Genomic DNA, 97,385 nt, shown 5'->3' with positions numbered 1-97,385 from the left:
CGGGCACCTTCGTCGGCACGGCCACCCAACCGATCCGGCCCGCCGCGTCCGGCCGCTATCAGCGCCTGCACTCGCAGTCGGACTCCGGCTTCCGGATCGATCTCTCGCGCGGTGTTCCCGATCCCGATCTGCTGCCGGACCTGACCGCGGCGCTGCGGGTGCTGGCCGAGGACGGCGCGATCGACGACCTCTCGGCGACCTATCTGGGCGATGCCATGCTCCCGGAGCTCGAGGCCGTGGCGCGGATCGACTGGCCGCTGCGCGCCGAACGCTTCACCGTGCTGGACGGGGCGCTGGACGCGGTGGATCGATTGTTCGCCGCCCACGTCCGGTTGGGTGACGCGGTGCTGGTCGAGAATCCGTGCTTCCCGCCGTTCCTGGATCTGCTCTCGCGGATCGGGGCGCGACCGGTTCCGGTCGGCATGGACGAGTCCGGGCTACTACCCGGCGAACTGGCCGCGGCGCTGGCGAAGCACTCTCCGACCGCGCTGCTGCTGCAGCCCCGAGCCCAGAACCCCACCGGCGCATCCCTGTCCGCGCAGCGGGTGCGGGAACTGGCCGAGGTACTGGCGGATTCGGAACTGCTCGTCATCGAGGACGACCACTCCGACGGAATCGCCTACTCTCCCTTGCGATCTCTCGGCGGACGTCGGCCCGCGCACACCGTGCACATTCGCTCGTACTCGAAATCCCATGGCGCGGACCTGCGACTGGCGGTGGTCGGCGGCCCGGCCCGCTACCTCGACCCGGTGATCGAACGCCGCATGCTGGGCCCCGGCTGGTCGAGCCGACTGCTCCAGCGTGTCATTCTGCACATGCTCGACGACGACACCGCCCGCAGCACCGTGGCAACCGCCCGCACCACCTACCGCGCTCGTGCCGAAGCCCTGCGAAAAGCGCTGGCCCGCCACGATATTCGCATCCCCCGCCGCGACGGCATCAACCTGTGGCTTCCCGTCGCCGACGAGAACGCCGCCATGATCTCCCTGGCCGCCGCCGGGATCAAGCCGGCCCCCGGCGGACCGTTCGAGGTCACCGACCACCCGCACACCGATCATCTCCGGCTCACCGTGGCCGCCCTGCACGACGCCGAGATCAGCGAGGTCGCAGGCCATCTCGCCACCGCCGCGAACGCCGCCCCGTCCTACCGCCGCATCCGCCGCGCCTGACCTCCACCCGCTCCCCACCGCGCAATTCACCGCTCCGGCAGACCACGCGCGTCGACTCTGCCGGAGCCTCACGAGTTTCGAATTCCGGCGTATCGGGTAACGAGCCCGAAGCGCTCGAGCGGGCTGCCGGGGCATTCGGGACCTTTCCGGATAATCCCCACGTTCGCCGGACCGCCACCACCGGACGTGGCAGTATGCGCGGCACATCGAACCGACCGACCCGAACACGGAGGCCTTCACCGGTGAACAGCGTCACGAACGTCCAGCAGCCGACCCAGCGAGCACACCGGTCCCGGATTCCCGCGGGGCGCACCGCGCTGCGGCGCGCGGCCTCGGTGGCGGCCGGGGTCGCGATGCTCGCGTCCGCGACCGGCGCGGCCGTCGCCGCGCCGAGCCCGCTGCGCGCGGAGGCCCCCGGCTGCATGTCGGTCACGCAGGGGCAGCCGAACGGCAAGCAGTGGCCCGCCGAGCCGGGTCTGACCATCGATCAGGGCGCCGCCTACACCGCGAACCTGGAGACCAACTGCGGAGCGGTCACCATCGCGCTCGACGCCGCTCGCGCGCCGCGCACGGTCAACTCGTTCACCTTCCTCGCGGGCGAGCAGTACTTCGACCAGACCCGCTGCCACCGCCTCACCACCTCGGGCATCTTCGTGCTGCAGTGCGGCGATCCCACCGCCAAGGGCACCGGTGGCCCGGGCTACAAGTTCCCCGACGAGAACCTCGCGGGCGCAACCTATCCCGCCGGCACGATCGCCATGGCCAACTCCGGCCCGAACACCAACGGCAGCCAATTCTTCCTGGTCTACGCCGACACCAAGCTCCCCCCGAACTACACCCCCTTCGGCCACGTCACCTCCGGCCTCGACGTGCTGACGAACATCGCCTCCGGCGGCACCCGCGACGGGTCCGGCGACGGCGCTCCGGCCACCGACATCGTGCTGAGCTCCGTCACCGCCGAGCAGGGCTGAGCCGACCGGGCGCGCGAGCCGATCAGGGAAACGACCCCGCTCGGGCAAACCTCGGCGAGACGAGCGATACCGTTGCTCGGCGTAACGACCTTCGGGGTGCGGACCGATGCTCTCATCGATGCCGTGCGAGGCTCGACGGCATCGTTCCGTTCGACCGTAGCGATCCCCGGTTGATCGCAGACCCATACCGAGCACCGTGTACGAGTGCAGAACGATGGAGTGCGTATGAACACGATCTCTCGACGCGTTTCCCGGCTCGCGGCCACCGCCGCGGCGGCAGGCTCCGCGCTGGCCCTGGGCGGCGGCGTCGCCGCAGCCGACGAATGGCCGGTGCAGGAGCCCAACAGCGCCATCCAGGTCTCCGAGGCGACCTTCCTGACCCCGACCGACCCGGCCTACTGGAATCCGCTCGACGCACGCGGGCGGCTCACCTCGCCGTACGGCAACAGCACCCGCGTGGTGTGCAGCAGCTTCCACGGGGTGGCGATGAGCTGCTTCCAGGCCGATCGGGACGGCAACCCGCACAAGCTGGTGGCGCTGCCGTTCAATTTCCCGTCGTTCACCGGATCGTCCGCGCCCGGTGGCGGCGCGAGCAACTGGGTCTACCCGGGATACCTGCCCGGCATCGGCTGATCCGGTTCGGGCGGTCCCGCAAGGCATCTCGGACAAGCGAAGAGCCGCCCTTCCGAAAGGAAGGGCGGCTCTTGCCGTCTCGGACCTACCGGCTCACAGGTACTGGCCGGTGTTCGATTCGGTGTCGATGGCGCGGCTGGCGGAGGCGTTCTTGCCCGTCACCAGCGTGCGGATGTACACGATCCGCTCGCCCTTCTTGCCCGAGATGCGTGCCCAGTCATCGGGATTCGTGGTGTTGGGCAGGTCCTCGTTCTCGGAGAACTCGTCCACGATCGAATCGAACAGATGCTGGATCCGCAGACCCGGGGTGCCGGTGTCGAGCACCGACTTGATCGCGTACTTCTTGGCCCGGTCCACGATGTTCTGGATCATGGCGCCGGAGTTGAAGTCCTTGAAGTACAGGACTTCCTTGTCACCGTTGGCGTAGGTGACCTCCAGGAAGCGGTTGTCGTCGCTCTCGGCGTACATGCGCTCGACCACGCGCTCGATGGTTGCTTGCACGCACTTGGCGCGGTCGCCGTCGAACTCGGCCACGTCGTCCGCGTGCAGGGGCAGCGAATCCATCAGGTACTTGGAGAAGATGTCCTGTGCCGCTTCGGCATCCGGTCGCTCGATCTTGATCTTCACGTCCAGGCGGCCGGGCCGCAGGATGGCCGGGTCGATCATGTCCTCGCGGTTGGAGGCGCCGATGACGATGACGTTCTCCAGGCCCTCGACACCGTCGATCTCCGAAAGCAACTGCGGCACAACGGTGGTCTCCACGTCGGAGGAGACACCCGAACCACGGGTGCGGAAGATCGAGTCCATCTCGTCGAAGAACACGATCACCGGAGTACCCTCGGACGCCTTCTCGCGGGCCCGCTGGAAGATGATCCGAATGTGACGCTCGGTCTCGCCCACGAACTTGTTCAGCAGCTCGGGACCCTTGATATTGAGGAAGAAGGACTTGGCTTCCTTCGCGTCCTCGCCACGCGACTCGGCGATCTTCTTCGCCAGAGAGTTGGCAACGGCCTTGGCGATCAGCGTTTTACCGCATCCGGGGGGACCGTAGAGCAGCACGCCCTTGGGGGGCCGCAGCGCGTATTCGCGGAACAGATCCTTGTGCAGGAACGGAAGTTCCACCGCATCGCGGATCTGCTCGATCTGACGAGTCAGACCGCCGATGTCCTCGTAGTCCACGTCCGGCACTTCCTCCAGCACGAGGTCTTCGACCTCGGCCTTGGGAACGCGCTCGAACGCGAAGCCCGCCTTGGTGTCCACGAGTAGCGAATCGCCCGGCCGCAGTTTGCGAATCGGCCGATCCGGATCCTCGAGGTCATCCACATCGACGAGGGCTGCCAGGGGGCCGGCCAGCCAGACCACGCGCTCCTCGTCGGCATGACCGACAACCAGAGCACGACGTCCATCGTCGAGAATCTCGCGCAGCGTGCCGATTTCACCGATCTGATCGAACCGGCCGGCTTCGACCACGGTCAGTGCTTCGTTGAGACGCACGGTTTGACCGTAGGTGAGTCCGGTGGTGTCGATATTCGGTGAGCACGTCAAGCGCATCTTGCGTCCTGAGGTGAAAACGTCGACCGTCTGATCCTCGTACACGCCGATCAGGACGCCGTAACCGCTCGGGGGTTGCCCGAGCCGATCGACTTCCTCACGGAGAGCGACGAGTTGCTGCCGCGCTTCCTTGAGGGTGTCCATGAGTTTGGTATTGCGAATTGTCAGCGAATCGACGCGCGCTTCCAATTCCCGTGAGTGATCGGGCGAGTCGGCGAGTTGCCTCCGGAGTGCAGCCGCCTCGGCACGTACCGCCTCGAGTTCCCTCCAGGCTGCCGAATCCGAATGTTCTATGGGGCTCATGATGCTGCTCCTCCCAGTCCCGGTCTATCAACGCTACCGGGCGATAACCGTTCTCGCTTTCCGACATGGTTTCGTCGTGATCACATCTAGGCTGCGGCCGACGAGCCGGTCGGACATGTTAGCCTGCCCTAACCTATTACCGGCGAGTCAACTCGCCGCCAGAGCCGAAAGGGTGCCGTCGAATGCTCCTTCCCACGGGTCGTACTCCTGGTATACACAACGTTTCGCGAACGCTGCGTGTTTCCGTGGCTACCGCCGCGGCGGCCCTCGCCGTTACCGCCACTCTGGCGGGCTGCGGCTCGGACGACAAGACCTCCACGGAATCCTCGACCACCTCCGCGGCGAGCACCTCCGCGGCCGCGGCCGCCCCCGCACCCACCGCGGACACCCTTCAGGGCCTGCTCACAGCGTTCGCGGACCCGGCGAAGCCCGCCGCGGACAAGGCGAAACTGGTCGTCGACGGTGACAAGCGAATCTCGAATATCGAGACGATGAACCAGGGCCTGGCCAACTACCAGGTCGGGTTCCAGGTCGGCGAGATCAAGACCGAGGGCACCAAGGCCGACGCCAAGGTCGGGGTCACCTCGCCGCACGGCACCATGCCCGATGTGCCGATGACCTTCGCCTACACCGACGGCAGCTGGAAGCTGTCCGACGCGGGCGCGTGCACCATCCTGGGCATGGCGCGCGCCGCTTGCCAGCCGTAATTCAAATCTCAGTGTCTCGAAAAACGTCTCGAAAGATATCTCGAACGACGTCTCGAAAGCTTTCCCGAAAGGCTCGCCCGTTCATGTTCGCTCGATCCGTCCGCATCACCCTGGCCGCCGTGGGCGTGGCCGTCGCACTCGGCTCGGCGTCCGCAGTGGCCGCCGCCGACACCCCCGCGCCCACGAACGCCGAACTGCAGTCGACCCTCGATCGCTTCACCGATCCCGGCGTCCCGACGGCGGACAAGCAGCAGCTCATGGTCGGCGGCGACCGCCGCACCGGCAATATCGACAAGATGAATCAGGGTCTGGCCAACTACGGCAAGATCGGCTTCGAGGTCTCGGGCGTGCAGGCCGGCGGTGACACCGCGAACGCGTCGGTGGCGATCGTCTCCCCGCACGGCACCATTCCCGGCATCCCGATGACGTGGGAGCACACGGCGGCGGGCTGGCAGCTGTCCGAGGGCACCGCGTGCACGATCCTGTCCATGGGCAAGGCGCCCTGCTAGCGGCGGATGAAGTTGGGGCCCAGCATGTTTCGGTGTCACGCCGGACAGCTGGGCCACATCGCCCGGCCGGAGCAGCGGTGACCGCCGACCGGAGTTCGCCCCGGCCCGATTCGTGCTCGCGCCGCCTCTGATCACACCGGGCGCGATCAGACCAGCCGTGTCACGACCTCGCCGAGCCCCTCGGCGATGGCCGTCTGCTGCGCGGGCGTCAAGACGTCGACCAGGACGCGGCGCACGGTCTCGACATGACCCGGCGCGATCTGCTCCAACCGGCGACGGCCCGCGTCGGTGAGCACCGCTATCACCCCGCGCACATCACCGGGCACCGTTTCCCGGCGCACCAGCCCGGCCTTCTCCAATTGCGTGATCTGGTAGCTGAGACCGCTTTTCGAGGTGTAGAGCGCGTCCGCGAGTTCGGTCATCCGCACCCGGCTGTCCGGTTCCGCGGCGAGCCGGACCAGGACCTCGTACTGGGTGTGCGAGAGCCCCTCCCGCTTGAGGTGCTGCTCGATTTCCCTGCCCACCAGCGCGCCTGCGGCCAGGAATCCCTCCCAGACCCGCATTTCCCGCTGGTTCAGCCATGTCGCATCGGTCACGGGGTTCAGCCTACCGAGGTTGTTCAAATTTGAACAATGAGCTATCGTCGTGTCGAGTTCAAATTTGAACAACCCTGGAGGGAGGACGACATGCCCGCAACCATGCCGGTGCTGTACCTGTCACACGGCGCACCGCCACTGGCCGACCATGCCCGCTGGCCCGCGGAGCTCGCCGCCTGGTCGAGCGAATTGCCGCGCCCCACAGCCATTCTGATCATCTCCGCGCACTGGGAGGCCGCGCCCATCGCCTTCGGCGCGACCACGACGGTGCCACTGACCTACGACTTCGGCGGATTCCCCGAGAAGTACTACCGCGTCCGCTATGCCGCGCCCGGTGCGCCCGCGCTCGCCGCGAAGGTCCGCGCGCTGCTCGGATCCGGCGTCGCCGAGGTGCCGGACCGTGGTCTGGATCACGGCGCCTACGTCCCCCTCAAGGAGATGTACCCCGACGCGGACGTGCCCGTGCTGCAACTCTCGATGCCGACCCTGGACCCCACCCGGCTGCTCGAGATCGGCCGCACGCTCGCCCCGCTGCGCGAGGAGGGCGTGCTGATCGTCGGCAGCGGCTTCTTCACCCACAACCTGCGCGCCCTCACTGCCGACGACGAGCACGCCCACGGCTTCATGGCCGAATTCGACGCCTGGGGCCGCGAAGCACTCGCCGAGAACGACCTCGACGCCCTCCTGGACTTCGAGAACAAGGCTCCCGCAGCACATCTCGCCCATCCGCGCACCGAGCACTTCGCACCCCTGTTCGTCAGCCTCGGCGCGGGCGAAGCGGACCTGGACCGCCAGCGCACCGTCATCGACGGCTACTGGCTCGGCCTGTCGCGCCGCTCGATCCAGTTCGGCTGATCGCTCGATCCCGACCATCCCCGCGTGACCCGCTCCCCGAAAGGCTTCGCCATGATCACCACCCAGACGACTCCCGCGGTGCGTAGCGACGCCCCCGCGTCCACGCTGACGTACGACCTCGGCCTGTTGCTACTGCGAGTGGCCGTCGGCCTCACCATGGCCGCACACGGCGCGCAGAAACTCTTCGGCTGGTTCAACGGCGGCGGTCTCGACGGCACCGCCGCCTTCTTCACCGCCAGCGGCTACCCGGCGGGCAAGACCATGGCCACCGTCGCCGGCCTGACCGAGACCTTCGGCGGTCTGGCGCTGGCGATCGGTCTGTTCACCCCGCTCGCGGCCGCGGCCCTGGTCGGCACCCTGCTCAACGCTCTCGCCGTGAAGTGGGGCGGAGGCTTCTTCGCCCCGAAGGGCGTCGAGTACGAATTGCTGCTCACCGCCGCCGCGGCGGCGCTGGCCCTCACGGGTCCCGGCCGGATCGCCGCCGACCGCTTCATCCCGGCCCTGCGCACCCACCGCCTGACCTACGGCGCGGCAGCCATCGCGCTGGCGCTGGTGCTGGCGGGTGCGGTACTGCTCATTCGCAACTGAGGGTCCGGAGCACAGCGCCGCTCCGCCCGCCGCGAGTAACCGCACACTCGGCTCGCCGCTTACGACTTCACCTGCACCCCAAGACTTTTGCGCGGATGACCCCGGCAGCGCATCAGGCCGGTACACACCCGCGAAATGCCCCTCCGGCACCGAGATGTCGTGAGCCCTCGCCACATCTGTGGCGAGGGCTCACGACTGTTCACGAGCGTGACCGCGCGGGCGCGCGGGCCGAATTACCCCTTGCCGGCGCGGCGCTGCGGCTTGGGGGCCACGACGCCTTCGGCGAGGCGGCGGGCGCTGACCAGGAAGGCGGTGTGGCCCTGCATGCGGTGTTCGGGGCGGACGGCCAGGCCCACGACGTGCCAGGGGCGGACGATCGATTCCCAGGCGTGGGGTTCGGTCCAGCATTCCTGGCGGCGCAGGTGTTCCACGACCTCCGAGAGCTGGGTGGTGGTGGCCACGTAGACCAGCAGCACGCCACCGGGGATCAGGAACTTGGAGACGGTCTCGAGGGCGTCCCACGGCTTGAGCATGTCCAGCACGACGCGGTCGACCTGCTCGCCGGAATAGTCGGCCACATCGCCCAGGGTCAGTTCCCAGTTGTCCGGCCGTTCGCCGAAGAACCGCTCGACATTGCGCACCGCGTGCTCGGCGTGATCCTCGCGGATCTCCCAGGAGATGACCTTGCCCTGCGGGCCGACCGCGCGCAGCAGCGAGCAGGTCAGCGCGCCCGAACCGGCGCCGGCCTCCAGCACGCGCGCACCGGGGAACATGTCGCCCTCGTGCACGATCTGGGCGGCGTCCTTGGGGTAGATGACCGCCGCACCGCGCGGCATGGACAGCACGTAGTCGGTCAGCAGCGGGCGCAGCGCCAGATAGGGGGTGTTCTTGGCGGAGTTCACCACGCTGCCCTCGTCGGCGCCGATCAGGTCGTTGTGCTCGATCTGCCCGGCGTGGGTGTGGAACTCCTTGCCCTCTTCCAGGATGACCGTGAACTTGCGGCCCTTGGCATCGGTCAGCTGTACCCGGTCGCCGATCTGGAAAGGCCCGGTCCGTCTGGCCGTCATGAATCTCCTGTCACTGGGCACAGCGTCGCTCGTACATTGCTGTGCGGATTTCGTGCGCACCGTGTCGGTGCCTGGGTTTAGCCTGCCAGGTATGTCGGTACCCGCGATCACTACCCCGGACTCCGCGGGTGACACACCGCGCAGGCTTGCGCTATCACCTTCCCGAGCAATGGATTTCAAACAGTGCCCGCTGAAGTACCGCTTACGCGCCATCGACAAGATCCCCGAGGCGCCCTCCCGCGCCGCGGTGCGCGGCACGCTCGTGCACGCGGTCCTCGAGGCACTGTTCGCGCTGCCGGCGCGTGAGCGGGATCTCGCCCATGCCGCCGCCCTGATCGCCCCGTCCTGGACCGCCGTGCTCGAGTCCCGGCCCGAGACCGTCGAGCTGATCACCAGCGAGGAGCTGGACGGCTTCCTCGGCGAGGCGAACGACCTGCTGCAGGTGTATTTCCGGCTCGAGGATCCCAGCGCCTTCGAACCCGACTCGTGTGAGACCTTCGTCGAAACCGAACTGGCCGACGGCACTCCGCTGCGCGGCATCGTGGACCGCATCGACCGCTCCCCCGACGGCGCGCTGCACGTCATCGACTACAAGACCGGCCGGGCCCCCAGCCCCGAGCGCGAGAATCGCGCCCTGTTCCAGCTCAAGTTCTACGCCCTGGTCCTGATGCGCACCCTCGGCGCGCCCCCGGCCGAACTGCGGCTGATGTACCTGACCGACGGCCAGGTGCTCTCCTACGAACCCGACGCCGAGGAGCTCGCCCGCTTCGAACGCATCGTCTCGGCGCTGTGGACCGCGATCGACACCGCCGCGCGCACCGGCGATTTCCCGCCCAGCCGCAGCTGGCTGTGCGGCTACTGCGAGTACAAACCCCTGTGCCCCGAATTCGGCGGCACCCCACCGCCTTTCCCGGCGCAGCTACCCGAACAGAGCCCGCGCGAACCCTGACGCCCGGGGTGGCGGAGGCCCTAGTGCGGATCGACGATGCGCGCCCGCCCGCCGATCGAATCGAGCTCCTCCACGTCGGTGAAGTCCATCACCCGCGCATCCCATTCCGTGGCGGCCACCCGTGATCCGCTCGGCCCGAGTTCCTCGACGTCCACGAAGATCATCGCGGCCACGTCGGCGGGGTCGGGTTGCCCGGGCGGGCCGGAAATCACCGGCGGGCCGGGTTTTCCGGCGCCCTCGGGTCGCAGCAGCGCGGCGCGGATCTCCGGCGGCAGGTCCAGGAAACTCATCGAGTCCTCCGATCGTGCTGTCGGTCGGTCGGTGCTCAGGCCGGTGCGCCGACCGCGGCCACGAGTTTCGTGATGCCGCTGTCGTACTCCTGCCAGTCGTGATCGAGCACGCTGCCGTAATGCGATTCGGCGTTGTAGACGCCACCGGGTGTGACGGTCACACCCATGCCCTGTCCGGTCCGGAAGTCGTGCACCGCCGCGATATCGCCACCGGCCCGCGCCAGCAGGCGATCGGCGAGTTCGGTGGGAGTCGGGTTGTCGGAGAAGGGATTCGAGCCGATCCGGGTGCGCTCGTGACCACCGGCGATCTCGGCGGCCTGTTTGAGCAGACCGCGATCGATGTCGGTGCCCTGTCCCAGCGCCGAGTTCCCGCGGCCGAGCAGATCGGTGAACGTGGTGAAGTCGTTCAGCCGCGGCACGGTGATGACCCCGCCGGACACACCCGCGCGCGGCGTGGAATTCCCGGTCCCGAAAGGCTTCTCGGTCAGCAGCGTCCGAACCTGTTCGGGCACTTGGTCCATGCCGCCCCGATCCGCGACGCGCGCTGAGTCCGCACCGCCGCCGGTCCCGATCAGGGGGTTCGACATGAGCTGCAGCGCATCGGCGATTCCGGCGCGCACCGTGCGCTGATCCTCGGTGGGAAGCGCGTCCCCCAGCTGCGCGATCGACTCGATGCTCGACCCGTCGAGATCGCGCATGAGTTCCCGGAGGTAGTCGAATCGCCCCTGGGTCAACTCGACCGGCCGTCCACCGCGCAGGTCCGCGAGTTGCTCATCGGTCAGCTGGGTGGCGGCCCGGAGCCGGGCGATCTGCTCGGGTGTGGCATCGCCGCCGCGGAAGTCCGCGAGGTCCCGGTCCGCCACGCGAGGGCCCAGGCCGGCGGAATCGGGTGCGAGCGTGCCGATATCGGCGACCGCCTTGCGCACGGCCTGGGCGCAGGCATCGTCGGCGCGGCCGAAGTCGATCGCCGTCTGTCGCAGCGCCACCGTCTGATTGGCGGCCTCGTTGGCGCGCGAGGACTGCAGATCCGCGAGCTGCCGACGAATACGCTGATCGTTCGTCTCGTCGTGCGCCGCGGTGTAATTGAACGTATCGCTGACCGTCCAATCCTCGGCGACGGCGAAACTGTTGTCGCGCAACCAGGCCAGGCCCGACTTCAACTTGCTCAGGGCCGGAGCCATGGCTTCCTGCCCGGTCCGGCACCCGGCGGCCAGTTCGCCGAACGCGGCGGCGAGGGTGCGCATCTGGCGGCGTTCCTCGGTGGTCCGGTGCTCGGCGCCGACGCGGCCTTCCCCGGACCAGTGCAGGTCATCGACGCACCGTCGCAGATCGTCGGCGGCGGTGGTGAGGGTGGTGGCGATGGTGTCCGCCCGGGTGGCGATCTCGGCCAGGTCCAGGGCGATCATGACCGTCTGAGCCGGAGTCGGGACCGTCACCGGGGCAGTACTCCCGCGTTCAGATCCCCGAGGGCGTCCAGACGCGCGGCGCTGTCCAGATCGGTGTCGTGATACTGCGTGGCCGAGGTCCGCAGCAGGTGCGAGATCTCTTGATAGCGGCCCGTCACCACGGCGATCGCCTGCTTCATCGCCGGGTCGGCGGTGTGCACGGCGGCGGCCGTCGCCGCACCCGCGCGCAGGACGCCGACGGTGGAGTAGAGGATCGATTCACTGTCGTACACGGGCGATTTGCTGACCGCGTCGGCAATACCGTCCACTGTCGCGGCGGCTGCCCGCAATTCGTCCGGCGACACCTGCAATTGTCCACCCCCAGTTGAATTTCGTTCGCACACAGAACGTTTCAAGCCATGGCACTCGACGAAAAGTTGTCGAACGATAACACGGGGAAAGAGATCGCGCCCGCCGCGGATTCCGTGGCGGGCGCGAGTAATTCTTCAGCGCGCGATCAGAATGCGCGGCAGCTACGAATGTCCGTGGCCAGAATGGCCTTGGCGCCGAGATCGGCGAGCGCGTCCATGAGTTCGTTGCCGCGGGTGCGCGGAACCAGAGCGCGCACCGCGACCCAGTCCGGATCGGTCAGCGGGGAGACCGTCGGCGACTCCAGGCCCGGAGTGATCGCGACGGCCGCGTCCAGCAGGGACTTGGGGCAGTCGTAATCCAGCATCAGGTACTGCTGAGCGAACACCACGCCCTGGATGCGGGCGACCAACTGGTTACGGGCCTTGTTGCTCTGATCCGCGTTCTTCGCCTCGATCAGCACGCCCTCCGAGTCGCACAGCGACTCACCGAAGGCGACCAGGTTGTGCTGGCGCAGGGTGCGGCCGGAACCGACCACATCGGCGATGGCGTCGGCCACGCCGAGCTGGATCGAGATCTCGACCGCGCCGTCGAGACGGATGACCTCGGCCTCGATGCCGCGGCTGGAGAGGTCGGCCAGCACCAGATTCGGGTACGAGGTGGCGATGCGCTTGTCGTAGAGATCCTCGACCTTCCACTCCTGCCCGGCGGGCGCGGCGTAGCGGAAGCTGGAGCGGCCGAAGCCGAGCGGCAGGCGTTCCTGCACGGGCGCACCGGAATCCAATGCGAGGTCGCGACCGGTGATGCCGAGATCCAGCTCACCGGAGCCGACGTAGATGGCGATGTCCTTGGGGCGCAGGAAGAAGAATTCGACCTGGTTGGCCGGGTCGAGCACGCTCAGGTCGCGGGCATCCTTGCGCCCGCGGTAGCCGGCCTCGGCCAGGATCGCGACGGCGGCTTCGGAGAGTGAGCCCTTATTGGGGACGGCGACGCGAAGCATAGGGGGTCCTTTCGGGACGGTTCTGGGGACGTGAGGACTGTGGTCGCGTGGAGGTCGGCCGTACGGCGTGTACGGCGAATCGGCGCTTCACAGATGTCGGTAGACGTCCTCGAGCCGCAGTCCGCGGCCCACCATCAAAACCTGCACCCAATACAACAGCTGGGAGATCTCCTCGGAAAGGGAGTCGTCGCTCTCGTGCTCGGCGGCCAGCCAGACCTCACCGGCCTCCTCGAGCACCTTCTTGCCCTGCGCATGCACACCGGCGTCCAGGGCGGCGACGGTGCCGGATCCCTCCGGACGGTTGACGGCACGATCCTGCAGCTCGGCGAACAGGGCTTCGAAAGATTTCACGGTGAGCCATTCTCGCAGATCGCGGCACACGTGGCGCAAAGCGCCCGGTCCGTGCGGTGCGTATCACCGGGACCGGGCGTGCGGACATCGCCGTGACGTGCGGGTCTTGCCCGGGATCAGCCCATGGCGAAGCGCAGCAGGGCCTGCATATCGCCCTGCTTCACCTTGCCCTTGCGATCGAGCACCTCGAGCTGCCAGACGTCCCCGGCGCGGATGGCGCGCGCGATGGCGTTGGCGTTCTCCGCACCCAGCAGCGACGGCCAGATATCGGCGACCTGCTGGCTGTTGCCACCGGTGGCGTCGTAGATCTTGAACGACACATTGTTGGCGCGTTCGAAGGAGCTGCCCTTCTTGAACGCGGCGGCCACGAAGATGATCGAGGTGATGGGGGTGGGCACCGAGGAGAACGTGACGTGCACGGTCTCGTCGTCGCCGGAGGCCGCACCGGTCTGCTCGTCACCCGAGTGCACGACCGAGCCGTTGCCCAGCGGGTCGAGAGAGTCCAGGCCCGCGAAGCGCACCGGCTCCGCGCCCTGCATGAGCACGGCGACCAGATCCAGGTCGACGCCCTTCTTACGACGTGCGATGCCGAGCAGGCCCCCGCTGGTACCGGCCGACGGGTCCCAGCTCACACCGACACTCATCTTGCTGATACCGGCGAGATCCGCTGCGCCGTCTTCCTTCCGAAGCGTAATCACGGTGTTCAGCGTACCGAGGAATACGGATCGTGGTGGGGCGCAGCGGCATCCCGGTCATAGTGCGCACTACATGTTCATGTTCCCGATCACACCGTGAGCAGTTCGGCCAGTTCCGCGACGACCTGGCGCAGATTGTCCGCGAAGCCGTGCATTTGCTGCGCAACCGATCTCGGGGTGGCCAGGTACAGATTCCAGCGGTCCGGCAGCAGCACGTACGCGATGCCGATGCAGGTGGGGCTGGTGGATCCGAAACCGAAGTACTGGATGTTCACCGACGGCGCGGAGCTGGTGCTCAGGAAATCGTCGCGGGTGATGCGCCAGCCCGGGCTGTCGAAGAACGCCATCGGCTCGGTCGCGCCCAGTTCCTCACCGCGCCTGCCCTGGATCATCTGCAGTTCCCACAGGTGCTGTTCCGGGGCCTCGCCGCGCTGACATTCCTGTGCGCGACGCACGTGCGCCTCGGCGGCGGTGCGCATGGCGGCCCGCTTGCCGTCCGCGTCGACGGACGGATCCTGCATGGCCGCCACGAATTCGAGCACCTCGGGGGTGACCACGCGCATGGCCTCGGTGCGGCCGTTGCGGTACTGCCGGGTCGCGATGGACTCGTAGGTCGCCCCGATCAGCCCCTTGCTGCGCTGATGCGCGAGCTGATAGCTCAACTGCGCGAACGCGTCCGGGGACATGCCGAAGCTCTTGGCCCGCTTGGTGCCGAAGTCGAACGACACCGTGCTGGTGGCGGTGTCGGCGGCGAACTGCGCGAAGGCCGCGGCGGCGGTGGCCACGACCGTCTTCTGCTCGGCGTCGAGCACGAATTCGATCGGCTCGGTGCCGGGCAGGCCCTGGGGCTGGGCGCCGGACTGCTCGGCATGCGCGGACACCGGCGACTCCAGCAGCGCGTCCACGAAGGACAGGATGGTGGTGCCGTCGAGTCCGCAGTGCTCGACATTGATCCCGGCCTGCCCGTCGGCGAACACGACGAACGACACCGCCTTGTCGAACCAGCGGTTGCCGCTGTCGCCGTGCAGCAGTTGATCGCACGCGTGCAGGGTGTCGCGAGGCGCGAAATCCTCCAGGCAGACGCAGAACAGCGCGGTCTCGATGGTCTCGAAGGCGGCGGCGTTGGCGGCGAGCAAGCCCTCGCGCACCGGCGCCCACTCCACCCGGGCCAGGGTGGTGAGGTGACCGGCCGAGGCGCTGGTCGCCGCCCGGCGCGCACCGGTCTTCATGACCCCGCGCAGTCCGGCCGCGAGATCCTCCGGGGTGTACGGCACGCCGTCGGGACCGATGGCGTCCATGCGGAACATGTTGCCGCGGTAGAACACCAGGATGTGCCGCGCCTGCGAGTGGCCCGGCCATTCCGGCGAATACGGCACCCGCACGGTGTCCTGAGGAATGCCCGGAATGCGCGTCTCGGAGAACAGGAACTTGTTCTGCGCCATGTTCAGCTGCTGCCCACGCGGGGCGACCGGCGGGATTTCCTCGGCGTCGAGGCGCAGCTTGTAGTTCACCGCGGCCGAGACCAGCGCCGCCGCGCGCTCCGACTGATCCGCGGTGGTCGAGCCGGCCAGCGCCGTGTCATCGCGGAACAGGAAGAAGAAGTTGGCGTTCAACGCGATTCGGTCGCGACGGCCCAGGTAGCGCGAGGGCCAGAATTCATCCAGCCAGCTGCCGACGCCCGGTTCGGCGTCGAAGCGTTCCAGATCGGCGTGCAGGGTGCGGGCCGGGCTGTCGGGGCGCAGCAGATCCTCGACGGTGGCCGCGGTCGCGGCGTACTCGTCGGTGCTCAGCAGCGGTGCGCTCCAGTGCAGGAACCGGGTGCAGCTCTCCTCCAGGGTGGGCAGCGGCACTCTCGGCAGCTGCTCGTCGTGGGCGAAGGTCCGTTCGCTCAATGCATGTCCTGTTCGATCGATAGGGTCGGGGACGGGCGGGACAGGTAGAGCTGGGCATACAGCCAGCCGTCGGATTCCAGGCCTTCGGTGTCTATTCCGTTGGCCTCCAACGTATTCAACACCCCCGACTGTTCATCGTCGGAGGCGAAGCGGCGCTGCTGGAAAACACCGGGTGCGAGTTCGGTGCGATAACCGAGCGTCGCGAGCTGAGCGGCTATGGGTTCGAACGAAAACATGCGCAGCACGAAATGCGCCATCCACGGCAGTTTTCCACCGTGCGCCCGGGCCACGCGCAGCAGGGTGGCATCGGTCACATAGCCGACGCAGCCGGTGGAGATGACCAGGTCCGCACTCGCGAGCAGGGCGCGCTGCTCCTCGGTGGGATCGGCGCTCTCCAGATCCGCGTGCACGATGCCGTGCAGGAAACCGGCGTCCTGGGCGTACTTCAGGGCCGGCCCGGAGGCGTCCATGCCCAGGAAGCGCACGTTCGGCAGCAGATCGCCCTCGGCCAGGACCTCCCGATCGCGGGCGACGAGTTCGGCGGTGCTCTGCGTGCCGTAGCTCGCGACCAGGTCCTTCATGCCGACGTCCAGGCGCAGCAGTGCCGCGTTCACCCCGTACGAGCAGCCGATGTCGAGCACGGTGGGGGCCGCGATGCCGGTGGCGGCGTGATGGTCTTCGATGAGCTGCTGGAAGTGCGGTTTCGCCAATTCCGGTATCCGATAGTCCAATTCGGACATACGGGCGTAGTACTCGCGTGGATCGGGCCGTTCGTAGATATCGTCGAACGAGGCCTTCCCGGTGGTGTCCAACACTGTGGTGCGCAACGAAGCCGGCACGCGATGTCCTCTCAGTCGAGCAAACGATCACCGCGGATGGCACCCGCGGCTAGATGGTCCGGCAGGACCCTGCCGAACAATTGCCTGGTGCGTTCGACACTGCCGATGACGCCCGGAGTTTCGGTGTAGGCGAAGATCGCCGTATGGCGTTGGGACGCACCGCCGACCGGCGAGACCCGATGCAGCGAGAAGCGGCCCTGGAACAGTTGCAGATCGCCGGGGCGTAGCTCGAGCCGCCGGATCAGATGGTCGCCGTCGCCGGTGAGCACCGCGTTCACATCCGGGAAGTTCTCGGTGGTGCGGGAGCGGATGTTCGGGCAGTACTCGAACACGCCACCGGACTCGGCCTGCTGGGTGACCATGCTGACGGTGAACTCGTTGGTGTCGAAATGCCACGGGTGCGACATTCCGGGCGCGACGACGTTCAGGCACAGGCCCGCCAGTGGATCGGTGAACTCGTGCAGTTCGGTCAGATCGAAGCAGTCCGCGATGAATCGCTGGAAGCGCGGTTCGGTGTAGAGCTGCTGCACGAGCGCGTCGACGGGGATGAGATCCCTTGCCACGAAGGCGTTCCCGCGCTCGAGCACGATACGCCCGGGATGATCCTCGGGCAGCTCGGTGTCGAGCGGGATGTTGTAGGCGTTGACCCGTTCCACGCGGTAGTACGCGTGGGGGGCCAATGCCTCGCCCTCGGCGCGCAGTGTCTCCAGGCGCTCGGGCCGGAGGAAGCCGCGCAGTACGCAGCAGCCGTCCGCGGCCAGTTCCGCGCGTGCCGCGCGCACCGTCGCCGCCCATTTCTCACTACCCGGTGTGTCGAGCGGATATCGCGTGACATCCACGGCGTCCAGCGTGTCGCCCATGCCCTCGTCGCCCGCTTCGCACGCGTTTATCCGACCCCCTGCCGTAACCATGACGACCATTCTTGCCGCGCCGGCCGCGACACGCCCGAGATGCAACGCGATTGTGGATACTCACTTTTCCTGTGCGGCAGGCTTTTTCATGTGATAATCGGCCGCCAGGTCCAGGGCAAATAAGATCGGACAACCGTCCCGGCGCGATGGATGCTCGCGGATAGCCGACGCCGCGTCCTCGACGAGAGCCGGATCCGGGCGATCGACGTCGACGGCGGGTGGTGTGTCCGCAGATCTCGCTGCTGGACAACGCGTTCACCCGGCTCGCAGCTTCGAAGCCGTTCACAGACCGACCGGTCGCGGGGGTTTGTCGAGAATTAGCGGGCCCGGCAGGCCTTCACGCGAAACGACACGGCCGGGATGCAGGACTCCGTTGTCGGTGAAATGCGAACGCACACATGCGAATAGTGTGAGGACGACGACCCTGCGCCGGAGAACGGCGCACCCGTGCGATCACACCGGGCACGCGGGGCGCCGCCGATCGAACCGTGCGCCCGGCCACCGGCCGATGATCACGACTCCGCGGCCCGCCTCCGATCTTCGGTCGCCGACAACCCCGATCGCTCGCCGGGATGCACCGCGTCGGAGCCGATTCCGACACGCGGGCGTCCCGCGTTCGCCGGAACCCGTTTCGCGAGAGACCGATACCGAAACGCGCAGGCCGGACCTGGTTTTCTCCCGCAACCACACATTCGCCCCGCCGGCGTGCACGAACAGTCGTCAGCACGTCCTACCGGTCACCGTTTCACCTGCGTAACAGTACTTTTCATGCTGTGTGACGGGCTTCGCGGGCCGGGTACACCGGTAGTGGGAGGACCGCATGAGAACCAACGACTCCTTCGACACCATCACCGGCGCCCTGAACCGCGTGTGCGGCCCGGGCAGGCACGGCAGGGAGTGGATCACCTACCTGTGCCCGGTCCACGAGGCGGACGGCCGCAGCCATCGACCCTCACTGGGCGTCGTCTACAACCACGGCAAGCGCCGCACCGTGGTCAAGTGTTTCGCCGGATGCTCGGACGAGGACGTGCTGCACCGCCTCGGCCTGCACGTGCGCGACCTGTTCGACCACCCGGGCACCGCCGGATACGGACGTCCGGCAGATTCACCAGGGTCGTCCGGCCGCGCGGCCGAGCCACGACCGTCGGCCGAACACGAGTCACCCTCGCACTCCCGGTACGCGATCGGGTCACCGGCCGCGCCGTCGACAAGGCCGCCGTCGCCTGTGCCCACGGCGAATCCGGGATGGCCTTCCGGCAGCGCACAGCACGAACCAGCGCCGACCGAACGCACACTCGTCGATCAGGCGCTCGCGGCGGCGGGTCTGGCGCCGCGCAGCCGGAAACGCGACCTCGGCCGCCGATTGGCGCGACCCGAGCACATCACCTCGTACATCTACCGCGACCCCTCCGGCCGCCCCGCGGGCCGGATCAACCGCATCCACACCCTGCACGAGCACGGCTACGCCAAATCCTTCTGGCAGGAGCGGTATACCGAAAGAGGCTGGGTCCCAGGAGGTTTCCCACGCCTGCCGTTCCGTCTCCCGGAACTTCTCACCGCCCTGCGCGCGGGTCAGGCCGTCTACATCTGCGAGGGCGAAGCCGACGTCCTGACCGCCACCCGTGCCGGTCTCACCGCCACCTGCAATTCCGGCGGCGCCACCAACTGGCACCGCGACCACGCCGCCTGGCTCCGGACCGCCCGCCGCATCCGGATAATCGCCGACCGCGACGGCCCCGGATATCGCCACGCCGCCCGAGTCGCCGCCACCCTGCACCCCCACGTGCCGGACATCCGCATCCTGCAAGCTCGCGACGGCAAGGACCTCACCGACCACTGCAACGCCGGCCACGATCTCACCGACCTGGACCCGGTTCCCGTTCTCGACGAGCACTATCGACCGCTCCGGTGAGCGCGATCACCGATTCGCCCGAGCGCGACAGTCCTCGCACCGAAGCACTGGGCGGCACTCGTGCGCGACTCGTCGCCCGTCCGGGGTGATCGTGTTCCCGCCTACCGCTCGCCGGTGTCCGTTCGCAGCGCGTCCAGCTCCGCGACGAGCCGTGCGGTCGCCACCATCCGGTACGCCTCCTCCACGATCTCCCCCACCTCGGCCCAGTCCACCTCCACGTCCAGATACACCCCCAACCACCCCCGATGCCCCACATACGGCGGCCGATAGAACCGCTCCGGCTCCGCCCCCACCAACTCCTCCTGCACCCCCGCGGGCGCGGCGCACCAGAACCCCACCCGCTCGTCGTGATGATGGTCCGCGAACATCACGAACACCTTCTTCCCACCCGCGAACCACGTCGGCTCCCCATGACTCAGCTTCTCCACCGCCCCCGGCATAGCCATGCACAACTCCCGCAACATCTCCCGCGCGTCACCCATATGCGCAGGTTAAACGACCGAGCCGCGATCGGCTTGGACGAATGGGAAACGACTCCGTCCCGTCGCATCCGGCCGAGGGCAGGCGAGCGTCGGCGCCCTCAGGTGGTGGCGGGCAGGACCAGGGTGGCGAGCAGCGGGCGGTGGTCGGTCGCGGGAGCATCCAGGACGGAGAGGGAGCGGATCCCTATGCGAGGGTCCGCCAGGATGTGATCGAGGGTGACGGGTGGGATGGGGTCGCCGTCGTAGGGACCCCAGGTGCCGGTGAGGCCCTTGCCCAGGACCGAGGCGGCGTCGCGGTAACCGGAATCGAGGAGGGTGCGCAGCACCGAGTGGTCGAGGGTGGCGTTGAAGTCGCCCAGCAGGATTCGGGGAGGGCCGTCGGGGGTGGCGGGCTGCTGGCGGTCATAGCTTTCGCGCCAGGGGGCGGTGGCTTCGCGGCTGTAGGGGGAGGCGGGGTGGACGGACTCTATGCGGACGCCGAAGTCGGTGAGTTCGGCATTGGATTGGGTGAAGCCCCAGGGGTTTCGGCGTACTCCGGTGTCGCGCAGGGGAAATCGGGAGAACAGGCCGGAGCCGCCCGCGCCGGGGGCGGCGTCGATCACGTGGTACGGGAAGTACGGTGCGAATCTCGCGGCGAACTCGGGCGTGAGCTCTTGGAGCGCAACGACATCCGCGTGCTCGGCGAGTTTCGCGACCTGCTCCACGTCACCACCGCCCAGGCGCACGTTCACCGACATGACGCGCAGCTCAGGACCTTTCGCGCCGTGCAGGGGGTCGCTGTCGGCGAACCAGCGGGGTAGCACACAGCTCGCCAGCGCGCCGGCGATCACCGCCGCCACGAGGGCCGCGTAGCGCTGCCGGAGTGCGACGGTCACCACCACCGGCAGCACGGAAAGCGCTGCGACGTACGGGGTGAACGCGATCAACTGGGCCATCGGATACCAGGTGTCGAACCCCGTGAGCCGCACCAGCGTCCACACCGCACCCGGCACGACGGCGCACCACGCCGAGATCGTTTTCCACCGCATCGCCTCACCGTAGGCGGGCACTCCGGCTCAATTGTGTACGTTCTGTGCAGATCGATCGCTGATCCGGTGGACGTACACGCGCAACCGGCTGCAACTGGTGGCTGATCCGGTGGACTCTCACGCGCGGCAGCCGCGGCGGACGCGACATGCCCGGATGAGCGCCGGCGAACCATCCGCTCGCGTCTGGGACGCAGGGGCGCTGCGACCCAGTGGCGCAGACGTTCTCGGCGCAGCGACGAGACGCTAGATCTTGACCGTCTCCGCCGCCGCCGGCCATGCCGCGGGGGCCGGACCGAAGGCCCGGTGTGCGTTCGCGATGACGGACTTGCCCAGTGCCCGGTTGCCGACCGCGCCGATCACCGCGCCGATGCCCGCGGGCAGGGACTTACCGAACATGAGCACGCCGCGTTTGACGATGAACTGCACGATGAAGCGCTTGGCCATCGCATTGTCGATCGACCGCACGACCGGAAGCTTGTCCGCGACCGCGGTGGCCCAGTCCTTCGCGGACTGACTCGCGCCCTTGCCCAGCAGTTCCGCGCCGCTCTCGCCGAGCACGACACCGGCCACCAGGGTCCGGCGCTGCTTGATCGGCAGCGAACCCATGCCGTGCACGGTGCCCACCGACATGGCGTACAGCGCGGACGCCTCGAGGAAGAACACCGAGTCCAGGGCGCTGGCCCCGAGCCCGACCAGCGTTCCCACGCCGGGGACCGCGGCGCTGAGCCCCGCGATGGTGCCGCTGGCGGTGACCAGGAGCAGGTATCGCGATTCCAGTCCCTGCGCGATGTCCTCGGGTGAGCGGGAGGGATGCTTGCGCACCAGCCGTTCGACATATTTCGTGGCCAGTGGTGTCTGGATTCCGGTCCCGGCACGGAGCACCAGTTCGGTCGACTTCTGCAGTGCGCGCTCGAACATCCTGGTCAGTCCCTTTCCGTCGGCCCGCCCGACACTACGGGCGACCGCACGCCGCGCGCCGGTTCGACACGGCGCATCGTGAGACTGTTACCGGGCACACGGTCCAGACCCCGGTGTCGAGCGGGTCCGCAGGTCGGCACACTTCTGAATGCGTCCGAATCGGCTCACCGCCGTTCACGGCGGGTCTCGGTCAGCACGCACGCCCTCGACCGTCCCGGCCGACGCTCCCGAACACCGCCGGGTCCGGCACACGGATGTCCGAACACGCGTCCCCGATCAGGAAGCCGCGCTGCGCTCCAGAATCAACCCCTGCAACTCGGTGGTGGTGAGTCCGACGAGACTGTCACGGAAGGTGCGACCGGGCCGCTCCGGCACCGCGATCTCACACGGAATCACCAGCACCGCACAACCCGCGGCCTCGGCCGACAGCGCGCCCGTCGGCGAATCCTCGATGGCCACAGTGTGTTCCGGCAGCACCCCGAGCAACTGCGCCGCGCGCAGATACAGATCCGGCGCGGGCTTGCCCTCGGGAACCTCGTCGGCGCACACGGAGGCGTGGAAGTTCTCCCGCCCCAGCGTGTTCAGCCCGTACTCGGTCAGCGACCGCTTCGTATTGGTGACCAGCGCCATCGGGATCCCGGCGGCGCGCACCGCGGCCAGCGCCTCCTGCGCGCCCGGACGCCACGGGACGGGACCGTGGAACAGATCGCTCACCCGCCGCTCGATCCACTCCCCCGCGTCGGTCAGCGCGTCCGGGGTCGGCTCGAGGCCCAATCCGTCGAACAGGATTCGCAGTGCGTTCGGCCCCGACGCCCCGATCAGCGCGTGCCGAATCTCCTCGGTCATCTCGCGTCCCAGCTCCCCGGCCAGTTCGCGAATCGCGAGATCCCACAACTTCTCCGAGTCGAGCAGCGTGCCGTCCATATCCCACAGCACCGCGTCCAACCGAGTCACCGGCCAACAACTCCTTCATCCGCACCACGGCCCATCGGCCACCGACCGCCTCACAGCGTATCCGCCCAGGCCGGATGCCCTACACGCCCGACGCCCTATACGCCCGACGCCGCGATCTGCAGACGTCCGCCGGTGGAGTCCACCTGGATCCAGCGGCTCTCGCTGGAGGTCTGGCCGTTCTTCATCGTGTACGTGAGGCTCACCACGGCACGGTTCTCGCCGGTCGAGGTGACCGCGCCCGCACGCACCGAGGAGATGCCGCCCCAGAAGCTGGCGAACGAGTTGAACCCGCCGGTGGAGGACTGATAGCCGGGCGAGAGCATCGACCACGCACCGTTCACGTTGCCCGGGAGCATGCCGTAGTACCCCTGGATGAACGAGGCCACCGATGCCGCCGAGGGCGGGCCCGCCGGGGTGGTCGTCGTCGGAGGCGGCGTGGTGGTCGCGGACGGCTTTCCCGAGGTGGTCGAAGGCGGAGCCGAGGACGACGGCGCGGTGCTGCTGGACGGGGGTTGCGTGGTCTGCCCCTCGGAGGTCCGGGGCGGCTGCTGCACGGCCTGGCCGGGATCGCTCGGGTCCTGCGAGGTCTCGGTCGCGGGCGGCCCGGCCGGGGCCGAGACGCTGCTCGTGCCGCCGGCCACCGGGCCCTGATCGCCGCTGTTGCGGCTGAGGGCGAAGGCCACGATGCTCGCGATCACCAGGACCGCGACGATCCCCGCGCCCACCAGGGCCATCTGACGCCGATTGCCGTCCACCCCACCGGATTCGGCGGCGAACGGGACCATCGGCCTCTTGGGCGGCGGCGCGGCGGCGGGAGTGTTCGCCTTCTCGGCCATATCGATGTGGACGGTGGCGTCGGTGGCGTTGCCGGTCCCGGTTCCGTTCTGCGAGTTCGGCAGCACGGTGGTCGCGTCCGAAGCCGCCACGGCCGCAGTCTCGTTCACCGTCGGCAGCACCCGGGTGGCTTGAATGGGCGCGGTGGCACGGCCTTCGGCGACGGCGTGTAGTCGCTCGGCGGCCTGCTCCATGGTGGGCCGGTCACCGGCGTCGGCGGCGAGCAGGTCCATCAGCACCGGGCCGAGGGCCGCGGCGTGGGTGGGTTCGGGCACCTGGGCGCGTGCCACCGAGTGCAGCACGGCCAGCGGGTTGTCGCCCTCGCCGAACGGCGGCATGCCCTCGACGGCCGCGTAAAGCGTTGAGCCCAGCGCGAATACGTCGGACGGCGATTCGGGGTTCTCACCGCGCGCCACCTCGGGTGCGAGGTAGGCGGGCGTCCCGGCCAGGAAGCCGGTGGAGGTGACCGTCACGTCGCCGATCGCGCGGGAGATGCCGAAGTCGGTGATCTTCACCGTGCCGTCGTCGGCCACGAGAATGTTGGCGGGCTTGACATCTCGGTGCACGATGCCGGCCTTGTGCGCCGCGGCCAGCGCCTCGGCCACCTTGGCCCCGATCCGGGCGACCTCGGTCGGTGAGAGGTTGCCCTTCTCCCGCATGATCGCCGCCAGACTGGGCGCGTTCACGTATTCCATGACCAGCCAGGGCTGGCCGTCCTCTTCGGCGACGTCGAACACGGTGACGGCGTTGGGATGATGCAGTCGCGCCGCGATGCGCCCCTCGCGCATGGCCCGCATCTTCGCCTCGATCGCCTGGGACCGGGTCAGACCCGGACCCAGCAGCAACTGCTTGACCGCCACGGTCCTGCGCAGGCGTACGTCGGTCGCCCGCCACACGACTCCCATCGCACCGGTGCCGATCGGATCCGTCAGCCGGTACCGCCCCGCAATCAACCGGTCTGAGCTCATGTGGTTGTACCCCTCCTGCTGACTTTCGCGCCGAGCCGACCCTGCAACTCTGCGCGAAAGCCCGGAAACCTCTTGAAAATATTAGGCGTTGAAGTACTTCGCCTCAGGATGCAGCAGAACGAACGCATCCGTCGACTGCTCGGGATGCAGCTGCAACTCCTCCGACAGCTCTACTCCGATTCGGTGTGCCTCCAGCAGGTCGACGAGTTTCGCGCGATCCTCGAGGTCGGGGCAGGCGCCGTAGCCGAACGAGTACCGTGCGCCACGGTAGCCGAGTTTGAAGTAATCCTGCACATCAGAAGGATCCTGATCGGCGACGGAATGGCCTTCCAGCACAAGTTCTTCGCGGATTCGGCGGTGCCAGAACTCGGCCAGCGCCTCGGTCAGCTGCACGCCGATGCCGTGCACCTCGAGGTAGTCGCGGTAGTTGTCCGCCGCGAACAGCTCGTTGGCGAAATCGGCGATGGGCTGCCCCATGGTGACCAGTTGGAAGGGCAGCACGTCCACCTGTCCGCGCTCGGTCGCCTCCGCCCGCGAGCGGATGAAGTCCGAGATGCACAGGAACCGATCGCGTTGCTGACGCGGGAAGGTGAACCGATAGCGTTCGGGCGCATCGGGTTTCGGCTCGGTGAGAACAATCACATCGTCGCCCTCGGAGACGGCCGGGAAGTAGCCGTACACCAGCGCGGCGTGCTGCAGCACACCCTCGGCGATCAGCCGATCGAGCCAATACCGCAGCCGCGGACGGCCTTCGGTCTCCACCAGCTCCTCGTACGAGGGCCCTTCGCCGCCACGCTGACCGCGCAGGCCCCACTGGCCCAGGAACAGGGCGCGCTCGTCCAGCAGCCCCGAGTACTCGTTCACCGACAGGCCCTTGACCACGCGGGTGCCCCAGAACGGCGGCGCGGGCACCGGCAGATCCGCTGCCACGTCCGAGCGCTCGGGCACCACGACCGGAACCTCTTTGGCCTTGCGCTCCTCCGCGATTCGCTTGGAGCGCTCGTGCCGGGCCCTGCGCTCGGCGGCCTTCTCGCGCTCGGCGATCGCCTCGGGGCTGTCCGGGTCCAGGCCGCCGCCACGCTTGCGGGTCATGATCTCGTCCATCAGACGCAGGCCCTCGAAAGCGTCACGCGCGTAATGCACATCGCCCTGGTAGACCTCGGTGAGATCGTTCTCCACGTAGCCGCGGGTCAGCGCCGCGCCGCCCAGGAGCACCGGGAACTGCTCGGCGACACCGCGGGTGTTCATCTCCTGCAGGTTTTCCTTCATGACCACGGTCGACTTGACCAGCAGTCCGGACATGCCGATCACGTCGGCCTTCTTGTCCGTGGCGGCGTCGAGGATGTTCGCGATCGGCTGCTTGATGCCGATGTTCACGACCTCGTATCCGTTGTTGGACAGGATGATGTCCACCAGGTTCTTGCCGATGTCGTGCACGTCGCCCTTGACCGTCGCCAGCACGATGCGGCCCTTGCCGGAGTCGTCGGTGGCCTCCATGTGCGGTTCCAGGTGCGCCACAGCGGTCTTCATGACCTCCGCGGACTGCAGCACGAACGGCAGCTGCATCTGCCCGGAGCCGAACAGCTCACCGACCGTCTTCATGCCCGAGAGCAGCGTCTCGTTGATGATCTTGAGCGGCGGAACCTCTTTCATGGCCTCGTCGAGGTCGGCCTCGAGTCCGTTGCGCTCGCCGTCCACGATGCGGCGGGCCAGCCGTTCGAACAGCGGCATGGCCGCCAGCTCCTCGGCACGCGAGGCCTTGGACGAGGACATCGAGACGCCCTCGAACAGCGCCATCAGCTTCTGCAACGGGTCGTAGCCCTCGCTGCGGCGGTCATAGACCAGATCCAGCGCGGCCTGACGCTGTTCTTCGGGAATGCGGGCCATGGGAAGGATCTTGGAGGCGTGCACGATGGCCGAATCCAGACCGGCCTCGACGCATTCGTGCATGAACACCGAGTTCAGCACCTGCCGCGTCGCCGGGCTCAAACCGAACGAAATGTTCGAAAGACCCAGCGTGGTCTGCACATTCGGATGCTTCTGCTTGAGCAACCGGATGGCCTCGATGGTTTCGATGCCGTCGCGCCGGGATTCCTCCTGGCCGGTGCCCAGGGTGAAGGTGAGGGTGTCGATGATGATGTCGCTCTCATCGAGTCCCCAGGTGCCGGTGATGTCGGCGATGAGCCGCTCGGCGATCTGCACCTTGTGCTCGGCGGTGCGGGCCTGACCCTGCTCGTCGATGGTCAGCGCCACCACGGCCGCACCGTGCTCGGCGACCAGCGCCATGGTCTGCTGATACCGCGACTCCGGACCGTCGCCGTCCTCGAAGTTCACCGAGTTGACCGCGCAGCGGCCGCCCAGATGCTCCAAACCGGCCTGCAGCACCGGGGTTTCGGTGGAGTCGAGCATGATCGGCAGCGTGGAGGCCGTCGCCAGGCGCGAGGCCAGCTCGTTCATGTCGACCGCGCCGTCGCGGCCCACGTAGTCCACGCACAGGTCCAGCATGTGCGCGCCGTCACGGATCTGGTCCTTGGCGATGTCCAGGCACTTCTGCCAGTCCTGCGCCAGCATGGCCTCGCGGAATGCCTTGGAGCCGTTGGCGTTCGTGCGCTCGCCGATCATCATGATCGAGGCGTCCTGCTCGAACGGGACCGAGGAGTAGATCGAGGACACGCTCGGCTCGTGCTTGGGGGCGCGCGCGTGCGGAGTGACCTCGCGCACCGCCTCGGCGACCTGGCGGATGTGCTCCGGGGTGGTGCCGCAGCAACCGCCGACCAGCGCCAGCCCGAACTCGGAGACGAACTGGCGCATGGCGATCGCCAATTCCTCGGGGGTGAGCGGATATTCGGCGCCGTTGGCCCCGAGCACCGGCAGACCGGCGTTCGGCATCACCGACACCGGCAGCTGCGCGTGCTTGGACAGATGGCGCAGGTGCTCGCTCATCTCGTCCGGGCCGGTGGCGCAGTTCAATCCGATCATGTCGATGCCGAGCTTCTCGAGCGCGGTCAGGGCCGCGCCGATCTCGGAACCGACCAACATGGTGCCGGTGGTCTCCATCGTCACGTGCGTGATGATCGGGATCCGGCGGCCCGCGCGGGCCATGGCCCGGTGGCTTCCGGTGATGGCGGACTTCACCTGCAGCAGGTCCTGGCAGGTCTCGATGAGGATGGCGTCCGCGCCGCCGTCGAGCATGCCGAGCGCGGCCTCGGTGTAGGCGTCACGCAGCGAGGCGTAGGGCGCGTGGCCGAGGGTGGGGAGTTTGGTGCCGGGGCCCATCGAGCCCAGGACGTAGCGGGGTGTGCCGTCGGCGGAGGGGCCCATCTCGTCGGCGACCTCACGGGCCAGCCGGGTGCCACGCTCGGAGAGATCCCTAATCCTGTCCGAAATGTCGTAATCGGCGAGGTTCGGCAGGTTGCAGCCGAAGGTGTTGGTCTCGACCGCGTCCGCACCGGCCTCGAAGTACGCGCGGTGAATGTATTTCAGCACGTCAGGACGGGTTTCATTGAGGATTTCGTTGCAGCCCTCGAGGCCGAGAAAGTCGTCCAGGGTTAAATCCGCGGCCTGCAACATGGTGCCCATCGCACCGTCGCCGATGACGACACGCCGCTTGAGCGTGTCGAGTAGGGTGGTGTCGAACTCGGCGCGGGGGGACACAGACATGTACTCAAGAGTAGTAGGAGGCCCGGACAATCCGGCCTTCGGTCCGTTGCGCGCGGCCGCGTCTCGCGCGTTGCGCGTCGCTGGCGCGTCATCGATCGGCACACCGTAGGCTGACCGGGTGAACGCCAGTGAACCCCCGGTGACACCCGAATCGGACATGCCCGCGCTGCGAGATCCGATCCTCGTGGCCGCCTTCGAAGGCTGGAACGATGCCGCCGATGCCGCCAGTGGAGCGGTCGAGCATCTGGAACTGATCTGGGACGCGCAACCGCTGGCAGAACTCGATTCCGAGGACTACTACGACTATCAGGTGAATCGGCCCACAGTCCGTCAGGTGGATGGGGTGACCCGCGAGATCGCCTGGCCCTCGACCATGCTGTCGGTGTGCTCACCGCCCGGCAGCGAGCGCGATGTGGTGCTGCTGCGCGGCGTCGAACCGAACATGCGGTGGCGCAGCTTCTGCAACGACCTGCTCGAATTCGTCGAACAGCTCGAGGTGACCACCGTGGTGATCCTGGGCGCACTGCTCGCCGACACCCCGCACACCCGGCCGGTTCCGGTCACGGGCACTGCCTACAGCAAGCAGGCGGCCGAGCGTTTCAACCTGGAACAGACGCGCTACGAGGGCCCGACCGGCATCACCGGCGTGCTGCAGGACGCCTGCGTGCGCGCGGGCGTGCCGGCCATTTCCTTCTGGGCCGCGGTGCCGCACTACGTCTCCCAGCCGCCGAACCCCAAGGCGGTCATCGCACTGCTGCACCGGGTCGAGGACGTGCTCGATGTCGAGGTGCCGCTCGGTGGACTGCCGGAGCAGGCCGAGGAATGGGAAGTCACGGTCAACGAGATGACCGAGGGTGACGAGGAGATCGCGGAGTACGTGCGCTCGCTCGAGGAGCGCGGCGACGCGGACGTGGACGTGGAGGCCATGGCCAAGATCGACGGCGATGCCATCGCCGCGGAATTCGAGAAGTACCTGCGGCGACGCGGGCGCGGCGGCTTCGGCCTGTAGGCGTTCACCGGCGATTCACCGGGGCGGGGTTGCGATGTTCAGAGTTAGCCTTGGCTACACTTTTTTGAATGACCTCGCCACGGATCGTCGCGCACCTCAGTGGATTCGGCGAACGTCCGGCGGTAGTCGGCGGCGAGGCTGAACATCTCACATATGCGCAGCTGGCGGCGCTCGTGGCCGACTACGCGAACCGTCTGACCACCGAACGGTTTTCGACCTGCGGCACCTCCGGCGACTTATCGGCTACCGATTCACGACCACCGCTGCGCAAGCTCGTCGCGCTGGCCGCGCGCAACGATATCGGTTCCCTCGTCGCCTATCTCGGCGCGCTCGAGGCTGGATGCGCCGTGCTGCTGAGCGCGTCGATCACCGAGGAGATGCTGCGCGTGCACGACCCCGATATCGTCATCGAATCGGGTGCCGGGCCGATCCCGGAACCGCGGCTGCGGCGGACCGGGGCGGCACACACCCTGCATCCGGACCTGGCGCTGCTGCTGAGCACCTCGGGTTCGACCGGATCACCGAAGCTGGTGCGGCTCTCGCACGCGAATCTGCGCTCGAACGCCGAAGCCATTGCGCGCTATCTCGATATCACCGGCGATGATCGCGCCGCCACCACGCTCCCGCTGTTCTATTGCTACGGACTCTCGGTCGTGCACAGTCATCTGCTGCGCGGCGCGAGTCTGCTGCTGACGAGCCGCTCGGTGGTGGAATCGGAGTTCTGGGACGAGTTCCGATGTCATCGCGCGACATCCTTCGCCGCTGTTCCCTATACCTTCGATCTGCTCGATCGAGTCGGCTTCGAGCGAATGTCGCTGCCGCACCTGCGCTATGTGACCCAGGCCGGCGGCAAACTCGCCCCCGAACGCGTTCGCCGGCACGCCGAACTGGCCGCGCGCAACGGCCGGGAATTCTTCGTCATGTACGGCCAGACCGAGGCCACCGCGCGGATGGCGTATCTGCCGCCGCAGTGGGCGGCCACGCATCCGGACTGCATCGGAATTCCGATTCCCGGAGGCTCTTTCACCCTCGAGCCGGTCGAGGAGGGCGGCACCGAACTCGTCTATCACGGCCCGAACGTGATGATGGGATACGCCGAATCCCCGGCCGAACTCGCGCTCGGTCCCGAACTCTCGGCGTTGCGCACCGGGGATCTGGCGTGTCTGACCGAGGACGGGTTGTATCGGGTGATCGGCCGCCGATCGCGGTTCGCCAAGATCTTCGGCCTGCGAATCGATCTGCAGCGCATCGAATCCGGGTTGGCCGCCGCCGGTTTTCCGGCCTGCGGCACCGATGACGCCGAGACGCTGGTGCTCGCGGTGCAGAGCCGGGACCGGGCGGCGGTGACCCGGCTCGCGGCGCAATTGTCGGGATTGCCCGCCTCCGCGATTCGCGTGTGCGTGGTCGACGAGATTCCGCGACTGCCCAGCGGCAAACCGGACTATCCGGCTATTCGGCGACTTCCGGGCGCGCACAGCGCACCTCGCGCCGATATCCGCACGCTCTTCGCCGACGCCCTCGCCCTGTCCCCCGCACAGGTGGGGCCGCACAGCACCTTCGCCGATCTGGGCGGCGACTCGCTGACCTATGTGGCGCTGTCGGTGAAACTCGATCGCACGCTCGGACAGCTGCCCGCCAACTGGCAGACCATGACCGTCGCGGAACTGCAGGCACTCCCGCGCGGGCGTCGACGCATCGGGCGTTCGCTCGACACCTCGACGCTGCTGCGAGCGCTCGGCATCATCGGCGTACTCGGCTCCCATATCGGACTTTTCGTCCTGTGGGGCGGGGCCCACGTGTTGCTGGCGGTGGCCGGGTTCAACTTCGCCCGCTTCTCGGTGACCGCCGCTCCCGCCTCGCAGCGGCTGCACAAGACGCTGCGCACGGCGGCGTTCATCGCCGCGCCGACCGCGCTGTGGGTGGCGATCACGCTCGCCTTCAGCGACTACTACGGGTGGCAGAACGTGTTGCTGCTCAACAAGATTCTCGGGCCGCGGGACAGCCCGACCGCCGGACACCTCTGGTTCGTGGAGGTCGTGGTGTATTTCATGCTCGCGGGGGCACTGCTGTTGCGCCTACCGGTAGCGGATCGCGCCGAACGCCGCGCACCCTTCGGTTTCGCGCTCGGCGTACTCGCGGTGCTGCTCGTGTTCCGCTACTGGTCCTTCGATCTCTATGTCCCGCGCGACATTCCGTTCTCTCCCCTGGCGTGCTGGTTCTTCGCCCTGGGCTGGGTCGCCGCGAAAGCCTCGACACCCGTGCAGCGCACCGTGCTCAGCGGCGTCGTATTGCTGACCGTGCCAGGCTATTTCGGTGAGACGGATCGCGAGCGACTCATCATCGGCGGCCTGCTGCTGCTGATCTGGCTGCCCTCGGTGCGGGTGCTCGCACCGGTGGCCGGCCTGGCGGCGGCACTGGCCGACAGTTCACTTTTCGCGTATTTGCTGCACTGGCAGGTGTATCCGCTGTTCGGCGAGCACCGGCTGATCGCCCTCGTGGCCTCGCTGACGGCCGGGGTCGCGGCCGCGCGACTCATGACGCTCGCGCGAGGTTCAGTCCACGGCCAAGACCTCGGCTTCCGCCTCGTGAGCCAGTTTCGCGATCAATATGTCTCGCGGAATCGTCTGGCCGGCAAGGTGATCGAGTGACGGCACCACTACATAGTGTGCGTCGGCACGCTTGAGTTCGGCGGTCAGCTCCGCAAACGCGGTGCCGTCGCCCGGAGTCGATTCATGGAACGTTGCGGCGAAACACATACCGGCCGACTGAGCCAAGCCGCACATGGCGGTTTCCAGCTCTTCGCTACGACCGTCCGCGAGATCGTCACGCACGTAACCATAGATCAACGCTTCCACCCGAACCTCCGTTGGATTGGGATCGCTGTGTTGAAAGTGTGCCCGTAAACAGCATGACGTTCTTGAAGATGCAATTGCAGATGTCAACCCACTGACATCTGCGTGCCCTATCCGGGTCCATCCGGCGTTAACTGGTGAGATACTACAGAGCGTGTCCGCATGTGACGATCGACCCGTCTGGGCTGTCCGAATGCGCGCCGAACGCGATGCACGGGGGTGGTCACAGGCGGACGCTGTTCGTGCGATGCGGACCAAATCCACGCACAATCTGCCGACGGACAGCACCTTGTTGCGCAACTGGCGTCGCTGGGAATCCGGGGAGTCCAGACCTGACGACTTCTACGCCCCGATTATCGCGGCGGCATTCGACACCGTCACGGCCGCCTTCTTTCCGAAGGTCCGCCCCAATCGCGATGACGAGATGCTCTCCGCCACAGGGATGGACACTCTCGAATTCATCGGCCGCCTTCGGATGTCGGATGTCTCCTCGGCAACGCTGGACGCGATTCGCATCACCGCGGATCGGTTGTGTTCGGAGTATCCGTGCGCCGATCCCCATGAACTGCACACCGAGGGCACGGCCTGGCTGCGGCGGATCACCTCGCTGCTGGACGGAAGACTCACGCTCGCACAGCATCGCGAGGTGCTGGTGCTGGCCGGCTGGGTGGCGCTGCTGGTCGGCTGCGTGGACTACGACCTGGGCTGGCGCACCGCGGCCGAGGCCACCCGCCGGGCGGCGCTGTCGCTGGGACAGGAGGCCGAGCATGCCGAAATCATCGGCTGGGGTGCGGAAATGGCGTCGTGGTTCGCCTTGACCCAGGCGAACTACCGGGGCGCGATCGAGACCTCGGAGGCGGCCAGGCGCAGCACCGAACGCCTCGGCGTCGGTGTGCAACTGGCGGCGCAGCGGGCCAAGGCGTGGGCCCGCATCGGTGATCGCAAGCAGGTGGAAATCGCGCTCGCCCAGGGCCGTTCGATTCTGGACAATCTGGATCATCCGTCTAATCTGGATAATCACTTCGTGGTCGATCCCGGCAAATTCGACTTCTATGCCATGGACTGCTGCCGTGTCGCGGGTGACGATCGACTGGCGGAAGACTATGCGCGCCAGGTCATCCTGGCCGCGACCCGACCGGACGGTTCGATCCGCAAACCCATGCGCGTCTCCGAGGCCCACCTCACCCTCGCGGTGGTGGCGGTCCGCGATCGTAATCTGGAGCTCGCGGTCGACGAGGGCATCCGCGCCTTCGCGGGCAAACGCCGGTCGCTGCCCTCGCTCATGTGGATCGCGGGCGAAACGGCGCGGGAAATGATCGAGCGATTCCCCGGCGATCCCCGCACCCGCAGCTATCTGGACCAGCTGCGCGCCCTGGCGGCAGGCTGAACGATCTACGATTACGCTCCAGCCCATGGACTTCAGTCTGTGGACCTGTGCGATTCGAGGTCACGAGACCTACGCCCCCGACGAGCCGGAGCTCGCGGCTCGCCTGCACGTCAGCACTCCCGCCGGGGAGGCATGGCGCTGCCTGCGCTGCGGTAACTTCGCGCCCGGCGAGCCCCGGCGCAGCGGGCCCGCCGACGACGCCCCCGAGGTCCCGCGCGGGCATCTGCTGCGCGACCGGATCATCATGCGGCTGCTGGCGGCCGAGCGGGTGCTGCGCGCTCTGGTGCTGATCCTGCTCGGCGTCGGCGTGCTCAAACTCCGTGGCCGCCAGCACGAATGGAAGCAGGCGTGGGACAAGGAGTTGCCGCTGCTGCGCCAGCTCGCGGATCAGGTCGGCTGGGATCCGGACCATTCCAAGATCGTGCACTGGATCGACCAGGCATTCACCTTCTCCCCCACCACACTTCGCTGGGTGGCCATCGCGATCTTCGCCTACGCGGCCGTCCAGATCATCGAGGGCATCGGCCTCTGGCTGGTCGAACGCTGGGGCGAATACTTCGCGGTCATCGCGACCAGCCTGTTCCTGCCCATCGAGATCTACGAGCTCACCGAGAAGGTGACCGTGATCCGGATCGGCGCGCTGGCGATCAACCTGGCCGCGGTGATCTGGCTGCTCTGGAGCAAGAAGCTCTTCGGCATCAACGGGGGCGCGAAGGCGTACTACGCCGAGCACCACACCGAAAGCCTGATGACAGTGGAGCGTTCGGCGGTGGCGGCCGAAACGGCCGGCTGAGCACGAGACCGGCCGGGCTCACTCGGGGAGGCCGAGGCCGCGGGCCAGTACCGGCCAGCTGAGCGAGAGTTCGTCGTGCCAGTAACCCCAGGAGTGGGTGCCGGTCGGCGGAAAGTGGTAGGTGGCCGGGATGTTCAGGCTGTCGAGCCGGTCGGCGAGATTGTGGCTGCAGTAGTTGGTGGCGGCCTCGATCACGCCGCCGACGATGAGCTGATTCGCCAGTCCGCCGACGCCGGGCAGCGCGTAGGGACCGTCGAGCACGTCGTGCGGGCCGGGAAGTCCGGTGCCACTGGAGATGTAGAGGTCCAGGCCGCGCAATCCCTCGGCGTTCACGTACGGATCGTTCCGGGTCCACAGCGGATCGCCGGGCGGGCCGTACATATTGTCGAGATCGCCGCCGCCGGACTGTTCGACCACCATCTGCACGAACTGACGGCCGATCGGATCGCTGATCTGTGCGCAGCCGCTGTAGGCCGCGACCGCGCGGAAGAGTCCGGGTGCGGCGATCGGCAGATTCAATACCGTTGTGCCCGAGACGGACAGCCCCGCCAGCGCGTTGACTCCATCGGTGCCCAGCGCCGTGTCGATCAGCGGAGGCAGCTCCTGGGTGAAGAAGGTCGTCCACTTGTTCACGCCGCGCACGGGATCCGGTGCGCGCCAATCGGTGTAGTACGTCCACGCCCCGCCGATCGGCTGCACCACGTTGACGTCGCGGTCGGCGAGGAAGTCGAGCACCTCGGGCGCCTTGTGCTCCCAGTTCGCCGTCCCCTCACCCCCGTCGACACCGTTGATCAGGTACAGCGTCGGGTGCGGCCGCGACCGGTCGGCGGGACGCTGCACGTCGACCCGGATGGGTCTGTCCATCGCGGCCGAGTAGACCCGCAGGGTCAGCTTCCGCTCGTCGATCCGCTCCGCGCTCACGATTCTGGATCCGTCCGGCGAGACCGGATCACCCAGCAGTTCCGCGGACGGGGCGCGGTCGGACAGGGCGTCGGCGTGCGCGAGCACCGGCGTCAGCGTCGACCATGCGGCAATCCATCCGGCCACCAGGGCATTTCGAGTCCGACGCTTCACAACCGCCCTGTTCACCAGCACTGAATTCACAACCGCCCGATCCGCCGACAACCAGGGCGCCCGGGTTACCGACGCCGCTCTCGCGCGCCGGATCCGCGGCCCGGGTCAGGCCGAACGACCGGCCCGATCCCACACCGGCTGACCGGAGACGAAGGACCGGTCGAACGGCGAGCCCCGATCCCTGGGCGAGAACGTACCAGGAGCGGGCGGGCGCGTCATGCCTCACACCTGCGCGGCCTCGACCCGCTTCGGCGCCAGCACATCGGTGATCCCCATCGTGACCCGATGCAGCAGCCACTCGGCGGGACCGCGACGAAACACCGCCCGCCACAACGTCGCCAGCACCAGCGACCCGATCGCCAGCAATGCCAGCAGCTGCCACGACGGGCCGTGGATACCGGTGGGCAGCGACACCGCGTCCTCATCGGGAAGCGGCACCAGCACGGCCACGGCGACCGCCTGCAGGATGTAGAGGCTCAGCGCGCAGGAACCGGCGCAGATCAACGGATGCAACGCAGTTCGCGCGCTCGGGGTCACCGCCAGCAGCACGCCGATCACCAGGAACGCGACCCCGGTCGCGCCGAGCACCTCGAACGGCGTCCCCGAGTGCGGGGTGCAGACGGTCAGCCACCACCAGCTGTTGGTGCCGACCGTGCCCAGGCCGACCGCGTCGATCATCGAGGCGGGATCGAAATCGGTCAGCCCGGCCTCGCTCATGATCGCGGTGAGCAAATCCGTCAGGTGCGCGCGTCCGCCCATCGGATGCTGCAGCACCCAGGAGCCGCCGTAACCCGCGACCGCCAGCGCGCCGCCCGTTCCGATCACCCACAGGGGACGCAGTTCTCGAATTCCCCAGCGCCCCAATGCCATTCCGGCGAGGACGAACGGCATCCAGGTCAGTGCCGGGTACGCGCCGGTGACCACCAGCATCTGCACCGCCTCCCAGGCGCCGGACCAGGAGTCGAGCTGGGCGAAGGACGGATGTCCGCCGAAGCTGTTCTGCTGCATGTGCTGCCGGATCAGGAACGACGCGATCGGCCCCGCGACCGCCCAGCCGGCGGCCAGCACCGTCAACGCGCGGGCGCCGAGCCGCAGCACCGGCAACGCCAGCAGGAAGTACAGGCCGTAGTAGGTGAGGATGATCATGATCCCGATACCGGACTGCAGTTGCGCCAGCGCGAGACCGAGCAGTGCGATGAGCACCGCCCGCGATCCGATGCGCACCAGGTCCCGCCGGGCCGCACGACCGGTATGGGGTGTCGCACCGCCGGACATCAGTGCCAGCGAAACACCCGCGAGCACCGCGAAGAGCGCGGCGGACCGCCCGTCGAACACCGAAAGCCAGTCGGCGCCCCCCGCTTCCGGCCGCGGGCCCACGTGCACGGCGAACATCCCCAGCACGGCGATTCCCCGCGCCGCGTCGAGCGCGAGCACCCGAGGCAGCGCGGGAATCGGCAACTCGCTCTGCGGCACCGCGATCCGCGATGAAGTCATATCCCGTCCACCCTTCATTTCCGATCAACAGCAAGCATCACGCTAATGCGCTCTAAGTTTGAAATCAGCTGCTGAAGGCGAATATGGGGGGAAAGATCAACCCAGAGAGTGACTTTTCAGCAACCGGGCACGGCCGTACGTCCATCCGTAGCGGACACGCCAGTCCATCCCGCCGGTCGCGGAGGTATCACGCACGAGGCAAGGCACAGGCTCCATAGGTGCGCGCGCCTTCACTCGGCTGACCGCTGTGCGGGTCGAGCACCGCCGAGTCCGCCCGCGCGGTGTCACGACGCGACCGCACGCGACGGACCGGGTCGGCTCAGGCGGGAAGGTCGAGCCCGCGGGCGAGAACACTCCAGGAGCGGGTGAGCTCGTCGTGCCAGTAGCCCCAGGAGTGGGTGCCGGTCGCCGGGAAATCGTAGGTGGCCGGGATGCCCAGGGAAGTCAGCTTGTTCGCGAGGTTGTGGCTGCAGTAGTTGGTCGCCGCCTCGATCACGCCGCCGATGGTGACCTGGTTGACCAGCCCGCCCACGCCCGGGAGCGCGTACTGCCCGTCGAGAGTGTCGTACTGGCCGGGGAGTCCGGAACCGCTGGAGATGTACAGGTCCATCCCGCGCAGTTTCTCCGCGTTGACGTACGGATCGTTCTCGACCCAGAGCGGATTGTCGGGCGGACCGTACATATTGTCGAGGTTGCCGCCACCGTAGAGCTCGACCACCAGGCTCGCGAAGGTGTGCCCGACGGGGTCACTGGTCTGCGCGCAGCCGCTGTAGGCCGCGGCCGCACGATAGAGACCGGGCTTGGCGATGGGCAGGTTCAGGACCGTGGTGCCCGAGGTGGACAGGCCCGCGATGGCGTTGATGCCGTTGGTGCCGAGCCCGGCGTCGATCAGCGGCGGGAGTTCCTCGGTGAAGAAGGTCTTCCACTTGTTCACCCCGCGCACCGGATCCGGCGCGCGCCAGTCGGCGTAATAGCTCCACGCGCCGCCGATGGCCTGGACCACATTGACGTCCTTGCTCGCCAGGAACTCCAGCGACTCGGGCGCTTTCGTGTCCCAGTTCGCGGTGCCCTCGCCGCCGTCCGCTCCGTTGAGCAGATACAGCGTCGGGCGCGGCTGCGAGGCGTCGGCCGGGCGCTGCACCTCCACCAGGACGTTCTTGTCCATCGCGGCCGAGTACACCTGCAGGTTCAGGTGCCGATCATCGACCACGGTGGTGCCGACGATCTTCGATCCGTCGGGCGCGGTCGCCTGACCTGCCAGGCGGCCCGAGGCGATGATCGGATCATCGGGACTCGCCTGTGCCACCGCGGGCACACCCATGACCAGCGCGGCACAGCAGCCGGCCAGCACTGCATTTCCGATACGACGACGCACAGCAGCTCCTACCCCGACCCGAGAAAGACTGACTATCGACCGTCCGGTCTGTCGAGAATGTGAATCCCACTGTTACCGGAACGACCATATCCCGCTAGCTGGACACTCGCTAGCACCCCGGGAAACGACATGCCCGGGCGGTTCCGGGCGAAACGGACCAAGCGTCATGTTGGGGCGCGCCGACGCGGAGCGCAATGTCGGGACGGTCGGTGGGCGGTATTAACCTCTGTCCGTGACCGAGTCCGCTGACGGATTGCTACCCGGCCCCGAGGGGGTCGGTGTCGAGGAGATCCCGCACGCTGATCGGCTGCGGTTGTTCTCCTTCGCCACCGCCGAGAAACGCGGGGATTACCTGTGGGTGCTGCGCGCCTTCGACACCGCTCGCGCCGCCTACGTGGTGTTGCTGCACGCCTCCGACGTCGCTGACACGCTCGATCGTTGCCCGGGCGCCGCGCGGTTGACCGCCACCGAGGTCGGACCGCTGCTCGAGCAGCTGCATCAGTGGGGCGTGCTCGAGCGCAGTTACGACGGAACCCGCGCGGCCACGCTCGCGGAGTACCGGAACCGGCACTTCGTGTATCAGTTCTCCCAGGCGGGCTTTCAGGCCTATCGCGCGGTCGCCGATGTGCTCGAGGCGCGACTCGACGAGGCCGCGCTCTCGCGCCTGGTGCTGCCGGAACTGCTGAGCGATCTGAACACTCTCGCCGAGGCGAACCGCAGCGGCGACGCCTCACGCGTGTATCGCGTGCTGAACCGGCTGGACCGAGCGCTCTCGGAGATGGCCGAGCGCGCGGCGCACTTCTATCTGACACTGGGCGATCTGGTGCGCACCACCGAGGCCACACCCGAAGCCTTCCTCGCGCACAAGGACGCGCTGCTGGCGCACATGCGCGAGTTCTCCATGGACCTGGCCCGATTCGCGCCCCGGCTGGCCACCGCCATTCTCGAGGTCGAGGCGACCGGCGTCGACGAGCTGATCGATCGCGCGGCCCGGGTCGACGAGCGGGTGCTGCTGGATCACGCTGCGCGCGAAGCCGATTGGCGGGCGCGCTGGCAGGGCCTGCGGTCCTGGTTCGTGCCCGGCGGCGGCGAGGGCGGCCTGACCGAATGCGAGCGGCTGCGCGAGGCCACCATGAGCGCCATCGCCGCGGTGCTGTCGCTGCTGCGCCGGGTCACCGAGACCCGCAAGGGCGGGGTGAGCCGGGAATCGGCGCTGCGCCATCTGGCCGGATGGTTCACCGCCACCCCGAGCGCCGACGCCGCGCACGCGCTGTACGACGCGGTCTTCGGACTGGGGCGGCCGCGGCATCTGGCCATGCAGCATCCGGACGCGGATATCATCCCGGCCATCCGATCCTGGTGGGAGGCACCGCCTCTCGAGATCGCGCGCACCCTGGCCGAGACCGGACGCCCCCCGGCCGCCGGTGCGCCCGCGCGCTTGCAGCGCAACGACGCGAGTATCCGGCGACTGCGCCAGACCCAGCTCGAAGCCCAGCGGGCGCGCGCGGAGGCGGCGCAATCGCTGGCGGCGGCGAACGTGCACGAGCGCGAACTGGACGAACGTGAGACCGAGGTCCTGCTGCGCCTGCTGGACGCGGCCTCCACCGCATGGGTCCCGATCAGCGGCCGGGTGAGCAGCACCGGTTCGGACAGCGGTGTGACACTGACGGTTTCGCACCACGAGGGGTCCACGGCGGTGCGCACCGCGGGCGGGCTGCTGCATCTCAACAATCGGCGACTCGAAGTCCGCGAAACCGCCACCAGCCGCAAAATCAAAGCGGCACAGGCGAAACGGTCCGAGGCGCAGCCGCTCGACGGCGGGAAGGATCCGGTCTGATGCACGCACGCTCCATCGACTCGCTGGCATTGGACTCCTATCAGCGCGCCGCGCGGGTCATGCTCGCCAATCATCTGGTGACTCGCAGCTACCCGGATCGTATTGCGCTGCCGTTGATTCGGCGCTGGGCGACCGAACTGCGCGAGGATCTCGGCGAACTGTTCGGGTACCGGCTCGAGGTCACCGAGACCACGGCGCGACTGTTCCCGGTGATCGACCGGCTCGATGCCGGGCAGCCCGCGCGCACCACCGGCGACCGGTTGTTCGATCGACGGCGATACGCCTATCTCGCGCTGGGTCTCGCGGCGCTGGGCCGCGCCGGGGACCAGATCACGCTGTCCGAACTGGCCGATCAGGTGGCCTCCTACACCGAGCGGGTGGACGGGCTGGAGCTCGCGCCCGACCGCGCGGGAGACCGGGACGCCTTCGTGGACGCGGTCGGCTGGCTGGCCGCGCGCGGTGCGGTCACCCTCGCCGACGGCGACGCGGGCGGCTGGGCCTCGGATCCCGAAGCGGGTGAGGCGCTCTACGACATCGACCGCGCGGTGGTGTTCGCGCTGTTCCGCCCGCCCCGCGCACTACAGCACCTCAACACCGTGACCGGCCTGCTCGGCGAGGAGGCGGGTGGCGATACCCGTTCCCCCGCAAGCGTTTCCGCCGCGCGCAAGGTACGCCGCGCACTGGTGGAGAAGCCGGTCGTGTACGCCGACGAACTCGACGAGACCGAGCGCACGCTGCTCGCGCAGGAGAAGCTGGTGCGCGAGGTCGAGTACACCACCGGGCTCAAGGCCGAGCGCCGCGCCGAGGGCGTCGCGCTGATCGACAGTTCCGGCCGCCTGTCCGATGTGCGTTTCCCGGGCACCGGCACACTCGCCCAGGTGGCGCTGCTGCTGGCGGGCGAGATAGCCGATCTGGTGCTGGATCTGGACACTCCGATCGAGCACCGCCCCCGCCCGGACCGGCCGCTCACCGATCTGGTGCGGCAGCTCGATTCCGCGATCCCCGCCACCACCGTCTTCGCGCCGCTGGCCGAGCTCGCGGAGTCCTTCGGTGTGCCCGAGGACTCCGATGCGGACGAGCCGGAACCGGAGATTCCCGAGTATCCGTTCGTGCACTCCTTCTGGATCCGCGACACCGTGCAGATGCTCGCCGGGAGATACGGGGCCACCTTCGCCGCCCAGTGGCAAGCCGACGTGCCCGGTCTGACCGCCGAGGCGGTCGGACTGCTGGAACGGTTGCGACTGGTCGAACCGATCGAGGGCGGCCTGCTCGTGCTCCCGGCGCTGGCCCGGTACCGGGGCGCGATCGTCACCATTCGCACCCGCGCGGAAACCGAATTGTTCATCTCCCCCACGCAAGTCGGCGAGGAACCCGTGACAGCGGGCGCCACCGCCTCGATAGAGAAGGGATCCGGGAACTGATGGCCGACCTCATTCACGGTGGAGTCCGCTTCGTCCCCACCCGCGCGGGCATCGTCAACCTGTGGGACTACCGCGATCAGGAATTCTGCTTCGCCGACGGGCGACTGGTATTGCGCGGACCCAACGGCTCGGGCAAGACCAAGGCGCTCGAGGTGCTGTTCCCGTTCGTGCTGGACGGGCGCATCGAGCCGCGCCGGCTCAATCCGTTCGCCGGTGAAGAGCGCACCATGAAGTCGAATCTGCTGTACCGCAAGCAGGAATCGGCGTACTCGTACGTGTGGATGGAGTTCGCGCGCGGCACCTGGGACGAACCGGAGACGGTGACGGTCGGCATCGGCATGCGCGCCACCCGCTCGGCGGACAAGGTGACGCGCTGGTACTTCGTCGCGGACGGCCGTGTGGGCGTGGACTTCTCGCTGCTCGGGCCGGACGATCGGCCGCTCACGCGCAAGCAGCTGGCCGAGCAGATCGGCTCGGACGCCATCGTGGACCGGCCGGTGGAGTACCGCGCCGCCATCGACGCGCGCATGTTCGGGCTCGGGCAGCAGCGCTACGACCAGCTGATCAATCTGATTCTGACGCTGCGCCGCCCGCAGCTGGCCAAGAACCTCGATCCGCGCGGACTCTCCCAGGCGCTGACCGACGGTCTGCGGCCGCTGGATGAGCAGATGATCCTGGACGCGGCCCGCTCCTTCAGCGATATGGAGGCGGTCGGGCGCACCCTCGAGGGCCTCGTGCAGGCCGACTCCGCCACCCGCGCGTTCGTCGGGGTCTATCGCAAATACCTTGCCGTGCAGGCGAAAACCGATGTCGATCAGGTCCGATCCCGGCTGGACGCGGTCACCCACGCCGGGACCGCCCTGCACGCGGCCGCCGCGCTGCGCAAGCGCCGCGACGCCGATCGCGCCGCCGTGGAGACCCGTGCCGAGGACGCCGACCGCTCCTACGAGCAGGCCCTGTCCGACCGCGAGACGCTGCAGCGCTCGAGCGCCTACGAGGGCAAGCAGCAACTCGACGATCTCGCCGACGCCGTGCGCCGCCTCGAGACCTCGGCCGCGGTGCATCGCGACAAGGCGCTCAAGGCGCACCAGACCGTCGATCAGCGCGGTGAGGAATCCGAGCGCGCCCAGGCCGCCGTCGCCACCGCCGCCTCCGCCCTGGCCCGCGGCGAGGACGAATTGCGCACCGCCGCGGAGGAAGCCGGCATCGCCTGGACCGCGTTGCCGGAGCAGGCTCGCGCGGACCACCTCACCGTCACGGTTCGCAGTCACGCCGAGGAGCGCGATGCCGACGTGCGCGCCGTCCGGCGTGCCCTGACCCTGGTCGATGCCGCCACCACCGAACGCGCCCGCGCCGAACGCGCCGGGCAGCGCGCCATCGAACTGCGCGAATCCGCCGCCGCCGAACTGGCCCAGGCCGAGGCGCTGGTCACCCTGGCGCGCTCGGAAACCGCCATCTCCCTGCGTGATTGGTGGGACTCGCACCGCGAGGTCTACTCCCCCATCCGGGACGGATTGTTCGAAGCACTCGACGACGCGCTTGCCGAAGCGGGCACCGAGCACCTGGCGCGCACCGACCTCGCACCCGTAAAGGGCCGTGGGCGCGGCCTCGACGCCGAGGGCCGTGGGCGCGGCGCGTCGGCCGGAAAAGCCTCCGCCGGTGCGAAAGCCGATCCGTCCGCTGCCACCGGCGCGGGACCGGACGACTCCGCGGCATCGACCGACGGTCCCGGCACACGTGGTGAGGGCACCGGCGAAGGCGCTCCCCTCGCCACCCCCGCGGAAGTTCTGGCCGATCGCACCGAGCCGCTCACCGATGAGATCCGGACCCGGAGGCAGGAGGCGCGCACGCGGGCGTCTCAGGCCACGGCGCGCGCCGGCGAATTGCGTGCCGAACGGGAGCGGGTGGCCGCCGAACGTGATGACGCGCCGGCGGCTTTCGCGCATCGCACCGATGCCCGCACCGATCGGCCGGGCGCTCCCCTGTGGCGGCTGGTGCGGTTCGCGGATTCGGTCACTCCCGAGGCGGCGGCCGGGATCGAGGCCGCACTGCAGGCCGCGAACCTGCTCGACGCCTGGGTCTGCGCGGACGGTGAACTGCCCGACCACGATTCGGACCAGTTCCTGGTGCCACTGCCCGCGACGGACCGCCCCACCGGGCGCACACTCGCCGATGTGCTCGTCGTCGAGGAGGATTCGCGGACGCTGACAGCGCCCCGGCAAGTGGTCGCCGATGTCCTCGCCTCGATCGCGCTGCACGAGGCGGGCACGCGTGCCGAAGGCGCGTCCGCGGCACTGGGTTCCGCCCGCGTGGCAGCCGCGCATGCCGCGGCCGGGTCGCTGGCCGCCACCACGGCCGCCGATCTCGCGGCAGGCGGCAAGGGCCGCAAGGCATCCGGCGCGGACACCTCGGCCGTCGGCGTCGACGGCCGGCTCACCATCGCCACCGACGGCCGTTTTCGGCAGGGTGTGCAAATCGGCAGGCACTGCAAGGGTGACGCCGAGTTCATCGGCACCACCGCCCGCGCCCGCCGGCGCGAGTTGCGACTGGCTGAGCTGACCGCTGCGATCGAGACGGCCGAAACCGAGGCCGAGGGTGCCACGGCCGATGAACACGCCGCCAACGACGAGCTGGGCCGGATTTCGGCGGCGGCCAAGGCGCTTCCGCGCACGACGGCCGTCACCTCGGCGCTGCGGGCGGTCTCGGAGGCGGCGGGCATGCTGCGTTCTCGCTCCGAGGCCGCGGCGCAGGCCGAGCGGGATCTGGATCAGGCGGTGAGCGAGTACACCGCCGCCGACAAGAAGGTCCGCGCGATCGCCGCCGAGCATCGGGCCCCGCGTGATCCGGCCGAACTGGACGCGTTGGCCGCGTCCGTCCGGCATTTCGAGAACGCGGGCACCGCCCTGCTGCGCCTGCGCGGGGATCATCAGCGCGAGCACGAACGTTCCCGTGAGAGCAGCGACCGCCTGCTCGAGGCCAAGGACCTCGCCGAGGCGTTCGCCGAGGAGGCCGAGGCCGCGCGCAGCGGCTACGACGAGCAGTTGCGCAAACTCGAGACGCTGCGCGAGGCGCTGGGTGCCGGCGCCGCCGATATCGACCGTGAGCTCGAGCTGGCGCGCGAACGCATCGATGCCGCGCGCGCCGAGCAGAAGGCGGCGCGCAAGGCCGCGCACGAGGCCATCGAGGCGGTCGGCGCCGCCGAGGGCGCGCACCGGGCCGCGCACAGCGCCCTGGGCACCGCGCTCACCGAATTGCTGGCGGACGTGCGGCATCTGGCGCCGTACGCGCGCCCGGATCTGCTGAGCCTGCTCGGCGCCCCGGCGCAGAGTCGCTGGCCCAGCAGCGATGCGGCATGGTCCACCGCCGAGCAGCTGCTGTACCGGATCGAGAACACCGATCCCGAGCAGGAATCGAAGGTGCTGCCCGAGGAGGTGGCCGAGCTCTTCGAGAACCTGGCCGCCGCAACGGCTTCGGTGCGCGCGGGCGAGGCGGCGCGCAAGAGCACCCGCAGCGCGGTCACCACCGCCCTGCAGGAGTTCGACGCCGCGCTGACCGCCGCGCGCCAGGACTACCGGCTGCACTGGGACGCCGCGGACGGGCTCACCGTGGTGCAGGTGCACGACGATCACGGGCTCTCGGCGCTGGCCGATTTCGCCGAGCGGATCAGCGGGGCGCGCAGCGATCAGGAGCTGCTGCTCACCGATGCCGAGCGCCGCATCCTCGAGGACGCGCTGCTGACCGGCCTCGCCCAGCAGATCCACGAACGCACCAGCGACGCGCGCGATCTGATCTCCCGGATGGGCGCGGAGATGAAGCAGCGGCGGATGTCCTCGGGCAACACCATCGGGGTGCACTGGGTGCTGGCGGACACGCTGTCCGAGCCCGCGCGCGCGGTGTGCAAGCTGCTGGACCGCGACACCACCGAGCTCACCCCGGAGGATTTGTCCTCCATTCGAGCGCATTTCGCGGCCGAGATCCGCACCGCCCGCGCCGCGCATCCGGAGCGCTCGTACCCCGAGATCCTGGCAACCACCCTTGACTACCGGACCTGGCGGGTCTTCTCGTTCTCGATCATCACCGCCGACGGCACCGAGGATCGGCTCACGGTGGCCCGGCACAGCGCGCTCTCGGGAGGCGAACAGTCGGTTTCGCTGCATTTGCCACTCTTCGCCGCCGCGCATGTGATGCTCGATTCGGCCGATCCGCAGGCGCCGCGACTGCTGGCGCTGGACGAGGCGTTCGCCGGTGTCGACGACAACGGCAAGAGCGAACTGCTCGGGCTCAGTGTCCAATTCGACCTGGACCTGTTCATGACCGGATACGACCTCTGGATCACGTACGCGCACGTCCCGGCGTGCGCGCACTACGATCTGGCGCATTCGGCGGCCGAGAACACGGTCAGCGCAACGCTGCTCGTGTGGGATACCGACGAGTTGCTGGCCGAGCACGACGGCTCCGATCTCACCGCCGCGCTCGGTTCGCCGGATCGACGCCGATTGCCGCACGGCCTCGAAGGTGCAATCCCCCTGGACGCGGAGCTGGAGCTGACGTCGTAAACATGTTGCGGGGCAGGAAATTGGGCGTGTCGCAGGGCGGCGCGCCGTAGGGATTGGACCATCGGCAAATCAACAGTTTCGCCGATGGCCTTCTATCGACTAGAAATGTCTACCGTGCCGATCCCTATCGAGATCACCTGTCAGCCATCGAAGCTCCTTGGACGGGAGTCCATGTGACTATCGAAAATCCGCATGAGGACGAGGTCTCTCAGCTGGCGCGGCGCGTCGAAAAAGCCCGAGGTCGGCTGGCGTACCAGTTCGATCCCGCACTCACCGAAGCGCTGTCGGAACCCGAGCTGCACGCCGAGCGCGACCTAGCCGAGCGCATTCGCGAGCAGGAACGCGCCCAGCGCTGGAAACAGGCCGAGGCGTTCGCCTCCACCGCCGACCGCGCCCGCCAGACCTCCGAAGAGATTGAGAAGGCAGACATTCGCGACTTGCTGCTCGCTCGCAAGGCGATCGCCGCCCAGCGGCGAGAATCCAGCCCGCACGCCAAACTGGCGTCGCTGTACAAACACCGCGCCTGGTCGCTGCGTGCGCTAGCCGGTGTCGTCGCGGCCGGAATGCTCTGGTCCGCGGTCAATGTCCAGCACAACATCGCGCCGGGTGGCCCGAGCGATCCGCTGTACTGGTTCAGCTACCTGCTCGAAGGCATGATCAGCGTCTGCCTCGTGATCATCATGATCGGCACCAACAAGGTCGCCGAATGGGGTGTGCTCGACAGCGCCCGCCAGGTCGTGCTCGCCGAGATGGCGCTGCTGGGCCTGACGGTCACCCTGAACACGTATCCGTACCTGAAAGCGGGTAGCTGGTACGACGTCTCGGTGCACGCCATCGCGCCGGTGATGATCGGCGTCGCGCTGCTGATCCACAATGCCGCCGCCTCGCGCTACGGCCTCGCCATCGTCCGCGCGACCGACCAGATCCGCGATCTGCCGGACCCGGCCGAACAACTGCGACGCAGCATGCCGACGGTGGTCACTTTCCCTAACCGGGGCCCTTCTGCAGCGCAGCAGGTGCCGACGCCGACCCCAGCCCTGTCCGCCGCGCCCGAGGCGGACAAGCCCGCCGAGAAGGAGCACACCGTCGTCGAGAGCGATCCCGCCGACGCGAAGCCCCGAAACACCACCGAGACAGCCAAACCCGCGGAGAAGGAACGCCGCACCTCCGCCACCGGCAAGACCCGCCCCGCGCCCGAGGACGACAAGTCCCCGCTCTCGGATGCGACCGACCCGGTGCCCCCGCTCAACGTCTACGACACCGGCCAGTTCCGGATCGCCGAGACCCTCGAGCAGGAACTCGCCGAACTGCAGGCCGCCCGCCGCCGCGCCCGCGCCGCCTCCCGCTCGCGCAACGGCAGCACCGCCACCGACTACGACGACTGATCGACCCGAGACGACTGATTTCCCAGTCACTCCCGGCGATCACGCCGACACCGCCCGCAGGCATGCGTACCCGCGGGCGGTCGGCGCGTTCCCGGAGTAGATGAGGTCGGTAGGGGGCGACCCCTGCACGCGCGCAACGAAGCTCACGCGTCCACGGGGCGCTCGCGGATTCGCACGCACTGACAGCGCGGTGTGCGCGCGAGCTTCTCGCACGCACACCGCATCGGCCGCAACCTTCGCCCCCGCCCATCGGGGCCGGATGAGACGCCTCCCCCCACGCCCCAGCGGATCGGACGCGACACCTCGCCCGCACAGCGGGACGGGGCGTGGCATCCCACACGTCACAATGGGACGGGCGTGGCATTTCACACGCACAGCGAGGTGGACGCGGCCCTCGTCGCCGAGCAGGGCTGACACGGCATCTCGCTCGCTGAGCTTGGCGGAAGCGGCTCCTCATACGCCAAGCAGGGCGGACACGACACCTTGTTCGACGAGCGGACAGCTGTGACACCTCGCTCGCCGAGCAGGTCCACTCCGACCGCGTCACGCGCACAGCAGGATTCCCGTCATCCGGGTGGGTCCGTCCACGGCACGGCGGACCACCCGGACGGCATCATCCGCCTCGGCCGCGGCTGTGCCGCCCGATTCAGGCAGTGAATCCCATTTGCCCGGAACGCGACTCATCTCATCGCAGGCCGGAGCGCTTCCACAGTCATCGAATTCCGCGAATCGGCACCCGAACCACCCCCGCCGCATACGAACTCGCCCACGGCGGATACGAAGGCCCGCAGCGACCTCTCCACTTCGCGACGCGCACCGCCCCGCCCCGCACTGCACCGCCCCGCACTGCACCGCCCCGCCCCGCCCCGCACTGCACTGCACTGCACTGGCCAGCGAACAGGCGAATTCCGACACCGATCCCACATCACGAACAGCCTCCGGCTCAACGCGTGAGACCATCGACCTCTGATCACTTCCGTCGGGCGAAACGGGCGATTACCGGACCACTCCCGCCGGAACGACCACGGTGCGGCACGCAGCGGATCATGGTGCACGCGGTCCGGCGATCCGATCTCAACGGACCCGCGATGGAATCGACTGGTGCGATCCACAGCGGTGCAGTGCGATTCGGGCCCGATCGGAGCCGAGAGTCGTCGTCTCAGGCGGTGATCGGGCCGGATGCCATCGCGGGCCGTGGCGAGTGCTGTCGCGCAGGACGCGAGTGCACAGCGGGCCGGGCCGTGGCAACTGTGATCCCGCGGCACGGCCGGAGCTATCGCGGGCTCCGGTGGGTCAGTGGGGGTCGGGCTGGTCCACGGGGACCACGACTGCCGGGCGGGGCTGGGAGGGGCCGCCGGCGGGTTGGGCGTAGCCGAGCCAGCCGGTGCCGACGAAGACGGCGAGCAGGACTGCGGTGGGGAGTTCCATCAGCAACCAGCCGGTGGAGAACACGGCGTCGCGGGTCGTGCGGGTGGGGCGCACGGGTCGGATGATCCGGACCGGCGGGCGCTGAGCCCCCATGGTTCCGTGGATCGAACCCTGCTGCCTGCCTTGCCTACCCACCAAGCCTCCGTAGCTAGAAATGTGCCGAGACCAAGCTTGCCGAACCCGGCGCGTGCGCACAGCGGTGAATCAGCGGACAACGGGGTGTCCGGTCGGATCTCGGCGCACACTCGCACAGGCATCGATTCCGGGACGTGATCAACGATCTGACCAGTTCCCGCTCATCGGCCGCGCACCCTCGGGCGCACCGGCTACACAGTATGCCAACGACCCGCGCATCCAGGGGAACAATCATCCGACATACAGGTCTGTCGGCGAGGCGCGTCGCACCGCGTGCGCTGGACACCCGTTCAACCCGTCCCACCACCACACCCCCGGAACCTCAGCGGCACAACGCGATTGCCACACCGGCGGGACGCAGCCCCGCTCACTCACCGACCGGCTCGATATCGCACCCGGACTTCGCACCCAGCCACAGCACGCATGCCGTGAGGTACTGCTTGGCCTCACAGGTCCGCGAACTGCACTCCGCATGCTCCTTGATCAGTGCCAGAGCGACGTCCAGATCCAATACTGGATCCGTCGGCATCTCATGCCCCCGAACAGGCAGGCGCGGAATCATCCGCCCGCTCACGAGAGCCCCCCACGCGATCCCGACGGCGCCCGATGCTTCGGCGCCGACGCCGCCCCCGCGAGGACCATGCGCCCCGCCTCGACCAACGCACCCCGAGCCTGAGCCTTCGCCTGACAGACCGAGACCGGACATCGCTTGTGCTCCTGCATGATTCGATGCGCGCGAGCGATGGTCATCGTCTCTCGTGAAACTGAGCTGTGATCGATCGGTGGTAAGTCGAGCATTTTCCGGTCACCTCCGCTGCGGAACGCCACGTGTGGATGCCCCGACGTCCGATAGATCCGCCGCGTCCTTTCGGTCCGAATCGGACTACGCGCACTCTGCGTAATCTGTTCGGGCTGTTGCGATTTCCGTACATCGGGGTAGCTACGAGTAGACACTGAAGGGGACGTGGTTGGAGGTTCCCCCCTGCGGTGATCGCCCGAAAACCATCACACTTCCAGACTGGGTACTTCCAAAATTCGCCCCTTTCGATAGCGAGGTAAAGCACATGGCTGGATCCACGCTCGCAAGTCGCGCACTCGGTCGCCTCCTGGCCCACCACAGGAAGCAAGCCGGATACACCGTCTATGCCGCCGCCCAGCTACTCGAGACCTCCCAGCAGACCCTCGGGCGAGTGGAGGACGGCGTCAAATCCAAAGTGCCGCAGATATGGATCAACGCCCTGGCCAACGCGTACAACGTCGGCGACGACGATCGACGCGTGATGATCGGGCTCGCCCAGGAACTCGCGCAAGCGCAGAAGAACTGGTGGCGCGCCCTCGCCGATGAAATGAACCCTCGCTTCGATCACTATGTCGGGCTGGAGGACGCCGCGCGCAGTCTCGCGGTGTGGCGCGTTGCCGTGCTGCCCGGACTGCTTCAAAGCGCGGAATATCGACGCGCCATCGCCTGGGCCGAGTACCCGGACATGCCGACCGATCAGGTCGAGAGGCGGGTCGAGATCGCCGTCCGCCGCCAGTCTCGACTCGACAACCCGAATTTCAGCGTCGACGTCGTTCTTTCGGAGTATGTGCTTCGGGAGCAGGTCGGTGGCTCTGCCGTTATGCACGACCAACTAAAGCATCTGGCGACCATGGCCGAGCGGCCCAACGTATCCCTGCGGGTCGTGCCGTTCGATGCTCCAGCTCAGATGGGGTCGATCGTCGGTTCCTTTGTCCTGCTGGAGTTCCCGAAACTTCCACAGACCGGAATGGTCGAGCCACCAGTGGTCTTCGTGGAGGGATACGCCGGTGATCTCTACCTGGAGAGAGAAACCGAAGTCATGCGCTATCGCACCGCCTTTGCCCAGATCAGCCGGGTAGCGTTGAACCAAGAGCAAACGAGGCAGCTCGTGCTGTCGATAGCCAAGGAGTACGGCGAGTGAAACTGTCCGAAGCCGATTGGTTCAAGTCCAGCCACAGCAGTTCAGGCGGGGACTGCGTGGAGGCAGCACACGCGAGCGAAGGCCGTATCGGCGTGCGCGACTCGAAGTTGGGCGATGCGAGCCCGGTGCTCTGTTTCGAACCTGCGCAGTGGGATGTGTTCATGGGTGCGATCGGGCAGGGCGAGTTCGACCTGCCCTGAACTCGGGCGACCGCGATCGACGGCTGATGACGGGGAACTATCGCCGGACCCAGCCCTGCGCGACGTCCTTCAGGTTCCACCACGAAACGAACTGGGAATCCTGGGATTCCAGGCCCCAGTTCGACTCGAGCTGTTCGAAGAATGCGTCATCGCCGGTCTTACCTCCTCGGGGCTCGCCGACGAAGATCAACCGGTTGCCACCGCGCCGGGTGAACTCGGCGAGGGCCGCGGAGGCCATGGAGTTGCCCCATCCCGGCGGCCAGCACAGCAGCAGGGCGAACTCGTCCCGGTGTGCGTTTCGCGCCTCGTACTGGTTCAGATCGTGGATCTCGTGCCAGACATCGCGTTGCCCGGCGGCGTCCGGGAAGGACATGTTGTCGGAGGTTCCCGGCGGTTCCGAATCGTAGGCATCGACGATCGTTCCGTAGTTGGTCAGCTGCGCCGCCCAATAGCCTCGTCCCGCACCGAGTTCCACGATCGGAAGCCCGTTGCTGAACTCGTTCACCCAGGCGATGGTCTGCGGCGACGGAATCGCGTAGGCGTAGGCCGCCTGGAGAATCGTCTGCGCGTACCCGAGTCGGGCACTGCCGGTGGGCTTTCCGCCGTTCGCGACGCGGCGGCCCTCGTGATCGCTCACCGAGGGACTCACGATGTCCCAGTAGGGATTCCCCGTAGGAGACTCGCCGCCGGTCAGGTAGTGCACGAGCCTCAGGTCGAACGCCGAATCCGCCGCCTGGTCGCCGGTGCCCGACAGCATGGGAGCAGTGTCGAGGTAGTCGGCGACACGCGGAAAATCAGCGCGTAACCGCCGCTCATCACCTAGCAGCGCGGCGAGTTCCGCTCGCCTCTCCTGGGTCAGCGCGAGATCGGACATCCCCCGATTCTGCCCTGTACCAACCTGATTCGAGGTCTATTGCGCTGGACGTCCAGCATTCGTACCGCCGGGCGTGTGAGAGCCCGATCGTGGAGTGCCCCGAGCCCAGACGGGGTTCGCGGAGCCGTCGCCAGATTGGGTCCGGTCAGGGCGTATGACGTTCGACGAGGGTAGAGCTGACTTACCCGATACGCCCGGGTAGCGGGAAGTGGTGCATTTCGGTGGTGGCTAGCGATCGCATACCGATCCGGCCTAGAGCTCCATTTCGGCCACCCGATAGTCAGAAAACTGACCGACAGGGGCAGTTGATGGAGGCCTAGGCCGGTTCCCCGAACTCGACCTGGTGATCCCCGAACTCGACCTGGTGAGTGGTCAGCGTTCACTCGCGTCGGAGAGGCGGGCGGGGCAGCCTCCTCCAGCGGAGGTGACGTGTTCGAAGTGCCACCATTCGTTCTCGAACGTGCGGCACAGACCCCAGCGGTTTCCGTTGTCCTCCAACCACTGCGCGCCGGAACGGGGGCCGACGTCGATGGCCTGGCCGGTCACGTGGGTGGACTCGCCGGGTGGCAGGACCCAGCGGCGGGCGGCCTCGGGGCTGCCGTAGGTGGCGACGCCGTCCTCCCACATGGACTCCTGCTCGCCGGGTGAGCGGTAGCCGGAGGTGATCCACAGCTCCACGCCCTCCGCCTCGGCCTGGGCGGACGCCTGCGAGAAAGCTTCCGCCAGTCGAGGATTCAGCCCTTCGGTGCCCGAGGAGATCGCCGTGGCGGAGGGTATCGGGCCCTCCCCGTTTACCGCGATCAGCAGCGGCGGTCCGGCTGCCTCGGCGCCGGGGGGAACCGCAGGGTCGTCGACCCGCCATCCCTGCGGATCGGCCGTCACCCGGCCCACCGAAGGGCTTGTCACAGAACCGGTTCGAGGCGCGGCGAACGCGGGCGACCCCGCGAGCGCGCTGCCGACCAGCCCCGTGCTGGCAAGCAGCGCCACCGCTGCCACCCGCCGCATTCCCCGCACCGGAGCCGTCGCCACGGCCTCCTTCGCCATACCGGTCTCCCTGGGATCCCCCGCACTCCCCCGCTCCGAATCGAGAACGCTCACCGTCGCAGCCGAAGGTGCAAACCCGCCGACCTGCCGCAACTCGGCTAGCTGAATCCTCGCCTCATCCGTATCGAGGGCGCTCGCCGTCGCGGCGGATGGTGTGACCTCGCCGACCTGCCGCCCCTCGACTGGCCGAATCGTCGCCTCGTCCGTGTCGAGAACGCTCACCGTCACAGCAGACGATGCAAACCCGCCCATCTGCCGCAACTCGGCAAGCTGAACCCTCGCCTCATCCGCGTCGAGGGCGCTCACGGTCGCGGCAGGCGGTGTGACCTCGGTGACCTGCCGCGTCTCGGCGGGCCGAATCGTCGCCTCGTCGGCGGCGGTCGAACCGTCACAGCCCACAGCACGCATCAATTCGTCTCCTGACTCGGGTGACTCCAACCGTTCGCACCGCGGCACTGCGGCGTTGACGGCTCGACTCATCGGACTGATCTTGCGGCAGCGCGCACCGTGGCGCTACCGGACTCTCGGTTGATCGGCTCGATCTCGGACAGCAAGCGCGGCTTCGCTTTCCGGCCACGCGCACTCGACGACAGCCGGGCTGCTCGCCCTGGGCGTGACCACACATTCCTCCGATACGGGCAGAGGATCGTGGACGGGCGGTGGATGCGCGGCCGAGCACACTCGTCAACGGCGGAGCTGCTGGACTCAGCGCATGCCGGCGTCGGGCAGTCTCGGCGGGCAGGCGAATCCGGGCACGGTGGCGATTTCGAAGTGCCACCACTCGTTGTCGTAGGTGCGGCACAGGCCCCAGCGGTTTCCGTTGTCCTCCAACCACTGCGCGCCCGCGCGCGGGCCGACATCGATGGCCTGGCCGGTCACGTGGGTGGACTCCCCCGGCGGGAGCACCCAGCGGCGCGCGGCCTCGGGGCTGCCGTAGGTGGCGATCCCCTCCTCCCAGAGCTGTTCCTGCTCGGCGGGAGTCCGGTACCCGGACACGATCCACAACTCGACGCCCTGCGCGTGCGCCTGGTCCGAGGCGACCCGATACGCCAGCGCCAGCACCGGATCCAGACCATCGGTCTCGCTCGCGACCGGCGAGCCGGCGGCGGCCACCGGCCAGGCGACGCGCGGCTCGAATCCGGCCGACTGCGAATCCCACTCGGCTGCAAGCGGATTCGGAGCCCCGGCGGCGAGCTTGGCACCCCAGGCGACCGCGCCTGGCACCACATCACCCGACGCCGAGACATCGGACTCCACGACATCCGCGCCCGGCGATCCCTGCTGCCCGGCACCGGACTCCACGACACCCGCGCCCGATGACCCCCGTCGCCAGGCATCGAAATCCACGGCACCCGGATCCAGCGATCCCCGTTGCCCCGCAACGAACTCCACCGCGCCCGGATCCGGCACACCCTGTCGCAGGGCGTACGCCACCGCATCCGGCCACGGGACGGGGTGCGGTGAATCCTGCCGCACCGGAGCCGCGTGGGCGACGGGCGGCGCGATGCCCGGCGAGATCGCGATCCCCGCGACAGTCAGCGCCGCGAGCACGGCGGAACCCCGTGCGATCCTCGACAGCGCGGAACCGCGGTCATCATCGCGGTCATGGTCAACGGATCGGAAGCCGCGACCCCGCACCGCCCGAACGGCGGACACCGAAAGTCTGCGTCTCCCAACCGTTCCGGGCGGCAATGCCGGGCAAGCAGTCGTACCCGTCCGGTCCGCGAGAACCTCTCGCATCGAACGTTCGACGGTGGAACTCGCCCGCATCAACTCGCCTCTCGAATCAGACCCGCTCTTTGGACCGTTCCCGCACGCGCAGCGCGATCGGCTTGGACGTTTCGGCGAAGAAGTCGTTGCCCTTGTCGTCGACGACGATGAAGGCCGGGAAGTCCTCGACCTCGATCTTCCACACCGCTTCCATGCCGAGCTCAGGGTATTCCAGGACCTCGACGGATTTGATGCAGTCCAGCGCCAGTCGCGCGGCGGGGCCGCCGATCGAGCCGAGATAGAACCCGCCGTGCTCCTTGCACGCCTTGGTGACCTGCGCGGAGCGATTGCCCTTGGCGAGCATGATGTGCGAGCCACCCGCGGCCTGGAACTGATCGACGTAGGAGTCCATGCGCCCGGCGGTGGTCGGGCCGAAGGAGCCCGAGGCGTACCCGTCCGGGGTCTTGGCCGGACCGGCGTAGTAGACGGCCATATCGCGCATGTACTGCGGCATGGGCTCGCCCGCGTCGAGCCGGTCCTTGATCTTCGCGTGCGCGATGTCACGCGCCACCACCAGCGGACCGGACAGCGAAAGCCGGGTCTTCACCGGGTATTTGGAGAGTTCGTCGCGGATCTCGGACATCGGCCGGTTCAGGTCGATCCGCACCACGTCGCCGCCGAGGATCGAATCGGTCTGCTCCGGAAGGTACTGCGCCGGTTCACGTTCGAGCTGCTCGAGGAACACGCCCTCGGGGGTGATCTTGGCCAGCGCCTGGCGGTCCGCCGAGCAGGACACCGCGATGGCGACCGGCAGCGAGGCCCCGTGCCGCGGCAGGCGGATGACGCGCACGTCGTGGCAGAAGTACTTGCCGCCGAACTGCGCGCCGATCCCGAAGGACTGGGTCAGCTTGAAGACCTCTTCCTCGAGCTCCAGATCCCGGAAGCCGTGCGCGGAGAGCGAGCCCTCGGTCGGCATGTTGTCCAGGTAGTGCGCCGAGGCGTACTTGGCTGTCTTGAGCGCGAATTCGGCGCTGGTGCCGCCGATCACGACCGCGAGGTGGTACGGCGGGCAGGCCGCGGTGCCCAGCGAGCGGATCTTCTCGTCCAGGAAGGTGAGCATCCGGTCGGGGTTCAGGATGGCCTTGGTCTCCTGATACAGGAACGACTTGTTCGCCGAACCGCCACCCTTGGCCATGTACAGGAACTTGTAGGACGGCTGCGCCGGATCCCCCGCGGTGGAGTACAACTCGACCTGCGCGGGCAGATTCGATCCGGTGTTCTTCTCGTCCCACATGGTGATCGGTGCGAGTTGCGAGTACCGCAGGTTCAACTTGGTGTAGGCGTCGAACACGCCGCGCGAGATCCACTCCGCGTCGTCCGCGCCGGTGAGCACGCCCTCGGACTTCTTGCCCATCACGATGGCGGTGCCGGTGTCCTGGCACATCGGCAGGATGCCGCCCGCGGAGATGTTCACGTTCTTGAGCAGATCCAGCGCCACGAACCGGTCGTTGCCGCTGGACTCGGGATCATCGATGATCTTGCGAAGCTGCGCCAGGTGCGCGGGCCGCAGGTAGTGGCTGATGTCGTGCATCGCCTCCGCGGTCAGCATCCGCAGCACCTCGGGCTCCACCTGCAGGAAGGTGCGCCCACCGGCCTCGAACGTACTGACGCCCTCGGTGGTGAGCAGCCGATACGGGGTGTCCTTGTCCGCACCGATCGGCAGCAGATCCGAGTACAGGAAGTCAGGCGCGGTCACGGTTCGCACTCCTCGAGCAGGGCTGGGGGCTTGTCAGCCATTGATTCAAGCCCACCGACTTTATCCACCACCCCCGAACCGCCTCGGGGAAGGCAAGCCTAAGCAGGCCGCACCATCGTCACGGGCAGCACGATGGCGGGCGGCTTCCGGGCCCGGAGCAGCCCCCGGTACAGGTGAGGAGGCCGAGGGCAAGGGATAAGCGTGTGCGAATCGGCGAGGGAGTTGTGTGAATCGGCACAGGTTGCACCTTCAACTCGGGCGGTGTTACCTGTTCCATGATGTGCTTGTCGGTCGTGGGGAGGATCTAGCATGGCATCGGAACCCGGGAGTGCGACTGTGACCGAAACCCGTTGGCTCGACGATGTCGAGATGCGCGCGTGGCTCGGATACGTGTTCACCCGCGACCTCATCGCCGCGGCGGTCGGACGGGACTCCCTACGCGAAGCCAATCTGACCTACGTGGAGTACACGGTGCTCGCCCGCCTCGCCGACGCGCCCGACCACCGGCGCAGTTTCGCCGAACTCGCGGGGGTGCTGGAGTGGTCGCAGAGCCGACTGTCGCATCAGATCACGCGGATGGAGAAGCGGGGCCTCGTTGCGCGAGAATCGATTCCGGACGATGCGCGCCGCACCGCCGCGGTGCTCACCCCCAAGGGCGAGCACGTGCTGGACAGCGCCGCACCGGCACACGTGGACAGTGTCCGGCGCAACATGATCGATGTGCTGGACCGTCGCCAGCTCGATGCGCTGGCCGACATCTACGACACTCTGCTGGCCCATCATCGAAGACCGGCCACGCGTGACGAGCGCAACTCTTGACGTAATTCCGCGCTCACCGGTGTTTGGTTTGGCATACATCGGGTACTGGGTAAGACTAGGCTCGGCACCGGCTTCCGACGGCGGTCGGCACCGAGCGCACGGTTGGCTACCAACCGAGTCAGTGAGCATCCGACCTGGCCTTAGCGAAAGGGGCAGGAGTTTTCATGTCCGACGTGTCCATCGGCCTTCAGACAGACTCGCTGCCCGCGGGTTCCGTCGACAATCTGCTCCCGCAGTTGGTCGAACACCTGCGGCAGAACCGCACCGAACTGCGCGAGGAGTGGGCGCGTCGGATCACCGATGCCCAGCTGCTCACCGCGATGACCCCGGAAGAGATCTTCTCCGAAGCCACGTCGATCTTCGACAACTACGTCGAGGTGCTCGAGACCGGTAGCGTCGAAGCGCTGCAGGCCTATGCGCGCGACCTGTCCGAACGCATCATTCCCCGAGGCGTCGAGACCGACGAGGTCCTCGGCATCGTGCTGCTGCTTCGAGATGTGCTGGCGCGCTCGCTGTTCGAGAAGTACCAGACCAATTTCGAATTGCTGAACCAGGTGCTCGACGCGTACGAACCGGCCGCGAACCGGATCGCCAACACCGTGGGCGTCTCCTTCGTGCAGGAACGTGAACGCGTGATCCGCCAGCAGCAGGAGGCGATTCGCGAGCTCTCCACGCCGGTGTTGCAGGTGCGTGAGCAGCTGCTGATTCTGCCGATCATCGGTGTGCTGGACTCTCAGCGCGCACGCCAGCTCACCGAGCAGTTGCTGCGCGCGATCCGCGCCAATCGCGCCAAGGTCGTGGTCATCGATATCACCGGTGTGCCCGCGATCGACTCCACCGTCGCCAATCACCTGGTGCAGACGGTGGATGCCTCGGGTCTGATGGGTGCGAACGTCATCATCACCGGTCTGTCCTCGGAGATCGCGCTCACGCTGGTCACCATCGGTCTGGACCTGTCCAAGATGAACGCCGTCGGCGACCTCCAGGGTGGGATCGAAGAGGCGGAGCGGCTGCTCGGTTACGAAGTGTCCCGCGTTCCCGCCGAGCGCGGCGACCGCGACGGCGGACGGTAACCCGGGTCGGGCCGATGCCGGTACCCATTCTGAAGCAGGGCACATACCTCATCGCGTCGGTGCAGTCCGCACTGACCGACGCGGATACCGAACGCTTGCAAGACGATCTGATGAAATACGTCAGCAAGTACAGAGCTCAGGGCATCATCGTCGACCTCACCGCGATCGACGTAATGGACTCGTTCGCGGCCAGATCGCTGCGTACCATCGCGCATATGACCAAGCTGCGCGGTGCGGAGACGGTCATCGTGGGCTTACAGCCCGAGGTCGCCTTCGCCATGGTCCAACTCGGTCTCACCTTCGAAGACATGCACACCGCCCTCGATCTCGAGGAAGGGCTGGCCTGGCTCAACCGGCAAGTCCCTCGCCGGCAACGAGACGGTAGCGATCGTGGCCGCTGAGAACGTGGTGATCGCGGTGAAGGTGTCCAACGACATCGTGACCGCTCGGCAAGCGGGGCTGGAGTTGGCTAGCAAACTCGGGTTCTCGCTCTCCGATCGCACCATGATCGCCACGGCCATCTCCGAGGTGGCGCGCAACATCACCAGCTATGCCGGCAGCGGCGAGGTCCGCCTCACCGTGCAGGACCGCGAGGGCCGCCGCTCGATGGTGGTCCAGGCCCAGGATCAGGGCCCCGGAATCCTGGATATCGAACGAGCCATGGTGGACGGCTTCTCCACCGGACGTGGTCTGGGACTTGGCCTTCCGGGCGCGCGGCGACTCATGGACGGCATGCTCATCACGTCCGGGCCGGGACAGGGAACCCTCGTGGAAATGTGGAAGTGGGTGCCCCGGGATGCGTGAGGACGGGTACATCGGGGCGGTCGAATGGGCCGTCGCCGGACGCGCGCTACCCGGTCAGCGGGTATCGGGCGACCGTTCGGTCATTCTCGACGCGGGCGGCGGCTCGGTGCTCTTCGCCGTCCTGGACGGCCTCGGGCACGGCTCGGCCGCCGCGGACGCCTCCGACCGTGCGGCACAGGTACTTTCGGAGAATCGCGCCGAACCCCTCGATGTACTGATCGTGCTGTGCCATCGCGCCATGTCCGACACCCGCGGCGCGGCGGTGTCGCTGGCGCTGTTCGACACCGGCGAGCGCCTGCACTGGCTCGGAGTCGGCAATGTCGAATCCCGTATCGTCGCAGCGGCTCCCGGCAAACCGGCCGTGCGCGCGACCGCGTTGCTGACCGGCGGCATCGTCGGCTATCTGCTCCCGCCGAACCTGCAGTCACAGGTCGTCCCGGTCCGGCCGGGTGATCTGCTGCTCATGTCGACGGACGGCATCACCAGCGATTTCTCGGACGGAATCGACTTGGCCAAACCGACTTCGGAGATCACCGCCGACATCCTCGCCAAATACGCCAAGGACACCGACGACGCGCTCGTGCTGGCAGCCAGGCATCGCGGGCACTCCTCGCACTCGACTCTGGCGCACGGCGTCACCAGCGCCACCCACACCGTCAGCAGCACCCTGCACGGTGCGACGAGCACCCCGCACAGCGGTGTGAGCTCCTCCCCCGGCCCGACGGGCAAGCCGGCATGAGCGCCGTGCTGGCCGCCTTCCGCGACGCGTACGCCGCGGCGCTGCGGCTGCACCTGCGCGCGCCGAATCAGAACACCCTCGCCGAGGGCTACGAGCTGGGACGCCGGGCGCTGGTGGAGGGCGTGAGCATCCTCGACCTCACCGAGCACCACTACCGGCTGCTGGAACGCGATGGGCTGCTACCGATTCCGGACGGCGCCGACCGCAACGAGGCAGCCCTGGAATTCCTGCTGCAGACCATGGCCGCCCTCGATGTGGCCACCCGCGGCTTCCTGGACGGGAACCGCCGCTACGAGCAGGAACGTTCCCGCGCAGACGATCTCGAGGGCCGTGACGCCTTCCGCACCGCACTGGTCGAATCGCTGCAGGACGGCTTCTTCGTGGTCGACGCCCAGGGCACCCTGGTCGAGGTGAATTCGGCGTTCGGCGCGCTCACCGGCTACGGCCCCGACGGCGTGCCCTATGCGCTCCCTCATCCGTGGACCAGTCCGGACGCGCCGCGCTATCCGGAACTGGCCACCGACGCAGCACGTTTCGTCATGCCGATCACCCATCGCGACGGGCGCGGACTGTGGCTGGCGGTGAGCACCAGCTCGCTGGTGAAGCCGGAGAACGGCGAGCGCATCTTCGTCGGCACCATTCGCGACGTGACCGCCGAACATGACGCGCAGGCGCGGGATCAGGCCGTGTCCCGGCTCGCCACTGCCGTCGGCTCGGGCACCAGCGTGGTCGAGGTACTGACCGTCGGACTCGAGGAGCTGCGCCGGGCGGTCGGAGCCGAGTCCGCGGTGGTCTCGGTGTGGCCCAATCGGCACACCGGCCCGGAACTCTATGTCTCCGAGGACAATCTGCCGGTGCACGCCCTCAACGGCGCCGCGCAGAGCAGCGGCGCGATGCCGCAGCGGGGCCCGGAGGCCGCTCCCGGCGGCGAATCACGACAGGTGCTCGACGCTCGTGCCCGCGCGCTGCTGGATCGCGCGCGACTACGGCCCGGACGCACCATGTTCGCGATCCCGGAGGGCGCGGACAGCTCCGAGGGCATCGTGGCCCCGCTCGGCGAGGCCGGAGATTCGGCGCTGTGGCTGCGTTTCGCCGCACCGCGCGCGATCACGCCCGGGGACTGGGCGCTGTTCTCGCTGCTGGTCGGTCATCTGAGCCTGGCGGTGCAGCGCGCGCGGAACTTCGATCAGGCGCGCTCGACCTCGCTCACGCTGCAGCGCGCCATGCTCGGCCCGATCGAACTGCCGCCGGGATTCTCGGTGCACTACGAACCCGCGCTGCCACCACTGGAGATCGGCGGCGACTGGTACGACGTGGTCCGGCTCGAGGGCGGCACCATCGGCGTCGTGGTCGGCGACTGCGTCGGCCGTGGCTTGTCCGCCGCCGTGGTCATGGGCCAATTGCGCACCGCCGCACGGGCACTGCTGCTGCGCGGAGCGGGTCCGGCCCAGTTGCTCGCCGAGCTCGACACCGTCGCCGGGCGCATTCCCGGGGCCATGTGCACCACGGTGTGCGCGGCGATCCTGGATCCCGAACGCGGACTGATTCGCTACTCCAACGCCGGGCACATGCCGCCGGTGCTGGCCGAACCCGGCACGCACGGAAGGCTTCTCGAAGGCGGCCGGGCGGTGCCGCTGGCGACCTTCGACCCGCCGCGCCGGCCCGAGGCGACCACCGCGCTGGCCCCCGGATCCACCCTGGTGCTGTTCACCGACGGTCTGGTCGAGCAGCGCGGGGTGGACATCGCCGAGCGCTTCGTGGAACTGGGCGACGAATTGACCGGGGCCGCCGGGCAATTGCCGCGCGAAGTCGCCGATTCGGTGCTCTCGCGCTTGCGGCCCGAGGGTGGCTACGACGACGATGTCGCCATGGTGGTCTATCGGCAGCCGCCCGGGGCCCTGCGCCTGGACGTCCCCGCCCAACCGGCCCAACTGGCCGGTCTGCGGCGCGCACTGCGCGACTGGCTGGCCTCCGCGTCGGTACCGCACGACACCGCGATCGATCTGGTGGCGGCCGCGAACGAGGCGTGCAGCAACAGCATCGAGCACGCGTATCTGGACGGCAGTTCCGGCCAGGTCCTGCTCACCGCCGAATGCGGGATCGACTGGCTCACCATCGAAGTGTGCGACGGTGGTGAGTGGCGGCCGCTGCCCGCGGACCCCGGTCATCGCGGTCGCGGCATCGCCATGATGCGCGCGCTGACCGAACAACTCGATATCGACAACACCGGCCCGGGCACCCGCGTCCGCATGTCGGTGAAGCTCCCCGCCGTATCGTTCTCCGCGGCCGGACGCATGTGACCCACCGAACCGGTACCGATATCGCCGACGATGCAGCACGAACGGACGGATCATGGCAGATTTGACCAACGTGACCAATACTTCCGGAGAAAGCTACCCCTCCGCCGACACGATGACCACCTCGGTCACCGAGCGCGATGAGGCCACGGTGCTCACCGTGACCGGCGATGTAGACCTCGCGACCGCCTCCGCCCTGGAGACCGCCATCGACGCGACCCTGGGCGGCAAGCCCAAGGCCCTCGTCATCGATCTGATCGCCGTCAGTTTCCTCGCCTCGGCGGGAATGGCGGTGCTGGTCGGCGCGCACCAGCGCGCGGGCGACACCAAGATCGCGATCGTCGCCGACGGTCCGGCCACCAGCCGCCAGTTGAAGGTGACCAGTCTCGATCAGGTGTTCTCCATGCACACGACGCTGGACGAGGCGCTGGCGTCCTTCCCGCGCGGCTGAGGTAATTCGGCCGAGGTAATTCGGCTGAGCCGCCCCGGAATTCGGCGCACGGGCCCCGGCCCGGCGGTGCCGGACCGGGGCGGCGGCGTCAGTCGCAGATGCCGCGCAGCTGCTCGATCAGCTTGACGCGCTCGGCGGCGGTGCCCGCCAGCGGAACCACGTTCAGCGCGGTGACGCCGGCCTCGGCGAAGGCGGCGACCCGCTCCTTGACGAAGCTCTCGGAACCGATCAGGCACACGTCGCGGACCAGATCGTCCGGAACCACCTTGGCGGCCTCGTCCTTCTTGCCCGCCAGGAACAGCTCCTGGATGCGGTCGGCCTCGGCGCCGTAGCCGTACTTGGTGGCGAGGGTGTGATAGAAGTTCTTGCCCTTGGCGCCCATGCCGCCGATGTACAGCGCCAGGTGCGGCTTCACGAATTCGCGCAGCGGCTCGACATTGTCGCCGATGGCCAGGGCCGGGCCGGCGAACACCTCGAGGTCGCCCAGAGCCGGATCACGCTTGGCCAGACCGGCTTTCACCGACTCGCCCCAGATGTCGTCGGCCTTCTCCGGCAGGAAGAAGATCGGCTGCCAGCCCTCGGCGAGCTCGGCCGCCAGCTCCACGTTCTTCGGGCCCAGCGCGGCCAGCAGCACCGGAATGCGTTCGCGGATCGGATGATTGATCAGCTTGAGCGGCTTGCCCAGTCCGGTGCCCTGCCCCTCGGGCAGCGGGATCGTGTAGTACTTGCCCTGGTATTCCAGGCGCTCGCGCCGCCACACCTTGCGGCAGATCTCCAGCGCCTCACGGGTACGGCCGATCGGGGCGTCGTACGGCACGCCGTGGAAGCCCTCGATCACCTGCGGGCCCGACGCTCCCAGCCCCAGGATGAACCGGCCGTCCGAGACGTAGTCCAGCCCCGCGGCGGTCATGGCCGTCAGCGTGGGCGTGCGGGTGTAGAGCTGCATGATGCCCGAGGCCAGCTGCACCCGCTCGGTCTTGGCCGCCAGGTAGCCGAGCGCGCTCACCGCGTCGTACGAATACGCCTCCGGGACGAAAACGATGTCGAGGCCGGCCCGCTCGAGGTCGGCCACCTCCGCGGCTATTTCCTTGAAGCCGTCGGTGTAATTGATCGACAGTCCGATACGCATGACCGGGACCTTACCGATTGTGAATCGGGGTTCGCACGGCGGCCGCGAATCGGCGGGTCGCGTCGGGACCTGGGACGGGCGGGGCGACGGGTCGCGTCGGCCACGGCAGAGGTGCACGCCGGATCGAGTGATGGCTCACGTCGGGCAAAGCAGTGGGCTGCGCGGTGTGTCGCAGGAGAGTGCGCGGACGACGGGGCAGGCGGGGTGCGCAGGTGAGGTGGCGGTAGCGTGATGCGCGGACATTCCGATTCCCCGCACTCCCACGCACTCTCGAGAGAGGCCATCACTCATGACTCAGGCTGGGTCGACCCAGGACGCCGCGCAGGACTTCACCAGTTTCGGCGACTCGACACTGCAGGGGTACCTCGATGAGCTGGCCGCCAAGGTGCCCGCGCCGGGCGGCGGGGCCGTCGCCGCGCTGCACGCCGCGCAGGGTGCGGCGCTGGTCTCGATGGTCGCGCGGTACACCACCCGCGCCAAGGACGCCGAGAACCGCCCGGTGATCGACCGCATCATCCAGGCCGCCGACGACTCCCGCAATCGCGCGCTGGCCCTGGCCGACGCCGACGCCGCCGCGTTCACCGCGGTCGGCAGCGCCTACAAACTGCCCAAGGACACCGACGAGCAGCAGGCCGCGCGCACCGAGGCCATCACCGGAGCCCTGCTGGGCGCGGCCCGGGTCCCGGCCGCCGTGGTCGCCGAGGCCGACGAAATCGTCTCCCTCGCAACCGAACTCCTGCCCATCGGCAACCCGAACGTGGTGACCGATATCGGCGCGGCCGCCGATTGCGCGCGGGCCGCCGCCGCGAGTTCGCAGCTGAACATCGCCATCAACGTCGCCTCGCTCGGCACCGGATCGGAGTCCGAGTTCGCCCCGGTCTTCACCCAGATCGACGAGGTCATCGCCCGCGCCGACGCCCTGCACGCGGACGTGGTGGCGGCCATCACGCGCTGAGCGCACGAGCAGATTCCCCGGGCCCCGTTCCAGTCGGAACGGGGCCCGGAGTCGTTTCGGCGGTGCGCATTTCGCGCGGAACAGACCCGGCAAGGCAGCGACACCGCTCCAGCCGTGCGGTGGTCGAGCACGCCCATATGTGAACCGCCAGACGCATTCCGAAGGCCGGAGCAGACCGCACCAACCCCGCCGAATCTCCGCGTGGGGGCAGGCATCTCGCCCGAGTCGGATACGCCCGGACAACGCGTGGGCCGCTCGAACGCAGCAGCTCGTCCTGAGGGTCGGCACCTGCGGCATCGGCGAGTACCCGGCATAGCGCTGTTTCGTCGCGTTGTCCGCGACGCGCTCCTCACCGATCGAGCAACACCGCGCGAGCCGGGGGCGGTCGCCGGGGGCATCGGGCTGCGCGGAGAAAGTGATTTGTCTCATTCAGAGAACGGGGAGGTCGGGGTCCCTAATCGGACAACGACCGAAGCAGGTCAGGGCACATATCCCCTACCCGGTCGTCGGGTTTTTTCGAAGGCTCCACGCCGACCGCTAGGTCACGAAGCGGGAACATTTCCGGATGGGACTGATCATCTGGTCATAGGCTGAGGCCCCTGAACCACACCCCCTGCGAAGGGATTGGACACCATGCGGAAAGCGATTCGCTATCTGTTCGTCGCCACCGTGCTCGCGGCTGCCACCGCGACAGGGTCCGGAGCCGCGGGTGCGGTGCTCGTGACAACCGAACTCCCGGCGGTGCAGGCGATTACGCCGGGGCCGGGCCAAGTAGTGGGTATCGCCGCACCGGTCACCGTGCACTTCGCCGAACCGGTGGCCGATCGGGCTCGCGCCGAGCGAGCGGTCGACGTCCGAGCCGACGCCTCACTGGCTGGGCACTTCTCCTGGGTGGACGATCGGCAGGTCACGTGGACGCCGGCCGGCTACCTGCCCACCTCTTCGCCTATCACGGTGTCGGTGGGACGCCTGCACACCCAATTCGACACCAACGGCGGCGTGACCGCCGACGCGGACATGTCGAACTACACCTTCACCGTCTTCATGGGCGGCGTCCCGGTGCGGACCATGCCCGCCTCGATGGGCAAGCCCGGCTGGGAAACCCCAACGGGCACGTTCCCGGTGATGTCGAAGGAGCGGACCGTGACGTTCGATTCCCGGACCATCGGCATCCCGCTCAGCAGCCCGCAGGGCTACCTGATCCAGGGTGAATTCGCCGAAAGGCTCACCTCGGGAGGCGTTTACGTGCACTCCGCCCCGTGGTCCGTCGACTCACAAGGCAATTCGAACGTCAGCCACGGGTGCATCAACCTCGCGCCCGGCGACGCGGAGTGGTACTACGACAATGTCGGCATCGGCGATCCGGTGAACATTCACTGGTAAGCGCTGATCACCAGCGGTCCCCACGCCTGCGCGGCTTCGGACCGGCAGCATCTCACCACGCGGCGCCGGGGTTCACTCGAAACCCCGGCGCCGCGTGGTGATTTCGGGTCAGCGGCCGGACTCGGCGGCCTGCACGACGTGGCGCATGAGCAGCGCCGTGGTGACCGGGCCGACACCACCGGGGACGGGGCTCAGGGCGGCGGCCCGCCCGGTCACCGAGTCGGCGTTCACATCGCCGGTGATCCCGCCGTTGTCGTCCTCGTTGGTGCCGACGTCGATGACGACCGCACCCTCTCGCACATGCTCGGCGGTGATCAGACCGGCGCGACCGACGGCAGCGACCACCACGTCCGCGGCGGAGGTGATGGCGGGCAGATCCGTGGTGCGCGAGTGCGCGACGGTGACGGTGGCGTTCTCGGCCAGCAGCAGCTGAGCCAGCGGCTTACCGACCACGTTCGAGCGGCCCACGACCGCGACATGCCGACCCTCGAGCGGAATGTCGTGGAACTTGGCCAGTTCCACCACCGCCTCGGAGGTGGCGGGCGGGAAGCCCGGCAGGCCGGAGGCGAGTAGACCGAGTGAGAGCGGACTGACGCCGTCCACGTCCTTGGCGGCGGCGATCGCGAGGCTCACGTCGTCCAGGCCCACGCCCTTGGGCAGCGGCGTCTGCAGCATGATGGCGTCGGCGGTGGGATCGGCCGAGAGTTCGCTCAGCTTGGCGCGAATCTCCTCGGCGGTGGCGTCCACCCCGAGATCGACGTTCTCGCAGACGATTCCATTGCGTTCGGCGGCGCGATTGAGCGACTTCACGTACCAGGCGCTGGCCGGATCATCGTTGGCGATCACCAGCACGAGGCGCGCGGGTGCACCCTGCGCGGCGAGTGCGGCGGCACGCGCCTTGGTGTCGGTGTTGATGGCGGCGGCGAGTTCCTTGCCGATGAGCGAAGTCGTATCCACGGATTCACACCTTAACTTCCCCGCCCGAACCACCTGCACGCGACGCAACTCCGCCCGCATTCCCGGCAGCAACCCTTCTCGAACCCGCAAAATCACAGCGGCAAATCACCGCTAAGCGCGGTGTGCAGTCGTATCGTGTCCACATTCGGACCGAGCCACTAGCCAGCTACGGACGAACGAGTTAGCCAGCAAAGCATGCGTGACCCTCTCCGAAAGGTCGACAGCAGTGCAGATCGCCAGGCGTTTACCCACCCTTCTCGCGGCGACCGCTGCCGCCCTCACCCTGTTCTCTCCCGGTGCCGCGCACGCGGACGCCGGACCGCTGTACAACTCCGCGCAGGAGAATTTCGTCGACGGTGACGAGGCCGCCGGGCTCGCGGACCTGCGGCAATTGCTCAACGAGTCCCCCGATGACGCGCAGGCGCTGTCCCTGCAGGCGATCTGGTCGGACTATGCCGGGGACATCCTGACCCGCGAGGTCGCGCTGAATCGGCTCACGGCGCTGGATCCGCGTCTGGCCGACGGCACCCGCAACGTGTTCCGGGCCGTCGGCGCAGCGGTCGGCACCCTGCCCAATCCGATTCCCGCGATCGCCGGACCGCAGACCGGTATCGCGGTGTGCGGCTACGGCCTGCTGCCCGACGGCAGCATGCGCCCGGAACTGATCAATCGCCTCCAGGCGGCCTGGCTGCAGGCGATCGCCTCGCCGATGTCCCCGATCGTGGTGTCCGGCGGCAATCCGCAGAACGGGATCACCGAGGCGGCGGCCATGGAGGGCTGGCTGGTCGGCCACGGCATTCCGGCGAGCCGGGTGCTGACCGAGCATCGCGCCGGATCCACCGTGGCGAACGCGCTCAACAGCACGAGCATGCTGCGTGACGCGGGCGCGACCAGCGTCATCGTGGTCACCTCGCCCAATCACATCCGCCGGGCCGTGGCCGACTTCATCGTCGCGGGCCTGCCGGTCGTGGGCGCCACGACATCGCTCGAGCAGCTGGTCTCGCAATTGCCGCCGCCGGCGCGCAGCAGCCAGCGTGGTATCTACATCGATGCGACCCGCACGCTGTTGCTTCCGGTCGCGCGTTAACTCCGCCTTTCGCCCGTAGCAATCCGGTTCGGTTCCGGCGGTACACGCTCCGCACCGGCGATACACGCTCACGCATGCAGTGCACGCTCAGCGCTAGGTATGCACGCTCGGCCCTGGGTGTGCACGCTCGGCCCGGCCGGACGTCCTCCGCCCCGGCCGTACACGCTCGACCCCGATGCATGCCCCGGCCCCCGCCTCACCTGGGCGGATGCCGGGGCGTGCACAATGATCGGGTGCTCTTCCCCGACAGCGACACCCTGGTCACTCGGCTCCGGGCAGCCGGATGTGTCTTCGCGGAGGAGGAGGCCGAGCTGCTGCTCGCGGCCACGTCCGACCCCGAACAGCTCGAATCGCTCGTCGCCCGTCGCATCGCGGGCTTCCCGCTCGAGCACCTGCTGGGCTGGGCGGAATTTCGCGGCCTGCGCGTCGCCGTCGCCCCGAATGTCTTCGTCCCCAGACAGCGCACCGGCTTCCTGGTAGATCAGGCAACAGCCTTGGCCCGCCGCCACATCCGCTGTACCGGCGCGGCGGGCGAGGACGCAGTCGGCAGCTCCGCTCCACCCGCGATCGGCCCGGACCACGCGGCGCACGACGCCGCTGTCGGTTCCGCGGGCCCGGGCTTCGACGCCGCGGGTTCCGGGATCCGCGTCACCGATGCGGAGTGGACCGGCGCCGCGGTCGACTCGCGGGATACCGGACCGATCTCGGTCGATGCACCGGGCAGTCCGCAAGGCGAGGCGAACGACGGGGCGAACGACGGGGCGCCATTCGGCACGGCCATCACTGTGCTCGATATGTGTTGCGGCTGTGGGGCATTGGGATTGTCGCTGGCCACCGAGCTTGCTGCGGACGGGATTCGGGTCGAACTCACGGCCTCCGATATCGAACCCGCCGCGGTGGAGTGTGCGCGCGGGAATCTCGCCGCGCTGCGCGCGCCGGTGTTCCGCGGCGATCTGTTCGACCCGATTCCCGCCGACTTGCGTGGGCGCGTGGACCTTCTGCTGGCGAATACGCCCTATGTGCCGTCGTCCGAGATCTCGTGGATGCCACCGGAGGCGCGCGATCACGAACCCCGGGTCGCCCTCGACGGCGGCTCGGACGGTCTCGATGTGCTGCGTCGCATTGCCGCCGTCGCGGGCGAATGGCTCGCTCCCGGTGGACATCTGCTCGTCGAGGAGAGCGAGGAGCAGGCGGCGACCGCGGCCGACATCATGCGCGCACACGGCCTGCACGCCCGGATCGCCTCGGACGACGAACTCGGCGCGACCGTCGTGATCGGTACGCGCCCATGACGATTCGCGGCATCCTGTTCGACGTCGACGACACCCTCGTCGACTACTCGTCGACCGCCCGCGCGGGACTGCTGCGCCATCTCGCGGCCGAGGACCTGCTCGGGCATTTCGAGTCGCCCGACACCGCGGTGGCGCTCTGGCGTGAGATCGAGGAGCAGGAGTACCCGCGCTTCCTCGCGGGTGAGCTGACCTTCCCCGGGCAGCAGCAGGCCCGCACCGCGCGATTCCTGGCGCATATCGGTGTGGCGGTGGACGATCCGGCGGCCTGGTTCGCACGCTACGTGGCGTTGCGGGACATCGCCTGGCTGGTGTTCCCCGACGTGCCGCCGGCGCTCACGGCATTGACCGGGCGCGCGGCGCTGGGGGTGGTCTCCAATTCCTCACGCGCGCATCAGATCGGCAAGCTGCGCTCGGTGGGCCTGGCCGCCCACTTCGGGGAGGCGATCCTGTGCTCCGACGAATTCGGCTCGGCCAAGCCCGATCCCGGCATCTTCCTGGCAGGCTGCGACATGCTCGGGCTACCGCCCGATCGGGTCGCTTACGTCGGCGACCGCCACGACGTGGACGGGCTCGGCGCGAGAGACGCGGGCCTGCATGCCTTCTGGCTGGACCGAGCCGCCTCGGGCACGTCGCACGAGGGCGTCACCGTCATCCACTCACTGGCGGACATGAGTATCGGCTGACAATGCGTCAGGGCCCGCCCGGATATCTCCGCACGAGCCCTGACGAGCCGAATGCCTACTTGCGGCCCTTGAATTCGTCCATCGAGTGGTAGACGCCGACCGAGTTGAGGTAGAAGTCGCGCACCTTCAGGGGCAGCAGGCCGGTGATGGCGCGGTTGAGGCGCGAGGTCCACGGCATGACCACCAGGGCCGCGCCCTTCTTCATCTCGTTCCAGGAGGTGTCCACCACGTGGTCCGGCTCCAGGATCGGAGTGAATAGGAAGCCCTTGGCGCCGTCGAACATTCCGGTGTTGATGTACGTCGGACACACGGTGGTGAACTTGACGTGATCGTTGCCGGACTGCTCGAGCTCCAAGCGCACCGAGTCCGACCAGCCCAGCGCCGCCCACTTGGACGCCGCGTAGACGCTCATGCGCGGATTGGAGACCAGACCCGCGGACGAGGCGATCGTCATGACCCGCGATTCCCGCTTGCCGCTGACCATGGCGGGCAGGAACTCCAGCGTGACGTACATGGGCGCAAGGGAATTGATCGCCATCGTCTTGTCGATGTCGACCTTGTTCGTGGTCTCCCAGAAGTACCCGTTGCCGCGCACGATGCCCGCGTTGTTGATCAGCACGTCGATATCGCCGACCTCGGCGCGCACCGCCGCACCGGCCTCGGCGATGGCGTCCCGATCGGACACGTCGACCACGTAGTGGTGGACGCGGCTCGAGCCCTGCGCGGCCAGTTCGGCGGCGGTCTCCTTCAGCGCTTCCTCGTTGATGTCCCACAGCACGACGTCAGCGGCGCGTTCGGCCACCGCGCGCTGCGCGAACGACTTGCCCAGCCCCATGGCCGCGCCGGTGACGAGAACCTTCGTGCCCGCTGCCGTCTTCATACCCTCTGTACCCCTGTCTCGGTGAGTTCGCGAATCACTTCTGCCGCAACGTCTTCATCACGCCCAGGTAGAGCGTCATGGTCTTGGCCCACAGCTGTTCCGACATGCCCGGCAGCGGCGCGATGGGCAGCACCCGCTGCACCGCGATGGTCTGGGTGTCGATGTACTTGAGCAGCCCTTCGGGACCGTGCCGGCGACCGGTGCCGGAGATGCCGAGCCCGCCCGAGGGCGCGGCCACCGAGCCCCACGCCGCGATGAAGCCCTCGTTGACGTTCACCGATCCGGCATCGATCCGAGCGGCGATCTCACGCGCGCGGTTCGTATCGCGGCCCCACACACTGGCATTGAGGCCGTAGGCGGTGTCGTTGGCCTGGGTCACGGCGTCCTCGTCGGTCTCGACGCGGTACACCGAGACGACCGGTCCGAAGGTCTCCTCACGGAACACGGTCATGCCCTCGCGCACATCGGCCAGAATCGTCGGTTCGTAGAAGTACGGGCCGAGGTCCGGGCGGGCCTTGCCGCCCGCGAGCACCCGCGCGCCCTTGGCGACGGCGTCGTCGACATGCTTGCTGACGGTGTCGATCTGGCGCGGGAAGGTCAGCGAGCCGATCTCGTAGGAGAAGTCGAGGTCCTTGCCGAGCGTGAGTTTGCCGGTGTTCTCGACGAAATCGGCGACGAACTGGTCATAGACGTTGGCGTGCACATAGATTCGCTCGATCGACTCGCACAGTTGTCCGGCCGAGGCGAAGCAGGCGCGCACCGCGATCTTGGCGGCGGCCGACACGTCGGCGTCGGCAAGCACCAGCAGCGGGTTCTTGCCGCCCAGCTCCAGCGAGTAGCCGATCAACCGCTCCCCCGCCTGCTGGGCGATGGTGCGGCCGGTGGCGCTCGAGCCGGTGTAGTCGACGAAATCGGCGCGGGCGATGACCTCGGTGCCGACGACCGCGCCCCGGCCCAGCACCGCCTGCCACAGGCCCTTGGGCAGGCCCGCGCGCTCGGCGATGTCGATGGCCCACAGCAGGGTGAGCGCGGTCTGGTTGTCGGGGCGGCCGATCACGGCGTTGCCCGCGAGCAGCGCGGGCAGCGCGTCGGAGGCGCCGAGCGCGAGCGGATAGTTCCACGGCGAGATGACCGCGACCACGCCCTTGGGCCGGTTGCGGACCTCGACCTGGGTCAGCACCGGCATGACGCCGCGCGGCTTGCGGTGCGCGAGCAGCCGCTTGCCCTCGCTCGCGTAGTAGCGGGCATTCACCGCGACATCGGAGACCTCGTCGAAGGCGTGCACGCGGGATTTGCCGGTCTCGGTCTGGATGATGTCGAGAATCGCGTCCTGCTCGGCCAGCACCATGTCGTGAACGCGGCGCAGCAGCGCGGCGCGTTCGCCGACGGGCACCCCGGCCCACTTCTGCTGCGCGCTCCGCGCGGTGGCGAAGGCGGTCTCGATATCGCCTACCGAGGACTGCGGCAGGTCCGCGATCTTGCGCCCGGTGGCCGGGGCGAACACCTCCACCGAGGGCGCACCTCCCGCCACGGCGAGGCCGAGCAGCCGCTCGATCAGGTCGAGCGGCAGTGCGTCGGCAGCGGAGAGCTGCGGGGCAGTCGTCATCGGGCGCCCTCTCGGTAGGTCGTGCGGGCCGTTGCCCGCTATTCACTGAACACCAGTGTTACGCGAACACTAGTGTTAGATTAATGGTCGTGACGCATCTCATGTCAAGCCTTACGCCGAGCTCACACCCATGACACCGGCACCCGTGAACTCGGCAAGCGCCACCACGCCGCCGACCGGCACCACCGCGCGGCGCGGGCGGCCCCCGCAGACGGAGAAGCAGGCCGATCAGGTGCGGGCGCGGATCGTGCTGGCCACGGCCGAGGTGTTCGCCTCGCACGGATCGCGCGGATTGAGTGTCGCGCGGATCATCGAGACCGCGGGGTTGGCGCGGCCGACGTTCTATCGTTATTTCGCCAATGCGACCGAACCGCTGCACGCGGTGCTCGCGGTCTCCAACGACGACCTGGTCGGCGGCATCCGATCCGCCTTGGCGCGGACCGAGGTACCCGTCGAACTGGGCATCAACATGATCGAGGCGTACCTGTACTGGGCAGGCGGGCACGGGCCGATGCTGGCGCCGCTGTTCGCCGAACTGCACGATCCGGGCTCACCGGTCTCGACCTATCGGGAGCAGGCGCTGGATGACATCCGCGCGCTCGTGCGGGACAAGTTCGCGGTGCTCGGTCGTCCCGCGCCCAGCGATCTGGATCTGGACACCGCGCTGCAGGTCTGCGAATACGTGGTCTTCCGCATCTCGGCGGGCGCGCCGCACGGGGAACCCGACGCCGAGACCATCGCCGCGGCGCGGCTCACCATGATTCGCGGGGTGCTGGCCATGCTGGGGCAGCGCGGCGATGTCGAGCACGCGCTCGAGATCCCGGGACTGTTCGGGTCGGGCGAGACCGGCGGCGAGCGGTAGGCGAGCGTCTCGCTCGAATCGACCCGAAGTCCTTCTCTCCCCGGCTATTCGCGTACACCCGCACCGTGGGTGGCGCGCTCGAAGCGCATGGCGGGATCGGTGATCCGGCCGTAGCGCATCTTCGGCAGGTCGCGCAGGTAGTTCATGTGCAGCTTCCACGGGGCTCGATCGCCCTGTTTGGGGAGCGAGTCGATGACCCGGAGCACGTACCCGGGCTCGAAGTCCAGGAACGGCGCGGTGCCGACCGAGGGATCCCGGACCGGCGTCGCCTTGGCGTAACCGTGCGCGTCCATGTGTGCCAGCAGGCGAACCACGTACTCGCACACCAGATCTGCCTTCAGCGTCCAGGAGGCGTTGGTGTAGCCGATCACGAAGGCGAAGTTGGGGACGTCCGAGAGCATCATGGCCTTGTAGGCCATCAGTTCCGGGAGTTTCAGCTCGCGCCCGTCCACGACCAGGTCGATCCCGCCGAAGACGACCAGGTTCAAACCCGTTGCGGTGATGACGACATCGGCATCCAGGTCGGCGCCGGACTCGAGGCGCAGTCCCGTCTCGGTGAAGGTCTCGATGCGATCGGTGGCCATCTCGAGTTTGCCGTGGCGGATGGCGCGGAACAGATCCCCGTTGGGCACCAGGCACAGTCGCTGATCCCACGGGTCGTAGCGGGGGTTGAAATGGGTGTCGATGTCGTAGCCCTCGGGCAGCCAGCGCTCCTGCAGGCCGTGGATCCAGGCGCGCATCCGCTTCGGATAGCGTTGCGACACCTGATACATCACGGTGCTGAACCCGACGTTCTTGGCGCGGGCCAGCGCGTACGCGGCCTTTGCGGGCAGGAAGCGGCGCACCCGGTCCGCGAAGGCGTCGCGGGCGGGCATGGAGATGATGTACGACGGGGAGCGCTGCAGCATGGTGACCTGCGCGCCCTGCTCGACCAGGGCCGGGCCCAGAGTCACGGCGGTGGCCCCGGAACCCACGATCACGACCCGCTTGCCTTCCACGTCCAGGTGTTCGGGCCAGTGCTGCGGATGCACGATCGGTCCCGAGAACCGTTCCGTGCCCGCGAATTCCGGCGTGTAGCCCTGGTCGTATCGGTAGTAGCCGGAACAGGAGAAAAGGAAGCCCGCGGTGATCACCACCGAGTCGCCGTCGTGCTCGGAGGTCACCGTCCAGCGGTTGCCGGCCGAGGACCACTCGGCGCGAATCACCTTGTGCCGGTAGCGGATGTGCTTGTCGATGCCGTTGTCCGCGGCGGTGTCCCGCACGTATCGCAGGATGGAGTCACCGTCGGCGATGGCCTTGTCGCCCAGCCAGGGGCGATGCCGGTAACCGAGGGTGAACATATCCGAATCCGAGCGAATCCCCGGGTAGCGGAACAGGTCCCAGGTGCCGCCGATCGCCTCGCGCATCTCCAGGATCGCGTAGGTGCGCGACGGGAAGGCACGCTGCAGGTGGTAGGCGGCGTCGATGCCGGACAATCCGGCCCCGATTATGAGCACGTCGACGTGTTCGGGTGCACTGCTCATCGATACCCCTTCGATTCGCACGGAAACCGGCGCACGGCCGGGTGAAACCTCAGCGTATCCACTGCGCGGCCCGCCGTGTGACGGGCGACACCGGTTGGCGAGAAGAATTCTCGCGCCGCCCCGCCGTGCTCGCCCGCCGGGGCCGAGGGGCTGCGGCAGACCCGTTCCCGATCGACCTGGTCACGCTGGGCGCAACCGCTCGACTCCGTCCGGTCCGGACGGCCGCTACGCCCGTAAGCCGCTCGCGCGCAGCACACGACGGCCGATCGCGGCCCGGATGGACTCCTCGGTGCCCAGCACGCGCACGTGCCTGCGGGCGCGGGTGATGGCCGTGTACAGCAGTTCTCGGGTGAGCAGGGTGGACTCGGCGCCCGGCAGCACCACCGAGACGTCGTCGTACTGACTGCCCTGACTGCGGTGAATGGTCATGGCGTAGACGGTGGTCACGCCGGGGAACTGCGTCGGGTGCACCAGGTAGGGCTCGGTACCGCGCTGCAGCGCCGCGCGCAGCGTGCCGTCGGGTGCGCGGACGATGACGCCGGTGTCGCCGTTGTAGATTCGCGCCTCGTGGTCGTTGGCGGTGACCAGCAGGGGCTGGCCCGGATACCAGTGTCCGGTCCCGGACTCGGAGTTGATGCCCGCCGCCGCGACCCAGCCGCCCGCCAGCCGGTCCCAGCGCTCGACGCCGTAGGGGCCCTGACGGTGCGCGCACAGGAGGCGGTGCGATTCCAGGGCGGTGAGTGCGCCGATGGCGTCGCCCGCGATGGCCGCCTCGGTGGCGGCGCGGGATGCGCGCAGCACGTCCGCACGGACCTCGGCGATGTCGTCGGGGGTGTGCAGGGACAGGTCATCGCCGCCCGCGGCCAGCAGGTCCAGGGCGGTGTCGGCATCGCCGGCCCGGATGGCCACGGCCAGCTCCGCGATCCGCCCGCCGAATCGGCGGCCGCGCGTGAGCCGGACTATGCCGCCGCGCAGGCGATCTCGCTCGCGGGTGGAGAGGCCGTCCGGATGGGCCGCGCTCGCACCCAGTTCCGCGCCCAGTACCTGTGCCAGGGCCGGATTCTCCTGCCCCAGTACCGGTCCCGCCACCAGATCCGCGAGCACCGCGCCGGCGTCCACCGAGGCCAGCTGATCGGGATCGCCCACCAGCACCAGGCGGGCGTCGGGCCGGACGGCGGGCAGCAGGCGACTCATCATGGTCAGCGACACCATCGAGGTCTCGTCCACCACGATCACGTCGTAGGGCAGGCGGTTGAACTCGTTGTGCCGGAAGCGGCCCGCGCCGCCACGCTGCCAGCCGAGCAGCCGGTGCAGGGTCGCGGCGGTGAGATCGGGCAGTCCGATGTCCCCCGCCTGCTCACGCACCGACTCCTGCAGGCGCGCAGCGGCTTTACCGGTGGGTGCGGCGAGAGCGATGCGCAGGGCGGGCGCGCCCGGGACCGCGTCCTGATGCGCGACCAGCAACGCCAGCACGCGGGCGATGGTGTGCGTCTTGCCGGTACCCGGACCGCCCGCGATGACGGTCGTCCACTGGGTAGCCGCCAGCGCCGCGGCCAGACGCTGCCGGTCCGGCGGTTCCCCCGCCGCCACCCGGTCCGGGAACAACCGATCCAGTTCGCGCCGAATCAATCCCGCGTCCACCATCGGATGCGAGGCCCCGCGCTCGGTGAGCGCCGCGCGGATGGTCTCCTCCTGGCGGTAGTACCGATCCAGGTACAGCAGCGGACCCGCGTCGGACCCCACCGGATCGACCAGTCGCAACGGCCGCAGCGGCCCCGCCGGGCTGCCGCAGACCAGCGGGCTCACCCGCAGTGCCGCGATCACCGCCTCCACATCGGGCCACGGCAGGGTCGCGGGATCGATCGAGGACTCTTCCGTCCCTTCGGCGTCCACGCCGATCTCGTGCATCCGACGGACCTCGAGGCACACCGAGCCGGACCGCACCGCGCGCACGGCCAGCGCGGTCGCGAACAGCGCCGCCTCGGATTGCTCGCGGCCCAGCCGCCCGAGCCGCAGCGCCACGTGCACATCCGCCGCGGCCAGCACCCCGGCGGCATTGAACACCTGCAGCAGCCCGGTTCCACGCTGCGCCAACTGAATCGACGTCATCGCCCGCCCGTCTCTTTCCGATACCGCCCGGGGGTCATCCCCGGGATCGTGCCGCACGAGGGGCGCGGACCCGAGGTGCTGCGCCGCGCGCCGGGTCGCGACGCGGCGCGGCGATGCGATCGATCGCCGGAACACAGGAGGCGGAGGCTCATCGGCCCGCCGGTTCTTCGGTGCCGGCCGGGTCTCCGGCCAGCAGCAGGGACAGATCGGTGACCAGCCCCGGGGGTGGGGTCCAGTCGAAGACGCCCGCGCCGTCGGGGGTGTGCGGTCCGATCATGCCCCGGACGAACAGGTAGCGGATGCCGCCGAGGTGGCGGGCGGGGTCGTAGTCCGGGAGGCGCCAGCGCAGGTAGCGGTGCAGCGCAACCGAATACAGGATGGCCTGCAGGGGATAGTGCGAGCGCATCATCTCCGCGGCCATGCGGGCGTGGGTGTAGTGCGCGACAGTCAGGTCGCCGGTGCCCAGGCGGTTGGTCTTGTAGTCGACCACCACGAAACGTGGTCCCGCCGTGCGCAGTACGGCGTCGATGCTGCCGGTGAGGAAGCCGCGCAGCGGAGTGTCGTCGAGATGGGCGAGCTGCTCGGCGTAGGGGGCGAAGACGTCGTCGGCCGGGAGGTGACGGCGCAGCAGATCCGCGATGCGCGGGACCGTGACCCGGATGTCGGCCGGGGTGTCACCGCCCGCCAGCGGGAGTTCGAAGTCGAGTTCGCTGAGGCGATCGCGGGCGGAAACCTCTGCGAGAGTGCCGAATCCGATCGGGGTGTGCATCACCGCGAGCAGGGCCGCGGCCAGCACATCGGGGTCGGCGTCGAACATCTGCTCGGCCACGGCGTGGGTGGTGCGGGCGTGGATCTCGGCGGCCAGGTCGGGGGCGTCGGTGTCGACGTATTCCAGGACCTCGTGCACGAGGGTGCCGAATTCCGCGCCGTAGGGCAGCGTGTTCATGAGCGACGGGGCCGCGCCTTCGAAGGCGGACGGGTCCTCGGCGAGCACGGTCGGCACGGTGGGTTCGTCGGCAACGCCGCCGCCGTCGGGCGGTTCACCGGCCGGCACGGCGTCGTGCGCGCCCGCGGTGAGCGCCGAGTACGAGGTGCGCCGCCAGGCTTGATCGAGGGCGCGATCGAAGTGCGCCACGGCCAGCTCTCCGGCGACGGCGGCGGTGTCGTCGCGGTGCAGGCGCGCCCGGGTGGAGTCACGGATCGGCTCGATCGCGATCACATCGAGTTCGGCGGAGGCCGCCCACGCCGAAACCCGTTCCAGGACCACCGGATCAGAGGGCACCGGCACCTTGTCCGCGACCGCGGGACTGCCGGGTTCCCGGCCCATGATCATGCGGTGCAGCGGCGCGGTCTGGGTGTCGAAGCACGGCGCCCACCAGGCGACGACCTGCGCTCCGGCCCGGGTCAGGGCCACGTACAGCAGGCGCAGTTCCTCGGCCTGCTCCTCGGCCTCCGCACGCAGACGCCGGGTGCTGTAGCCGGGAGCGTCCGGGCCTCCGACATCCAGCACGCGGCGGCCCTGCTCGTCGTGGAACAGCTGGGTCGGGGGGTTGCGCAGTTTCGCGGCGTCCCACGCGAAAGGCAGGTAGACGACCGGGAATTCGAGGCCCTTACTGGCGTGCACGGTGGCGATCTGCACGGCCGCGGCATCGCGATCCAGGCGGCGGCTGCGGCCCGCGACGCTGCCCGAGGCCGGATCACGCACGCGGTCGGCCAGCCAGCGGGTCAGCGCGGTCAGTCCCAGGCCCTCCTTGAGAGCGGCGTCGTCGAGCAGCTGGGCGATGTGGCGCAGGTCGGTGAGACGGCGTTCGCCGCCCTCCAGCGCCAGTAGGCGCGGGGCCAATTTCGTTTCGGCGCTCATCTTCTCGAAGACGGCCGCGAATCCGGCGCGGGCGAACAGGCGGGCCGAATCACGCAGCTCGGCGCTGAGGCGGCCGACCAGATCCGCTCCGCCCGCATCGATCTCGACGGCGTCGATACCCAGCAGAGCGCTGCCCGCCGCCAACCGCACCCGGTCGGCGCGATGCGGCTGTTCCAGCGCGTGCAGCACCCACAACCATTCCGCGGCGGCGGGCGTGCCGAACACGCTCGCACCACCGGCGAGCACGGAGGCGACACCGGCGAGCTCGAGTTCCTTGCGAATCATGTCCAGCTGAACCCGATTTCGCACCAGCACGGCGATATCGCCGGGTCCGATCGGACGCTCGTGCGGCGTGCCCGAATCGATGCGCACGCCGGATTCGAGCAGTCCGACGATATCGGCGGCCACATCGGTGGCGACGCGTTCGCGCTGCCGCCCGACCGTCGGGAACCCGGACTTGTTCAGCGGTCCCGCGCCGGTGCGCGGAAAACACCTCAGCCGCAGGGGAACCACTCGCTCCGGCGGGCCCGACAGGCGGGAGAACGCGCGGGTCGGCGCCACCCGGTGCACGGTGATCTCCTTGTGCCCCAGCGCCGCTCCACCGTGCAGATGCTCGAGCGCGGCCAGCAGTCCGGCGTCGCTGCGCCGATTGGTGGTCAGCTCGCGGCGAGCGTTCGCGTGCGCGACAGCGTCGAGGTAGCTGAGCACCTCGGCACCGCGGAAGGCGTAGATGGCCTGTTTGGGATCCCCGACCAGCACCAGCGTGGTGTGCCCGTGGAACGCGCGGCGCAGAATGTCCCACTGCAGCGGATCGGTGTCCTGGAACTCGTCCACCAGCGCGACCCGGAAGCGCGATCGGATCCGCGCGCACGCCTGCGGTCCGTGTTCGGGATCAGCGAGCACCTCGTGCAGCAGCACCAGCAGGTCGTCGAAGTCGCGCAGGCCCGAGAGCCGTTTGCGCCGAGCGGTTTCCGTGCGCGCCGCGTCCGCGAACGCGACTCGCTCCGCCGCCGGATCGTCCTCGCCCTCGGCCTCGGGCACCAGCATCGCGTGCCGGTCCCCCACCGCCGCCGCGGCCAGGCGCGCGGCGTCCGCCGATCCGAACGGGGCCGCCGTGCGCGCGTACCGGCTCAGGAACAGATCGTCGGCCACCGTGGACACCACATCCTCGATGCCCTCGACCAGCCGCACTCCCGGGTCCTGCTCCCCCGCCAGACCGAGCTCGTCCAGCATCCGCTGGCAGAAGCTGTGCGTGGTCGCGATGGTCCCCGCGTCGAAGTCCGACAGCGCCGCCAGCAGCCGCTCGCGCCGCGCCGCCACCTCACTCGGATTCGCCTGCGCCAGATGCCGGATCAGCTCATCGCCCTCGGCGCGCGCCCGCTCCGGATCCGCCAGCGCCGCCGCGGCCCCCACGAACCGATCGCGCGTGCGCTCGCGCAACTCCTGCGTCGCGGCCCGGCTGAAGGTCACCAGCAGCAACTCCGAGATGTTCACCCCGGCCTCGGCCACGAACCGCACCGCGAGCCCCACGATCGCATACGTCTTGCCGGTCCCCGCACTGGCCTCGAGCACGGTCGTCCCGCTGGGCAGCACCCCGGTCAGCTGGAAACCGTCCCCGCTGTCCGGCGTCACCACCTCGCTCACTCCAGCGCCTTCGACCCCGAACAGATCCAGATCCCCGCGCGGTTCCCGCCCCCGCTCCCCGCCGAACCCCTCGTCCCACACCTCCCGCGGCACCTGCCCGCGCGCATCCGACCCCGGGGCGACCGCCGTCATTCCGAACAGGTCCGTGACAACAGCCGTCGTCCCGCTGTCGGAGCCCACATCCGCCGAGATCCGCTCGGCCATATCAGGTTCCGCTTCGACCGGCGGATGCGAACGGGCGTCGACATCCGACCCGTCCGCGTCCGCGACGGGGTCGGTATCGCGATCGGTTTCGGCACCGACGTGCCGAGTATCGGACGCGGCGATATCGAGCGGGACGTCCGGAAGCTCCACCGTCGCATCGCCACCGGCGTCGATGCCGATGTCCGTGTCGGCACCAGCCTCAGCACCGCCATCGGCATCGGCATCGGCATCGGAGTCAACGTCGGTATCGACATCAGGCTCCTCCGCGGCTTCCTCCGCGGGCCGATCCGGCGTCGCGGGCGTGGTCGCGGGATCCGGATCATCGGTGAGAAGTTCGGGGATCTCCAGGGTGAGATCCTCGGTGACGGTGAAGAGTTCGGCTTCCGGTGCGGGGGTGGGGGGCGTGCGGGGCTTCGGCGACTTGGGTGGCTTCTGGGACTTGGGTGTGTCCGAGCGGCGAGGGCGGGTCGGGGTGGGGTGCGGGGCGATGTCGGGGTCGGTGATCGAGAACAGGTCGTCGGTCATTCGGGACTCCCGAGATCGGTGCGGGACGTGGCGGTACTGCGCCGGGGGTTCACGGCTGGCCTTGATTCTCGTTGGTGAGCAACGGGTTCCAGAGGCGGCGCGCCAGGTCGCCGAAGCGGGTGGGTTCGGATTCGCGTCCCGCGACCGGGTCGGCGGCGGCTTCGGTGAGCTGATGGAAGCGCGGAGCGGGGCCCAGGATGTAGCGCAGGTAGCGATCGGTGTGTTCGCCGTAGCGGCCGGGACCGTCCTTGCCGCCGTCGAATTCCTGTTCGGCGGCCAGCAGCGCGTCCTCGGGAGTGGAGCCCTGGCAGCGCCGTTCGGCGTAGGTGGCCGAGGCCGCGGGTGTGATGGGAAGCGGCTCGTCCAGGCCCAGATCGCGCACCGCGACCAGATCGCGCAGCAGGGCGCGCGCGGCGGGCGCATTGGGCGCGGTGAGCGTGGATCGCCATGCGGGACGGCTCATCCGGCCGCGCCCGATGGTGATCGCGCGCCAGCTCTGGTGATCGCCGGTGGCCGCCAGCGCGAGCAGGCGCACCCACGCGGCCATCCGATGCTTCGGAGCCAGACGCGAGTAGGTGGTGCGCAGCAGGGCGTCGTCGTGGACGTCGGGGACGGTGCCGGTGAGGCGGCGGCCATCACCGAGATCGATGGCGACATCTACTGTGCGGGAAGGAATCTCGTGCAGCGGCTGCGCCACCCGCACCAGCCGGTCGACGGTGCTCTCGACCTCCTCCAGCACGGCCGCGCCCAGCGCGAAGGGCGGCAGCCCGCCTCGTCGCCATTCGGCGGCGCGCAGCACGTCGGGGTCCGCACCGGTGAGGCGGGCGTTGAGCATGCGCTCGCCCATCCCCCATTTGGTGAGACCGTCGAGCTCGATGGGGAGCCGATCGGCGATCTCCTCCTCGTCCTCGGGAACGCGAATTCCCAAGCGCTGCCACAGGAACGCGCGGACCGGATGCTCCACGAACGACACCAGATCCGCCAGCTCCACATCCCCGCGTTCGCGGGCGGGCAGCGGCGCGGTCAGGAAGACCGGGCGCGGTGTGGGAGCCGCGCCGGCGGCCAGCGCACCCGCCAGCGCGACCCGATCGAAGCTGAACGGCTTCTCGGCCCGGAAGTTGCGGCGATCGAAGGGCTGCAACGGGTGCCGGGTCACGACCGCGTCCATGGCGTCCGCCCCGATGTGCGCGCGCACGGTGTCCAGCAGCTCCGCGAGCGGTATGGCGGGCGGGCGGTGCGCACCGGTGACGGGATCGGATCCGGTGTGCAGCAGCACGAGTCGCTCACCGGCGGCCATGATCGCGTCCAGCAGCAGCTGGCGGTCCTCGCTGCGCGAATCACGATCCCCGGGCAGCCGGTGCCGCGCCAGCACATCATCGCCGTCCACGCCGCCGGTGCGCGGGAACACCTCGTCGTCGAGCCCGAGCAGCACCACCACCCGGTGCGGCACCGACCGCATCGGCACCATGGTGCACACGGTCAGCTCACCGGTGCGGAAGTTCGCCCGGGACGCCTTGCCCGAGAGCCGTGCCGCCAGCAGCGCCGCGATATCGCTGAGCCGCAACGGAACTCGACCGGAGTGCTCGAGCGCGGAGGCCAGCTCGCGCCGCGCCTGCACGCCGATCCAGCCCTGCGTGATCGGCACGTCGGTGAGCAGTTCGAGCGCGCGCCCCAGTACCGCCGCCCACTCGGACGCCGGCCGCGCGGTCCCGGCCGGCTCCTCGAGCGTCGGTCCCCGCAGATCCCGCAGGCACACCGCCAGCCGATCCACGAATTCGGCGAATCGACCCGCCAGATCGATGTCGTTGGAGTCGACATCGTCCAGCGGCAGCACCAGATCGAGCCAGTCCTCACTCGATTCGCCCGCCGCCACACCCAGCAGAATGCGATCCACCGCCGCGTTGACGGTGTTCTGCGCGAAATCACCGAGCCCGAACGCGACTCGCTGCCGCTGCCCGATCCCCCAGCGCGCCCCGGTCTCCGCGGCCCACTCGCGCAGTCGCTCGACATCGTCCTCGTCGAAGCCGCAGCGCAGCCGAACCGGTTCCGCCGCACACAGATCCAGCACCTCGGTGGCGGTGACCCGGCCGTCGGCGAGCTCGAGCAGCGTGCCGATCACGTCCAGCAGCGGATTGATCGCGCGCTGGGAGCGATCGGCCAGGCGCACCCGCAACCCGTGCGCCGGATGCCCGGGCTCGGCGCCGTCGAGGGACCACTGCCCGAACGCCGCCCGCACCAGCGGCGCGTAGCTCTCCACATCGGGGCACATGACGATGACATCGCGCGGTTGCAGCGTCGGATCGGCCGAGAACACCCCGAGCAGCGCGTCGCGCAGCACCTCCACCTGCCGGGACGGCCCGTGGCAGGCGTGCACGGTCACGGTGCCGTCGGCCAGCGCCGGTTCGGGCATGAGCGACCAGCGGTCCTGCCGGATGGCGGCCTGCAGTTCCGAGAGCAGCGTGCGCGCCGCGCGCGGGCGGACGTTCTCGTCCGGCCGTGGATGGTAGGTGTCGATGTGGTCGTAGCCCGAGAGTCGCTCCTGCAGTTCCCGCACATCGCGTCCGAGTGCCGCGAGCAGCGGATGCCGCACCCGCACACCGGAATTCGGAATCACCTCGGCGTCCGCGAGCTTGGTCCACAGCGCCGGACTCGGATGCGCCAGCCACAGGTGCACCTGCCGCCCGGCCGAGAGCGCCGAGAGCACCTCGAGCTGATCGGTGCTCAAGCGCGTCACCCCGAACAGCGAAATCCGTTCCGGCAGTGCGACGACCGACGGTTCCGCGCGCAGCCGCGCACACGCCGCCGCCAGCCGCTCGGCCGGACTGTCCACCCCCACGGCCGCGCGCAGCCGCCGCCACAGCAGCGGCTGCCAGCGCAGATCCTCGGGCAGCTCCCCGCCCGCGCCGTCGGTGTCGCGGCCCGCGGCCCAGTCGGTGATCAGGGCCGGGCGCTGCGCGCCGTAGCTGTCGAACAACGAAGCGATCCGCGCCGCGGTCGCGTAGCGCCGCCCCACCCGGTATCCGCTCGGATCCCCATTGCCCAGATGCCGGGCCAGCACCGCGGACCACGGTTCGCTCAGCACCTCGTCGAGCACCGGCAGCACCGTCCACACCAGTCGCTCCGGCGCCCACGGATCCTGCGCGGAATCCGTCATCCCGCTCGCCTGCGCGAGCACGGCGGACACCAGCGCGGCCGGGTCGGCGAAGTCGATGTTCGCCGACACCCCGTCCGCGTGCGCGCCCGCGCCCAGGACGGTGGCCATGCGCTGGTTGAGCCAGCGCTCGATTCCCTTGGCCGGAACGGCCACCACCTCGGCGGTGAAGGGATCGCCGAGCGGTTCCGCGAGGAGCTCGGCAAGCGCGTCGGCGAGCGTGTCCGCACGCTCGGCCCGATGAATGTGCACGACCTGTGTTTATACAGTCGGCGAACGACATGCAAACACCCGGTACCCGGGCTCGCCGGGTGACACCGGCCACACGCCGAAAATTAGCTAGGGCGCGTCATCCCGCAATCGCAGTGTGCTATGCGACAGTGCATTTCGCGAGGTCGGCGGTGAGGTACGAAAGGCTGGTTCGGTTCATGTCTGCGTCGGTGATTGCCCTGATGCCCACGAGCGGGTTCACGGTCCGCCGAGTGGGAGACCACTGGGAGCTCGTGCATTCGCGGCACTACGGCCGCGGCGTCGTCCTGCACACCTGGCCGAGGGATCGGCACACCGAGGCATTCGAGCATTGCTATCGCCTCAACGGTCGCGATGCGGACGAACTCCGCGCCGTATTCCGCTGACGTTCGCGCGACTCACCGGCGATCGGCGAAAATCGCTGGGACAGCGTCGATTCGATAACACACGACGTTCCTGACCTCAAGAGGTGCAAATCCGGCATCTCACTGTCTATTGTTTCCCATCGTGCGTTCTCCCAAGGCCCGGCGCTCCCGCGTGGCCGCTTCCGCTTGCGTTCTCGCCGCCACCGCGTTCATTCCGGCCGCCCCGGTACTCGTGCCCACCGCCGGCGCCTTCCCGGTGCTCGCGCAGGGCTGCGTCGCCGGATTCGATTGCGACTTCGGCAATCGAATCTCCTCGGTCGACAACTATCTGCGCACCAGACCCGGCGTGACCGGTTATGTGGTGCGCGATCGCGTCTCCGGTGGCATTTACCGGAATGACAACGCGGACACCATGTTCTGGACCGCCTCCACCATCAAGCTCGCGATCGCGGAGGATCTGCTGAACCGCGCCCGCATCGGAGCCATCACCCTGGACCCCGGCGACCGCGGACTCATGGAGTCCATGCTGGCAACCTCCAACGACAATGCCGCCGACATCCTGTGGAACAAGTTCGCGGGTCTGGATCGGATGTCCTACAACAACGCCTTCCGCGCCAACGGCATGACCGGACTGGTCCCGCTGCCGCCGGTGACCGCCATCGAGCAGGTCAAGCTGTTCCCGGACTGGGGCTTCCAGCAGTGCACCCCGGCGGATCTGGACCGGCTGATGGACAACGTGCTGACCAAGATGCATCCGGACGATCGCGCCTACCTGGTGGACCGCATGCGCAAGGTCGACACCAACCAGCACTGGGGTGTGTGGGGCGCGGGCGCCGCGATGCAGCCCGGCCTCAAGAACGGCTGGTCCGACGAGCAGGGCGGCTGGGTGGTCAACTCGGTCGGCTTCGCCGGGCCGAACGAGCGCTACACCCTCGCGATCATGACCGAGCAGGGCGTGGGCGGCGGTTACGCCGACGGCTCCGAGACCACCACGCACGTCGCGCAGTTGCTCTTCTCCGGACGCTGAGACCCTGAGGCCGCGGTTCCCGGATTCGCGTCCGGGAACCCGACCTGCCACCGTGACCACGGCTTTCCACGCTGAACTACCGACCTGTTGTATTTTCTGAATACGCCGTACCGGCCGGTTTCCGTTTGGTCCTGATTGGTCGTCGTGCCTCGTGCCGTACTACCGTTGGGCGTGAAGTGTCGTAGTTTCACCGTCTGGCAGGAGCAGGGACTAGATGAACGCCGATAAATCCACGCAACAACGCCATCGCGTTGTGGTGATCGGGTCAGGGTTCGGTGGCCTCTTCGCATGCAAGCACCTGCGCAAGGCCGACGTCGACATCACCCTCATCTCCAAGACCTCCACGCACCTGTTCCAGCCGCTGCTGTACCAGGTCGCGACCGGCATCCTGTCCGTCGGCGAGATCGCGCCCGCCACCCGCATCGTGCTGCGCAAGCAGCGCAACGTCCGGGTCATCATGGGCGACGTCAACGACATCGACGTCAAGAACGGCACCGTCACCTCCCGCCTGCTCAACCAGGACACCGTCACCCCGTTCGACAGCATCATCGTCGCGGCCGGTGCGCAGCAGTCCTACTTCGGCAACGACCACTTCGCCACCTACGCGCCGGGCATGAAGACCATCGACGACGCGCTCGAGCTACGCGCCCGCATCCTGGGCTCCTTCGAGGAGGCCGAGCTGGCCAAGGATCAGGAGACCCGCGACCGGTTCATGACCTTCTGCGTGGTCGGCGCGGGCCCCACCGGCGTCGAATTGGCCGGGCAGATCGCGGAACTCGCCGATCGCACCCTGGACGGCACCTTCCGCAACATCGACACCCGCGACACCCGGGTCATCCTCATCGAGGGCGCGGACGCGGTGCTCAAGCCGATGGGCCCCAAACTCGGCGGCAAGGCGCACAAGCGGCTCGAGAAGATGGGCGTGGAGATCCAGCTCAACGCCATCGTCACCAATGTCGACGCGCGCGGCGTGACCGTGAAGGAACCGGACGGCTCCGAGCGGCGTATCGAATCCGCCTGCAAGGTGTGGTCCGCGGGCGTGCAGGCCAGCGAGCTCGGCAAGATCCTGGCCGCGGGCTCCGAGGGCACCGAGACCGACCGCGCCGGACGCGTCGTCGTCGAACCCGACCTGACCATCAAGGGCTACCCGAACGTCTTCGTGGTCGGCGACCTGATGTCCGTGCCGGGCGTGCCCGGACAGGCCCAGGGCGCGATCCAGGGCGGCACCTACGCGGCCAAGGCCATCAAGGCCGAGGTCGAGCACGGTCAGAAGCCCGCCGATCGCAAGCCGTTCAAGTACTTCGACAAGGGCTCGATGGCCACCGTGTCGCGGTTCAACGCGGTCTGCCAGATCGGCAAGCTGGAGTTCAGCGGGTTCATCGCCTGGCTGGCGTGGCTGGCACTGCATCTGTACTACCTGGTCGGTTTCCGCAGCCGGTTCGTCACCGTGCTGCAGTGGTTCACCTCCTTCCTCGGCCGCCATCGCGGTCAGATGGCCGCCACCGAGCAGTGGGTCTTCGCCCGGCTCGCGCTCGAGGCACTGGACGATCCGGACGAGGCGCTGGAGCTGCACAAGCAGATCGGCGGCGAATACCCTACGGGCAATGGCAAATCCGTGGCGAATGTGAAGCCTGGGACGGAAACCGAACCCAAGGCTGTCTGACCCCCGACTGTCACCGGGGGATGACCCGACCAATCCGGCACACCAGCCGGATCCGAATGTTCGGCATCTGTCGACATTCGTGAGAAAGGTCATTCATGGGCAAACGCCAACCGGCCGATCAGATTTCGCCGGTCCGCCGGCGCATCTCCTCCCTGGCCATGGCGGGAGCGCTGCCGATCGTGGCAGCGCTCGCCAGTGCCGGAACCGCTGCGGCGGAACCGGTTTCGAACGACGACAGCCAGTCGGCTGTCGTGGACAATCAGCCCGCCACCGGCGGCGCGCAGCCCGGCGTGGTGGTCGACACCCCGTTCGGTCAGTTCGCCGTGCCGGTGCCGCAGGCAATCGCCGAGGGCGCGCGCGTCTACCTCGACACCGCCGAGGTCTCGGCCGAGGCGAGCACGGTCGCCGACTCCGAGAACCCCGGCGAGGTCGCGGCCCCCGGGGTGACGCGGGTGGGCCGCAACTCCCTCACCGGTGTCCGGGACATCCCCAACGCCGCGCTCGCACCCGTCGATATGGACGAGCTGCACGCACCCGATCCGGTCGCCGCCCCCGGCGTCGCCCCGATCGCCGCCCCCGAGGGCAAGCTGCGCTTCGGCTACACCCAGGTCGACATTCCGCCGTGGCTGCCGGCCGAACAGGCCGCGGAGATCAACGCGGTGTCCGCCTCCGCCGAGGCGGAGCTGGCTCGCACCCTGGATTCGGCCGGCTTCGAGCCGAGCCGGTCCGACCACATCGCGGCCGAGACCGTCGGCACCGCGGCCGTGGGTGCGGCCGTCGGCGTCGGTGTGGCCGCGCCCGTCGAAGGGGCCGCCCTGCTGATGGGCGGCTTCGTCGGCGCGCTGGCGGGTACGCCGTTCGCGCCGTTCGGCTGGTTCTTCGGCCCGACCATCGGGGCCACCGCGGGGGTCACCCTCGTCGCGGTGCCCGCCGCGACCCTGGGCGCCGGAATCGGCGCCGCGGTCGGTGCGGTCAACGGTTTCATGGCTCCGGCGACCCAGGGCGCTCCGGTGTCGGATTCCGCGCCGGTCGACGAAGTCGCACCTGCGGCCGAGGTAGCAATCACCGAGTGATTGTCGTTTTGTCCGGGCCGGAATCCCTCACTTGGGGTTCCGGCCCTTTTTCTATTCATTGACTTGCAAGTAGTTAATAAAGGGCTACCGCAACACTTTTCGGACATCTTCTCCGACACCAATCCAGGCGACCGACGGGTCCGAATGTCGGGCGTCGAAGTTGCTCTCACAGAAAGGACATGCATGGCTGCAGGTAAGCACAGGGCCCTCAATCCCCATCGCACCAAGGTGGGTAACGTGGTCGCGGCGGGCGCCGTTCCGCTAGTCTTGGCGATCGTCGGATCCGGCGTCGCCAATGCCGCACCCGCGCAACCGAATTCGGTGACCGCACACGAAGACGCACCGGCCTGGCCGGCTGCCGACTCACCGAACGTTGCGCCGTACGAGGGCCTGCAGATCCCGAACGACGTCAAGAGCTCCATCCAGTGGTCTCGCTCGGCCCCGGAAAAGAGTTACCTGGCCCCGGTGGGCGTGCTGCACGCACCCATCCCCGTGGCTGCCGTGCCGCCGATCGCACCGCCGCCCGGAAAGTTCCGGTTCGGCGATATGGCGGTCGACGCGCCGAACTGGATCGACAACGAACAAGCGATCCAGATCAACGACAACTCCGCTCAGGTCGAGGCGAACATCGCCACCTTCCTCGACTCGATCGGCATGGAGCGCAGCCGTTCCGACCGCATCGCCGGTCAGACCGTCGGCACCGCTGCCATGGGAGCTGTCGCCGGAGCGTCCGCCTCGATGCCGTTCGCGGCCACCGGAGCTCTCGCCGGCGCGGCTGTCGGCCTCGTCATGGGCCTCCCGCTCTTCCCGGTCGGCCTCGTCGCCGGTCCGGTCGTCGGCGCCGCTGCCGGCGCCGCGATGATCGCCGTACCCGCCGCCATGGCTGGTGCACTGGTCGGTGGCGCGGTCGGCGCGGTGAACGCGTTCAACGCCCCACCGCGAGTCGTCGGCAACTGATTCACACACGCCGACAAAGAATCACATTGCTACTGCTACGCGCGGCGGGAACCGGGGGTGAGGTCCGGTTCCCGCCGCGCTGCGTTTCACCAGTTCCACGCGCCCGGCTCAGACGTACAGCATGGCCGCGGTACGCGTGAACAGGGTGCCGCCGAGCGCCAACGGCAGCAGGGCGGCGTCCAGGCCCGTGGTCTCGGCCGGGCGGGCGTCGGGGAAGGTCAGGACGCTCTCCAGGGCTCGGGGATGGGTCAGGGGGTCATCGGTGGGGGCGTCCGCGCCCAGATCCAGGCGATGTCGCAGGAGCGGGAGACCGGCTGTGTCGGCGTGCAATTCACCGGTCCAGAACCCGTGGTCCTCGCCCGTGCGACCGATCTGAACGCGTTCACGCAGACGCAGCGTCGCGGTGGGTGCGAGTTCGACCGTGGTGCGTGATTCGTGTTCCGCGCCACCGGCGACCACCGTCGGCTCCGGATCGAAATCCAGTGCGCCGCCCTCGGCCACCTCGAAGTGCCAGTGTGCCAGGGACTTCGGCGTGTCGCGCCCGGGCAGCGCGATCGTGGCGGCCACGGAACGGATCAGCAGACGCGCACCCGGACCGACCCGGACCACGATGTCGAGGGTGTCGCCGCCCAAAGGGGTTGCGGCGGTACCGATCAGGTGCACCGTGTCGACACCGGTGTGCCGGGCCGCCAGGCCGCCGACCGCGTGGATGTGCGGCAGCGTCCCGGCGGTGGCGGTGATTCGCAGTTCAGTGCGCACGCGGGGCCCCGGTCGATGGACCGAGTGCGTGCCCGGTCACCGAGTCAGTGGGCAACGTGGGCCGTCGCGTCGTGGTCGGCGGCGGCTTTCAGCTGTTCACGGACCCAGGTCAGGACGGGAGTGGCGGCCGGGTCCTCGGTCAGGGAGGTGAAGACGAAGGGGCGGCCTTCGCGGACCTTGGTGGAGTCGCGGTCCATGACCGACAGATCGGCGCCGACCATGGGGGCCAGATCGGTCTTGTTGATGACCAGCAGATCGGACCAGGTGACGCCGGGGCCGCCCTTGCGCGGGACCTTGTCCCCGCCGGCCACGTCCACCACGAAGATCTGGGCGTCGATCAGACCCGAGGAGAAGGTGGCGGTGAGGTTGTCGCCGCCGGACTCGACCAGGATCAGATCCAGGGGCGGATTCGCCTCGACCAGATCATCGATGGCGTCCAGGTTCGCGGTGATGTCGTCGCGGATCGCGGTGTGCGGGCAGCCGCCGGTCTGCACGGCGGTGATCCGCTCGTCCGGCAGGACCGCGTTGCGACGCAGGAAATCGGCGTCCTCGGTGGTGTAGATGTCATTGGTCAGCACCGCCAGCGACAGCTCGTCGCGCAGCTGCCGGCACAGCGCCGCCACCAGAGCGGTCTTGCCCGAACCGACCGGTCCGCCGACGCCGATCCGCAGCGCCTCCCCCACCGTCCGCTCCCGCTTGGGGCGGTCATGGCTGTGGTCGTGCGGTTCTCCGTCGATCAGATGAGGTGGCATGCAGCCCATCCTGGCGGATCCAGGTAAAAACGGTGTTACCTACCCGGCCGCGGCGCCCGCCAGGCCGGTCCGTGTCCGGGAATCGCCCCGACGGCCCGACCACCACGCGCGGGTGTCAGGACGCGAAAAGCGGCATATCGCGCTGCGGATGCCGTTCGGCCAGCACATCCTGCAGTGGATCGGACAGTGCGGCCAGCCCCTTCGCCGCCTGCGCGGCGGTGCGATCGCAGACGTCGGCCAGGCGGATCGTGCAGGTCGCCACCGCCGCGGGATCCAGCGCGAGCAGGCGCTGCGCGGCGGTCGCGGCGCCGGTCATGGTGGTGTAGACCACGACCCCGGCGATGTCTTCGGGCGAGGCACCCGCCGCGATTCCCACCACGCCGAACACCGTCGAGAGATGCGGGCGCGCACCGAGCACCGTCCACTCCGACTGCGGCCATACCTGTTTCGCGAGCCGCAGCAGACCACGCCCCTGCGCACGGGACGCCGTCCGCGCCGCGGGTGCGGGCGTGCGCGCATCGGCCTCGAGTTCCGCCCGGGCCGGATCCAGCGTGCCCGCGCACACCGCGGCGGCCAGCGACGCCGCGACCAGACCGGTCGTGCGGATCCGGCGACGCAGGTACAGCTCGACCGTCGGCACGTCACGCAACACGCCGGAGGTCACCGCCTCCTCCACGCCACCGGAATGCACGTGGCCACCGACCGGCAACCGCGAGTCGGCGAGGGTGAGCAGGGTGGCCAGGCTCATCGGCCGAATTCCGGGGTGCGCATCGCTCGATCCTAGGCAACCCCGTTTTCGGTCGCTTGACCTGAACCCGGGTCGAGGTTGCAAGCTGACGGTGCTAACGATCTCTACTTCAGGAGTTGCCGTGCATGCCATCCGTCTTCACGAATTCGGTCCCGCCGAGAATCTGCGCTACGAGAGTGTCGCGGATCCCGAGCCCGGGCCGGGACAGGTCCGGATCGCGGTCGCGGCCTCGGGAGTGCATTTCATCGACGCCTCGCTGCGCAGCGGGGTCGCCGGTGGACCTGCGCCGCTGCCCGAACTGCCCACGACTCCCGGCCGGGAGGTCGCGGGCACCGTGGACCGAGTCGGGCCGGATGTGGAGCCGAGCTGGCTCGGCAGGTCCGTCGTCGCCCATCTGGGCCAGGTCCCGGGCGGATACGCCGAACTGGCCGTCACCGAAGTCGAACGGCTGCACGAGATTCCGGCCGGGCTCTCCCCCGACGCCGCCGTCGCGATGATCGGCACCGGTCGCACCACCATGGGCATCGTGCAGTTCGCCGAATCGGACGCGGACTCCGTCGCCGTCGTGACCGCCGCGGCGGGCGGCATCGGCACCCTGCTGGTCCAGTACCTGAAGAACGCGGGCGCCACCGTCATCGGCCTGGCGGGCGGTCCGGAGAAGGTCGATCTCGTCGCGCGCAACGGCGCGGACCTGGCCGTCGACTACCTCCGGGCGGACTGGGCCGACCGCGTGCGCGCCGAATTCGGCGACCGCCCCGCGACCCTGCTCTTCGACGGCGTCGGCGGCGAAATCACCCGCACCGCACTGGATCTGCTCGCGAAGGGCGGGCAACATCTGGTGTACGGGTGGTCCGGAGGCGGTCCCGCACAGATCAGCGCCGAGGAACTGGCCGGCCGCGGCATCACCTCGCAGAACGTGCTCGGCCCCGGCATGTATCAGCGCGCGGGCGGCCTGCGCACCCTCGAGGACCGCGCTCTGGCCGAAGCCGCTGCCGGACATCTCCGCCCCGACCTGCACCGATTCCCGTTGGCGCAGGCCGGTGCCGCGCACCGCAGCCTCGAAACCCGCGCCACCACAGGCAAAGTCGTGCTCGTTCCATAGCGTGCCTGCCTCGCCACCGGAGCAGCCACGGCCGCCACCACAGTTCCCACTACGAGGTCGGGCTACTTCCGCTTCTGGAAGGCCCGTTCCATGAAGCGCTGGGCCGCGCCGCGCCGCAGGTCGGTCCAGGCCTGCACCGGTCCGGTCCACCACGGGGAGATCTCGCGCGGACGGGCGACGACCGCGTGGCAGATGAGGTCGGCGGCCTCGTCGGCGGTCAGCCCCGGTACTCCGCTGAAGTCGGTGGGAGCGCTCATCCGGGTGTGCACCAGTGGCATGTAGATGGAGGTCGTGGTCACCCCGTCGACCGCGATTTCCGTTGCCACGGTGCGCAACCAGGTGTCGAACGCCGATTTGGACGCGCCGTAGGCGGCCCAGCGGGGCGCGGGCGGCATGCGCAGCCCCCAGGTCGAGATATTGATGATCTGCCCGCGTCCGCGTTCGCGCATGCTCGGCAGCAGGGTCAGCAGCAACCGCACCGGACCCAGATAGTTGATGTCCATGGTGCGGGTGAAATCGTGGAAGCGGTCATAGGATTCGTCGATCGACCGGCGAATCGACTTGCCCGCGTTATTGATCACCACATCGATGTGGTGATGCTCCGCGAGCAGAGTCGTGCCCAATTTCTCGACCGCGTCCATATCGGTGAGGTCCGCGCGATAGACGTGTGCGATGCCGCCCGCCTCGCGGATCTGGGCCGCCACCTGTTCCAGATCCTCCAGCGTGCGCGCCACCAGCAGCACGCTCGCCCCGGCGGCGGCCAATTTCCGGGCCGCGACCTTGCCGATGCCGTGCGACGCCCCGGTCACCAGCACCACGCGTTCGCCCACCGCGTCGCGCAGCGCTTTCTCGCTCGGCCGCGAGGTCGGATAGAACAGTCTCGTCGCCACCCGTTCGGCGAACGGACGACCGTTCGACTCGGCCGGATTCTCGGCGCTCACCGCGGAATTCTCGCCCACGATCCGACTGTATCGGGCATAACGGGCCCGCACGGCGAGTGAGTGGAAATACCCAGGGCGGTCGGCACTTTCATGCGCAAGGATAAAGGAGGTCATCGGGGAGGATTCGGGTACATGGGGAACTACACGCCGCCGCAGCACGGGGCGCGCGGACCGGAATACGGCACACCACTGCATATTTCGATACTGAGCTGGATCGCCCGCGCGATCGCGCTAGTGACCTTCGTACCGCCGCGTCTGCTGTGGGAGGGCTGCAAACTCACCGTGCGGATCGTCGTGGCCACGGTGTTCTTCGTGCGCGATCGGGTGCTGGTCCCGGCGCTGGAACTGATCTGGTACTGGGTGGTGCGCCCGGCCTGGGCGTTCGTCGAGAACTACCTGTGGGGCCTGCTGCTGCAACAGTTCCTGTGGGGTTGGATTCTCACCCCGCTGGGCGCGTTCCTGCTCGACTTCTTCCTGCGGCCGATGAAACGCGCGGTGGAGGAATGGCTGTGGCGGCGAGTGCTGCGCCCGGCGCTGAGCTGGATGTTCACCGTGGCACTGCCCGCGGTCGTGAACGCGCTGTGGCGGTGGATCCTGAAGCCCGCGGGTCAGGCCACCGTGTGGATCGCCACCTTCCTGTACGCCTGGCTGATCGTGCGCCCCGCCCGGCTCCTGTGGCGCGGTGCGCTGTGGTGCTGGGACGGCGTGCTGTGGGCATGGCAGGGCGTGCTGTGGGCGTGGCAGGGCGTGCGCTGGCTGGGGCGGCGGATGCTGTGGGTCTGGCAGCACGTGGTACGCCCGTGCGGCGCACGGCTTTACACCGGCTTGCTGCGACCGGCCGGCCGCTGGATCGAGCGGTGGATTCTGCGTCCGATCATCGACGCCGTCGCCTGGACCGCGGATTTCGTTCGGACCTGGCTGATCGTGTGGCCCGCACGGCAGTTCTGGCGCTGGATACTGCGGCCGCTGCTGTACGCGCTGGTCGCGCTGGTGGTCCTCGGCTGGCGGTTCGCCACCACCGTGGTGCGCGTCCTGGTGGTGACGCCCTGCCGCTACCTGTATCACACTGTCCTGCAACCACTTTTCGTGATGATCGCGGCGGTGTGGGACGCCACGGTGACCCGCCCCGTTCGATGGGTCTACCGGAAGGTGATCACGCCCATGAACAAGGCCGCCGCCGACATCATGACCGCAGTTTTCGGAAACTGATCAGCACGGCCATCCCGGCCAGCAGCACCGCGCCGGTGGTGGTGGCGACATGCATGCCGTTCACGAACGATTCGCGCGCCGAGTGGATCAGCGCGGTGTCGCCACCGGCGCCGGCCAGGGTCTCCCCCAGCGTCTCCCCGAAGTCGCCGCCGTTGCGGAAGACCAGGGCCGCAAGCGAACCCAGCAGGGCCAGGCCCAATCCGTTGCCGAGCTCGAAGCTGGTCTCGGAGATGCCGACCGCCGAGCCCGCGCGCTCGGGTGGCACGGCGGCCACCGCCACCTCCGACACCAGCGTGAACATGATGCCGAAGCCCGCGCCCGCGACCACGGAACCCGCTATGTACCAGCCGATTCCGCCGTCGACGCCGACACCGAGCAGCATGACATTGCCCGCCGCGGCCATGGCCAGGGCCAGCACGAACGAGGTCTTGGTGCCGAGCCGCCTGCCCACGCGCCCGCCGGTCATCGCGCAGACGAACACCACCAGCGCCATCGGAATGCCCAGCAGCGCCGATTGCAGTGCGTCCCGCCCGGTCACCGACTGCAGGTAGACGCTGGTCAGGTAGCTCATCCCGGCCAATGCCAGCATGCCGATGGTGCTCGAGCCGATCGCCACCGAGAACAAGCCGCGCTTGAACAGGCTCAGATCCAGCAGCGGCTCGGCCAGCCGACCCTGCCGCCGCACGAACGCGGTCAGCAGCAGCACGCCCACCAGGGCGATACCGATGACCGGTGCGTCGAATCCCTCTGCGGCACAGTGCTTGACCGCGTACACCAGCGGCAGCAGACCACCGATCGAGAGCACCACGCTGGGCAGATCCAGCGGACCGAGCGCGGCGGAGCGGTGCTCGGGCAGCAGCAGCGGCCCGAACACGAGCAGGACCAGCAGCACCGGGGTGTTGATCAGGAACACCGAACCCCACCAGAAGTGGTGCAGCAGTACGCCGCCGATGATCGGGCCGACCGCGGAGCCGCCCGCGAAGAACGCGGTCCACACGCCGATCGCGGTGGCCCGGGCGCGAGCCTCCGGGAACATGGTCGAGATCAGCGCCAGGCTGGAGGGCAGCAGTGTCGCGCCGCCGACGCCCATGAGGGCTCGCGCGGCGATGAGCACCGCGGCGTTCGGCGCGAACGCCGCCACGATGGAGGCGATGCCGAAGACCGTCGCGCCGGCCAGCAGGATATTGCGGCGGCCGATCCGGTCGCCCAGATTGCCCATGGTGATGAGCAGCCCGGCGATCATGAATCCGTAGATGTCGAGAATCCAGAGCTGCTGTGTCGCGGACGGGTCCAGATGCTCGGTGAGCGTCGGCATGGCCAGATAGAGCACCGACATATCCATGGACACCAGCAGCACCGGCAGCAGCAGCACACTCAGGCCGATCCAGGCCCGGCGTGGTGTCTGCTCGTCGGAATGCGCGAGTGTGCGAGTCATCGCCTATCCTTCGGGCTGGTTTCGAGGCTTACGGGACAGTGTGCGCGTACGCCGTACGCGCGACCGGAGTACAGTGTACGCACAGCCGCAAAGAGAAGGAAACAATTCCTCCGATGACAGAGGCCAAGCTCACCCGGGCCGCCATCGTCGACGCCGCCATCGCCCTGGCCGACGAATCCGGTATCGAAGCCCTGTCCATGCGGCGCATCGCCGAGCGCATGGGCGCGGGCGCCATGTCGCTGTACCGGCACGTACCCAACAAGGACACCCTGCTGGCCGCCATGACCGACGAGGTCTCGCGCCGCAATCTCTACCCCTCACCCGAGGGGCAGAACTGGACCTGGCGTGATCGCGCGCGCATCGCCGCCGAGGTGGATTGGCGCCTGTACCAGGAACATCCGTGGGTGCTTTTCAC

The 97,385-nt window shown here is 68.6% G+C and carries 82 protein-coding genes and 1 pseudogene (1 of these 83 cut by a window edge); 41 read left to right on the top strand and 42 right to left on the bottom strand.

All coding sequences use genetic code 11. The features are described 5' to 3' along the window. From NJ1_RS08405 to NJ1_RS08395, 3 genes are all read left to right on the top strand, one after another. A partial coding sequence (locus tag NJ1_RS08405; RefSeq protein ID WP_067689780.1) for an aminotransferase-like domain-containing protein occupies positions 1-1,169 on the top strand: 1,169 nt, incomplete at its 5' end. Positions 1,170-1,411: 242 nt separating this feature from the next. Then, positions 1,412-2,140, top strand: coding sequence for a peptidylprolyl isomerase (locus NJ1_RS08400; protein WP_067689777.1), 729 nt, complete (start codon positions 1,412-1,414; stop codon positions 2,138-2,140). A 225-nt stretch (positions 2,141-2,365) separates the two neighbouring features. Beyond that, entirely contained in the window at positions 2,366-2,773 is a 408-nt protein-coding gene (locus tag NJ1_RS08395) for a hypothetical protein (RefSeq protein WP_067689774.1), read from the top strand. A gap of 93 nt (positions 2,774-2,866) precedes the next feature. On the opposite strand, the gene arc is transcribed toward NJ1_RS08395, so the two are convergent. Continuing rightward, positions 2,867-4,627, bottom strand: a complete 1,761-nt coding sequence (arc, locus tag NJ1_RS08390; protein ID WP_067689771.1) for a proteasome ATPase — start codon at positions 4,625-4,627, stop codon at positions 2,867-2,869. 245 nt (positions 4,628-4,872) lie between these two features. Here arc and NJ1_RS08385 point away from each other — a divergent pair, with 245 nt between their 5' ends. Continuing rightward, positions 4,873-5,334: a WKL family lipoprotein gene (locus tag NJ1_RS08385; RefSeq protein ID WP_245717281.1), complete on the top strand. Its 462-nt coding sequence runs from the start codon at positions 4,873-4,875 to the stop codon at positions 5,332-5,334. An 83-nt stretch (positions 5,335-5,417) separates the two neighbouring features. Next, entirely contained in the window at positions 5,418-5,843 is a 426-nt protein-coding gene (locus tag NJ1_RS08380; RefSeq protein WP_067689765.1) for an MTB12 C-terminal domain-containing protein, read from the top strand. A gap of 146 nt (positions 5,844-5,989) precedes the next feature. On the opposite strand, the gene NJ1_RS08375 is transcribed toward NJ1_RS08380, so the two are convergent. Then, positions 5,990-6,439 carry a MarR family winged helix-turn-helix transcriptional regulator gene (locus NJ1_RS08375; RefSeq protein WP_067689762.1) on the bottom strand — a complete coding sequence of 150 codons (450 nt, stop codon included), beginning with the start codon at positions 6,437-6,439 and terminating at the stop codon, positions 5,990-5,992. A gap of 90 nt (positions 6,440-6,529) precedes the next feature. Between NJ1_RS08375 and NJ1_RS08370 the strand changes: the two genes are divergently transcribed. Then, the gene (locus NJ1_RS08370) at positions 6,530-7,294 is read left to right on the top strand and encodes a dioxygenase family protein (RefSeq protein WP_067689878.1); all 765 of its coding nucleotides are present in this window, start codon (positions 6,530-6,532) and stop codon (positions 7,292-7,294) included. Between the two features lie 24 nt (positions 7,295-7,318). After that, on the top strand, positions 7,319-7,882 hold the full coding sequence (locus NJ1_RS08365) for a DoxX family protein (RefSeq protein ID WP_245717280.1): 564 nt from the start codon (positions 7,319-7,321) through the stop codon (positions 7,880-7,882). Between the two features lie 233 nt (positions 7,883-8,115). Here NJ1_RS08365 and NJ1_RS08360 read toward each other — a convergent pair whose 3' ends face one another. Further along, positions 8,116-8,949 (bottom strand): tRNA (adenine-N1)-methyltransferase, encoded by an 834-nt coding sequence (locus NJ1_RS08360; RefSeq protein WP_067689759.1) that lies wholly within the window; start codon positions 8,947-8,949, stop codon positions 8,116-8,118. A gap of 91 nt (positions 8,950-9,040) precedes the next feature. Between NJ1_RS08360 and NJ1_RS08355 the strand changes: the two genes are divergently transcribed. Beyond that, positions 9,041-9,898 carry a RecB family exonuclease gene (locus NJ1_RS08355; RefSeq protein WP_067689756.1) on the top strand — a complete coding sequence of 286 codons (858 nt, stop codon included), beginning with the start codon at positions 9,041-9,043 and terminating at the stop codon, positions 9,896-9,898. A gap of 20 nt (positions 9,899-9,918) precedes the next feature. Here NJ1_RS08355 and NJ1_RS08350 read toward each other — a convergent pair whose 3' ends face one another. The 9 genes from NJ1_RS08350 to NJ1_RS08310 form a co-directional block, all read right to left on the bottom strand. After that, the gene (locus tag NJ1_RS08350; RefSeq protein WP_067689753.1) at positions 9,919-10,188 is read right to left on the bottom strand and encodes a hypothetical protein; all 270 of its coding nucleotides are present in this window, start codon (positions 10,186-10,188) and stop codon (positions 9,919-9,921) included. Positions 10,189-10,223: 35 nt separating this feature from the next. Continuing rightward, positions 10,224-11,624, bottom strand: a complete 1,401-nt coding sequence (locus NJ1_RS08345; RefSeq protein WP_157573832.1) for a TPR repeat domain-containing protein — start codon at positions 11,622-11,624, stop codon at positions 10,224-10,226. Further along, positions 11,621-11,938, bottom strand: coding sequence for a type VII secretion target (locus NJ1_RS08340; RefSeq protein WP_245717286.1), 318 nt, complete (start codon positions 11,936-11,938; stop codon positions 11,621-11,623). The genes NJ1_RS08345 and NJ1_RS08340 overlap by 4 nt, the downstream gene beginning before the upstream one ends. A 152-nt stretch (positions 11,939-12,090) precedes the next feature. After that, a complete protein-coding gene (gene hisG, locus NJ1_RS08335; protein ID WP_067689743.1) occupies positions 12,091-12,942 on the bottom strand; it encodes an ATP phosphoribosyltransferase in 852 nt (283 codons plus the stop codon). Positions 12,943-13,029: 87 nt separating this feature from the next. Continuing rightward, positions 13,030-13,293: a phosphoribosyl-ATP diphosphatase gene (locus NJ1_RS08330; RefSeq protein WP_067689873.1), complete on the bottom strand. Its 264-nt coding sequence runs from the start codon at positions 13,291-13,293 to the stop codon at positions 13,030-13,032. Positions 13,294-13,409: 116 nt separating this feature from the next. Then, on the bottom strand, positions 13,410-13,991 hold the full coding sequence (locus tag NJ1_RS08325) for a TerD family protein (protein ID WP_067689740.1): 582 nt from the start codon (positions 13,989-13,991) through the stop codon (positions 13,410-13,412). An 86-nt stretch (positions 13,992-14,077) separates the two neighbouring features. Further along, on the bottom strand, positions 14,078-15,880 hold the full coding sequence (locus NJ1_RS08320) for a choline/carnitine O-acyltransferase (protein ID WP_067689737.1): 1,803 nt from the start codon (positions 15,878-15,880) through the stop codon (positions 14,078-14,080). Continuing rightward, a complete protein-coding gene (locus NJ1_RS08315) occupies positions 15,877-16,719 on the bottom strand; it encodes a class I SAM-dependent methyltransferase (protein ID WP_245717279.1) in 843 nt (280 codons plus the stop codon). Before NJ1_RS08315 ends, NJ1_RS08320 begins: the two co-directional genes overlap by 4 nt. A gap of 11 nt (positions 16,720-16,730) precedes the next feature. Beyond that, the gene (locus NJ1_RS08310) at positions 16,731-17,630 is read right to left on the bottom strand and encodes a HalD/BesD family halogenase (RefSeq protein WP_245717278.1); all 900 of its coding nucleotides are present in this window, start codon (positions 17,628-17,630) and stop codon (positions 16,731-16,733) included. Positions 17,631-18,450: 820 nt separating this feature from the next. Between NJ1_RS08310 and NJ1_RS08305 the strand changes: the two genes are divergently transcribed. Next, positions 18,451-19,542, top strand: coding sequence for a toprim domain-containing protein (locus NJ1_RS08305; RefSeq protein ID WP_067689731.1), 1,092 nt, complete (start codon positions 18,451-18,453; stop codon positions 19,540-19,542). Between the two features lie 101 nt (positions 19,543-19,643). On the opposite strand, the gene NJ1_RS08300 is transcribed toward NJ1_RS08305, so the two are convergent. The 6 genes from NJ1_RS08300 to metH all read right to left on the bottom strand — a co-directional run bounded on the left by NJ1_RS08300 (position 19,644) and on the right by metH (position 28,386). After that, positions 19,644-20,024, bottom strand: a complete 381-nt coding sequence (locus NJ1_RS08300) for an MmcQ/YjbR family DNA-binding protein (RefSeq protein WP_067689728.1) — start codon at positions 20,022-20,024, stop codon at positions 19,644-19,646. Between the two features lie 98 nt (positions 20,025-20,122). Continuing rightward, positions 20,123-21,052, bottom strand: a complete 930-nt coding sequence (locus tag NJ1_RS08295) for an endonuclease/exonuclease/phosphatase family protein (RefSeq protein ID WP_067689869.1) — start codon at positions 21,050-21,052, stop codon at positions 20,123-20,125. Positions 21,053-21,295: 243 nt separating this feature from the next. Further along, positions 21,296-21,970: a hypothetical protein gene (locus tag NJ1_RS08290; RefSeq protein ID WP_084477866.1), complete on the bottom strand. Its 675-nt coding sequence runs from the start codon at positions 21,968-21,970 to the stop codon at positions 21,296-21,298. A 276-nt stretch (positions 21,971-22,246) separates the two neighbouring features. Beyond that, positions 22,247-22,924: an HAD family hydrolase gene (locus NJ1_RS08285; RefSeq protein ID WP_422615740.1), complete on the bottom strand. Its 678-nt coding sequence runs from the start codon at positions 22,922-22,924 to the stop codon at positions 22,247-22,249. Positions 22,925-23,019: 95 nt separating this feature from the next. Further along, positions 23,020-24,726 carry a serine/threonine-protein kinase gene (locus NJ1_RS08280; RefSeq protein WP_067689726.1) on the bottom strand — a complete coding sequence of 569 codons (1,707 nt, stop codon included), beginning with the start codon at positions 24,724-24,726 and terminating at the stop codon, positions 23,020-23,022. Positions 24,727-24,807: 81 nt separating this feature from the next. Next, complete coding sequence (metH, locus tag NJ1_RS08275; RefSeq protein ID WP_067689723.1) at positions 24,808-28,386, bottom strand: methionine synthase; 3,579 nt, start codon at positions 28,384-28,386, stop codon at positions 24,808-24,810. Positions 28,387-28,504: 118 nt separating this feature from the next. On the opposite strand from metH, the gene NJ1_RS08270 reads away from it, so the two are divergent. Then, entirely contained in the window at positions 28,505-29,395 is an 891-nt protein-coding gene (locus NJ1_RS08270) for a PAC2 family protein (protein WP_067689720.1), read from the top strand. A 68-nt stretch (positions 29,396-29,463) separates the two neighbouring features. Beyond that, positions 29,464-32,043 (top strand): AMP-binding protein, encoded by a 2,580-nt coding sequence (locus NJ1_RS08265; protein WP_067689718.1) that lies wholly within the window; start codon positions 29,464-29,466, stop codon positions 32,041-32,043. Here the strand turns inward: NJ1_RS08265 and NJ1_RS37880 are convergent. Next, positions 31,948-32,250: a hypothetical protein gene (locus NJ1_RS37880; protein WP_084477864.1), complete on the bottom strand. Its 303-nt coding sequence runs from the start codon at positions 32,248-32,250 to the stop codon at positions 31,948-31,950. The genes NJ1_RS08265 and NJ1_RS37880 overlap by 96 nt on opposite strands. 244 nt (positions 32,251-32,494) lie before the next feature. Between NJ1_RS37880 and NJ1_RS08260 the strand changes: the two genes are divergently transcribed. Together NJ1_RS08260 and NJ1_RS08255 are read left to right on the top strand one after the other, a co-directional pair. Continuing rightward, positions 32,495-33,634, top strand: coding sequence for a hypothetical protein (locus NJ1_RS08260; protein ID WP_067689860.1), 1,140 nt, complete (start codon positions 32,495-32,497; stop codon positions 33,632-33,634). Positions 33,635-33,659: 25 nt separating this feature from the next. Further along, on the top strand, positions 33,660-34,427 hold the full coding sequence (locus NJ1_RS08255) for a DUF2127 domain-containing protein (protein ID WP_067689715.1): 768 nt from the start codon (positions 33,660-33,662) through the stop codon (positions 34,425-34,427). 18 nt (positions 34,428-34,445) lie between these two features. Here the strand turns inward: NJ1_RS08255 and NJ1_RS08250 are convergent, their stop codons facing one another. The 3 genes from NJ1_RS08250 to NJ1_RS08240 all read right to left on the bottom strand — a co-directional run bounded on the left by NJ1_RS08250 (position 34,446) and on the right by NJ1_RS08240 (position 38,316). Then, the gene (locus NJ1_RS08250) at positions 34,446-35,444 is read right to left on the bottom strand and encodes an alpha/beta hydrolase (RefSeq protein WP_067689857.1); all 999 of its coding nucleotides are present in this window, start codon (positions 35,442-35,444) and stop codon (positions 34,446-34,448) included. Positions 35,445-35,723: 279 nt separating this feature from the next. Continuing rightward, positions 35,724-36,995: a DUF418 domain-containing protein gene (locus tag NJ1_RS08245; RefSeq protein WP_169813111.1), complete on the bottom strand. Its 1,272-nt coding sequence runs from the start codon at positions 36,993-36,995 to the stop codon at positions 35,724-35,726. Positions 36,996-37,314: 319 nt separating this feature from the next. Next, a complete protein-coding gene (locus NJ1_RS08240) occupies positions 37,315-38,316 on the bottom strand; it encodes an alpha/beta hydrolase (protein ID WP_067689851.1) in 1,002 nt (333 codons plus the stop codon). Positions 38,317-38,677: 361 nt separating this feature from the next. Here NJ1_RS08240 and NJ1_RS08235 point away from each other — a divergent pair, with 361 nt between their 5' ends. The 4 genes from NJ1_RS08235 to NJ1_RS08220 are packed head-to-tail and all read left to right on the top strand — an operon-like array spanning position 38,678 to position 47,569. Continuing rightward, on the top strand, positions 38,678-40,207 hold the full coding sequence (locus NJ1_RS08235) for a TIGR02677 family protein (protein ID WP_084477881.1): 1,530 nt from the start codon (positions 38,678-38,680) through the stop codon (positions 40,205-40,207). Continuing rightward, positions 40,207-41,628 carry a TIGR02678 family protein gene (locus tag NJ1_RS08230; protein ID WP_067689713.1) on the top strand — a complete coding sequence of 474 codons (1,422 nt, stop codon included), beginning with the start codon at positions 40,207-40,209 and terminating at the stop codon, positions 41,626-41,628. Before NJ1_RS08235 ends, NJ1_RS08230 begins: the two co-directional genes overlap by 1 nt. Beyond that, complete coding sequence (locus NJ1_RS08225; protein WP_067689710.1) at positions 41,628-46,184, top strand: SbcC/MukB-like Walker B domain-containing protein; 4,557 nt, start codon at positions 41,628-41,630, stop codon at positions 46,182-46,184. Before NJ1_RS08230 ends, NJ1_RS08225 begins: the two co-directional genes overlap by 1 nt. 53 nt (positions 46,185-46,237) lie before the next feature. Further along, entirely contained in the window at positions 46,238-47,569 is a 1,332-nt protein-coding gene (locus NJ1_RS08220; RefSeq protein WP_245717276.1) for a hypothetical protein, read from the top strand. Between the two features lie 543 nt (positions 47,570-48,112). On the opposite strand, the gene NJ1_RS08215 is transcribed toward NJ1_RS08220, so the two are convergent. From NJ1_RS08215 to NJ1_RS38855, 3 genes are all read right to left on the bottom strand, one after another. Further along, the gene (locus tag NJ1_RS08215; RefSeq protein ID WP_157573831.1) at positions 48,113-48,253 is read right to left on the bottom strand and encodes a hypothetical protein; all 141 of its coding nucleotides are present in this window, start codon (positions 48,251-48,253) and stop codon (positions 48,113-48,115) included. A 609-nt stretch (positions 48,254-48,862) separates the two neighbouring features. After that, positions 48,863-49,051, bottom strand: coding sequence for a hypothetical protein (locus NJ1_RS08210; RefSeq protein WP_157573830.1), 189 nt, complete (start codon positions 49,049-49,051; stop codon positions 48,863-48,865). Positions 49,052-49,499: 448 nt separating this feature from the next. After that, complete coding sequence (locus NJ1_RS38855; protein WP_157573829.1) at positions 49,500-49,661, bottom strand: hypothetical protein; 162 nt, start codon at positions 49,659-49,661, stop codon at positions 49,500-49,502. A 535-nt stretch (positions 49,662-50,196) separates the two neighbouring features. Here NJ1_RS38855 and NJ1_RS08200 point away from each other — a divergent pair. Both NJ1_RS08200 and NJ1_RS08195 read left to right on the top strand, forming a co-directional pair. Continuing rightward, a complete protein-coding gene (locus tag NJ1_RS08200; RefSeq protein WP_067689697.1) occupies positions 50,197-51,072 on the top strand; it encodes a helix-turn-helix domain-containing protein in 876 nt (291 codons plus the stop codon). Next, the gene (locus NJ1_RS08195) at positions 51,069-51,272 is read left to right on the top strand and encodes a DUF397 domain-containing protein (protein ID WP_067689695.1); all 204 of its coding nucleotides are present in this window, start codon (positions 51,069-51,071) and stop codon (positions 51,270-51,272) included. Before NJ1_RS08200 ends, NJ1_RS08195 begins: the two co-directional genes overlap by 4 nt. Positions 51,273-51,309: 37 nt before the next feature. On the opposite strand, the gene NJ1_RS08190 is transcribed toward NJ1_RS08195, so the two are convergent. The 4 genes from NJ1_RS08190 to NJ1_RS08175 form a co-directional block, all read right to left on the bottom strand. After that, positions 51,310-52,146, bottom strand: coding sequence for a hypothetical protein (locus tag NJ1_RS08190; RefSeq protein ID WP_067689692.1), 837 nt, complete (start codon positions 52,144-52,146; stop codon positions 51,310-51,312). Positions 52,147-52,518: 372 nt separating this feature from the next. Continuing rightward, positions 52,519-53,598, bottom strand: a complete 1,080-nt coding sequence (locus NJ1_RS41115; protein WP_422615739.1) for a D-alanyl-D-alanine carboxypeptidase family protein — start codon at positions 53,596-53,598, stop codon at positions 52,519-52,521. Between the two features lie 297 nt (positions 53,599-53,895). Next, positions 53,896-54,303: a M15 family metallopeptidase gene (locus tag NJ1_RS40395; RefSeq protein ID WP_067689847.1), complete on the bottom strand. Its 408-nt coding sequence runs from the start codon at positions 54,301-54,303 to the stop codon at positions 53,896-53,898. Positions 54,304-54,976: 673 nt separating this feature from the next. Then, positions 54,977-56,656, bottom strand: coding sequence for a fumarate hydratase (locus NJ1_RS08175; RefSeq protein WP_067689844.1), 1,680 nt, complete (start codon positions 56,654-56,656; stop codon positions 54,977-54,979). Positions 56,657-56,992: 336 nt separating this feature from the next. On the opposite strand from NJ1_RS08175, the gene NJ1_RS08170 reads away from it, so the two are divergent. From NJ1_RS08170 to NJ1_RS08140, 7 genes are all read left to right on the top strand, one after another. After that, the gene (locus NJ1_RS08170; protein WP_084477862.1) at positions 56,993-57,475 is read left to right on the top strand and encodes a MarR family winged helix-turn-helix transcriptional regulator; all 483 of its coding nucleotides are present in this window, start codon (positions 56,993-56,995) and stop codon (positions 57,473-57,475) included. 164 nt (positions 57,476-57,639) lie between these two features. Next, entirely contained in the window at positions 57,640-58,548 is a 909-nt protein-coding gene (locus NJ1_RS08165; RefSeq protein WP_067689686.1) for an STAS domain-containing protein, read from the top strand. 14 nt (positions 58,549-58,562) lie between these two features. Then, positions 58,563-58,949, top strand: a complete 387-nt coding sequence (locus NJ1_RS08160) for an STAS domain-containing protein (protein ID WP_067689683.1) — start codon at positions 58,563-58,565, stop codon at positions 58,947-58,949. Then, on the top strand, positions 58,939-59,352 hold the full coding sequence (locus NJ1_RS08155) for an ATP-binding protein (protein WP_157573827.1): 414 nt from the start codon (positions 58,939-58,941) through the stop codon (positions 59,350-59,352). Before NJ1_RS08160 ends, NJ1_RS08155 begins: the two co-directional genes overlap by 11 nt. After that, a complete protein-coding gene (locus tag NJ1_RS08150) occupies positions 59,345-60,091 on the top strand; it encodes a SpoIIE family protein phosphatase (RefSeq protein WP_084477861.1) in 747 nt (248 codons plus the stop codon). Before NJ1_RS08155 ends, NJ1_RS08150 begins: the two co-directional genes overlap by 8 nt. Next, positions 60,088-62,391, top strand: coding sequence for a SpoIIE family protein phosphatase (locus NJ1_RS08145; protein ID WP_067689680.1), 2,304 nt, complete (start codon positions 60,088-60,090; stop codon positions 62,389-62,391). Before NJ1_RS08150 ends, NJ1_RS08145 begins: the two co-directional genes overlap by 4 nt. Before the next feature lie 52 nt (positions 62,392-62,443). Next, positions 62,444-62,839: an STAS domain-containing protein gene (locus tag NJ1_RS08140; protein ID WP_422615738.1), complete on the top strand. Its 396-nt coding sequence runs from the start codon at positions 62,444-62,446 to the stop codon at positions 62,837-62,839. Between the two features lie 88 nt (positions 62,840-62,927). Here the strand turns inward: NJ1_RS08140 and NJ1_RS08135 are convergent, their stop codons facing one another. Continuing rightward, positions 62,928-63,968, bottom strand: a complete 1,041-nt coding sequence (locus NJ1_RS08135) for an LLM class F420-dependent oxidoreductase (RefSeq protein ID WP_067689677.1) — start codon at positions 63,966-63,968, stop codon at positions 62,928-62,930. Between the two features lie 289 nt (positions 63,969-64,257). Between NJ1_RS08135 and NJ1_RS08130 the strand changes: the two genes are divergently transcribed. Together NJ1_RS08130 and NJ1_RS08125 are read left to right on the top strand one after the other, a co-directional pair. Next, complete coding sequence (locus NJ1_RS08130) at positions 64,258-64,923, top strand: cyclodeaminase/cyclohydrolase family protein (RefSeq protein WP_067689674.1); 666 nt, start codon at positions 64,258-64,260, stop codon at positions 64,921-64,923. Between the two features lie 633 nt (positions 64,924-65,556). Beyond that, positions 65,557-66,306 (top strand): L,D-transpeptidase, encoded by a 750-nt coding sequence (locus tag NJ1_RS08125; RefSeq protein WP_067689671.1) that lies wholly within the window; start codon positions 65,557-65,559, stop codon positions 66,304-66,306. Positions 66,307-66,414: 108 nt separating this feature from the next. Here NJ1_RS08125 and NJ1_RS08120 read toward each other — a convergent pair whose 3' ends face one another. Beyond that, positions 66,415-67,263, bottom strand: a complete 849-nt coding sequence (locus tag NJ1_RS08120) for a bifunctional 5,10-methylenetetrahydrofolate dehydrogenase/5,10-methenyltetrahydrofolate cyclohydrolase (protein WP_067689668.1) — start codon at positions 67,261-67,263, stop codon at positions 66,415-66,417. Positions 67,264-67,489: 226 nt separating this feature from the next. On the opposite strand from NJ1_RS08120, the gene NJ1_RS08115 reads away from it, so the two are divergent. The 4 genes and pseudogenes from NJ1_RS08115 (at position 67,490) to NJ1_RS08105 (ending at position 70,325) form a co-directional block, all read left to right on the top strand. Then, the gene (locus tag NJ1_RS08115; RefSeq protein ID WP_067689665.1) at positions 67,490-68,350 is read left to right on the top strand and encodes a YdcF family protein; all 861 of its coding nucleotides are present in this window, start codon (positions 67,490-67,492) and stop codon (positions 68,348-68,350) included. A gap of 233 nt (positions 68,351-68,583) precedes the next feature. Beyond that, positions 68,584-68,865, top strand: a pseudogene (locus tag NJ1_RS40950) (putative protein N(5)-glutamine methyltransferase); the annotation flags it as partial. Next, entirely contained in the window at positions 68,845-69,642 is a 798-nt protein-coding gene (locus tag NJ1_RS40390; RefSeq protein WP_339380953.1) for a methyltransferase, read from the top strand. The pseudogene NJ1_RS40950 and the gene NJ1_RS40390, both read left to right, overlap by 21 nt. Next, entirely contained in the window at positions 69,639-70,325 is a 687-nt protein-coding gene (locus NJ1_RS08105) for an HAD family hydrolase (protein WP_084477859.1), read from the top strand. Before NJ1_RS40390 ends, NJ1_RS08105 begins: the two co-directional genes overlap by 4 nt. 55 nt (positions 70,326-70,380) lie before the next feature. Here NJ1_RS08105 and NJ1_RS08100 read toward each other — a convergent pair whose 3' ends face one another. Both NJ1_RS08100 and NJ1_RS08095 read right to left on the bottom strand, forming a co-directional pair. Then, the gene (locus NJ1_RS08100) at positions 70,381-71,205 is read right to left on the bottom strand and encodes an SDR family oxidoreductase (RefSeq protein WP_067689659.1); all 825 of its coding nucleotides are present in this window, start codon (positions 71,203-71,205) and stop codon (positions 70,381-70,383) included. A 34-nt stretch (positions 71,206-71,239) separates the two neighbouring features. Next, positions 71,240-72,811: a succinic semialdehyde dehydrogenase gene (locus NJ1_RS08095; RefSeq protein WP_067689656.1), complete on the bottom strand. Its 1,572-nt coding sequence runs from the start codon at positions 72,809-72,811 to the stop codon at positions 71,240-71,242. Positions 72,812-72,941: 130 nt separating this feature from the next. Here NJ1_RS08095 and NJ1_RS08090 point away from each other — a divergent pair, with 130 nt between their 5' ends. Further along, the gene (locus NJ1_RS08090) at positions 72,942-73,673 is read left to right on the top strand and encodes a TetR/AcrR family transcriptional regulator (protein ID WP_067689653.1); all 732 of its coding nucleotides are present in this window, start codon (positions 72,942-72,944) and stop codon (positions 73,671-73,673) included. Between the two features lie 44 nt (positions 73,674-73,717). On the opposite strand, the gene NJ1_RS08085 is transcribed toward NJ1_RS08090, so the two are convergent. From NJ1_RS08085 to recC, 4 genes are all read right to left on the bottom strand, one after another. Then, positions 73,718-75,196 (bottom strand): flavin-containing monooxygenase, encoded by a 1,479-nt coding sequence (locus NJ1_RS08085; protein ID WP_067689650.1) that lies wholly within the window; start codon positions 75,194-75,196, stop codon positions 73,718-73,720. A gap of 225 nt (positions 75,197-75,421) precedes the next feature. Next, positions 75,422-77,305 carry an exodeoxyribonuclease V subunit alpha gene (gene recD / locus NJ1_RS08080; protein WP_067689647.1) on the bottom strand — a complete coding sequence of 628 codons (1,884 nt, stop codon included), beginning with the start codon at positions 77,303-77,305 and terminating at the stop codon, positions 75,422-75,424. A gap of 148 nt (positions 77,306-77,453) precedes the next feature. After that, positions 77,454-81,539, bottom strand: a complete 4,086-nt coding sequence (locus NJ1_RS08075; RefSeq protein ID WP_245717274.1) for a UvrD-helicase domain-containing protein — start codon at positions 81,537-81,539, stop codon at positions 77,454-77,456. 49 nt (positions 81,540-81,588) lie between these two features. Beyond that, entirely contained in the window at positions 81,589-84,942 is a 3,354-nt protein-coding gene (gene recC / locus NJ1_RS08070; RefSeq protein ID WP_067689644.1) for an exodeoxyribonuclease V subunit gamma, read from the bottom strand. Between the two features lie 176 nt (positions 84,943-85,118). Between recC and NJ1_RS08065 the strand changes: the two genes are divergently transcribed. From NJ1_RS08065 to NJ1_RS08045, 5 genes are all read left to right on the top strand, one after another. Beyond that, positions 85,119-85,325: a hypothetical protein gene (locus NJ1_RS08065; protein ID WP_067689641.1), complete on the top strand. Its 207-nt coding sequence runs from the start codon at positions 85,119-85,121 to the stop codon at positions 85,323-85,325. Between the two features lie 121 nt (positions 85,326-85,446). Next, positions 85,447-86,331, top strand: a complete 885-nt coding sequence (locus NJ1_RS08060; RefSeq protein WP_245717273.1) for a serine hydrolase — start codon at positions 85,447-85,449, stop codon at positions 86,329-86,331. Between the two features lie 214 nt (positions 86,332-86,545). Continuing rightward, positions 86,546-87,994, top strand: coding sequence for an NAD(P)/FAD-dependent oxidoreductase (locus NJ1_RS08055; RefSeq protein ID WP_067689639.1), 1,449 nt, complete (start codon positions 86,546-86,548; stop codon positions 87,992-87,994). Positions 87,995-88,089: 95 nt separating this feature from the next. Further along, a complete protein-coding gene (locus tag NJ1_RS08050) occupies positions 88,090-89,067 on the top strand; it encodes a hypothetical protein (RefSeq protein ID WP_067689637.1) in 978 nt (325 codons plus the stop codon). A 183-nt stretch (positions 89,068-89,250) separates the two neighbouring features. Continuing rightward, positions 89,251-90,024, top strand: a complete 774-nt coding sequence (locus NJ1_RS08045; RefSeq protein WP_067689634.1) for a hypothetical protein — start codon at positions 89,251-89,253, stop codon at positions 90,022-90,024. Between the two features lie 108 nt (positions 90,025-90,132). On the opposite strand, the gene NJ1_RS08040 is transcribed toward NJ1_RS08045, so the two are convergent. The 3 genes from NJ1_RS08040 to NJ1_RS08030 form a co-directional block, all read right to left on the bottom strand. Next, positions 90,133-90,783: an urease accessory protein UreD gene (locus NJ1_RS08040; protein WP_067689631.1), complete on the bottom strand. Its 651-nt coding sequence runs from the start codon at positions 90,781-90,783 to the stop codon at positions 90,133-90,135. Between the two features lie 44 nt (positions 90,784-90,827). Next, positions 90,828-91,535 carry an urease accessory protein UreG gene (ureG, locus tag NJ1_RS08035; protein WP_067689827.1) on the bottom strand — a complete coding sequence of 236 codons (708 nt, stop codon included), beginning with the start codon at positions 91,533-91,535 and terminating at the stop codon, positions 90,828-90,830. A 115-nt stretch (positions 91,536-91,650) separates the two neighbouring features. Further along, a complete protein-coding gene (locus tag NJ1_RS08030) occupies positions 91,651-92,283 on the bottom strand; it encodes an urease accessory protein UreF (RefSeq protein WP_067689629.1) in 633 nt (210 codons plus the stop codon). A 121-nt stretch (positions 92,284-92,404) separates the two neighbouring features. On the opposite strand from NJ1_RS08030, the gene NJ1_RS08025 reads away from it, so the two are divergent. Next, positions 92,405-93,385 (top strand): zinc-binding dehydrogenase, encoded by a 981-nt coding sequence (locus tag NJ1_RS08025; protein WP_067689626.1) that lies wholly within the window; start codon positions 92,405-92,407, stop codon positions 93,383-93,385. Positions 93,386-93,447: 62 nt separating this feature from the next. Here NJ1_RS08025 and NJ1_RS08020 read toward each other — a convergent pair whose 3' ends face one another. Next, positions 93,448-94,344 (bottom strand): SDR family NAD(P)-dependent oxidoreductase, encoded by an 897-nt coding sequence (locus NJ1_RS08020; protein ID WP_245717272.1) that lies wholly within the window; start codon positions 94,342-94,344, stop codon positions 93,448-93,450. Positions 94,345-94,458: 114 nt separating this feature from the next. On the opposite strand from NJ1_RS08020, the gene NJ1_RS08015 reads away from it, so the two are divergent. Continuing rightward, on the top strand, positions 94,459-95,535 hold the full coding sequence (locus NJ1_RS08015; protein WP_067689623.1) for a hypothetical protein: 1,077 nt from the start codon (positions 94,459-94,461) through the stop codon (positions 95,533-95,535). On the opposite strand, the gene NJ1_RS08010 is transcribed toward NJ1_RS08015, so the two are convergent. Continuing rightward, complete coding sequence (locus NJ1_RS08010; RefSeq protein ID WP_067689620.1) at positions 95,510-96,970, bottom strand: MFS transporter; 1,461 nt, start codon at positions 96,968-96,970, stop codon at positions 95,510-95,512. The two genes, NJ1_RS08015 and NJ1_RS08010, sit on opposite strands and share 26 nt — an antisense overlap. 113 nt (positions 96,971-97,083) lie before the next feature. Between NJ1_RS08010 and NJ1_RS08005 the strand changes: the two genes are divergently transcribed. Further along, positions 97,084-97,385, top strand: the beginning of a protein-coding gene (locus NJ1_RS08005) for a TetR/AcrR family transcriptional regulator (RefSeq protein WP_067689617.1). The gene runs 373 nt beyond the window's last position; only the first 302 of its 675 coding nucleotides appear in the window; its start codon is at positions 97,084-97,086; its stop codon lies off the right edge, out of view.

The sequence above is a fragment of the Nocardia jejuensis NBRC 103114 genome, from assembly GCF_001613145.1.
Classification (GTDB): Bacteria; Actinomycetota; Actinomycetes; order Mycobacteriales; family Mycobacteriaceae; genus Nocardia; species Nocardia jejuensis.
The sequence above is the reverse complement of the archived record's forward strand: the minus strand, read 5'-3'. Positions and strand labels throughout refer to the sequence as shown.

Excerpts from the sequence above, each read along its gene's own strand:
- NJ1_RS08395 (WP_067689774.1), top strand. The coding sequence starts at position 2,366 with ATGAACACGATCTCTCGACGCGTTTCCCGGCTCGCGGCCACCGCCGCG.
- arc (WP_067689771.1), bottom strand. The coding sequence starts at position 4,627 with ATGAGCCCCATAGAACATTCGGATTCGGCAGCCTGGAGGGAACTCGAG.
- NJ1_RS08380 (WP_067689765.1), top strand. The coding sequence starts at position 5,418 with ATGTTCGCTCGATCCGTCCGCATCACCCTGGCCGCCGTGGGCGTGGCC.
- NJ1_RS08370 (WP_067689878.1), top strand. The coding sequence starts at position 6,530 with ATGCCCGCAACCATGCCGGTGCTGTACCTGTCACACGGCGCACCGCCA.
- NJ1_RS08360 (WP_067689759.1), bottom strand. The coding sequence starts at position 8,949 with ATGACGGCCAGACGGACCGGGCCTTTCCAGATCGGCGACCGGGTACAG.
- NJ1_RS08355 (WP_067689756.1), top strand. The coding sequence starts at position 9,041 with ATGTCGGTACCCGCGATCACTACCCCGGACTCCGCGGGTGACACACCG.
- NJ1_RS08350 (WP_067689753.1), bottom strand. The coding sequence starts at position 10,188 with ATGAGTTTCCTGGACCTGCCGCCGGAGATCCGCGCCGCGCTGCTGCGA.
- hisG (WP_067689743.1), bottom strand. The coding sequence starts at position 12,942 with ATGCTTCGCGTCGCCGTCCCCAATAAGGGCTCACTCTCCGAAGCCGCC.
- NJ1_RS08310 (WP_245717278.1), bottom strand. The coding sequence starts at position 17,630 with ATGGTTACGGCAGGGGGTCGGATAAACGCGTGCGAAGCGGGCGACGAG.
- NJ1_RS08305 (WP_067689731.1), top strand. The coding sequence starts at position 18,451 with ATGAGAACCAACGACTCCTTCGACACCATCACCGGCGCCCTGAACCGC.
- NJ1_RS08300 (WP_067689728.1), bottom strand. The coding sequence starts at position 20,024 with ATGGGTGACGCGCGGGAGATGTTGCGGGAGTTGTGCATGGCTATGCCG.
- NJ1_RS08295 (WP_067689869.1), bottom strand. The coding sequence starts at position 21,052 with ATGCGGTGGAAAACGATCTCGGCGTGGTGCGCCGTCGTGCCGGGTGCG.
- NJ1_RS08290 (WP_084477866.1), bottom strand. The coding sequence starts at position 21,970 with ATGTTCGAGCGCGCACTGCAGAAGTCGACCGAACTGGTGCTCCGTGCC.
- NJ1_RS08280 (WP_067689726.1), bottom strand. The coding sequence starts at position 24,726 with ATGAGCTCAGACCGGTTGATTGCGGGGCGGTACCGGCTGACGGATCCG.
- metH (WP_067689723.1), bottom strand. The coding sequence starts at position 28,386 with ATGTCTGTGTCCCCCCGCGCCGAGTTCGACACCACCCTACTCGACACG.
- NJ1_RS08265 (WP_067689718.1), top strand. The coding sequence starts at position 29,464 with ATGACCTCGCCACGGATCGTCGCGCACCTCAGTGGATTCGGCGAACGT.
- NJ1_RS08260 (WP_067689860.1), top strand. The coding sequence starts at position 32,495 with ATGCGGACCAAATCCACGCACAATCTGCCGACGGACAGCACCTTGTTG.
- NJ1_RS08255 (WP_067689715.1), top strand. The coding sequence starts at position 33,660 with ATGGACTTCAGTCTGTGGACCTGTGCGATTCGAGGTCACGAGACCTAC.
- NJ1_RS08245 (WP_169813111.1), bottom strand. The coding sequence starts at position 36,995 with ATGACTTCATCGCGGATCGCGGTGCCGCAGAGCGAGTTGCCGATTCCC.
- NJ1_RS08240 (WP_067689851.1), bottom strand. The coding sequence starts at position 38,316 with ATGGGTGTGCCCGCGGTGGCACAGGCGAGTCCCGATGATCCGATCATC.
- NJ1_RS08230 (WP_067689713.1), top strand. The coding sequence starts at position 40,207 with ATGCACGCACGCTCCATCGACTCGCTGGCATTGGACTCCTATCAGCGC.
- NJ1_RS08225 (WP_067689710.1), top strand. The coding sequence starts at position 41,628 with ATGGCCGACCTCATTCACGGTGGAGTCCGCTTCGTCCCCACCCGCGCG.
- NJ1_RS08215 (WP_157573831.1), bottom strand. The coding sequence starts at position 48,253 with ATGAGTCGCGTTCCGGGCAAATGGGATTCACTGCCTGAATCGGGCGGC.
- NJ1_RS38855 (WP_157573829.1), bottom strand. The coding sequence starts at position 49,661 with ATGCCGACGGATCCAGTATTGGATCTGGACGTCGCTCTGGCACTGATC.
- NJ1_RS08200 (WP_067689697.1), top strand. The coding sequence starts at position 50,197 with ATGGCTGGATCCACGCTCGCAAGTCGCGCACTCGGTCGCCTCCTGGCC.
- NJ1_RS08190 (WP_067689692.1), bottom strand. The coding sequence starts at position 52,146 with ATGTCCGATCTCGCGCTGACCCAGGAGAGGCGAGCGGAACTCGCCGCG.
- NJ1_RS41115 (WP_422615739.1), bottom strand. The coding sequence starts at position 53,598 with ATGCGTGCTGTGGGCTGTGACGGTTCGACCGCCGCCGACGAGGCGACG.
- NJ1_RS08165 (WP_067689686.1), top strand. The coding sequence starts at position 57,640 with ATGTCCGACGTGTCCATCGGCCTTCAGACAGACTCGCTGCCCGCGGGT.
- NJ1_RS08160 (WP_067689683.1), top strand. The coding sequence starts at position 58,563 with ATGCCGGTACCCATTCTGAAGCAGGGCACATACCTCATCGCGTCGGTG.
- NJ1_RS08150 (WP_084477861.1), top strand. The coding sequence starts at position 59,345 with ATGCGTGAGGACGGGTACATCGGGGCGGTCGAATGGGCCGTCGCCGGA.
- NJ1_RS08145 (WP_067689680.1), top strand. The coding sequence starts at position 60,088 with ATGAGCGCCGTGCTGGCCGCCTTCCGCGACGCGTACGCCGCGGCGCTG.
- NJ1_RS08140 (WP_422615738.1), top strand. The coding sequence starts at position 62,444 with ATGGCAGATTTGACCAACGTGACCAATACTTCCGGAGAAAGCTACCCC.
- NJ1_RS08135 (WP_067689677.1), bottom strand. The coding sequence starts at position 63,968 with ATGCGTATCGGACTGTCGATCAATTACACCGACGGCTTCAAGGAAATA.
- NJ1_RS08130 (WP_067689674.1), top strand. The coding sequence starts at position 64,258 with ATGACTCAGGCTGGGTCGACCCAGGACGCCGCGCAGGACTTCACCAGT.
- NJ1_RS08125 (WP_067689671.1), top strand. The coding sequence starts at position 65,557 with ATGCGGAAAGCGATTCGCTATCTGTTCGTCGCCACCGTGCTCGCGGCT.
- NJ1_RS08105 (WP_084477859.1), top strand. The coding sequence starts at position 69,639 with ATGACGATTCGCGGCATCCTGTTCGACGTCGACGACACCCTCGTCGAC.
- NJ1_RS08100 (WP_067689659.1), bottom strand. The coding sequence starts at position 71,205 with ATGAAGACGGCAGCGGGCACGAAGGTTCTCGTCACCGGCGCGGCCATG.
- NJ1_RS08095 (WP_067689656.1), bottom strand. The coding sequence starts at position 72,811 with ATGACGACTGCCCCGCAGCTCTCCGCTGCCGACGCACTGCCGCTCGAC.
- NJ1_RS08090 (WP_067689653.1), top strand. The coding sequence starts at position 72,942 with ATGACACCGGCACCCGTGAACTCGGCAAGCGCCACCACGCCGCCGACC.
- NJ1_RS08085 (WP_067689650.1), bottom strand. The coding sequence starts at position 75,196 with ATGAGCAGTGCACCCGAACACGTCGACGTGCTCATAATCGGGGCCGGA.
- recD (WP_067689647.1), bottom strand. The coding sequence starts at position 77,305 with ATGACGTCGATTCAGTTGGCGCAGCGTGGAACCGGGCTGCTGCAGGTG.
- NJ1_RS08075 (WP_245717274.1), bottom strand. The coding sequence starts at position 81,539 with ATGACCGACGACCTGTTCTCGATCACCGACCCCGACATCGCCCCGCAC.
- NJ1_RS08065 (WP_067689641.1), top strand. The coding sequence starts at position 85,119 with ATGTCTGCGTCGGTGATTGCCCTGATGCCCACGAGCGGGTTCACGGTC.
- NJ1_RS08055 (WP_067689639.1), top strand. The coding sequence starts at position 86,546 with ATGAACGCCGATAAATCCACGCAACAACGCCATCGCGTTGTGGTGATC.
- NJ1_RS08050 (WP_067689637.1), top strand. The coding sequence starts at position 88,090 with ATGGGCAAACGCCAACCGGCCGATCAGATTTCGCCGGTCCGCCGGCGC.
- NJ1_RS08045 (WP_067689634.1), top strand. The coding sequence starts at position 89,251 with ATGGCTGCAGGTAAGCACAGGGCCCTCAATCCCCATCGCACCAAGGTG.
- ureG (WP_067689827.1), bottom strand. The coding sequence starts at position 91,535 with ATGCCACCTCATCTGATCGACGGAGAACCGCACGACCACAGCCATGAC.
- NJ1_RS08030 (WP_067689629.1), bottom strand. The coding sequence starts at position 92,283 with ATGAGCCTGGCCACCCTGCTCACCCTCGCCGACTCGCGGTTGCCGGTC.
- NJ1_RS08015 (WP_067689623.1), top strand. The coding sequence starts at position 94,459 with ATGGGGAACTACACGCCGCCGCAGCACGGGGCGCGCGGACCGGAATAC.
- NJ1_RS08010 (WP_067689620.1), bottom strand. The coding sequence starts at position 96,970 with ATGACTCGCACACTCGCGCATTCCGACGAGCAGACACCACGCCGGGCC.